A 115,343-nucleotide genomic window follows, 5' to 3' on the forward strand; every position below is an offset into this window, starting at 1 on the left:
GATCAGTTCTCCGAGAAAATATATCCAGTTTGAATCAAACGAATAAAACTAAAAACAAAGTATCGTACATTTTACACAGAACTCTGGACTTGACTAATTTTGGAGAACAATAATGATAATGAAAAAGCGTATTAAATGTATTCTTTGCAACAATAACTCCCACTACTACCGTCTTAGCTTCAAAAATAAATAACAAATCTGAAATTCTTAGTGACAATGAAATAATAAAAGATACGTTTTCTGTAAAAGAGTTAAACGAATCTGATTTAGCATTCGATGTAGAAGCATTTATTAAAGAACTCGAGTCGAACCCGAAAATATCTGCTATACTAAAAGAAAACTGGAATATTAAAGTTCAAGAGTATGAGAATGTTCCGTCGTTTGAACGGTGTGGCATTCTTCATTATGAGAAACCCCTCTTTCTTTTGGAACCCAGTATGACCGCCTTCCGTATATAGAATACGAAACAAATGGTTGCAAAAGTACCTAAATCCATCAGAGGTTACTTTACCTATAAGGCTATAGCTAATATCCTAAATATTGCATATGGTTTTCAAGGTTCCATAGAAAATATGGTGGCAAGAGCCTTCAGATATGTGGCTTAAATAATTATTGGTCAGGAGTAGCTGCTAGAACACTTGTATTTTTCTTGGTATACCTTAAAGGAAAGGCGATAAAACAATATGAAAATGATAAATATATTTTTTCAATATCTTTTGAGTGTGCTTCTCTCTTTAATGATCTGTAATGCTGTGAGAAATATTGACGATAGTAGCTTATTGAATGTATTTATAGGTATATTTACTATAAGTTTTGTAACTATTTCAAGCATGGTGATTTCAAGATATATAAATATAAAGACGGGTGAGTTTTCAAGTGACTTTTTCAATCCATTTCCTTTGTTTATTGGGATATTAATGGCAGGAGCAACATTAAACATGTTCTTCCCTGATTTGGTTTCACTTTGAAAAACAGGGTATTAACTTTTTTGAAGTGAGTTCTCAATCGCTTTTAGTAAATAAACCTAAAGTATCCTTTTAATAAAATTTGCGTCGCTAAGTAATTAGGTTCTGTAATAAATGGCGTTGGTGATTTCTCACCAACGCCATTTTTCTTCGTTTAAATTAGAAAACAAGTAAGTTCTCCCGTAAAATAATAGTCGACCAAAAGTAAATATACTTGGGAGCAATTCACTTACCTACATCAAATAATATACAAAATGTACGCAATATCCAAGATGAGAATATTATGTTTAAAGATAACTTTGTATCTTACAGTACGCATAAAAAGAAATATACTTTATCAATTTCAGGTATTCATCCCACTTATCTTAGAGTAAAGAAGCAACGATCGTTTCTGAGATGTTATGGGGAGCTACCTAGAAAGTCTAACAAGCTGTTCTTAAGTCTGTTGGACACAACGTCTTAAAGTCGTTAAAATGACTTTTAGATCAACCAACTAGTCCTGAACTGTCAGGCTATATGAAAACTAGCTTAAAGACATTGAAAGCTCATTTCCCACATATCAAAAATACCACGAGGTAACAAATAATCGCATCTTTACACTACGACTAATAATGTTTGTTTTAATCGTTATGATCTTTGCTCTTCTATATTCAACTTTCTATTTCAATCCAATTCCGCCAATCCTGCGAGCAGTATTTCTATATACACGAAGAAAACTGCTTGGTCGTCCAGAAAGTGTGTCGTTGATCTTGAAACGAGTGGTAGATTGATCGTCAAATCTACTTCCCTGCTTAAGGGTGTACTCGGATTCATTGTAATCAAGACACCTGTTGCTTGATTCATTTTAAACTGCTTAACGATATCATCGTAATAACTGGAGCCTTTTATGGTGAAAATAATGACTAGATCATTTTCTTTTAGTGAATTAACGATATCTTTCATCAATAAAAGATCCGTTGTATATTCACAGTCATAACCGATTTTTGCCATTCGCATTCGGAGTTGTTGTGCGGCCATACCGGTCCGATTGTAGCCAAATATCTTTATTCGATTAGACTCACCGATCAAACGACAAAAAGCTTTGTGTTCTTTTTCTGTTACTGTTTGTGCGATTTGTCTGATATGATCACTATAGACCGAGGTGAGTGACTGGATAATTGGTAGCTCTTCTTCATTTTCTGTTTTGTGCGATACGAGAAACTTAGATAATGAAAATCTAAATTCAGAATAGCCTTGGTAACCAATTTTTTGACAGAGTCTGATGAAGGCTGTCTTAGAGGAACCGGCTTCTTTTGCCAACTCTTCCGCCGTTAATTGCACCACTAGTATGGGATCTTCAACAATATAACTCGCTATTCTTTTTTCAGACTTAGTAAAGCTTTCCATATTTTTTTCGAGTCTATCTACAGGGTTCATATATCTGTATCCTCTCTTGTTCATGTTCTCTACTGGCTGTTCATTCATTTCTATTATACCGTTATTACAATTGAAAGAAATCATTCTTTTCGGACTTAAGTTCTTTTCAATATTGAAAATAAGTCCTTTTTGCTGTATAACTAATATAAAGGAATACAGACTCAAATTAAAGGAGAAAAATGATGACAAATAAAAAGCAGCCGAATATCGTGATGGTTGTCGCCGATCAATGGAGAGCAGATTCTATCGGTTACAACGGCAATCAAGCTATTAAAACACCCCATATTGATCAACTTGCTGAAGAAGGCGTTAGTTTCTCCAACGCTTTTTGTCAAAACCCCGTATGTGTTCCCAGTAGAAATTCGTTTTTAACCGGCTGGTATCCTCATACAAAAGGCTTCCGTACCATGCATAATCTAATGGACGACACCGAACCTAATATTTTGAAAACATTAAAAAATAATGGTTACCATGTTTATTGGGGTGGTCGAAATGATAGCATCAAAGTAGATGGAGATCTTTCAAAATTCGCTACTACAGTGGATGATCAGTTTTCTGCTAAGATGAAAGAAATGATGAGTCAAAAAAAATCAGCGCCCGAACATGCAAAAGCTGATGCTGATAAAAAGCCTGATTACTCGCACTATAAAGGTGTGAAAGAAACAGTTCACCACCTTGATCAAGACCAATTGGAAAGTACGATTGAATTCATTAAGAATGATACTTTTGGCGATGATCCTTTTTGTGCTTATGTAGCATTGAGCTTACCTCACCCACCCTACAGTGTGGATCAAGAATGGTTCGATAAAGTGGATGCCGCATTAGTCGATGAAGCTGTCCGCTTAACCGAAGACGAGTGGAGCAGAAAACCAAGTATTTTAAGAGGGATTCATAAAAATCAGGAACTCTATAATTGGTCAGACGAAGACTTGAAAAAAATCAAACAAGTTTATTATGCAATGGGCATGAAGCTTGACCATCATATCGGTAAACTCATCGATACGTTAAAAGAGAAAGACTTGTACGATGACACGATTTTTGTGTTTTTCAGTGACCATGGAGACTATACCGGCGATTACGAAATTGCTGAAAAGAATCAGAATACCTTTGAAGATATGCTGACAAATGTTCCTTTAGTTATCAAACCTGCCAAAAACTTTGATTTTGTATCACGAAATACAGACGCTTTGGTTGAATTGATCGATATTCAAGCTACATTAATGGATCTAACGGACATTACACCGGAACATACACAGTTCGGTAAATCGCTTCGTTCCGTGTTTGAAGGTTCCGATACCCATAGAGATGTCGTATTCTCAGAAGGTGGCAGACTGAAAGAAGAAGGCGCCTATGCTATGGATGCTGGACATCAGCCTAATAATCCTTATTGGCCAAGAACAACTGAACAAGAGAAAATGCCACAACATACGAAAGCCACTATGATCAGAAATCAAGATTATAAGTATGTTTATCGTTTATACGAAGATGACGAGTTCTATGATTTAAAATCAGATCCAAACGAGCGTAACAATTTGATTCACTCAGAGAAATACACTTCTGAAATTGCCACGTTCCAAAACAGAATGCTTCGTTACTTCGTTGAAACCAGCGATGTCGTGCCACATAAACGTGATAGCCGCTTTTAATTCAGGCTAAAGAGAGTTCAATTAAGGGATAGACGAGCAGGTAAATCCTACTCGTCTTTTACCTTTGTCTAATTTTTCATATTTATTCAATAGAAAGAAGGTATTTTTATGGGCTGTTGTCAACCAAACCAATCCGGAAAAAAAGTTTCCTTAGAAGCCATCGCATCCGATCCTTCTCTTGTATCTATCGATTCAAAGGACACACACTTGAATGATATGGTACTGATTAAAGGGGGGACTTTTCTAATGGGGTCAGAAGATGCCGATATCCATGTGGCTGATCGAGAAGGTCCTATCAGAGAAGAAACAGTTTCTTCATTTTATATTGACCCTACCCCCGTAACAAATGCAGCATTTTCTCAATTCATTAGTGAAACAGGCTACCGAACAGAAGCAGAGCAATATGGCTGGTCTTTTGTATTTCACTTGTTGTTATCAGAAGAAACACAAGAAAGTATTAAAGAAATCCCGATACAAAGCCCTTGGTGGCGAGTCGTCCCTGGTGCAACTTGGCATCATCCAGAAGGGATCGATTCAGACATAGAAACGCGCATGGACCATCCTGTCGTTCATGTTTCATGGAATGATGCGCAGGCTTATTGTCGTTGGGCTGGTAAAAGACTTCTCCATGAAAAAGAATGGGAATATGCAGCCAGAGGTGGCTTGCTCAGCCAACGCTATGTATGGGGAAATGAATTACACCCTCAAGGTCAGCATATGTGCAATATCTGGCAAGGTGATTTCCCTTACACGAATACAGCAGAAGACGGCTATATCGGTACTGCCCCTGTCACAGCTTTTCCTCCAAATCAGTATGGTCTTTATAGTATGGCCGGAGACGTTTGGGAATGGTGCACGAATAACTTCGATTGGGACCTAGAAAATAAGGATACAACAGTCAAAACCGTTCGCGGAGGTAGTTACCTTTGTCACGATAGTTACTGTAATCGGTATCGGGTCGCCGCTAGAACGTCTAATACCATCGACTCTTCTACTGGGAATATGGGGTTCCGATGTGCGGTAGATGCATAATGTTCGAAAATGAAAAATAGTAGCTACGAAAATAATCATTTTCGCAGCTACTATTTTTTATGGTTCTTTTTATATCAGGCAATAACCGTAATAAAGTCTTCGTCTCCAACTTGCGTCATTTCTTTGTTACTCGTTTCCAAAATATCCAAGTATTGATTGGTATTTGAAATGATTACCGGTGTAATCACGGAATACCCTTCTTTTTGTATACCTTCTTTATCAAATTCTAGTAATAATTGTCCCTTTTTGACAATATCTCCTTGCTTAACTTTCGGAGAAAAGTGTCGCCCATCTAAGTTGACTGTATCCATTCCTACGTGAATCAATACCTCTATACCATCTGTGGTTGTGATACCGATAGCGTGATGTGTTGGAAATAAAGTGGTAACTGATCCATCTGCTGGCGCAAATACCTTTCCTTCGCTTGGCATGATCGCAATTCCTTTACCTAACAATCCAATGGAAAACGCATTGTCCTCCACTTCACTGAGAGGGACGATATCTCCGCTGATTGGCGTCGCTAAGTTGTACATAACATTTTGACCTAATTCTCCATTCACTTGTTCTTCTTCTTCAAGTTGCTCATCGAGTTTTTCATTCACATTACTCTGATCGTCTTTTGTACTATATGCATAGAAATAGGTAAAGACAAATCCTAATACAAACGCTGATGCAATCGCTACAACAAATCCTATGACACTATTATCAATCCCTGTTTCAGGATTGATAAATCTCGGAATGGCAAAGATACCTGTTCCACCATTGATGTATACTCTTGTTTTGAAGATCCCCATTATCCCACCAGCTATTGCTGTTGCAACGGAAGTAGCATAAAAAGCTTTTTTCCTAGGTAGCGTTACCCCATATAAAGCAGGTTCCGTGATCCCAAACACCGCTGACAAGAATGCTGGAAGAGAGATTTCTTTTAACTTTCTATCTTTTGTTTTAAAGAAAATGGCTAATGTTACGCCTGCCATCGCTAATGGTGTAGCCAATCCTGCCATTACAACTACATCAAACCCTAATGTTGCATAGTTGTTCAGTGCGATTGGAATAAATCCCCAATGGAGTCCGAACATGATAAAGATTTGCCAGAAACCACCGATCAATGTTCCGGCGATGATTGGACTAAATTCATACGCTGTTGATAGTCCTTGTCCGATAATCAATCCAACCCAAGTTGTCAGTGGACCAATTACTAAAAACGTTAGTGGCACAGTCACTAATAATGTCAAGAAAGCAACGAAGAAACTTCTGATTGCTCTTGGAATGATTCTTTCAAAGAACCCTTCTACTTTCGATGCCATGTAGGTCGCCGCTATAATTGGAATAACACTTGAAGTGTAGCTCATCAAGATAACAGGTATCCCAAAAAAGGTGACGTAAATCGGTGATTCAATGGCAGTTCCTTGAAACAAGGTAAGCAGCGATTCACCTGCGCCACTATTCGCTGTTACGATTGTCGGATACACCAAAGCTGCACCTATTGCCATTCCTAAAAAGGGTTTACCGCCAAATTTCTTAGCCGCTGTATAGCCTAGAAAAATAGGGAAAAAGTAAAATAATCCATCTCCTGTAGCATTTAATATCAGATAAATACCACTCGTCTTATCCAATAAGCTGAAAGCCGTTAAAAGAGCTAATAGCCCTTTGATCATACCGGATGCCATCAATACACTGATGATCGGTGTAAAGATCGAAGACACGATATCAATAAAATTATTTAACACTCCTTTAGGTTTGTCTTCTTCCATTTCACTACTATCATCTGTTTGGATACCCGCTACTTGGACGAATTCTTTATATACATCCGCAACATGATTGCCCACCACGACTTGGTATTGACCACCACTCTGAACAACTGTAACCACACCAGCCATCTGTTTGATTTCATCTGTTTTTGCTTTTGATTCATCTTTTAGTTTAAATCGCATACGCGTCATACAATGGGTCAAACCACTAATATTTTCTTTTCCACCAATTTTATTCAATAATGTTTCATTAAATGCTTTATATTCCATCGCTTATTTCCTCCTTTTTTCAAATAAAAAGACAAGACACAACCAAACCACCACACTAAAGTAGCGGTTCAGTTAAGTCTTCCCTGCTTTACCAGTAACACCTTAACTATTTACCATTTTCAATTAATTTTTGAATGTGTAATGTCAAATACAGTTGTTCATCATCATACATGGTCACTTGTAAGTACTTTTCAATCAATCGAGTAGAGGCATAAGCTTCTGGATATTTATCAACAACATGTTCCAGAAGCGAATTACTTTTTTGACTAGACGTCGACGCTTTTTCCAGACGTTTAAAGAAGAAGCGTAAATGGGTGACAAAGCGCTCGAAAGCAATACTATTTTCATCAATATGAATTTTATTATAATTTCTAATAATGCCTATAATTTCTTTCACTTTTTTAGTCATCGACTGGATATCTTCAACTTTTTCATTACTGCTATTGATTTGAACGTTAATGAAATGCATCGCAATATTACTAATTTCTGATTCATCTACGTTCACTTGTTCTTTTTCTTGAATCAGTTTTACAGCGTATTCGCCAACAGCATATTCTATCGGATAGAATTTCTGTATTTCCCAAGATAACTTGTTACTGATTGCGATGCCTTCTTTGTGCAAGTTAATCAAATTATAAAGATGATCTGTTAGGGAAATATAAATCGTATCACTCAACTGATATTGGATTTGCTGTTTAGCGTAATCGATGATGTCATCCGCTAAAGCGGCATATTTTACCGGAATATCTTTTAAGAGCTGACCGAAGCGTTCAGAGGATTTTTGATGCATAATGAATACTTTCTCAATTTTGTCTTGATCTGCTTCTTCTCCCAATTTTTTCCCAAATCCTAGCCCAGTTCCTATCCAGATAAAATCTTTGTCATCTTGTCGGACCAAAACAGCATTGTTATTTAATATTTTTTTGATCTTCAAGACGTCTAGTACCCCCTTTGATAATAAAAAAAGACTATACCATTAAAATATGTGCCGGTACCTGACACCTACTTTAAGGTATAGCCTGCTTCACCAGTAACTACCCACTCGATTAATTTTTATTATACAGAACATCCCAGCCAATGCAAGCGTTTTATTTCTATTTTGGACTTTTTTTCTAAAAAACTCACTGTTGAAGTCCGGAATCTTGAGTTAAATTGACATTAATTTTTTCGATCCTTTTGGTAAACTATAGCTACTAACAGTGCTTTTTATCATTGCATATTTGATAATACATTTTTTAAAGGAGGTAAGACATTACCGTGTTTTTTGCAATAGGAAAACCCACCACCTTGGATATGTTTTATGTTATTTTTGGGCTAATGCTGACGCTCACTTTACTTCTTAACGTGCTTTCTAAAAAAAATCAAAGGCGACTGTTTCATGATTATTATGTATTAGCGCATAAACGGGATCAGTATCATTGGGATCAGATCATTCTGATTAGAAAAAAAGTCTTTTTCATTTGTTTGATTTTTTCCGGTATCGTGATTCTTTTAACCCATCTATTCGGTCTAATCATTTCCAATATTGGAATCATTATCGGTACCATCATTTTTGTTGTAGGGTTGTCTTTTGGAGAGCCTAAAAAAAATAAACGATCGTCTTTCAGTGACAAATAACAACCGTATTTTGTTTTTGTCACTATCCCCATCTTCTGTTATGATGGAGTCTAATCAGTCTATTCAATAAAGGGGAGAACCATCATGAATACACATAATATTGAACGTCAGAACGATCAGTTAGATCAAAAGGATGAGCAGATTAAAAAATATTTATCCTTATACGATCAACATGATGAAGCACCCTACTTATCTCCAGATCGTGATTTAGATACTTGGTTGAAAGACGTTGAGATTGGCTCGTCTTCACTTGTACCAAAAAGAAATATGGTTCGCTTAGAAGAAGGGATTCTTCCCGGACACTTGATTTTACTTTGGAGAATCAGTTTTTCAACATTCACCAATGAAAGTGGCTTTCCAAAATATTTTGAATATACTTATGGAATCAATCCAGCACAAGCCCTCGAGGAAGTTTTAGAAAAACATTATGCCAAAGAGATGTCAGCGGTGGCTTCTCTAACTTACTTGAACACTGCCCAGCTTAAAGCTTTATTAAAAGAAAAAAATGCAACTGGCTACACCACTTTAACCAAAGGACAGCTAATGGTACGCGTTAAACGAGCTTACCTCGAAGATGAATTAGAAACGCTTTTTCATGTACGCGGTTATACGCTGACCTCAATCGGCCTTTCGCTCCTTGGTAAATATCCTGAGATTATTGATAAACATCCTAAGAAGAAGTTTTAAGCCTTCAACTAAAAATAGGCGCACTTGAGTAACCCTACTCACGTGTGCCTATTTTAGTTGGTCATTCACCTGATTATACGCCTCTATTTCTTTTAGAACTCAATCGGCAGTTCTGTCGTCACAGCAATGTGTTCTCCATCCACCTGATAGCGACCACTTACCCCGAAGTTCTTAACCTCAATGTAATAGCCGATTTCCTTAACGACAGTTCCTTCGTTATCGATAAATACTAGCTGATAATCGGGGCTCATTATATCCATATTAGCGGTATCGCTAGTCTGGGCTGTTCCTAATTCTTTTATGAGTGACTGAATAAAAGAATCATCTGTAACGGTCGCCATTTTTCTATCCGTTTTTTGATCTAAAATATCTATTTTGACAATTGACGTCTCTTCTACAAAAAAATCATTTTGCTGACAGGCTGTTAGAAAAATGCCCATGACTAAAAGTAGACATCTAAAAATCCTTTGCTCAAATGTTGTCCGTTTTTTTCTGGACATATTACTCTCCTTTTTTCATTCGCCACTTTTTATAGCTAATCACTGTTTTAAAAATCAGTAATATGGACATGATCGTTAAGAGTGAACCTGGTAGTTCTTCTATTGCCAAACGACCTTTGATCACCCGCTCTATAAGTGTTCCGAGTGTCAAAATAGTTAAGCATAAATATGTAAAAAAGATGGCTTTATCCACTGTACGGTCTTCTGAGTTTGAATCCATTGTGTTTCCTCCCTTTATTAAGGTGTATTGAATGTATAACCAACGAACATGAAGTAAGCGATGATACTTGCGACCATTATAATGATGATCAAGGCGAATACGCCAAAACAAGAAAAAGCTTGTCCCCTATACATCTCTTCTTCTTTTTCCTCTTCATCTTCTACGTATGTTTTTTTATTGGTATCAAATAAACGATTCATCACTTTCCTCCTTATTCTCATCACTTTATCTGTTATTTACAGTATACAAGCCTCAATTCGAATTTCAATTAATTCTTAATAAACTTTTTCCGACTAAAATAGGATTTTTTTGTTGTAATCAGCAACTAAAAAAGCGACCGAGACGATGTCCTGGCCGCTTTTTTGCTGTTATTAACTGAATACTTTATTTGTTGCTTCTCTTTTTAAGGCAACCTGATGATATCCAGCAGCAATGCCATTTTCGTCTAAAGATGTTTTGATCAATTTTTTAACAAGGCTGGCTGATTTCACTTTCAAATCTAACGCTGAGGAGACAATGGTTTCGTAATCTCCAGATTGAATCATGGCTTTCAAGTCATCTATCGTTTCACAGTCACGATTACTTTCATTAAAAATCGAACCATATTGTAAATACTGATGCGTATCACTTCCGCCAACGATTGGTAATCCAATCGTTTCTGCGAAAGTTTTCAATTGTTCTCTGTAAGGATGCTGTCCTTGTGCATAAAGATCTCTACCATTTAAATCAAAAGCATCTAGTCGCTTCAATTGTTCTGGATCATGATGCGTCAATGGTGTACTGATTCTTAAAGGATGCCCGCCGATTCTGAGCACATCATACGTATCTGCTAAATCCATCAACGCTTTAAAGGGCATAAAATCCGGCTTTTGCTCATACTCAGTCAGTGCCTTTCGCATTTCGACGATTTCTGTTCGTTCCCCGATTATCAAAATATGACCTACTTCTTTTACATCTACTTCCATTCCAGTAAAGACTTTCAGCCCTCTCACATCGTAAAAGTGCTTGTGATAGGCATAATTTTCTTTTAAGTAGTCGTAGGTATCCATCGATTGGAACGTATTGAAATGTTCCGTGATGCAAATCGCTGTCAACCCTGCAGCTTTTGCTTCATCGACCATGTCTTCAAAGTAGGTGGGCATAAATCTAGAAACTTTTGCGATTTTGATGTGTGTATGGAAATCTATTCTCATGTGTATACTCCTTTTTAGTGTAATGCGACTGCTAACATGAATAACATGATAACGTATAAAAGATTAAAGAGACCAAACAACCCATCTTTATACGTAAATTTCATGTAGCCTAATTTAACTTTTTTCACAGCAGGGTTCTTGAATGAGTATAAACTCCCTCTTGATTCTAAGGATTCTACTGTTGTACGTGCGCGCTTCGCTGAACTCAACATCAGTGGATAAAATGACTTTACAATGAGCGTCATAAAATAGAGGACCGTCCGCCAGTATAGTAGACCATGTTGGTCGGGCGCTTTTCCTCTCAGACGAAAAGACATAAATACGTGATGATACTCTTCAATCAAGGTTGGCAGCATTCTATAGCCGTAGGAAATACTGAAGGAAACTTGCGCTGGTACACCTATTTTCAACAATCCATCACTAAGCTTTTCAGGTTCCATCGTTGAAAAGGCAATTAATCCCGCCAGAGAGATAATGGCAAGTTTCAATTCAAACATGAGCAGCGGTAAAATGGTCGTCAGATTCCCACCAAAAAAGAGGGAGACGCCAAGCACCATACTGCCTTGTCCAACCAGTCCAAAAACAAACAAGAATAGTAGTAAGTAACTCACTCGAGCCAGATAGATCATAGCTACGAGCATCAAAAACATACCGGTCAATACGATCCAGCTATGCGTCAGCCAAGGGAAGATCGCGTAAAAGACATACCACATAAAAATTGTTCTTGAATCTAGTTTTGCTATGGTCGTATCGGTATTACCATAAGCAGCGTTCAGTACTTCAATCTTTAATTGTTCTACACTAATAAACCCTTGCAGCTTCTTTGTAATATCCATCGAACGTGACTTCCTCCTTACTTTCTTGTGCATAGGCAACAAATTCTTCAATTGAATAAGCTAGTTTCGTCCCAAGTAGTTGACTCAGTTCCATAATTTGTGGCGGTGTTAACCCAGCACTATTTAATAGGGCTTTATTTGAAAAGACAGAAGCTCTATCGCCATCATGGATGATCTGTCCATCTTTCATCACGATGATTCGATTGGCCCATTCAGAAACTAGTTGCATATCGTGTGTCGCAATAATTACTGCTTCCGCCTCGTTCTTTAAGGATTGAATAAATTGCGCAATATGTTTTCTTGTCCCAATATCTAAATTCGCTGTTGGTTCATCCAGTAAAATCAGCGAAGGCTGCATCGCTACACCAATAGCTAGGGAAGCTCTTCTTTGTTGCCCACCACTTAATAATCGCCCATCGCGGTCTTTTATTTCTCTTAATTGAAATAGATCGATGATCTTTTCAACTGTTTCCGAATAATCTTTGACCTTTCTTGCTTTCAAAAAGTACTCAATATCTGCTTGAATCGAATCTTCAATAAACATTTCTTCTGGGTTTTGGTAAATGTAGGTAACCATATCCGCAAAAGATTCTGGGGCAACACCTTTTGTATTAATGTTCTTGAGCAAGACGTCACCAAATTCCGGCTTTTCGATTCCTGTCATCAGTCGCATCAATGTGGATTTACCTGCACCATTATTTCCAACCAGTGCGATACGGTCTCCTTTATGAATAGTCAAACTGACATCTTTTAAGATTTTCTTTTTCTGCCTAGAAATCATCTTGTAGGAAAAATCAACTTGCTGGATGTCTACGATTTTTTCTCCAGTATGATTTGGAACAGGCGTTAAATACGGCTGAAAACATTCCGTCAGGTTAAAGGATTTGAAATACTCCGTCGCTTCACTTAAATTGATCGGTAGTGTTCTGTCTTCTTTTTCTGTTAATGCGTAGGCTGCTTGAGTGATTTGCGGCGGATAAATTTGTCTTTCTCTTAATTCATTGATGCGTGTTAGCCCTTCTCGCACACTTTTTTTCCATATGAGTTTACTGTCTGCCATCAATACCACATTTTTACAGTATTCAGAGATAAACTCTGTATGATGTTCGATCACAATAATGGTCGTTTGTTCTTTTTCATTCAACCATTTCAATACATCGTACAACGCTTTAGCATGTTGAGGATCTAATTGTGCAACGGGTTCATCAACGATCAGAATACCCGGCTCAAGAGAAATCGCACCTGCTAATGCCAGTAAATGTTTCTGTCCACCACTGAGCTCCCAGATATACTCATCATCTTTCCCTTTTAACCCTACTTTTTCTAAAGCTTTCTTTCCGCGCTCCAAATAATCTGGATAACCAAAATTGAGTGGACTATAACTTGCATCTTCAATGACTTTGGCGCGCACCAACTGATTCTCGAAGTCCTGATAAACGTATCCTACAGAACCGCTTAAATCCGTCACTTTGCTCTCTAAGGTTTTCATTTTATCAACGATCACTTCGCCTTCGATATCTCCGACGTAGTAATGAGGAATCAGTCCATTGAGTAACTTACACAACGTTGTTTTGCCAGATCCATTCCCACCCATGATGGCGATGAAATCTCCTTTTTCGATGTTCAGCGAAACGTCAGAAAGCGAGGGCACTGTCGCTCCTGGATATTGAAATGTCACGTGATTGATCTCGATTAAGCTCATAATCTGTCCTCTCTTCTTGCTTTACTGCAAATCGTCTAGTTGGTTGTTTTTCTATTTTCTCGGTTACTCAGAATCTTCCAGATAATTAGGATAGAGATTAAGGAAGCGACGATCAAGCTGATCATCATAAATAAAATTTCATTTTCGACGGCAAATGCCCATTCAAAGGATGGCGCAAATTCCGATTCGGAAAAGGCTTCAGCTACAAATGCAACGACCGCTATCACTGCTGCACCAACCATGAAATTGGGTGTGATGATATCACTGATTGGAATATTTAAGTCTTTGGTTTTCGGTTTCATACCTAAAAGCGGCTCGATTTTTCCGTATAATTTTGGGACCAGATACATTGTTGGAATCATCGCAAACAGGATGCCAGAAAATAAAACGTCATTTAAAAAGGCAAAGCCTTCTATGGCGACGATACTTTCTATCAGTCCTGGTACAGCTTCAAATTCCTCTACACCGATCCAAACTTTACCGATGTCGACTCCCATACTAATAAACTGATCAATCACCACTGCGAGTAGGGCTGCGAATCCAACCATCTTTTTATTCGATGGGTCTCTGACGATGATTCCTGCTACGTATAAGGCTAAGACAAGTCCTAAAAAGCTTTCGATCTCTCCGAGTGCTTCAAACTGTCCAAGCATGATCTCCCCGAAAATGATTCTGCCTAATGCTGCGCCAACAGCTGCATGTAGTGGATGGAACAGGATCGCTAATGATAAAGGAATGAATAGAAAGTACTCCACTTTGAATTCGACTAATCCAAATTTCAATTCTGGCAATAATTCTGATACCATCGTTGCCATGCCAAAGAGTGACATGGATAGAATAAATACCATCATTTTCTGTTGTTCTGTCATTACATATCGCGTTTTCAATTGACCCATTTTTTATCCCTCCAATTTATATCTGTCTTCACTATACCGTTCGATTGTTAACTTAGAACATGAATCATGTAAATTGATTGTAAAAATTATATCACTTAGATAATGATGTAATTTTTCTTACATTTGCGTGTTATACTTACATTGTATTCACTACTGTAACCGCTGAAGGAGGAATTACGATGAATTTTAACTGGCAGACTCGAGATATGACCCCCGCACAACAAAAAATCGCTGAATATGTCGAACGACATCTACAAACTGTTTTGCTTTCTACCGAACAAGAACTAGCTGACACTTTAGGGTTAAGCATTGCTTCTGTTTCGCGATTTTGGCGTTCTACTGGCTTCAACAATATGAAAGATTTCAAAAAGAAAACCAACCAGCAAATGACACCTACACCAGCGAAAAAAATTGAATCCATTTTGTCTCAATCTGATGAAGGAGAAGGTTTATCTAATCACTTTCACACTGCAATGAACCATCTCGAATTTACTGCCCAGCACTTTTCGGAAGAGACTTTGAATGAAGCTGCTAAACTAGTTAGTCAGTCTAATCATGTTTATATCTATGCCCAAGGTTCTTCAGTTGGTCTGCAGGATCTACTTTATTTTAGATTGGCGCGTTACGGATTGTCCCTGCATAAGATAGAACATAGTGGTAGTGAATTGCTAGAAGATATGATTCATCTAAAAAAAGACGATGTTCTCATTCTATTAGCCTTTGGTCGAAAGGTCCTACCTGAAGAAGCTGTGATCTTCTCTGAAGCAAAAAACATTGGCTACAAGGTGATTGCGCTGACCGATCAACTCGTATCTGCCATTTCTGATCAGGCAGATATTACCTTGTTTGGCAGTCGTGGCGAGCCTTGGGAGTTTCATTCGATGGTTGCCCCTACATTGTTGATCGAGATATTGATTATCGCCATTAGTGCTTATGAGAAAGACGTCAAATTAAATCAGTTAGATAAGCTGCAAGAATTGCGTAAACGCTATAAGGACGTATTACCACGTTAACCCTTTTATGAAAACGATTTGTAAAAGTTTCATCTTAAGCACAAAAAAAGCGATCGATAGTGTTGTCCAATCGCTTTCTCTGCATATTATTCATATGCTTTTCCAACTGAAAAATTATGTAAAAAAGGAGGCTGTTCCACAAAAGGAAAGGGCTCCTTTACATTCATCAATAAAACCAATGTTTTCTAGTTTATTTAAATCTATTGATTAAAATGCCGATGTACAACCACTATCGGCAACGATGATTGTCCCATTAACAAAGTCAGAATCTTCTGAAGCTAAGAATACTGCCACTTTACCAATATCATCAGCTGTTCCAACTTTAGGTATAACAGATTGAGCGATACGTGCTCTGGCTGTCCCTAAATCACTCATACCTGTCATGGAAGAACGAATATTAGTCGCTACAGCACCTGGTACTATGCCGTTTACTCTAATACCTTTTTCTGCATACATAAAGGCTCTATTTTTCGTTAATGCCGTTACTGCATGTTTAGATGCTCCGTAGCACCGGCATGTGCGCCATTCAAACCGCCTGTAGAGATTGTATTAACGATGATGCCTTTTTTATCTTCTTCAAGGCAATAATTGACGGCTTGACGCAAAGATCTCATGACATTTTTTGTATTGATATCAAAAATACGGTCTCAGTTTTCATCGGTTACTTCACCAACGGGCTCAAAACTATCCATTACCCCTGCGTTGTTAACTAAAATATCATAGCTACCAAATGCATTGATGGTTTGTTTAAACATTTCATTTAAATCATCTGAATTGGCTACATCTACTTTAATGGCTTCAGCTTTAAATCCCTTATCCTTTAATTCCTGAGCAACTGCTTGTGCACCTTCCAGATTAAAATCTGCGAGCATAACTGCCGCACCTTCAGCTGTATATAGCTCTGCAATTGACTTACTCATTCCCGAAGCAGCACCCGTAACGATTGCGATTTTACCATTTAATTTATTCATTATTCTTCTCTTTAATGCCTGTTTTTCCAGGCTTTATGCTATATTTTTCTTGTTCTACTCTTCTATTAAAGGTAAAATTATAGAATAACAGTCATCACTTTGACTATTCGTTGTGGTTATGGAGGATCCCGTATGAAAGAATTTCAATTACAGTTTATCGTTAATAAACAAACACGTAGAGTCCTCAAGTTACTTGATACCTTTGAGCGTACATCAGCACATACTTTAAAAGAATTAGAAACAACATTAAGCGTAAGTGATCGAACGATTTTGACCGATATCCATTTTATAAAAGATTATTTTGAAGAGATTGTTATTCTTGAATCTTCTCTTATCGGTTATACATTTACCATTCTAGACCGATCACAATACACACAGTCTAAACAGCTACTCATAGAAGATGAACCGCTATTTAAGATAATAGAACAAATTTTTTTCAATGAATGTTTGACCTTAATTGAATGGTCTGAAGAATTGCTTTTATCCGAAAGTAGTATTTTAAGATATTTGAAAACCATTGAGCCGATTCTCAGTGAATATGGCATCATGATTTCGAAAAATCGAGTTGATTTTGTGGGAAATGAAATTAATATTCGACGGTTTTTCTATGATTTTTATTACGAATCCAGTATAACTTCACATACCGTTTTTCCTCCTTTATCGATTCATAATATTACGTTGGCTTTACGTCAGGAAAACTTTTTTGATGAGTATACACATATCACATTCGGTGATTTTAATTACACGATATATATCGCAATCGAACGTTTCTTAAATGGAAAGACCATTCAGGAATTGCCTAAAGAATTAGATTTTTTAAAGAAAAATTTAAAACCTTCTTATTATTCAAATGTAAAAAAAATAGTCGTTGACTATTTTGGTATTGATTTAAGTGATATTGAAAAGTTATATATATACACTGTCTTATTATGTAAAAGGTCACTAATGGATTTTAATGCTGAAATGAAGTTCCTAGAGAAAGTTCCTCAAAGCAGGCTAGCCGTTATGTGGGCAGAAAAATATGCACAATTGATTGAAACACCTTATAAAGAAAAAGCAAGAACACTCGTCTTTTTAGAATCTTTTTTTACCAGTATTTATCTAAAAAGCCTTCTTTCGCCTACATTAAATCAGAATGTACATGATGTAAATCAGTTCACAACAGAACGTTTTAGTATGTTGTTTGATAAAACCTATGCTTTTATCAGCCAAAACCTCAAAGAGCCACTTCATTTGACGGATACTCAAGTTCAAGATATCAGTGCAAATTTAACAATCTATACAGATTCTTTAACACTTATGTATTGGAAAACTTATAAGAATGTTGCTTTTTTATTGGAAGGTAATCGCTATGTATGTGGAAATATCCGTGCAATTGCCATAAAGTCAATCGGTAATTATCATAATCTTTTTTTCCCTGACGCAGCCGACATGTCAATGACCTATTTTGATGACAATAATATTGATATTATTGTGACAAATTACAATGAGTATATTGCTGACTATATAGAGGATCGTGAATATATTCTGTTTGAAGTCAATCCTACAACTAAAGACTGGAAAAAGTTGTTTACACTAATTAACCCTAGGTACACTTATTTATTTGGTCTAAATAACGATAAATAACGTTTATATAGAGAGGTCAATAGAATCTTTTTCAAATATAAAAAAGAATTTTTCTACCGCTATCATGCAGACCCTAGCAACAATAGGTGATTTGAATAAATCCTTTCGTACTCGATTAGCATTAAGGTTAACATGCTCTTAAAAAGAATACTATTTACCTTTGAGATTATGAAAGAAAAATCGGATAGCATTGGCTTACATTCAGATGAGTCTTGCAGTGTACCTAAAATAGTAAGGTCGAGAGAAGGTAGGGAGAACTTCAGCTGCAGATACTTCGCTCTAGTAAAGAAGAGGTTAAACAACAAATGATTATTAAATATAAACGAACGTTATACTCGAAGAAACCATCATTCAAATCTTTAGAAGATAGGGTTATAACATTCTCGTTCTACTTTCTATTCCGCATTCTCTCTGTCTAGGGTGGAAAATGAAACTAATAATCTAATAAGTGAATTTTTCCAGAAACAAGAGAGATGGTCACTGTTCTCAGTCATCTTATACATTACTATACTCCCAAACTTAACTTACGACCAAGTAAGTGCTTGGATTGGGAAATGCACTATGCAAAGTTTTCTAATACTTTGCACTAAATTCGACAATTACAGACACTCAAATACCTCTCTTTTGTTTTCATAGCACAAATAAGATCTGCCGGAAAATCTTAAGTAGATTTTTTCGGTAGATCTTATTATTTAACTGAATATTTTGTCCATTTTTTTTAACAGTAAGTGTAAATACCCCCTCGTATACTATCTTATTCATTACTAGGCACTGTACTCAATTCCCAATTTAAAGTTGTTTGATATTTAGTGGCTTCTGGATTAGCTTCACCTGGCACAAAAAGTTGAACACTCTGAGTTGCAGTATCTTCGTTTCCAAATCGGTAAATCCATGTTCCTTCACCTTTGTCTTCTTCGGCTTTTAGAAGCACTATTCTTTCACCTGGTAGCAAAGTTAAAGTATCGTCTCTATGGTTAATACTAGGTGGTTCATTTTCAGATGCTGACACAACTTCTTGATTTGTGAAGCTAAGTTCGGAACCAAGAAGTTCATGACCGTCGCTTGCGACGAATTGATTTTTTTGAACGACTGATAATTGCCATCCAGTATTCTCAGAACGACGATCACTTACTTGGATATAATTTGGCCTTGCTTGCTCACTACTAGTCCCTTCCTCGTTTAATATCATCTGTGGTTTGGCGTAGTATGTTTGATTTTGACTAGAAATTTTCTGCTCTCCAAAATCAAACTGAGATACGAAATCAATACTTAATAACCCTTGGCTTTCTGGAATTTCTGGTTTATTTTCAGGTTTGACTTCTATTTCAGGATCTACTGGATCTACTGGTTCCACTGGTTCAATGTCTTTGATCTCTTCGTAAATATATATAACAGTTGTTTCGCCTTCAGTGAATATCCCTTTTGCATTTTCGGGAATATCAGATACTCTGTAATTTTCAATTATTTTTGGCTCAGTTACATATGAATCCCCAACAATTCCTTCTAATATTTCTGTATTAGTTAACTCATTACTTTGTTGATCCATATACTTTACAGTTACTATTCCTCTTTCATCTACGGCTGTTGGCGGTAAAGTCCCAGCTCCTCTAAAGTTAATAGAGGCCATTTGTCTCGTATTGTTTACTTGAAAACTCTCGTTATTAAATGAAGGTTGTGTACTTGATGTAATATTCCCTCCCGATATAGTAAAGCTTAAGTTACGCCAGAATCGACTTGCCTCCTGATTCTGTAAAGGATCAGTGCCCAAATCCCATACTGCCAAGCCAACTTTAGAATATTGTATAGATTTAGTCTTGAGTACAGGTACATCCGTTTTCATACTATTAAATAAAAAAGGTACATTACTCCCCAATAACACAAAATCTATATCAAATGAAGAAGAATGAGTTCGTAACCATCCTCCCACAATTGTTGCTTGGAATATTTTAAAATAACCAAAATTATCTATGGCTATTTGTCCTGAAGGATTTTCCGAACTATCGTTTACAGTCAAACTTCTTAAACTATTATTAGAATTTTCTCTGGTCGAGACACTACCCATTATTAGCAAATCCTGTCCTGAAATTTCAGCATTATTTACTGGTACATGAAATTCTACTAAACCAGAACTCCATGATAACGTTTGCCCTCCAGATAAATCTAAAGAAGCGCCCATAGGATTCCCAGTAGCCACATAAATATTGACCCCCGTTGTTCTAGTATTTAAGTTGGTTGTCCCACTTGGAATATTTCCTTGAACGAGTATAGTTGTTCTACCATTATTATTCCAAGCAGATCTAAATGCCGCCCAAGTACTAACAACAACTTGAGAGCGTGCACTTAATTCTGAAAAATTATTAGAATTCCGTCCAATTACTCCAGTATTAACATGAAGAAATGCTGCATGAACTTCCCCTTGTTTATCTTCTATAGTTAGTTGTCCACTTTCGATAAATTTTAATCGTGTTAGAAAAGTAGAACTTTCTTGGTTAAATTCTATGAGGTATAAATTAGATCCATCTTGAAATGAATCTAATAAGGTTCTTTCCTTCTCATCTTGAAAATAGAAATCAGCTCCATTTGGTACTATAATTCTAAAAGATTCAATCGATTGATTCACTGTAACTTCTAGTTCAAATTCCTCATCAACATTGACTTCTATATATTCATCAACATTGATAGAAAAATGAATTTCTTCGTCTACTTCACTTTCAGATTTTTCTTCTGTTTCTATTTTTTTCTCTAATGATGAACCAAGTAATTCATCATTAGTTGAATCGGAAGATACTTCTGGAAAATTCGTACTTTCGGGTTCTTCGGGTTCTTCGGGTTCTTCGGGTTCTTCGGATCTAGTATCATTCTTATATTTTTCATTAGCAGACAAAAGTAAGGCGTTAAAAGAATCTTCTACTTCATTTTTTTCGATTAAATCTGATTTCCAAACCTCTTGTATGGATGTACTATTATTTATAGTTTCATTTTTCAAGTTTCCTTCTAATAATTCATCATTTTTTTTTGTTTCAGCGTAAACTATAGTTGCTGGTAAAATAGCTGTTTGTAATAGAAGCACTATTGTAGTTAAATAAATTTTTTTTTTATTTCCTGATCTCCTCATCATTTCACCTCTATTTAATTTGAATCTTTATCTTTTTTGTTTTTCCAAAACAAATAAATCACTAGACTAGTGAGTACACATATTAACAAAACAGTACCTAAAACCCACCAACTAATTCCACTATCAATAGTTACGTCTTCTCGGTTAAAACTTCTTGCTGTATCCGCCTCAATCGTAAATTCTTCTTGCCATGTCCATTCGTTCTCTCCTGAACGAGCAGTCATATCTAAAACATAATCTCCGCTTTTAAAACGATCACCTTCAAGGGAAATCGGGAAATCAAAATGAGAGTTTGGCGCCATCTGCATATCTTCATTTTGGGCTTTATATAAGATGTCTTCTTCGCCCGCTCTTTTTACTTTTGCATCCACAGCTAATTTATTAACAAATGTGGGTGTATAGTTTTGAATTGTTGCACTGATAACATTTCGGTAATTCAACTGATCAGCAAATACATCTTGTAAGGTTAAATCTGGCTCTATAAAAGATCTATTATTGCTGATAACAATTCCAATCACATAAGAAAATTTATTTTTTATGGCTAAACCTTCCTCAGATGCGTCTTCAAGTTCTTTATCACTGACTTCCTGAACTCGCAATCCACCTGCCATTACACCTTCAAAAGATTCTTTTGGCATTTTTAAAGGGATAGATATGATCTTCTCTTCATTACCTTTTAATTCGATTTGCTCAGGAACTTCCAGAACTTCTTCTATCTTATGAGAAAGTGATGAATCTGGATTTTCATCAGTTTTTCCGTATTCAACAACCCCGTGGACATTGGTGAACGCAGTATGAGAAGAAATCTCAATATTCCTTACATCTGATGTTGCATTTCTCACTTTCACTTCGAGTGTCTCTTCTTCACCTGGTTCGATATTTAAATCAAAATAACTATTCGAGTCTTCTACCTGACTATCGGGAAATATGGGATCAATATAGAATCCAAGCATATCTTCATTGGCCTGTACGTTATCAGAAGTACTAAAAAAAATCATCATCAATAATAACGTTAAAAATCCGATTTTCTTATTTAATTTGTGCTTATGCTGTCTCACATTCATCTAACTACTCCTTTCAGTTCAAAAAGGTAACGCTATAGTTTTTTCTAGCGCTACCTTTTCCAACTAAACTTTGTTAATCACTTTATTTTATACTTCTGGGACTGTTTCTCCATCCTCACCTGGTAATGTCACTAATTCCCAAGAAAGGTTTGATGTATACGTTGTAGCATCTTTCGCTGTAGCACCAGGAATTGATACCTGAATTGCACTATTTTCTACAGTATCAACACTTTCATCCTCAAACTGGCTGCTTAGATCTGCTTGATTACCCCATACGACTGAAGAAACACCAGCACCTTTACCTGAATCTGCCTTCATAATAGAAACTGAGCCAGATTCCGGAATTAATTCTATAGACCCACTTTGTGTAGTAGGCGCATTGTTCTGATTATTTCCAGCATATTGAATACGAGCGTCATTCAGTGCTACTTGTGCACCATTTAATACATTATTTTGTGTATTTGATGTGAAATCACTTAAGCTCACTTGTAAGTCCCATCCTGCGTTACTTCCTCGCGTATCTGAAACTTGTGCAAAACTGACATAAGGAACTTCTGTTGTACCATCCGGTCTAGCTTCTGCTAATTCAACCATTTCGGCAATCATATTATACGTTTGATCCTGATTTGAAATGACTTGTGACCCAAAATCCATTGTCACTGCTTTTATAATTGATAATGGTCCTGTAGTTCCTGGAACTTCAGGGTTAATCACGATTTCATCCGGTCCTGGTTGTCCCGGTTCACCCGGCTCGCCTGGTTCCGGTGGTGTAACGATTAATTCTTGATCTGTATCAGAAATAAATTCAATTGTTCCATCTGTCTCTACTTCTCTCGTTTCTTGAGCAGATGCACTCAAACCACTTAATAGAATTGTTGAAGAGAGTGCTGTAATCGTTGCTAATTTAATATAATTCATTGTTATTATTCCATCCTTTTCTATTTTTAATTATTTTTTTGCTTATTATTTCTTCTTTAAACCTTTTAAACAATATCCTTATTGAAAGAATAACTAAAATCCAACCTAGCCATATCCAATATTGATGGGCGCCAAAACTTGTTTGTGGCAATTTACCACTTGGTTTTTCTGCAGGTTTTGATGATGGTGGTAATGATATAGGACCAGTTGGTGGTTTTGGATTAGGTAGATTCTCTGATACATAGGTCCCAGTGAATCCGATCGACCCTTCTGTTTCTATTGTTCGCAACTCTGCTCCTTGTGCTTGATAACTAGGCAAGTGTATGAAAATCGTAACAAGGATCAGTACAAGCCAAACTAAAAAACTTTTTTTTTCATATTACTCCCTCCTTTGGTTTAATAAGATGATGAAAACGGAGATTGCCACTGATCATGAGACGTCCTTCATAGATAAATATCCTATCAGCATGTAGTATAGCTAACTGCTTATCATCACGTTTGTCAGTTAGGTATGACAATCTCGACGAAACGTAAAGTCTTTCGCACGTCTCTGTGGTAACTATAGCAAAGGAAACCAAATTTAATGAATCTCCTTTTTCAATGCTCAGCGAAAAAAATGATTCCCGACTAATATGACGATTGTTTAATCATCTATTATTAAATTTATCAATCAATAAAAAGAATCTACCGAATCACTTCGATAGATCCATTTTGACTACGTTAGGCTAGCAGGAAATATTAACTGATTCTTTCACCTAGAATTTTAAATATCATTAGTAGGAACTATTACCACTTATAGGATATGGTTGGTAGAACAGCTTTTCAATTCAAGATTTATATCTAACTAAACCTCTAGTCTCATACTTTCGTCAATGTTTACTTGGTCATCGAAGCGATTAAGGCACGTCTCTTTCCCTTCATCCTTTTTTGCCTCCAAGAGTGTTTACTTCACGCGAGAATTTAAAGATACCGTTTTTACCAATCCATTTAGATCCGAATCCTTTTTCCTAATTCTGTAGTTGCAACGTTGGTTATTCATCCAAGCTGTGCTACTTTTTTACTTCACTTAAATTTAACGATATACAGAATGATTTAAAGTTTAAGCGAATTATATAGCCATTTTTCACCTATTGACGAAAAATGTGATTCTGTAATTTTCTTGCCTTTTCTTGCTTTCAAAACTTTTATTTAGCATAATCAATCTCATAAAAACCGTTACCAAACGAAAGGAGACTATCTGGCGTGAAAGAAATTCAGATGGCTTTTATCATCAATAATCAAACGAAGAGACTTTACAATATCTTGAATGTTTTTGAACGTTTTACGACATGTACTTTAAAAACCCTATCCAGTGAGACAGCTACTTCAGACCGGACACTATTAAGAGATATCCAAGTGATTAAAACATATTTTGAAGAATCTATCGCTATCACTTCCACTATTTCCGGATATCATTTCTCGGTAGTAGACAAAACTTTATTTATAGAAAAGAAACAGAAATTAATCGAAGATGAACCACTTTTCAAGCTAATTGAAAGTATATTCTATAATCAATGCTTGAGCCTTTCTGAGTGGGCCGATACACTACATCTATCCGAAAGTAGTCTTGTGCGCTATCTAAAGTGTATCCAACCTGTGCTAGATGATTATGAAATTTCAGTTTTGACAAACCCACTTGACTTTTCTGGAAAAGAAATCAATATTCGTCGATTTTTTTATGACTTTTATTATGAATCTGACATTACCTCTCACACGATGTTTCCTTCATTAGCTGTCTATCATTTAACATTGGTTTTTAGAAAATCAAAATTTTTCGAAGAGTTTGCGCATATTTCTTTCAACGATTTTAAATATACTCTCCACATTACCATTGAACGTTTTATCAATGGAAAAACCATTGACGAACTTCCGAAAGAAATCAATTTTCTAAAAAAGAAAATTCCTATTTATTATTGTGCTAATGTGAAACATAATATGGTAAAGTATTTTGGTACAGACTTATCGGAAACGGAAAAGCTATACCTTTATGCTATTTTACTCAGCAAGCGTTCCTTGATGAGTATTTGTTCTGAGGTAGCTTTCCTAGAAAAACTCCCCTTGAAAAGACAGGCGCTACAATGGGCAGAAGCTTATATGTTAATCGCAGCTCCACCAATTAGTGAAAAAGAAAGAAGCTTAGTATTTTTTGAATCTTTTTTCTCTAATCTTTTGTTTGTCTACCAGTTATCGCCTGTTTTGAATCAAAATTTAACTGAAAATTCTTATTTGATTGAGCAGTATTCCGTTAATACGTATAAAAAGACTTATTCTTTCATACAGCAAAACATATCTCCTATTCTTGACTTGAATGAAAAGCAGACAAAAGATATCAGTGCAAATTTGTCTGTTTACTTGGACTCTATGCGTATTATGTACTGGAAAACAACTAAGAATATTGCATTTTTCTTGGAAGGCAATCGCTATATCTGCGAAAATATCCGGGCTATGGCCATAAAATCAGTCGGAAAGTATCATAACCTCTATTTTCCTGATGCCACAGATATGACGCCAGAATATTTCGAGGATAATGAGATAAGCATCGTGATAACGAACTATAGTCATTACGTTTCTGAATATCTTTATGAATGCACACATCTTTTATTTGAGCCTTATCCAACCCACAAGGATTGGCAGCGCTTGTTTGTCTTACTTAATCCAAAAGCTAAACTCGTATTCTCGGATTTTTTATTTGAGACTTAACACACTTAAACTAACTACGTTATTACAAATCTTCTTTCGAAATGTACGCTATTTAATATACTATTAGACTATATATACCCTTAGCATTGAATAAGTACGATATCGTTTAGATAGTATGGCTTTTCAAACGATGACTATTTTAATGAAAATTGGTTGATGGAGTGAAAATATTGATGAATTTTATTTGGGATCTTGATGGGACTTTGATTGATTCTTATCCCGTTATTTTACAATCTTTGGAAGAAATATTTAACTTATTCGAAATCCCTTGTCAGTATAATGAAATAAGAGCGTTTATTTTGGATAAATCAGTTGTAAGTTTACTAAAACAAACGTCCACAGACTTTAATATCCCTTATGAGGAATTAAAGTTTGACTTCTCTATAAGAACTCGTTCTAAAAATGATCAGGTCATTTTGATGGACCACGTTATAAAATTTCTTGACTGGACTAAAAGAGAAGGAATAGAAAACTATATTTATACTCACAAAAGCGATAATGCTTTGAGTATCTTAAGCTCTCTAAAAATAGCAGAGTATTTTTCAGAAGTCATTACGAGTTCAAATGGATTTAGAAGAAAACCAGATGCTGAAGCAATTGACTATTTAATCACTAAATATAAATTACTAAAAGAAGAAACATATTACATTGGTGATAGAATAGTTGATGTTAATGTAGCCATTAATGCTGGCATCAAAAGCATTAATCTAACTCAACCTTCGTCTAGTTACAATGTTAATATTTCTGGTTTAACTGATATTTTAAATTTAAAACTAACCTAACTGTAAGCATTTAATTTTCTTAGAATGATCTAGTTAATCTCTCAAAATCACTTAGTATACATCAGATTATCTAGTGTCTAAAAAATAAAAAGTACCCAGAAGTTAGATTGAACATCCAACTTCTGGGTACTTTTTTTAGAATAAAATATAGATAGGCATTTAGTCAGAATAACCTGAATAGATATAGGACATATTGGGTATTGTTTTTTATTGAGCTACTATGTTATTTTCAAAGAAAAGAAATTGCCACTATAGAAAGGAAGAACCCTACTATTAAAGTATTCAATGTAAAACAAATGATTCCAGTTTTCGGTTATAAATATGCTGCAACGGTTGATGATGAGATGGTCGTTGAAATAAGTAGCAACTCTTTTATTGCAAATCTCGATAAATATGTAGGTACAATAATCGGATTACCTTTTGACTTCGCGATAACACATTCACATTCAGGAGAAAAAATGATCTTAAAAAGAACATTTAGTTTTTTCTTCAATCAATATCAAATTTTTAAAGAAGAAAAATTAATTGCTTCTATTAAGATGCAAAAAACATCGGGTGTCCCCAAAATTTTTATAAATTCTATCTATGGAGAATATATAATTGAAACTAACCCTACTGCTAAAAAATTTGATATCAAAAAAGATGATTTAATTGTCGCCTCTGGTGAAAAGAGAATCTTCTCATTGAGTGATTTTTATGAAATCATCAATTACGATTTAGAGGATGATTTGTTTTTAATCACCTTAGTTTGCTCGTTTGATAATATGTTTTAGGTCTATAATTTATATCTCATACTTACCCCTTTCTTTATTATTTTTCGAATTTTTCTCTATGGATTTTATCTACATTCTTTTTTATTACTCCCAAAGATATTTCTGGATTCTCTCGCTTAATCATCTGAACTGTTTCGAAAATGGAATTGCTAGAAAAAGATTTTTTCAATTTATTTAACATCTCATTTAATTTTTTTAGTTTTTTAGAAACATCTTCTTCATCCCTTAAAAATAGCTCGTTTAATAACAATGGTATAAGCGGATAAAGTATTTTCGTAAAGTTTAAGTTAACCATGTTGTTGACAAAGTATTTTCGGTTTTTTAATTGTTTAACAGAAAACGTTTCTCTTCATTTGTTACGCATTATTGTGCCTAGACTACTCTAAATCAAAAACGTTGAATATTTGTGAATATTTAAAATGGAACGTTTACATATCTAAAATTACTAGTCTAATAGTTATCAGTAAAAAGAACAGCTCTATTGCTTATTTTCAATGTCTCATACTCCGTTAAAATCATGCATACTACTTAAAATGATTATGACTATAAGAAACACGAAAGAAGATAATTCCGACTGTTTATCGGAATCATCTTCTTTCGTGTCTGTTTTTATTCATTAAGCTCTATATCTATAAGCCAATCCTTTTAAGAAGTTTCTAGCGTAACGGTCGCCACATTCTTTGTAGTTTCGTTGGCCTTCTTTTCGAAGTACTGCGCTGAGTTCACTGTTTGAGATATAAACGCCAGTCTCATCCAAAATATCTAGCATGTCTTCACTTGTCAGTGATAGGGCAATTTTGACTTTTTTGAGGAGTACATTGTTGACGCTACGATCATTTTTGATCATGCTTTTATGTTTCTTCGTGTCGCCAGGTTTCTCTTCTTGTTTTCCGCGTTTAAACACAATTAAGCCATTTAGAAAAGACTCTAACGTTGCATTATCACACGTTTTGGCGTATTCATTTTCTGTATGTGTTTCTTCATTGTCTTCTTGATCATTTTTTGTTCTCGCCAGCAATTGTTGTACATCTTCTACTGTTAGTTCTTTGTCACCCAATTTGAAAATTTCTACCATGTCACTGTCTTTAATATCTAAGGCATATCTTAGTCGAACTAGTCTATCATTATTATTCATATTGTCCTCCAGTATTTATTGTACGTTAATACCAGTATACCTTCTTGACTGATGACAAGAAAGCTTCAATCAGCTCTTGTAGTATTACTTTACATTTTCTTCTGCTAGAAAAGCATTCTTGAAATCGCTCAGCGTATAAAGAAGGACGATGCCACCTATAAAACTCAACGCACTGCCTAAAAGAGTTGCTAGTTGAAAATAATTCGTATTGGTTGTTACTCCAATCGCAACACCACACGTTCCTAATCCCATCAACCATAAGAACAGTTGATCTTTTCTCACAAATTTTGGTATATCATCATCTAACCTTTTTCTTTCCAGTTCACTGATACCGATTAGTAGTATGTAGTGAAGGACGATCAATTCCAATAACATCAACACACTTTGATAGTACTGATACATTAATGTCGAGTAGACATCGAAATTTGAATAATACTCCATAAACGGTACGATGAATGTAAGCAACACTAGCATCGCCGTCCCAACTCTAGGAACTAAGAATCGTTGTTCTTCTGTTTCTTTTTCTATATCATAGTATCCGAGAAGCAAAACCATATAGCCCACAAAAGCTGGAACTACTGTGAAAATACCTACCGTAAAGTTTACATGTGCGAGGATCAGTCCCCAAAAAACAAGCCTATAACCAGAAACCATTTTTTATTCTTCTCCCCTTATCTTGATATAGTCATGAACATCCCAAAAACCGTAATCATTCTCTTCGTTGATTACCGAGCTAATTTGTTGTGTAAATTTGTTGCCTTCTTCATCTGCAAAGGTAGCCTCTATTGTAAAATCTATCTGAGTAAATTCAGTCAATCGATTTTTACTACTTTTCATTTCTGAAGTAATCATTACCGTAGACTCTGGAGAAAACGTCATGCCCTCTGCTTCACTAATAGGTACGCCATCAATTTGGATATCTAATAAGCCTTCATAATCTGTTAGCTGATTCATATTGGTATCCGTCAACGTGACCTTCTTAGCAACCTCAAATTTATTTTCAAGTACACCATCAAATAAAATCGTTGAGTACAATTCTAGCGGTCCTTCTCTTTTTTCGTTATGATTTAGATGGATTTCCCCTAAATCTACATGGGTCTCGCTTCCATCCGTAAAATAAATCGTTGCCTTTCTAAGGACATTATCCGTATGATCATATTCATCAGAATAATCACGAACGCTGACGAATACTTCTCTTAAACGATAGATATCGAAGTGTTTCTGATTTCTTATCGCTTGCGTATTTTCCAATTCATCAATTAGTGTTCTTGATGAGCTATCTAATCGTATATTTGGATTTTCTGGAAAGTCTATATTGCCAATCCTTTTTGTTTCTTCCGCATTTGTAAGATACGATAGTTTGATTTGATATCGTTCATTTTGTTCTCCAGATTTTAGCGGCGACTTTGCTTGATCACTTTTCAAAAATAGTGGCTCGTCCAAATAGAAATAAGTACGTCCGGTGAATCCTACAAGAATCACTGCACCGATAAGGCTAATAATGGTCAAAAATAAAAGATTGTTTCGTTTAATAATATCGCTCCTTTAATGTGACCTTCGTTCTCACTAGAATTCCCGCTAATTATCCGCTCTCTTTTCCCTATCTTTAACATAACGATGGAGATTTCTAAAATTAAAATCTTTTCGTTCATTTTTCACTCTAAATAATGATTGAGTGAACGTATTTCCTTCTCCATCTATCAATGTCACATCGGGTGAAAAGTCTACTGACATGAACGCGTCTGGCTGATGATTTTCTTTTTCTGGTTCAGTGTAAAAGATGAGTTCATCTTCTGCTTGTAGCGCTATGCTATCAAAAGATTGGAGCCAACTATTTTCTAGTTTTATTTGAAGATCCATGTTCGTATTCTTCATTCGTTTCTGGTCAATATTTTCTATTGTTGTATTTTTCAAAATACGGTAGTGCGTTTCACTTGCTCCATTATTCTGCTCCTCTATTGTTCTTTCCAGAAGAGATTCATTGAGAGGCTGATTATTTTTCAAATGCAGCGCTCCGATATCTGCCAATATTTCTGTGCGATCACTAAAATAAAACTTTGCTTGTTGTAACACTCGCTCTGTTTCCAGTCGGTTCTCACTTGTATCTCTAAGTAAAATATATACTTGTCTGACACTGTACGTCCCATACGAAGCTCCACTATGTACGCCATCATACGTGCCTTGACTTAAATAATCTTGATAATTCAATTCAGAAACAACTCCCTGAAGTTCAGGGTGTTCTGGAAAGGTTATTTGTTCAACCACATTATCGGTATCATTATTGGTTATATATTCCAATTTAAACCGATATTCTTTATAAGTATCCTCTGATATGTAATAGTTCTCATCACGATTGTATTTTAAAAATAACGGACGATCCATTTTTAGATACTGATAGCCTAAAAAACTAAGCAGCATAAGCCCAATAATAGTACAGATCATTGTGATAAATAATGCTCGATTCCTTTTAATAGTAACCCTCCTCTTAAGAAACGATAACACAGAATAAACTCTTGAACAATAAAAAAATCAAGCTAGACTGGCAGATACATACCAGTCTGGCTTGATTTCAATTTGATGGGTCAAAATGAGATAATGTTCATTGCGGCTAGAATATTTGTGAGCATCACAAGCAAGGGTATAGAGATAACTGTTCTAAACAAGAAGACTTTGACAACATCTAAAAAGTTCAGACCAATTTTAGTTTTAACAAGAATCATCCCTGTCTCTGACATGAAGACAAGCTGAGTAAATGCCAATACACCGATAAAGAATCTTGAGGCTTCTGATGCTGAATCAGTAATAAATAAAGCAGGTAGATACATATCCGCAAAACCAGCCAATGAAGCCGGCGCCATTTGTCTCGCAACGTCAGTGCTGTATCCAATAAAGTCATAGACATAAACGAGTGGCGCACTAATGATGTCAAACAACGGTGTATACTCTGCCAGTATCAACGAGAACGTACCGATCGCCATGATGACCGGCAAAAATCCTACAAAGATATTGATGATATTTTTGATTGCTGAAATTAAAGCTTCTAAAATAGTTGTCGACTCCGCTTGTTCGATCGCTGAATCATAGGCGTACCTTAAGGTAGATTTGTCTTCTGGTATGTTCACTTCTTTAGGTGTCTTATCTTGATAGTAAGTCCGACTAAACTTCTTCAACGGTAACCGTGCAGTGATGAAGGCTAAGATTAAGGTGATGAGAACGATTGAACCATAGAAAATCGGAAAAATCGAACTAAAGCCTAATTCTTGCGCGACTGCTGCCGCAAAAGCAATACCAACGATCGAGAAACTCGTTGAGATGATGTAAGCTTCCCTTTGTGTATAGTAGCCTCTTTGATACTGTGTATCGGTCACAACAATACCAATCGTTCCGTCTCCAACGAATGATGCGATAGCGTCGATGGTCGAATAACCAGGAACTTTGAAGACCTTTTCCATAATTGGGCCAAGTAAAACGCCGATAAATTCAACCACTCCGAAATGAGTCAGTAACGGTAAAGCAAGAATACCTACAAAAAAGGTAATATAAAGCGTTGTTAACAGTCCACCATCTCCAACCATGGTTCCGCCTGTTCCTTCGTCATACAGGAATTGCGCCCAAGAGGCTTGTTCAAACCAACCATTGACTATGATTAGGTACAGAAGTGATCCCACTATTCTCAAAAACACATTGATAGGAGATGCTTTGAACACAGAATTTACATACTTGTTCTCTGACGTATAAAAAGTAAAGACAATCGTTGCGAGTAAGACGATCCACGAACAAGCAATGGTCATTAAAATGAATGCATCGAAGATATACGTATTTACAAAAGTAATAATATGAGAAATCAAAATACTACTTTCCCCATCAATATTAAATGGGAAAAGAAAGAAAATAAACCCTAACAAAGATAGCAAAACAAACTTCAATTTATTGATCATTTTCCTAGCTCCTTCCAATTTCAGTCATTTTTTAGCGTAGCATATGCGCCACGCAATCACAATTATAGCCCTCTTTTATACATAAATCCGCTGTATACCTGTATATACCGACGTACTTTATGAATATTTTCTCATCTATAACTTTCTATAGTTTTTATAATAACGTAGCCTTTTCCGATTTTTGTGTAGAATCTTTTAGCATAAAGGACGGTTTATGTTATGCTTTTTCTATATTCTACATAAAGGAGCTTTTTCATGATACTTAGAACGCTCATACCCATTTTTCTCTCCATTATCCTATTTTTACCAATCAGCTGGCTAACCGAACGCTCAATTTTCGGTTCTAAAGAAAATACGTTTCAGTCATTATCAGTTAAACAAAAAGCAATGATAAACAGCTGGACGATTCTCTTGCTATTTCTCCTCGTCAATACGCTTTTTGAAGTCTTCCATCTTTATCAAAGTGCTTTTACTGATACATACGCTTCCTTCTTTTATTTGCTTGTTCTTTTAGTCTCTTATGTACTTTCTCATTTCTTCTATCGCTCAAAAGGTAGCGCCAATACTCAATAACAACACTAATTTTAAGGAGGCATTTTTAACAATGGATCCATACATTATTTTTTCTATCATATTGATCATCCTTTTAGTCATATCCTTCAGTACAAAAGCATCCCGTTTTAACTTTTTGAAATCTAGTTTATCAGTTGCTGAACGTAATGAAATCAAATTAAAATCGGCCGCTCTTAGTTGGATGTGTATTCTTTTCAGTATGGGTGGCCGCATGATTCTCCCCTCTATTAACCCAGAACCTCATCCTGAAATTTATTATATTCTAAGCGGCACTGTAGCTTATTTTACTAGTTACTTTGTTCTAATCAATAAAGAGAGTTATTAATAACTGAGGTACAAAAAAAGGCCTGTATAGTCAGTAATCCATACTGACTATACAGGCCTTTTCCGATTTACTGACTCATATTTAACGTCTTCAAGATATTTCCTGTTTCATAGACTTTACTTTGCGTATCTACTATTTTTCCATTTTCAATCTGGTATACATGATAACCATATTTCTCCTCGAATCTTACTTGCGCTGCGCCTAAGTCTTCTCCCACAAAAGACATGCCCACAACGGTGAAATAAGTGGTCTGATCAATTTTTGTCTCGTAAGAATGATGCGTATGTCCATTCAATACACACAAGACGTTTCGACTAGAAAGCTTTTCTAATAATCTATTCGCTTCAGGAAGGGCGGTTATTGGACTCTGGTTTTCAAACAGATGATGGTGAGTGACCAAGATGATTGGCTTATTTTTTGCTTCTTCCAATGCATGATCCAGCCACTTTAACTGTTCTTCACTGAGATAGCCATTGGAATTACCGTGAACCGCGCTATCAAAAGAAAGGATTGTAAAGTCGTCAAAATGTTCTACTACATTATAGGGTTCTTCTGATGGCACTTCGTCTAACCATCCTATCCTAAAGTTTGATTTAATATCGTGATTGCCCATCGTCACGATTATTTTGACATCTCCGATTTGTTCTTGGATAAATCGTTTCAGTACGCGATAATCCTCTGCCTCACCACTATCGGTCAAGTCGCCACTAATGATCAAAAGATCGATTGCCTGTTGTGCCTGAATATTCTTTAGACATTTAGCAAGCGGAATCAATGGACTTTGCATCAGCGCTAGCATTTCTTGGTAGCCATTCTCGCTTTGCTCATATGATTGTCTAAAATGGATATCTGATAAGTGTACTATATTCATCTATACTCAATTTCTCTCCTAAAATTACGTTTGTAGAAACACTTGTAAATACCCCCCTGAGAAAACTCAAGACGGTATTCACGATTTCTATACGTTTATATCAAGTGACCAAGCCGCTCTCAAACAGCTTAGTCGCCTGATCCACTACCTCTTTTATATACTTAGACAGCCTCTACGCTGTCTATCTCTTCAACGGTCGACGCTCTCAAACGTGTCCTAGAAGTTTTAGCATTGGCAAAAGTCCTCTACACCCTTTATCAACGTTATTCCGTTGCTTTGTCTGTATACGTACTGATTGTATCATATGCAGATTCCGCAGCTTCTTCGTACCCTAGATGTCCCCATATTGCCATCACTTCTGCTCCAGCAGGATCTTCTTCCATATTCAAAAAGATCGTCTTGATCTCTTCTTTGAGTTCGGCGTCCATCTCTGGTTGTACGGCGATCGCGTCGTTTGGAATATCACCTTCCGTTAGATACAAGACTTTTAGGTCTTCAAACAGATCATCTTCTGTAAAGAATGAAGCAAATACATTTCGTGCTCCTTCGAATACAAAAGCAGTATCCACTTGTTCACTCAAAACAGCAGATAATTCACTTGGAATATCACTGACGCTTGTCATCGTTAGATCATTGGTCGTATCGATTCCGGCTTCTCGTAACTCGGCGATTGGGTATATATAACCACTCGCAGAATTAGGACTGAGTGTGACGACAGTTTTGCCTCGCAAATCTGTCAATTCAGTCATGTCGCTATCTGAGCGAACCAATATCTCACCCTTAAATGTATTCGTGCGTTCACCTTCTAACGGTAACCCTGTCTCTTGATCGTAGTCACCTAACTGAGAAGTCAAAATCGCTTCGGCACCACCTGAGTCTCTTGCTTGCACATAAGCTGCTGGTGGCATGATGCCTATATCGACTTGACCTGCATCCATTGCTTCCACGATTGTCGAATAATCCGTCGCGACTGTGACTTCCACTTCGCGATCCAGCTTTTCGGAAAGATACTCTGCAAATGGTTCAGACTTTGCTTCCATCGTTCCATCATTGTTCGTTGGAACAAACTGAACAACAAGCTTATCGTCTCCCCCATCACTTGAACCACATGCTGTCAGTATCATTAAGACAATCAACCCAAAAAAGGCTCTTACAAAACGCCTAAATGCCATCTTTTATCCTCCTGCCGGAACTCAATTCTAGTACGTTTCTATCATAGCAATTATAGCGTTACTTGAAAGTGACACACGTCACATTTACAAGAATTTTACATACATTTAATACCTGTAATCTCTCTTCATTCGCATTGTAGCGTCCAACAGATTCCTTTATAATAAAAAGAAAACCTTATTTAGGAGTTCTCAAACCGATGATTAAATTGAATCGCGATGATCAATTGCTTAAATATATCGAAAAATATAATTTGCAAGCTTATATGGATACATCACTAGCGCCCATCGCTTCTCTTTATACTTTCAATAAAGACGAGCATTTGATCCAAACAGAGCGTAGTTCAGAATTTCTTTATTTCTTGGTTGAAGGAACGGTCATGATTTACTCATATTCGTCTGATACACAAAACATTTGTATCGACTATTCCTATCCGGCAACTTTACTTGGCGAAGCTTCATCTCTCTGGGGCATGACGCCTAAAAGCAATGTAAAAGCGATGACTAATTGCGTCTGTGTGGCGATCAGTTTAAAGCAGTATCGTCAGACCTTACAAAATGATGTAAAATTTCTCCAAAACATCTGCCAAATTTTGAGCTATCGATTGAATTCTGGTGTCAATCTTGCGAATTCTTTAACTGAGCCAGTAGAAACTCGTTTAGCAAAATTTATTCTAGAACATGAAGAAAATCAAGTATTTTCTTATCAGCTCACTACTTGCGCAGTCATCCTCAATGTCAGCTATCGCCATCTACTGCGAACCATCACCAGTTTCCGGGAAGCAAACATTTTAGAAAAGCATAAAACGACCTATACGATTCTCGATTACAATACTTTAGAAGAATTATCACGTACAGTCAGTTTCTAACGACCCCTTATCGAATGGAGGCATTTCATGTCAGAATCTATCTTAGCTATCACAGGACCAACTTCCGGTATCGGAAAAGCAACAGTCAAAGCACTTGCTGCTTCGTTCGATCACGTTTTATTGCTTTGTCGCAACCTCACTAAAGGGGAACAATTAAAGCAAGAATTATTATCAGCTCATCCCAAGTTAACCGTTACACTGATTCATTGCGATTTAAGTGACCTCAGTTCCGTCAACGCCGCAGCGACTGAGATTCGTGAGCAATTTATGTATATCGACTGCCTAGTGAACAATGCAGGAATGGTATCTACTTCGAGAAAACAGAGTGTCGATGGCTATGAGCTGATGATGGCCACGAATTATCTTGGTCCTTTTCTACTAACACACGCACTCTTGCCTATTGTACTAAACAGTGACCGCAAACAGATCATTGTTGTATCTTCTGGTGCCTACAAATTCGCACCAATGAAAGCACCTTTCTTTAATCCCAAGCATTTTGATCCAATCACTGGTTACGGTCGCTCCAAGTTAGGCACGCTTTATCTCGCACAAGAGTTGCATGAGATGTATAAGAACCAAGGCTTAAGAACCACTGCTGTTCACCCAGGAATGGTTTCCACAAATATTGGTAAAAACAATGTCGGTCAAAAAGTCGGTGATCTTGTTTTTGGTCTGTTATCACCATTTTTTGTAACCGTCGAAGAAGGCAGTCAATCTGTCATTTCAGCGGTTCAGCAACCTGAAGTATATGCTGGGGTCTACTCTGATGAAGGAACCGTCACGGCAGTTAAAAAACACGGTAGTGACTTCAAAATGCGTAGAACCTTTATTGACGCTACACTTAAAGAACTAAATCTTTCAACATTATAAATCGATCGCAACACGTTTTCTGAGTGCAGGAATAACTTCTTCTGCAAACCACGGGTTTCGTTTCAGCCAGCCATGGTTAAGTGGTGAAGGATGAACGAGTGGCAAGTATTCTGGTAAGTAGTTTTCATAATTTCTAACCGTTTCAGTAAGGGTCTTCTCACGACGTTTACCCAAATAATACTTCTGCGCATATGCTCCGATCAGGATAATGGTATCTAATTTTGGCATCTCTTCTAATATAAGGGGATGCCATTTCTCTGCAAAGCCTTTACGCGGTGGGACATCGCCTGATTTTGCTTTGCCTGGATAATAAAAGTCCATGGGTAGATGAGCGATTTTGTCCGAAGTATAAAACTGTTCATCCGTTATCCCCATCCATTCTCGCAGCCGGTCTCCACTAGCATCATTCCAGAATAATTGAGATTCTTCTGCTTTGCGCCCTGGTGCTTGGCCAACGATGGCGATACGGGTTTCTTTAGGTGCGCTAAACAGAGGTGGTACACCACGTTTTGTATAAGATTCGTTTTCAGGATCGTTCATAATGGCTTGTTTGATTTCTTCTATTGTAGTCATCAACTATCCAATCTCCTTCTGATTTTATTTAAATACATATTCATCTATTCTACTAATTCCTTTATACTAAGTATAACAAATCCATTATTCTGATACGAAATGATTCGTCATTGGGATTCTTTTTATGGTGATGTGTGTCATTTTCACTAACTATTTCCACAAGGAGACATGCCTGTGCAACAGCTAAAAAAAGTCAGTTTGATGCTGATTTCCATGGTATTCGTGGCATTTTCAGCTTCCATCAACATTAAAGCAGCAATCGGCTTACCCGCTTGGGACGCGATTGCTCAAACACTTTCTCATATCTCTACAATAAAAGTTGGTACGATTGGAATGATTTTAAATATTTCCTGTGTCTTCGGACAAATCATTTTATTGAAAAAGGAATTTCCACTTAGACAATTACTACAAATTCCTGTTAGTGTTCTGATCGGTACATTGATCAATTATTTCTATTATACTTTGTTCGATTCACTGATCCTTCCAAACTACGGCGTCACACTACTCATCTTCTTGACCGGAACCTTACTCGCTGCAATAGCTGTCAGTATGGTTATGGCCGTCAATATTGTCACTTTCCCTTTAGAAGCTTTCTGTATGGCACTTGCACTGAAAACAGGCTATCGTTTTGCTGTGCTCCGCCAATCAGTAGATATTTTGGCAGTCATTTTGACCTTTACTTTTGCCTTTACGCTGAGTGTGCCATTCACGGCTAGAGAAGGTACGATTATTGGTATGTTGATTTTTGCACCGCTACTTGGCCTCTTTATTAAAAAACTTCGTCCGTTAGTCGACAATATTTGATTCATTCACTTTTTGCTACTATCGACCCTACACAAAAAAGGCTCTACTCCTTTTTCGAGTAAAGCCTTTTTTGTCTAGATCAACTTTCTATAGAAACATTTTCTTCCATCTCTTCAAGATCTTTTTCGTATTGTTCTTCAAATTCGTCTAGTAATACTCGTACTTGGTCTGTAGTGACTGTTTCCATCAATTTCACTCTCAGGTCACTTGCCCCTTTCATCCCACGTACATAAATTTTGAAGAAGCGACGTAACGGTTTGAATGAGCGATTATCTTTCACAGAATACTTGTCAAATAAATCCAAGTGCATTCTCAACAAATCTAGCATTTCAGCACCGCTGTGTTCTCTTGGTTCTTTTTCGAAAGCATGCGGATTCTTGAAGACGCCACGTCCAATCATCACACCATCTACACCGTATTTTTCAACTAGTTCCATACCTGTTGCACGGTCAGGAATATCTCCGTTGATCGTCAATAAGGTATCAGGAGCGATTTCATCACGCAGTTGCTTGATCTCTGGGATCATTTCCCAGTGAGCATCATATTTACTCATTTCTCTTCTCGTCCGTAAATGAATCGATAAGTTCGCAATATCTTGTTTCAATAAATGGGTGATCCAGTCACGCCATTCTTCTAATTTCGCATAACCAAGTCTTGTTTTAACGCTGACAGGTAGGCCGCCTGCTTTGGCTGCTTCAATCAGTTCCGCCGCCACTTCTGGACGGAGAATCAGTCCGCTGCCTTTTCCTTTTTTAGCAACATTCGGTACAGGACAGCCCATATTGATATCGATACCTTTGAATCCTTCTTTTGCCATATCGATACTCATTTCACGGAAAAACTCAGGCTGGTCTCCCCAAATGTGCGCAACGATCGGGTGTTCATCTTCTGTAAAGGTCAGACGACCGCGTACACTATTACGTCCTTCTGGATGGCAGTAACTGACCGTGTTCGTGAATTCAGTAAAGAAAACATCCGGTCTACCCGCTTCACTGATTACATGTCTGAAAACGACATCCGTAACATCTTCCATCGGTGCCAACACAAAAAAGGGCTTCGGTAATTCTTTCCAAAAATTATTTTCCATGACTACTAACAATTTCCTTCCTTATTTAAGGTCTTCTATTTCATTTAATGGTTTATACGATGCATTTAATCCAACTTTATCTATTTTATCTTTTACAGCGCGTTTGTCAAATATTCTTACAAAAAGTTCGTTAAACTGTGTCAGTTATTTGTTCTGTTTTTATGTATTAGGCGTTCTTTCTGTATAATGAACGCCTAGATTTCTTGGTGAGCAACCTTGATTGATCACCCTTTATTAATCTGTTGTGATTTCAATCAAGTTACCTTCAGGATCAGCAACAACTGATTCGTAGTAGCCATCTCCAGTCGTTCTAGGACCATTTAGTAATGAGAATCCGTCTTTTACTAGTCGCTCCGTCAATGCATCAACTGCTTGCTTCGTTCCGACTGAAAAAGCTAGATGTGCGTAGCCGGTGACTAAGGCTGCGCTCTCTTCGATCCCTTTTTTGTGCATGATTTCTACTCTAGCACCCGAAGTAAAAGATAAAAAGTAAGAGGTGAAGCCTGTTTTCTGATTATAATAGCGTGGACCGCTGGTTGCTTCAAAATACGTTTCGTAGAACGTCTTCATGCTTTCTAGTTCAGTGGCCCATAGTGCTACGTGCTCAATTCTCATATTCATTGCTTCCTTTCGTCGAACAGTTTTTGACGGTGCTTTGTCTTTGATCTGTATGATTCACTATTTTATCAGACACTATAAAATAACAAAAGGTTTTAATTAGAAAAACTTTTTTGTCATTCAATCTGTTTAGATTTTAATAGGATTTATCAATTATTGTTTATTAGTGCTGGAAAAGATAGTATGATAAAGATAACAGATCACCTCTTAGTGATCATTGGTTCAATAAAAGAAATGAGGACATACTATGATTGCAAAAACAGAAGAAGATTATACTGGACTAAAAGAGATTGGCAAAATTTGCGGTACGATTCGAGATGAGTTGATCGCACAGACAAAGCCTGGTGTAACGACGAAGGAATTAGATGAGTTAGCTGGTAAGATGCTCGAAGAAGCGGGTGCGGTTTCTGCGCCTAAGGGTGTCTATGATTTCCCAGGGTACACTTGTATCAGTGTGAATGAAGAAATCGCTCATGGGATTCCTGGTGACCGGGTGATTCATGAAGGAGACCTTGTAAATATTGATGTATCTGCCTCTAAGAATGGCTATTTTGCAGATACAGGCCGTTCTTTTGTGGTTGGTGAGGGTCCAGAAATCTCTACTAAAGTCTGCGAAATGGCCAAAGCAGCTTTTGAGGCAGGTCTTAAAAAGGCTATGCCTGGATTCAATACGAGTGATCTTGGAGAGGCTGTTTATAAAACCGCGAAGGAAAACAACTTAACGGTTATCATGACATTGACGGGACATGGTATTGGACGTTCGATTCATGAATCTCCAAATCATATTTTCAATTATAAAAACAGACGTGATGATGTCCAACTACGTGAAGGTATGGTGATTGCTTTTGAGCCATTTATCTCCTCTTACGAAGAAGAGTTCTATCAAAAGGATGATGACTGGACGCTAGCGGTCGACCAAAGTAAAGTTGCGCAGATTGAGCATACGATTATCGTTTCCAAAGATGGTCCTATCATCGTGACGTTATAGGCTAGGACAGCTTTTGCCTTTAAAAAGACCCCTGAGAGCATTGTGTGCTTACAATACTCTCAGGGGTCTTTCTTTTTTATGATCTTATTTCTTTAAATTAATCGCAATGAAAATCGCGTGATGCGTGCAAAAATAACCTTGACTATCGAGAATTTCGAATGTAAACACTCGATGCGTTCGAAATTCTATCTAGTTTTTAAAACTTTCAAACGCATCCTTCAAATCGTTTAGAAATCGAAAAAAAAAGAGACTGAGACTTTCGTTCTAGCTTCTTTCGAATAAACTTGAAGTACTATCTGGGCGTACTTCGCCGATTTCTAGGTGATGCCGTTGAATTTTTTCTTTCTATAACGAAAAATTTGTATCACATTTTATACGCTACGGCTATCGTTTTGAGGATTTCTTTTTTTAGCGTTTGCGCTGCGAATGCGTGATGCATGGCAGTTTGTGTAATCATACCCATTTCTTGTTCAGTCAATTGACAGTGCTTTACACATTGCAAAAACTCATCAGTCAATGTTGTATTCGATACTGTACGGTTGTCTGTGTTAATACTGATCGCAAGTCCTTGGTCTATAAACCGGCGCAATGGATAAACCGACCAATCCTTTACCGCGCGCGTCTGAATATTGCTGCTTGGGCAGAGTTCCAGTAAGACATTGCGCGCTTTGACCTCTTTCATTACATCCAGATCGTTTTCAATCGCCACCCCATGTCCGATTCGTTTCGCACCAAAATGCATCGCCGTTACGACATTATGTGCACAGCCACATTCTCCAGAATGCATCGTAATCTGAAAGCCTTTATTTTTTGCGCTCGTTACTGCTTTTTGAACAGATTCATTCGGATACTGTTCCTCATCACCTGCGACATCAATTCCCACAACATGGTCTGCTTGCAGATCGAAGACATCTTGGTAAAGTTGCGTATTCTTTTCTTCAGTATCGTAGCGCATGGCACAAACCAGTATGTTCACATAAATCGGATAGTCTTGCATGGCTTTAATGACGCCTTGGCTGACTGCATTAATCACTTGCTTTGCAGTCAGTCCTTTTTGCTGATGCAGTAAAGGTGCAAAACGAAGTTCAAGGTACTGTACATTCTCTTCTGCAGCTGCTTCAACTACTGCATAAGTGGCACTTGTCAGACTCTCTTTCGTCTGTAAAACAGATAAAATCACATCAAAACAATCTAAGTAATCCTTTAGATTTTCACAATCTGCTGGTGCAATCGCCTGATCCATGATACTTTCTTCTATTCCATGTTCTCTAGCTAATGTTTTTAAGAATTTCATCGGGACAGATCCGTCCAGATGGCAGTGTAGTTCTACTTTAGGTAACTGATGTATGCGTGCTCTGTCCATCTCTTCCTCCTGATTGATTCATTTAGCGTCGCCGCTAGCCGTATAATTGTTTAATGATTATCATACCAGAACCAACAACCGATTAACAGATATTTTACGTCTTAATCGCTATCAGTGTTCGTACCTAAAACTCTATCAATCACTGATCATTTAATTTACGATGATATTTGACCAGAGAAACGAACAAAAAAACCGACTCCCAGTTATTGCGGAGTCGGTCTTTTATTTAAAGGAACAAGGTCGTAATCAGCGCGATAATAGCTGGTCCGCCTTGTGTCAGGATGATTTTCTTACTGCTCGTCACACTGCCATATAAGGCTACTAGAATGATATAAATCAGTAACAATCTCGTGATTTCAAGAGAAGCTGTTGCGAAGAAGGTGCTGTACAGCAAGCCAACTCCAATCAATCCGTTGTAGATTCCTTGATTTTTGAATAAAACCTTTGTCGATTTGCGCTCTAATTCGTCTTTATTCATATTGAATACGCGACTCGTTGTATCAGAAGTCGTCGCGATTGTTTCAAGGTACATAATATAAAAAAATTCCAGTGCTACGATTAGCGTGAAAATCATCGATACGATTGCCATCTTATTCGCCTAATTCAGAAACGCGTAAAACAGGTGCTTTAGCACTGAAGTCTGCTACGTTGTTGAATAGTTTTTGTAATAATGGGCTTTGGTTATGAACTTCGATAGCGTCTTGGTTTTCCCAAACTTCTACCATGATAAAGGTATTTCTTTCTTCGATTGATTCATATAGATTATATTCTACACAACCTGCTTCTTTTCTTGTTTCTGCGATCAATTCGTTGATGTCTGATAAAAAGATCTCGCGTTTTTCTTCTTTAATAAAAAACTGTGCATTAATTAATTTCATAGGTTATTGTCCTCTCTTATTTAAACGTTGTGAATTCTTTTGCATCCAATCGAATGGAGTTATAGCCTTCTTCTACAGCTTTACCAACCGATAAAATCATAACGGGTACGTAGCGGTCTTTGTCTAAACCAAAGGCTTCTGCTAGTTGATCCGCTTCAAATCCACCAATTGGGTTTGTGTCGTAACCATAACTACGTGCAACTAACATGAATTGCATCGCTGCTAAACTTGAGTCGATCTTAATGACATCGTTCATTTCTTGTCTTGTGAAGTTTTTGTAGTAAGGAATGATCGCCGCTAGTTGATCATCTCTTGTTTGTTGCGTCATTTTGCCTTCTGCAACAGCTTGATCATAGATTTCTTCACCGTATTCGTAACATTCCATATCTCCAAAGATAAGAAGCATTGCGGATGATGTATCGTTTTGTCTTGTATTGAAACGAATCAATGGTTTCAGTTTTGCTTTTTCTTCATCGCTCTCAACGACAACAAAACGCCATGGCTGCATATTCACAGATGAAGGTGCAATCGTTGATTTTTGGATCATTTCAAGCATCTCTTCTTTTGGAATTTTTACATTTTCATCGTAAACACGGATAGATTTTCTGTTATAAGCTATATCTGCAAAATCGTTATTCATTGTCATGCTAAACCCTCTTCTTGTTTAATTAATTTTTGAAGCAATTTGGCTAATCGTTCTTCTTCTTCTTTACTAAGCGCGCTATATAAAGGGTGCTGCGATTCAGAATGTTCTTTTTCGCATCTCTCAAGACCCTCTCTCGCTTTCTCAGTAATCTCTACAAAGACCTCACGGTTGTTCTCCTTGTTTCTTTCTCGAATGACATTGCCTTGTTCTTCCAGAATCTTCAACTGTCTTGTAACAGCTGCACTGTCAATACAAAGCTCGGACTGAATCTTTGTCTGTGAGCACTTGCCAGTCTCTTTCAAGAACATCATCAATTTATACCTCGTCAAACTGAACCCTGTTTCTCTCTCAAACTTGGATGTCAGCTCCTGATTCGCTATCTTTAGTTGATAAAGTAACCTGCTAAACCCTCTTAAGCTCACTAATGTCCTCCTTTTCTCTCATCATTGACGCGTCAACGATTGACTAGTCAAGTATAATATAACTCTTAATAAAAGTAAATAGTTGTGCGCAATTTATTTAACGGAAATTTTTTTCTTTATTCAGTTACTTGCTTATGATTATTTAACGATTCACTTAAATAGTTTGCATGAAAGCTATCTCAAACAAAAATTTCTAATTATTTTTAGGTTAACCTTAATTATTCTTTCGCTTATGCTTAATTAGGAGTAAGCTAGGTATGATCAAAACAAAGAGGTGCTTTTATATGAACCCGAAAACGAAGGACACTAAAAAACATTCTAAGCTACATGCCACTCATAGTCTTTCCTTAGAAGAAGTAAATGGTACTGTTTCTGTTCCTAAAGGAAAAGGGTTTTGGCGTACCTTACTCGCTTACTCTGGACCTGGTGCGCTTGTCGCTGTCGGTTATATGGATCCTGGTAACTGGTCCACTTCTATTACGGGAGGTCAAAATTTCCAATATCGATTGATGTCTGTCATTTTGATGTCGAGTTTAATTGCCATGCTGTTACAGTATATGGCAGCTAAACTGGGCATCGTTACACAGATGGATTTGGCTCAAGCGATTCGTGCGCGCACGAGCAAGAAACTAGGGATTATTTTATGGATTCTAACAGAGCTCGCTATCATGGCAACAGATATTGCCGAGGTGATCGGTGCCGCCATTGCACTCTATTTATTATTCAATATTCCCTTAGGGATTGCTGTTTTTATCACGGTCTTCGATGTCCTACTCCTTTTATTGTTAACTAAAGTTGGTTTCAGGAAAATAGAAGCACTGGTCGTTAGTCTGATTTTTGTAATCTTATTTGTATTTGTCTATCAGGTTGCATTGTCCAATCCCTCTTGGGCTGCACTGTTAAAAGGATTTGTGCCAACTACACAGACATTTGTGACTACGCCTTCTATTGGCGGGCAGACCCCTCTATCCGGTTCGCTAGGGATCATCGGTGCGACGGTTATGCCACATAACTTGTATCTTCACTCGGCGGTATCTCAGACACGCAAAATCAATCACGAGGATACTGCCGATGTTGCGGAAGCTGTCCGCTTTTCTACATGGGATTCAAATATTCAGTTGACGCTTGCCTTTTTTGTAAATGCTTTGTTATTAGTTATGGGTGTTGCAATGTTTAAAACGGGTGCTGTTAAGGACCCATCATTTTTTGGTCTTTATCAAGCTTTATCGGATCCTTCCACCCTCAGTAACGAATTCCTTATCACTATCGCAAAATCTGGCTTATTGTCAACCTTATTTGCCGTCGCCTTACTTGCATCGGGACAAAATTCTACGATCACCGGAACACTGACCGGTCAAGTGATCATGGAAGGCTTTATTCACTTAAAAATGCCCATTTGGTTAAGACGTCTAGTCACCCGTCTCTTATCTGTCTTACCTGTACTGATTTGCGTATGGATAACCAGTGGACAAGGTACACTTAATGAACATGAAGCACTGAATACATTGATGAACAATTCTCAGGTTTTTCTAGCCTTTGCTTTGCCCTTCTCTATCATTCCTTTGCTTATGATAACGGACAGTCAGGCAGAGATGGGGGTGCAGTTTAAAAATACATGGATCGTCAGAATCTTCGGCTGGTTATCTGTTATTGCCTTAACGGGTCTTGATTTAGTCGGTCTGCCTGCTCAAGTAGAATCGCTTTTAGGGGTTACTAGCGCTGGTTTCGAAAAGACAATGGCTGACTTAGCGGCTTATATCATCATTCTACTGGTCCTCGCTCTACTCACTTGGACCATCATCGAGCTATACAAAGGGAACAAGCGACTGATTGCTAATCAAGCTGCCCTTTAAATAGCATGATCAAAAAAGCTGATGAAAGACGAGGAACCGTCTTGCATCAGCTTTAATTTTTTTATTTACTTAGCTTCTTAATCCGCGACCCTTTTCGATCAAATACCAGCATGTTCCATATAATACAACAATAAATCCAATAAGAATGCCTAACGATAATAGTAAGGGTACGTCAATAATACCTAAGAAACCATAACGGAATCCGGAAATCATATAAACGATTGGATTAACTTTAGAAACATTTTGCCAGAAAGCAGGTAATTCAGAAATAGAATAGAATACCCCTCCAAGATAGGTCAACGGCTGTAAGACAAATGTCGGTACAATCGATACATCATCAAAGGATTGTGCGAAAATACCATTTAGCAAGCCTGCTAGTGAAAACAAAATCGATGTCATCAATAAAGTGACTACAATGATACTCCAAGAGAAGACTTGTAAGGGAACGAAGAATAGCGAGATAACAGTGACCAATATCCCTACTAACACACTTCTTCCTAATCCACCCACAACAAACCCCCAAACAATCACATGGGTCGGAACGGGCGCAATCAATAGTTCTTCAATATTTTTTTGGAACTTTTGCGAGAAAAATGAAGAAGATACATTAGCATAAGAGCTGGTAATGACAGACATCATAATTAGACCGGGTACGATAAACTCCATATAAGAGAAGCCTTCCATCTCTCCGATTCGTCCACCAATCAAGTTACCGAAAATAACGAAGTAAAGTGATGTCGTGATAACAGGTGGTACAAGCGTCTGAATCCAGATGCGTAGATAACGATGTGTTTCTTTTACTGAAAGGCTTTTTAGTGCTGTGAAATAAAGATTAAACATTGGTTTCCTCCACTTGATGTTTTTCTTCCGTGATTTTCAAGAATAGTTCTTCGAGTCGATTAGACTTATTGCGCATTGAAAGAACTTTGACACCTTGTCTCGATAGTTGTTCAAATAGATCATTCACACCTTGATTTCGCTCAACTTCTACCGCTAGTGTGTGTTCATCTTCAAAATAACTTTGATAGCCGGTGATTTCCGGTTGTTTATCTGAATAATCTAAGTCAAAAATAAATGTTTCAAACTGTAGTTTAGCCAGAAGTGCTTTCATACTCGTATTTTCGATCAATGAGCCTGATTGAATAATACCGATATTGCGGCATAGCATTTCTGCTTCCTCCAAATAGTGGGTCGTTAAGATGATCGTGGTTCCCTGTTCATTCAGTTCTCTCAAGAATGTCCACATTTCACGTCTCAACTCAATATCGACACCTGCTGTTGGTTCATCCAGAATCAATAGACGTGGCTCATGCATTAAGGCACGCGCAATCATCAATCTACGCTTCATACCCCCAGAAAGCATACGAGCACGTACATCTTTTTTCTCCCATAAATCTGATTGCTTCAAGTATTTTTCGCTACGTTTCAATGCTTCTTGACGAGAAACACCATAGTAGCCTGCTTGATTAACAACGATCTGCTGAACGGTCTCAAAAGGGTTGAAGTTGAATTCTTGTGGAACGAGCCCAATCTGTTGCTTGGCACGAACGAGGTCTGAGTCGATATCATGACCGAAAACACTCACTTTACCCGCAGTCTTATTGACTAGTGATGTAATAATACCGATCGTAGTCGATTTACCGGCACCGTTTGGGCCTAGTAATGCGTAGAAATCGCCTTCTTCTACTGTTAAATCGATCCCACGCAAGGCTTTAACGTCGCTTCCATAGACTTTTTTCAAGTCTTTTATTTCTAGTGCGTATGTCATTTACTCATGATCTCCTTATAGATGTGATTTCCCTATTTTATCATGTTTTACTTACAATAAATAAAAAAAAGGTATTTTCTCATTTTTAGTAAGTTAATTTTACCCATTATCACATGCGTTTTCTACTTTTTTACAGACTTCCTTCAAAATAGAACCGTTTTATTTGATGTTCATAATCGATCAAAGAAAAGAAGATCTTTCAGAATCGAAAGATCTTCTATCGTAGTTATAGCTGTCCTTTCTCTTTAATGAATGGCTGTTTCACTGACTTGGCGGTGATTACCCAATAATAGATGCATGATTTGTTTTAATGAGTAGAATAGCGGTACAACAGCCAGCATCAAAGGAACATAGACGAGTGCTAAGTGCCACTGGAATAAACTCACTAGGGAAAAGACTTTTCCAAAAAAGAGAAACAAAATTATGAAACACCCTAGAAGTGTCCCAATCATCAACAGAATCTTCCAATTACTTGGTTTAGAGATATGATAAAGGACAACGAAACACACGATGCCTGTCATCCAAACAGTTATAGTCGAGGTTTCTTCGTAAGTCCAGTTCATCCGAGTGCCAAAAAATAAAATCGTTAACGTAAATAAGACGACACTCAGTCCGCTTGCCAGAGCGGGCTCCAGTATATTCTGGAAAAATCGGCCTTTGATGGGCTCAACATTTGGTCTTAAAGCTAAAAAGAAGGATGGAATCCCCACTATTAATGTACTGATGGGGCTCAACTGAATCGGCTGAAATGGATACGGTGAGCTGATAAAGATAAAGAGTGCCGCTAGTAAAATTGAATAAACAGTTTTGGTTAAATACAGTGACGCCACTCTTTGAATATTGTTGACAACTTTTCGCCCTTCTAGCACGACGCCAACCATGGAATCAAAGTTAGAATCAAGTAGCACAAAATCAGCGATACCCTTAGTCGCATCACTTCCATTGGCCATCACGATACTACAATCCGCCTTTTTGAGTGCTAGAATATCGTTTACGCCATCTCCGGTCATCCCAACCGTTCGACCATTTGCTTGAAAAGCTTCAACCAATGCACGCTTCTGTTCTGGACTGACACGTCCAAATATCCGATGTTCTCTAGTGAGAGAGGGATAATCGATTGGCTCTTCGAGCTGGCTCATATCCACCAATTTATCACTATCTTCTACACCCGCTCGTTTCGCGATATGAGCGACTGTTTGTGGATGATCGCCTGAAATGATACAAATTTCAACAGCTTGTTCTTTAAAATACTGTAGCGTTTGTGGTGCATTCTCACGAATTTCGTCTTCTAAAACGATGATCCCCTCTAGTTTCAGCGCTACAGGTAAGTCTTGCCCTACGAGCTGTGCTTTACTCGTGGCGATGGCTAAAACCCTTAGTCCTTCTTTCGTTGCAAGGTGTAAATTTTCTGTGAGTTCTGGTGTGAATGCGTCAAATAAATATTCTGGTGCCCCCATCACGATGGTACCTTTCTGTTCATATTCCACAGCACTCCATTTGCGAACAGATGAAAAAGGAATCGTCTTCGCCATGATCCATGAGTCTTTAGCTTTCGGAAAAGCATCCATCAGTGCCAATCCAGTAGCATTGTCTTCGTTTAAGTCATGTGCAAAGCGACCAACCATCTCTTCAAAGGTTCTTTCTGACCATCCACCAGTAATATTCGTCTGTAAGACTTTCAGTTCCCCACTTGTTAACGTACCGGTTTTATCCAGACATAAAATATCAACCCGTGCCAACGTTTCTATTGATCCCATTGTTTTGACAAGTACCTTTTTTCTTGATAAGCGAATCACACCGACAGCCAACGCTACCGTCGTTAATAAGATCAGCCCTTCTGGAATCATACCGATCATCGCTGCAGTCGAACCAAGAATCGCTTGGTTTACAGACATGTCACTCAGTAAACTAGACATAAAAAGAGCTGTTCCAATCGGAATAATCCCAAATGTAAGAATACGGATCACTTTCTTCATCGTTTGTAGCAGTTCACTATAGATACTCTTTTCACCTTTTGCTTCAAGCGTCAGCTTAGAACTATAGCTTTCTTTTCCGACTTTCGTTGCTTCTAATAAGGCTTGACCACTAACGACGAAACTACCTGAATAAACGGCATCCCCTGCTTGTTTTAGTATAGGATCAACTTCTCCTGTGAGTTGCGATTCGTCGCACTCTATACCAGTCGTTTGTATCACGGTACCGTCTACCACGATTTGTTGACCACGCTTGATGACGAGTAAATCATTCTTAACGATTTCTTCTTGTAAAATTTCTTCCTGCTGACCATTTCTAATGACTGTTGCTTTTGCTTGATTCAACAGGGTCAATTCATCAATGTTTTTCTTGGCACGTAATTCTTGAAAGACCCCTACTGCTGTATTGACAAGAATCACGCCTAGAAACAGTAAATTTTTGTAACTACCGGTATAAATAACAAATCCCGCAATAATAATATTGATCAAGTTAAACAAGGTTAGACTATTTTCTAAAAAAATCTGTCTAAAGCTTCTGGTCATAGGCGGTAAAGCTTCGTTACTTTCGCCTCGGACTTTTCGCGTTTCTACTTCAGCGTAACTCAATCCAGGGTAATTCGACTTTTTTGTCATCCAATCTTCTCCTTATGTACATCAAGCTTGTACAAATACGCTATCTTTTATAGCATACGCCGTTCTTTTCTATTTGACCTCGGACTAAAGCCCTAGTTTTTTAAGTATCTTCATCATACCGATTATCCTTATCTTTTGTACAAAAAAACGACCCTTCTATGACTAAAAGGGTCGTTCTTTTTACTTTTATTGATTTTTATACCATTGCTCTTTTTGATAAGCCATTTCCCAGAAAGCTAATTCCATTTCACTACTGATGACAAAGGCTTCAATCATCTGCGTTTGCTCATCTGGCTGACTTGCTGCATACAGTTCGTCCAGTAGCGCTCGCTCCTGTTGAATATGTTCTTGCGCTTCAACCCCTGCATACGTTTCAATCCAACGTTGATAAATGGGGACAGGCGACTGTTTAGTGATCAGTGTGTCTCCCAATTCTTGATACAACCAAGCACAAGGCAGCATGCTCGCAGCTGCACTGTTGATCGTCCCTTCAATGAGTTGTCGGTACATATGAGAAACATAGTGATACGCTGTTGGCGCAATCGGTGTATGCTCGATTTCTTCATCCGTGATTCCTAATTCAGAAAAAAAGTCTTCTCGAATGGCGATTTCACCTAATGCCAAGTTTTTAGCATTTTCCATCAATAATGCTTTTAATTCTGGATGCGTTGTACTTTTAGCAATCAATGCATAGAGTTCATTGAAATGTTTCAGGTAATAATGGTCTTGAATCAGGTAATAGCGGAAAATGTCTTTATCCAGTGTCCCTGCTTGTAATTCCTTAATAAATGGGTGGTTAAAACTACCTTCCCATGATGCTAAAGCTGCTTGTTTTGCCATTGTTGTAAAAGACATAAAAACCTCCATTGAGCTATTTTTAGTTATGTGATGCAACGATTTCTTCTGTTAATGCTCTTAAGCGTTGTGCTTTTTGAGCAACATCTTCTGTCAGCATCAATTCTGAGACAACAGAAATACCCGCAATACCGGTGTGACGTAAAGAATCGATATTCGCTTCTTTTAGTCCACCAATTGCTACGACGGGAATATCAACAGCCGATACAATCTTCTTCAAGGTTTCAATCGATGTTGGCTGTGGATCGTCTTTCGTCTTTGTCAGATAGATTGCACCGACACCAAGGTAATCGGCGCCCGCTTCTTCAGCTTCTTTCGCTCGGTCGACATCTTTTGCAGAAACACCGAGTAATTTATCTTTCCCAATCAGGTTACGTACGACCGTTATCGGTAATTCATCATCACCGATATGAACGCCTGCTGCATCAACCGCTAAGCAAATATCGACTCGGTCGTTGATAATTAAAGGAACGTCAAAGCGATCCGTTAGCTCTTTTACTTTTTGAGCTAGTCTGTAAAAGTCGTGTGTGGATGCTTCTTTTTCACGCAGTTGAACAAGTGTTACGCCATTTTCACAAGCGATTTTGATGACGTTCAAAAAACTTTCGTCATCAAAATCATATCTTCCGGTTACTAAATAAAGTGTCAGTTCTTTCATTGTTCTCGTCCTTTCACGGATTCAACCCAGTTTTCTGCCATCAGTAAAGATAAGTGGTTCAATGTTTGAAAACGAAACTCAGCTAATCCTTCGCTTTTTATTTTAGCTTTTTCTCCACAAAGGTTAAAGTAGCTGACCGCGCCGATTACGGCGTCAAATGGTTCTTGTCCGTCTCCGAGGAGTGCTGCGATCAAGGCGCCGACAATATCTCCCGTTCCCGTGAATCGATCAAGTTCCTCTACACCATTAGAAAGTAGCGCAACGCGTTCACCCGAGACGACCACATCTTTTGGTCCGGTCGCTAGAAACACCGTGTTGGAATAATCTTTACTGATTTCTTTTAATGCGTCGATCAATTCATTCAAACTAGCTTCTTTTTGATCCAATGTATCGCCGTCTACACCGCGTCCGCGACTCGCCAGTTGACAGAATTTTCTTAGTTCTGATGTATTACCTTTCACGACTGTTGGCTGGTTCTCAACGATCGAGAGACTGACTTGGTTACGAATATCACTGACACCGTACCCTACCAAATCAACGACGCTTGGTTTCGAGACTACTCTTGCGTACCGGCTTGCTTCTATCATACTTTCTTGACGTTTTTCCGATAGATGCCCTAGATTGATGAGTAGCGCATCCGTTTGTTTGAATAGTTGCTCAAATTCTCTTGTATCGTCTGCCATGATGGGTTTTGCGCCAATATACAACAAAGCATTGGCCATGGACTCGCAAGTGATTTCATTAGTAATACACTGAACAAGCGGTGCCTGTTTCAGTGGAAAAAGTGTTTTCAGTGCATCATTTTGTTCCATAAAGCATTCCTCCATTAAACAATTTCTGCCATCTTTTGAAAATCGATGTTTCTTTTAATTTGACAAGCACCATAAAGGCGATTACTGAGCCAATCAGTGTTGCGCCAACAAATCTCGGTGTATAAATAAACCAATAGAAATTTTGCTGGCTTCCGGTAAACCAGACCATCACAGGATATGACAGGAGTGAACCGATAATGCCGGTTCCAATAATTTCTCCGGCCATCGACCAATACATATTACCGCCTAGCTTATAAAGCATGCCTGCAAAAAATGCGCCAAATACCGCGCCTGTTAAAGCCAATGGCGGAATGCCAAACAACAACATCCGGATCAAGCCACATATGAGCGCCATCATGGTACCATATAAGGGGCCCAACAGTACCCCAGCAATAATATTCATGACACTAGACATCGGTGCCATCCCTTCGATTCGCATCAATGGTGATAAAACAACATCCAATGCGATCATCAATGACAATAACATTAGCTTGTGGATTCGATTTTTCTCCACGTAAAAAAACCCCTTCCTGCGAAAAGCAAAAGGAGTGTGGTCTAAGACAAACGGAATCATGCCATTCGTATAAAACGATTGCATCATGTCCGTTTACAACTACATTTCCCTGCGCCAGTCCTAACTGTATCAGGTTCAATGGGTATAATCTCAGCCAAATAGCACCCCAAATGTTCTTTTCAATTGATTAGAGTATAGCATATTTTCTTTGATGGTTCTATGCAGGTTTTCAATAAAACATCTAGTGATCGATGCTCACGAAATGGCCTGAATCGCTTTTTAGAGAATCTGTTGTATACTATGTACGAAAGAAGATTGATTGAATGAATAAATCTTGTACGAGGCGGTGGAGACATGCAAATAGATCAACATGAACTGATTAACACCATCTACAACCTGATCCTCAATCCAGCCACACGTGATTGGGAGCGTAAACTTCTCTCAGAGACAAAGAACCGATTGGAAGATGGCAGTCGTCTGGAGAACCATTTATCGAAAATTGAATCTGATTTGCGCCCTTTGGCTTTAAGAGGTAATCTCACGCCTGATGTGATGGATTTTTATAATCTGATCACAGGCAATCAAACCGTTGAGACGACATTTGATATGGATGATCATACTGTTATTGACCAAGCACATCAAGAAGTGGCTATTTTCGCCGGTGGTTGCTTCTGGTGTATGGTAGAACCCTTCGAAACACACGATGGCATTCTATCTGTTCTATCCGGCTATACTGGTGGAACGGTTGCTAGCCCAACTTATGACCAAGTCAGCGGCGATTATACAGGACATGTGGAAGCTGTGGAAATTATTTTTGATACCCGCAGCATTCAATATGCTGATCTTGTAGAACTTTACTGGCAGCTGACAGATCCTACTGATGCACATGGCCAGTTTGCAGATCGCGGTGAACGTTATCGTCCTGTTATTTTTTATGGCAACGAGCATCAACGGAAAATCGCAGAAGTCTCTAAACAACAGCTCATTGATTCCAAAAAATATACGAAACCAGTCGTAACTGCTATTGAGCCAGCCAGCATCTTTTGGCCAGCAGAAAATTATCACCAGCAATTTTATAAAAAAAATCGTAAACGCTATAAAAAGCTAGAACAATCGCGTCGACAGTTTTTATTTTTTCAGCGGTTGCTTGGAAAGGTCCGCTCTAGATTCAAGTAAGACTAATCGAGAAGCTGTTTAAGGCTTTTTTATGCCCACGGCTTATTACTCAGCAAACATTTGACTGTCCTTTCATCATCAAAACTACCTTGATGGTGACGTGTTTAAATGAAAACAGTTGAATACTTCCTTTTAATCATCCACTAACTACTCCGATCATTACTTGATTGAACAGAAAAACTTCAGTTAAGTAACTTAAAAGTAAAACCCACCAAATCGAGGATATTGATCCTTGTTTGGTGGATTTTCTTCAAGTCGTTTTGGCTTCTCAGTTGTTTATGTTTCAACCACAATACTTATGATTTATAACACTAGTTTATCTATTCATTTAATAAAAACAAAGAACCCTCGGGCGTCGCTTCCATCCCTTCAATCACTCTATTTCTGAACAGGACACGTACTCTATGGAGATTTTCTACCTGAACGTCGTAACAATCTTTTTCTGGGGTGATGGTTACTTTCCCAATATAGTTTCCGCTACTATCGTTTACGATTGCTTCAACTCTTTCTGTAACCTCAAAAGCATGCACGGTCAAATCACTAGAATAATCATATTCAGCCATTGTGTTCGTATTTCCTTCAATGATCAAGCTATTTGGGCGCACCATCAGCGGTAAATTGAAATAGTCGTAGGTCTTTTCATGCCACTGTCCACCTTGAAGTGTCGTATTATCCAAATAATTGGTCCAAGTCCCTTCTGGAAGATAGAACTTTACTTTACCTTTATCATTGAAGATGGGTGCCACCATAAGATTCTTACCAAACATATATTGTTTGTCTATCGTATGGGTTGTGTAATCTTTTGAAAATTCTAATATAAGCGGGCGCATCATGGGGACACCCGTTTTGGCAGTCTCTACAGCCTCCGAATAGATATAAGGCATCAACGAGTTCTTTAATTTTGAGAATTTCTGACTCACTAAGGCTGCTTCTTCCCCAAAATTCCAAGGTACACGGTATTCAATATTCCCGTGATAGCGACTATGCGTGGAAAGAAGTCCGAACTGTGTCCAACGTTTATACAGATCTTGTTCTGCTTTTTCTTCGAATCCACCAATATCATGGCTCCAAAACCCAAATCCTGATAATACAAAAGAAAGTCCGCCCCTTAAAGACTCAGCCATAGAAGCATATTCTGATAGATTATCTCCACCCCAATGTACAGGAAATTTCTGCGAACCTACTGAAGCAGAACGCGCAAAAACGACTGCCTGTCCCTCTCCTTTCAATTCTTCTAGCAATTCAAAGACAACTTCATTGTATAAGTAGGCGTAGTAATTGTGCATTTTCTCAGGATCAGCGCCGTTATCATAAAGAACATCCGTTGGGATTCGTTCTCCAAAATCGGTTTTGAACGAATCTACGCCTAAATCGATCAATCCTTTGAGCTGTTGCTTATACCACTCTCTTGCTTCAGGGTTCGTGAAGTCGATTATGCCCTGACCAGCTTGCCACAGATCCCATTGCCACACATCATGATCTTTCGATTTGATAAAATAGCCTTTTTCTTTGCATTCTTTAAAAACTTTCGCTTTCTGTCCAATGTAGGGATTGATCCACATGCATACTTTTAATCCTTTTTTGTGAATCCGCTCAATGAGTTTTCCTGGATCGGGGAATAACGCCTTATTCCATTCAAAACCGCACCACTCAAATTCTTTCATCCAAAAACAATCAAAGTGAAACACATCAAAAGGAATGTCTCGTTTTTGCATTTCTTCAATAAAATGCATGACCGTTTCTTCACTATAATCGGTTGTAAAGGAAGTGGATAACCAGAGTCCAAATGACCAAGCAGGCGGTAGCGCCGGTTTTCCAGTCAAATCAGTATATTTTTTCAGTATGCTTTTCAAATCTGGTCCGTAGATAATAAAATATTCGAGCGTCTCTCCCTCTACACTGAACTGTGACCGTGATACATTTTCAGAACCAATCTCGAACGATACTTTTTCTGGATGATTGACAAACACACCATATCCTTTGTTCGTTAAGTAAAAAGGAATATTTTTATAGGATTGCTCACTGCCTGTCCCGCCATCTTCATTCCAACTATCAATAGACTGACCATTTTTTATAAAAGGGGTAAAGCGCTCGCCAGTTCCATATACATACTCATAAGGATCTAGAGAAAGCTGCTCTCTCATATAGTGCTTTCCATCATCAGATTTGATTTCTGCTTGGGCTTTGTGCGCTGAGGATGTCAGTAATTGACCATCTCCATAAAAATCGATTTTAAACGCCCCTGTCTTAGGAACGATTGCTTCCAATGCGCCTGTTTTAAACTGATAATGATCGTCAGACGTTGTGTCAATGGTGATCTGATGCGCTGTCTCAGAAATCGAGAAGCTGGGTTGAAGAAGCGGTTTATCGTGATGCGTCAATCTGACTTTGATAATATCTTCTTGGGGAGATTCGAACCGTAAAGTCGTTAACCCCAGATTCAATGTGTCTCCACGTCTTTCAATTTTTTTGTACGGTAAAAATAACTCTAGCCCCTTATCATCACACCTGAAATCTCTTGTTTCTTGAGGATGATTCAAGTTAAAGCCTTCTTTAACCAACCAATAGCCTTCGGTAAATTTCATTCACTTTCCTCCTACTTGACTGCTCCATCTGATATGCCTTTTACAACGTGTTTTTGAAGTACGATAAACAATAGGATGATTGGAAGAATAACCATAACTAATGCCGCTAGAGCCAGATGCCACTGCTTATTGAATTCTCCAAAAAAGTAGAACATCTTCAGCGGAATGGTGTACATTCCTTCTCTATTGACACTTAGCGATGGTAATAAGTAATCATTCCAGAACCATAACGAATTTAAGACAACCACTGTAACCGTAGTTGGTTTTAAAAGTGGCAGGATGATTTTCCAGTAAATCTGAAATGTACTCGCACCATCGATCACAGCTGCTTCGTCTAACGACTTCGGTATCCCTCTTAGTGCACCAAAGTACAGAAAAGTAGACATACTTGTCGCTAAACCTAGATACATGATCATTAATCCCGGTCGGTTTAGCATACTGATTTTACCGAATAATGAAATGAGTGGAATCATGATGCCTTGAAACGGAATCAATAAGCCGATCGCAATAATGAAATAAAGGATCGAACTCATTTTACTGGTGTTTCTTGATAGCGCATAGGCAGCCATTGAAGAAACAAACACAATCAGCACTAGTGACCCTACTGTTATCAATAAAGAATTGGCTGCACTTCTAATAAAATCTAATCGTTCAAAGGCTGTCGTATAATTTTCGACATTGAGTCCTGACGGCAAAGTTAATGTGTTTTGAAATATTTCTGCTTTTGTTTTCAAGGAATTGATGATAATCAAGAAAAATGGATAGCACCATACCAATGATACTGCTATACCGATAAGAATCATGATCGCTTTATTTCTACTTCGCTGCTTTTTTATGGCAGAACCTTTGAACTTTTTTTTACTCGTTTGTTCTTTATTTCTATTCATCATGCACTGATCTCCTTTTTACGCGTTACCGAGATTTGAATGACTGAAATGATCACAATGATGACCAGAAAAATGACTGCTTTCGATTGGGCAAATCCCATATTTCTCATGGAGAAAGCTTCATTATAAATATTCATCGCTGTCATTTGTGTCGAATTAAATGGTCCACCTTGTGTTAAAGCCAAGTTTTGATCATATAATTTGAATGCATTTGATAATGTGAGAAATAAAGTCACAGTAAATGCTGGCATCAGCATTGGCAATTTGATTCTAATAAAAATTTGCATCGGTGAGGCGCCATCCATATCGGCTGCTTCTAATATTTCTTCTGGTATATTGTTTAAAAATGAAATATAGATCAACATCATGTACCCACTCATCTGCCAGACGAATAAAATGACAAGACCCCAAAAGCCCGTTTCAGGAGTATCCAACCATCCTTTGAAGAAATCAATATTGGTTAGATTCCCTATACTTTCAAACGCTTTATTGAATATGAATTGCCAAATAAAACCAAGTACGATTCCGCCGATAAGATTCGGCATAAAAAACACTGTACGAAATAAGGTATTCCATTTTCCTAACTTCTGCGTAACCAGTGTTGCAAGTCCTAGCGCACTTACATTGATCAATAGGACACTTAGAAAAGAGAAACTAGCGGTAAATATCAAACTGTCTATAAACCCTTCATCTTTAAAGGCACGGATGTAATTATCAAATTGAATAAATTCACCGACTGTATTCCCGTTCCAATCGGTCAGGGAATAGTACATTCCTGTTGTTAATGGAATGAATAATACGACTACCAACGCAGCTATTGCTGGTGTTAGTAAGATCCAAAATGATTTCGAGCGATTGGTTAACATTCAAAGTCCTCCTAGAATCTGTCCTTTATAGGCAGGAAAAAAACTTCCTGCCTATCCGTTCTATTTTCTCTCATCATTCCATGTATCGATCAATGTAGATGTGAACTCATCCCAGGATATTTGACCAGCTGCATATGCTTGTAAATTGACACCAAAGGTATTTTGTCCATACCCATCCGGATAGGAATTATGAACCCAAGGAACTGTGTTCCCATCATTTAAATAGGTATAGATCTCATTTGACAAAGGATCTGTTATGTCGTCACTTGAGAAATTCGTATATGCCGGAATAAATTCAAAATCATTTATGATTGAGGTCATCGCTTCTGGATCTGTGTACATCCAATTTAAAAATTCGATAGAAGCATCGATGACTTCTTGATCTTTATCTTTATTCACTCCCCAGTACCAAGCAGGTCCAGCAACGATCTTACCTTCTGTATCATCTTCTACAAACATAGGCACAATTGATAATTTGTCTTCAGCAAACGTTTCATCTAAACTATTCAAAGTCGGCACGATCCAGTTTCCTTGATGGATGATCGCAACTTTTTCGCTCGCAAAGAGTTCTTCTACGGAAGTACTGTAATCCATCGCTTCTAACGGTCTAGCGTTATATTCCACTGCCATGTCAGCATATTCTTTCATTCTATCAGCATAAGTAAGCTCTAAAGTTTCTCCCTCATAAGCTTCTTTCAAGCTATTATTAAATTCTGGTGCAAAAAAATTCGAACTGAATTGACTCGATACCCATGTTTCTCCACCACTAAAACCGAATACACCATCTAACCCTAACTCCGCTTTTTGTTCGTCTAATGTTTGGACCGCTGCTTCAAAGTCAGCAAAAGACTGGATAGACGCGACATCGATACCCGCCTTCTCAAAAATCTCCGTATTGACTAACCAACCATAGCCTTCGATATTCATAGGTACACCCAAGACTGTTCCGTTTAAAGTCGCACCTTCTAGTGTACCTTCAATTGCATTTTCTGCTATTTCGATTCCGCCAACATCATACAGTTTATGTTCCCATGTTTGCGCGTCAGCTAATCCACCAAGCATAAAAATATCCGGTTCATCTCCTGACGAAAACTTCGATTGCAATGCCGCTGTCGCATCCGTTCCGCCCCCAACGGTCGTCATATTAACTTGAATATCTTCATGTGTTTCTTCGAAGGTTTCTACGAGCGCATCCATTTGTTCTGCTGTTTCCGTCTTGATATTGAACACTTCTAACGTAACACTGTCCTCATCAGAGGAACTTGAATCTGAACTGCCACATCCAACGAGTGTCGGTAAAACCGTAAGCGCAAGAATAGAAAACATTGACTTTTGTTTCATTGATAATCTCCTCCTGATTAATATAGCTTACGTTGATTATATTGATACACGCGGTATCATGTAATCGTTATCTTAGTAAAATAACCTTGCTATATTGATATTTCACGAATAACTTAAAAGGAGGAATATACATGTCTCAAAATCTTTTTACGCCGAATCCAAGTGAAAAAGATATCGACAGTTCATTACACGAACTTGCTGAGCATGGTCAGAGTCTATTTCCAGTTGCTGTACATTTTACAAATCATGATAAATATAGAAATAATATGATCCATACACATTGGCATAGAGAAATGGAGATTCTATATATATCCCGAGGGAAAATGATTGTCGAAATCGAGGGAAAGTCTTACATTGGAAATACAGGAGATATTTTATTTATTCCGCCGAATCAACTGCATGGGGCAATCTCTTACAAGCACTCTGCTTGTGCCTTCTTTGCTATCGTCTTCGACTCATTTTTTATTAAAAGCCACTTTTCAGACCTCATTCAACAGTCTTACATCGATTCATTATTAGCATTCCCTTCAAAATATATTCTTCATGCTTCTCACAACTTACCGAATATCGAAACGCTCAGAGAGCTCGTCGGTAAGATCATCGATGAATTCGTAGTAAAAGAGCCATTTTTTGAATTATCCTTGAAAGCAAATCTATTATTATTTATAAAAAATTTGTATCTCAATAAAGATCATTTACATCGTCACGATCATTACGCTGATAGTAAAGATGAAGTTGATTCATATAAGTGCAAAAAAATCGTTCTCTATATTGAAGAACACTATCAAACCAAGATTACTTTAGAAGAAATCAGTACCCACATCGGTTTTAGCAAAGAGCATTTTTGTCGATTTTTCAAAAAATATTTTAGAATGACCTTTGTGAACTATCTCAATCGGATGAGAATCAAAAAAGCTGAATATCTACTATTGAATACTCATTTAAAAATTATTGATATCTCTTTGGAAACAGGCTTTGAAGATTCAAATTATTTTACGAGTCTTTTTAAAAAAGAAACGAAAATGACCCCTTCTAACTATAGAAAAAATCCAAGTAATGTTACTTTGCTTTGAATAAAAATAAAGCAAAAAAAAGAACCTCAACGAGTGAGGTTCATTCATGTAACGTCTAGATTTGATCTTCTGTATTAACGACTGAATCATCTTGTTTGGATTTACTTCTACGCTCGTGCACTTTGGAATCCAATCCCTCTTCTTCTAAGAATTGACCGAATGGTATGAGATCGTGTGCTTCATAGCGTTCTTTGAACTCGTTGATTTCATCTTCTGAGAATAGTTTCGGATCTAGTCTCAAGTGCTCAACCGGTATCGGACGATCGTCAGTAATTTTGACGTTGATAACTACCGTGCGTCCGGATTTCTCTAATTCAACCGCTTTTTGGAAGGTTTCTTCTAACTCACTGATTTCTTTAACCGTGAATCCAACTGCTCCTTGTGCTTCTCCAATTTTAGCGTAATCAACGGATTGGAAATCTACACCATAGTAATAATGATTGGTATCTTCTTGTTCAGCTTTGATAAAGGCATACTCTTCATTAGAGAAAACCACATGGATGCTTGGCAATTTGTGCTGAACAGTAGTGATAATGTCTTGCATCACCATTGAAAAGGCGCCGTCACCGGTCAAATCCCATACTTGTCTATCTGGGAAAGATTTCTTCGCTGCGATGGCTCCAGGCAATCCACTTCCCATTGTCGCAAATATACCTGACGTTCTCCACATATTTTTCGGTGTCATTTTCAAATGACGGATAGACGTTTGCGTTGTGTTCCCAACGTCTGTAGAATAAATCGCATCATCGTCTGCTACTTGATTGATAGCATTGTACGCTTGATAGACTTGTAACTCACCATCTTTTTTCTTTTCAAGCTTATCGATATAGGCTGCCCAATTTTTAATGTTATTGATGTTCGCACGGTACCATGCGCTTTCTGGTTTTTCAGAAATCTGATCTGTCAGTGAACGGATAGCTGCTCCGGCATCGCCTAAAATTGCGACATCAACCGGATGTCTTTTCCCTAATTTATGAGGATCAATATCGATTTGAATAAATTTATCAATATGGTCAAATACACCCGTTACTTCAGTGAAGGGATAATTGCTTCCTGCGAACAACACGACATCGGCTTCTTCAAATACTTCCACTGCTGGTTTTCTAGCAACTCTGTTGGCTGAGCCAAGCATTGCTTCAAAATCATGAGGGAAATTATCATAATTAAGGCCAGTGATTGCGACAGGTGCTTTTAATTTACGTGACAGCTCCATTACCGCATCGCCATTACCTCTTGTACCGATACCGGCATAAATGACCGGACGCTTCGTATTTTCCAAGATTTTAGCAGCTTCTTCAATATCTTTTTTGTCTGGCACTGGATAAGTTGGTGTACGGTGGGCACTGGCAGATGAATACCAACCTTCGTTATCCATTTCAACCCATCCAAAACTGACCGGCACTTCTACAGCCGCTACCCCTTTACGGGTAATCGCTGTACGAATCGCCTCATCAATCATTTTCGGTAATTGCTCAGCATACGCGACTCGACGATTATAAATGGCGACATCGGCAAACAATGGATTATGATTCATCTCCTGAAAAGCATCCATATTAATTTCATTTTCCGCACGCTGTCCAATGATCGCTAACACTGGCACGCCATCTTCTCTAGCATCGTATAAACCGTTCATCAAATGGGTCGCACCGGGACCGCCTGATCCAAAGACGACACCGATTTCTCCATTAAATTTAGCTTGCATAGATGCGGCGATAGCACCGACTTCCTCATGTCGCACTTGAATAAAATCGATATTCGTTTCTTCATGTTTTAATGCATCCATCCAAGAATTCAATGAACCTGCTGGTAAGCCATAAATCTGTTTGACGCCCCAGCTTTCCAATACTTTGATTGCCGCTACCCCTGCTTCTATTTTGCCATTATTTTTAGACATATTAAATTGATCCTCCTACTTGTTCGTATTCCAGACAATATTACTGTTTAATTTAATTGATATATACTATAAAGATACACTCACTAAATAGATCCTTCAAAGGATATGGTCCCGTTAAGCTAAATTAGAACAAAAAATGATAGAGGTGTTTGGTACAAAAAAAACCATCCCATAGGAAGGATGATTTTCTTAATATAAGAACTTAGTTATCTTATAAAAATCTAGACTACTATTGATTTTATAGCATTCAATTCTTCTTGGTTCAAGTATCGCTTAGGGATAATATATGCCGAGACGGAGGATGTATAAAGTACAATGATATCATCGTACTCTTTAATCTCTTTAATTTTCCCTTTCATCAATTTTGAGGTGCTCGCCTCATCCGTTAAGATCAACTGATTATCCAGAATTTCTAATTTCTTTTTTCCAAAATACGAAGAATTATCTCCCTCATTAACAAGTTTTGAGAGCTGCTTTTTAATGGCTTTATTATACATTTTGGGATAGGCGTACAGTAAATAAAGAGATAACCCTAAAGAAATAATCACCCAGTATAAACTAGGTTGTTTAAATAATAATGTGCCTGTAAAATAGGCGATTGGTATAACTAAGATTGCTAATCCAAATCTTAATTGCTTTAAAGCCTTCTTATTAGTAGGAGAGTTTAGCGTATGTTGGTAATTAAAACTTATGTAATCTTCCTCTTCTATTTCGTATTCTATTATCATCTTTAGCCTCGCAGTATTTTTATTCAGTCTATTTGAGTTAAAGTATACTGTTCAATGTGACTATTCTCAATAACAAAATGATGTTGATATCGATTAGCTTCATTCAATACCGTTGGTAGTAATTTCGGTATCATGTTGTCAACACCTGTATTATCTTTATCCAGAAGCCAATCAATTTTTTTCCAGTCAAGAATACCTTCCACACTACCTTTAGGCGTTGGATAGCTCTCTTCTTCAGGGCATTCCACGGTATATAATTCTATTCCTCCTTTGAAAGTTTTGTCGAATATATACGTAATATGCCCTTTATGTATCATTTGTTCAATCGGTACATCAATACCGGTTTCTTCTTTTACTTCTCTAACAGCTCCTTGTAATGCTGTTTCTCCCTCTTCAATTTTCCCACCGATACCATTCCACAATCCCATCAACGGTGTCGATTCACGATTTAACATCAGTATTTTATCTTTCTTTTTCAAAAATATCAGCGTGTGTTTATTCATGCTTCTATTACCTTCCTTAGAGAATGATATATCCCTATTTTATGGTAAATAAAAAAGAATTGCACGATGCAATTCTCCTGTACTGGTGATACTTCTATTATTTATGGATAACTGGTGCTTTACGCATGTACTTTTGGTCGTTTTTTGGTGTACGATTGTATTCACCTTTTCCGCCACCTTGCTTTTTCTTGATTAATTCTAACATTTTTTCTTTTGGAGTCATTATTTTCACCGCCTTAGATTATAAAAGAAAAAAGCATCAGCAAGATGCCAATGCTTTTCTTCGTTCTGTATTGTATCCGCAAGCGAATAAATTCGCCAGGGCTCCAACAATTAACGTTTTGAGAATTGTGGTGATTTACGGGCTTTTTTACGACCTGGTTTTTTACGCTCAACCATACGAGGGTCACGCGTTAATAGTCCAGCCGCTTTAAGTGCTCCGCGGAAATCTGGGTCTACTGTTAATAGTGCACGAGAGATTCCGTGACGAGCAGCGCCTGCTTGTCCTGCGAATCCTCCACCATGAACGTTGACTTTAATGTCATAGCTTTCAACTGTATCAGTAAGAGCAAGTGGTTGTCTTACGATCAGGTGCAAGTGTTCAAAGTTTAAATATTCAGTGATATCTTTACCGTTGAATGTGATTTTACCAGAACCTGGTGTCATGATTACTCGAGCTGTAGAGTTTTTACGACGGCCAGTTCCGAAATATTGTACTTGAGCCAATGAATGTCCCTCCTTAAATTAAGTTCGTGATGTCTAGTGTTTCTGGTTGTTGAGCTTGTTGTTTGTGCTCAGGACCAGCGTATACGTGTAATTTTTTAACTTGAGTACGTCCTAAAGAGTTATGCGGAAGCATTCCCTTGATAGACAATTCAATTAATCGTTCAGGTTTTTCAGCACGTAGAGTACCAGCAGAAACTTGTTTCAATCCACCTGGGAATCCTGAGTGACGAGAATAGATCTTGTCACTAGCTTTATTACCTGTCAATTTGATTTTCTCAGCATTTACTACGATCACGTTATCGCCAGTGTCGACGTGTGGTGTATACGTAGGTTTGTTTTTTCCGCGAAGAATAGATGCAACTACTGCTGAAAGACGTCCTAATGGGATATCTGTAGCATCAACTACATACCATTTACGCTCGATGTTGCTCTCATTCGCCATAAAAGTTGTACGCACGATCTTGACCTCCATAATTTCATTTTCGATTTCAGTTATTGTGATTTTCATTCTTGCTCTAATGTTTAGTCTTGTGAATAGTACAGAACTTTCTTGATCAGAGCTTCGTTTTGTTTGTGACATAACAAGTTTCCGGGGCTTATCATGGTGGCAAACAATACCATCTAACATAATACCCCGAATATCAGATTAAGTCAACACACTTTACTAATTTATTTGAAATAAAAATGATTAGCTGCTGCTGTTACCTATCAATCTATTCAGTACCTTTCAACTTCCTTCCGTTTCGCCCTTTTTTACTATTGTCTGTACACGATTAAAAGGACGAAGCTACATTCTGGCTTCGTCCTTTTAATCTTTATTATTTTATTTCTCTTGCATGAATATAAAGTCGTCCATCTTCTACACCGTAATTACAAGTAATCAGCGTTAGTAAGCGATCTTCCGGTTCAAAGGCAGAATCGATTTCATGCATCGACTCACTTTTCACTTTATTATAGTACTGTTCAAACTCATCTGCTTCAAAACTCGTTTGAATATACGTTGATTCTGCCGGTGCTACATGGACGGAAATAATTTCATAGATTCGCTCTGTGTACGGATCATGAAAGGTGATTGTCGGGTTCTCTTTTAAAAAAGATTTCTCAAGGTATTTTTCAAGATCGGCAAACATCTGGTTGTGGGTATTATAGTGACCGTAGAGAATCAAATTTTCATCATACCCCATCCCTACATTCCGATAGTCCATAAAAATCGCCCCTAGAACATCTGATTCTTTGTAAAAATTATGAGATAGATAGTACGCATTATCTTCTCCTCTAACAACTGGATAATCGATATTTGTTTGATTGACTTTCAGCCATCCAGTATAATCAGAGTTTAACTTATAATAGTCAGCGTATGGATTCTCTTCAATCGCATATACTTTATTTCCCTTTTTGGTAGCTGCTGGATTCGAAGGTTCATGTAAGTCAGCAACTTTTTTTATTTGCGATGGGGTTTCAACCGCCGGTACAGAAACAGCTTGCATCTGAGGAATGACTGTATAGACATAGTACCCTACGAGCACTATAAATAAGCTGCCCAAAAATCTTAATAGTCCTTTTCGCATCATAATCTGCTTCCTTTCAAACAATCGTTATTTAATGGAGTGATATATTTTGACAGCGGTTTCTTACAAGCTTATTATAAAGAAGTAAAGTTAGTAACGCTAGCTTTATAACTTATATTAAGGGAGTGTTTAGTAGTGAAGAAAATTGTCAAAGGTTTATTATCCATTGTCGCCTTATTCACCCTCACATTCGCCCTATCCCCTACAGCAGACGCCGCAGAATCCGATGAACCTACACAAGATATTACAGAAATTGCCATGGGAAATGAAGACTTCAGTATCCTCGTCACCGCTTTACAGAAAGCCGGACTTGTTGAAACCTTACAAGGCGAAGGGCCTTTTACCGTTTTTGCACCAACGAACGCTGCTTTTGAAGCTTTACTGGCTGATTTAGATATTACAGCGGAAGAATTACTCGCACAACCTGATTTAGCAAAAGTATTGACCTACCATGTTGTTCCTGGTGCTGTAATGGCTGCAGACTTAACGGATGGTATGGAAGCAGAAACCGTTAATGGCGAGATGGTCATGTTTGATTTAAGTGGAGATCCAATGGTTAATGACGCAATAATCTCTGCAACAGATATGGCTGCAACAAATGGTGTGGTACATGTCATCGACAAAGTACTGGTTCCTTCTAACTTCACTTTACAAGAAGTAGACATGGATGAAATGAGTGTTGCACAAACAGGTATTGAATCAAGTACTTGGATTGCAGTCGCTATCATCTCTGTCGGCACACTCTTTGCGCTTGTTTACTTTAAAAAAGAAGCATAATTTTTATTAACTAAAAAGCGACCTGAAAGCTGCGGATTTCTCACCTTTCAGATCGCTTTATTTCTGTTTGACTTTATTTATCTTGTTCAATCATCGTTAAGATTTTTCGCTTGTTTCTTCATGAACGATCTCAAAGGTCTCAGATGCTAGCTCGATACTGTCATCATGTTCGTTAAACCGCTCCAGAATGGACATGAAAATGCGATCTCTAACAGCTCTTCTTTCACGCGTGTCAACAATATACCGCAAACTTAGTGTAATCCAGTTATCATCAAACGATATAAATACTTGTGATTTCAATGATGCATTCTCAATGCGGTATCTGCGTTTCATATTGTCCCAGTCTTCTTCAGCTTTTGCGTTATAGGTACCAACTTCTTCTTCCGCAATTTCCATTACTAGCTCTCTCGCTAAAGCGATATCGGATTTGAAGCGAATCGGAATATGGATTTCATCCCATAAAAACTTGAAATCTGCCGTGTAATTATAAACTGGTGAAGTAAAGATATAACTGTTCGCTACTCGTACGATTCTACCTGTATACTGATCGCCTTCTACCCACTCACCCATCTCCATTAAAGTGGTTCTCAGCAGCCCTATATCCACGACATCTCCTTTAGATCCGCCTAAAAGGACGCGGTCTCCAGTTTTAAAGAAATCCCCGAACATGATGGCAAACCAACCTGCAAAGCTGACGATCACTTCTCTCAAGGCATAGGTAACGCCAGCCCCAGCAAGCCCAATTGCCGTTGTGAAACCACTCAGATCATTTCCAAAAATATAGATAAATGCAATGGCAAGTATTGCGTTGGTAATCCATTTTGCCACTTTACGTGTGACGTACCAGTTTTCTGACTCATTGAACTGTTTATATAATCGATTTAATACAAGTTTCCTCGTCATTAGAAGCACTAAGATGATGATAGCAAACACCACTATGCTAGCGATTAGCGGATAAGCTTCTATATATGGATTAAGCCATTCTCTCATCAAAACATTCCTTTCTTGTCGTTTGCGTTGCTTCTCAGCTTATGATAACAGCTCATCGAACTAAATGCCGCTTAAAACCGCTCTGCTTATCCTTCCTTTAACGTACCATCATTTTGCATTTTCCAGTATATATCTGGTTCGCTGGGTTTATTTAGTACTTTCTTGACGTTCTTACCATCGCTTTGTTCGTAAAATGCTTCTGCCGCTTCTTTACTTAATCCACCCATCATCTTGCGATTGATCAACCGTGATTTCAAGGCTGTTTCTTGTGCTTCGATAAAAATGGTCAAATCAGCTAGCGCTTTAAGTTCGCCCCAACCTGGTTCATCTAATAGCAACCAATTTCCTTCGACAAGGACAATGTCTGCATCCACTTTCAACCGCTGAGAACTAACGTCGTGTAACTTACGGTCATAGAGTGGCCATTCCACTTGAGAATGCTCATGTAGTGTTGCACAGCTTTCGCGAAGCGCTTTTAGGTCAAACGATTCTGGGCTTCCTTTTATTGTTTTTAAAGGGACGCTTTTCCCTTCTATTTCGATGTTATGACTTGTCAGATATGCATTCGGATAGTGAAAGCCGTCTATCGAAATCGATTGAAAGGTGTGCGATAACGGTAGACGGTTATAAAGTATTTCTAGGAACTGACTAAGTGTCGTCTTTCCTGTTCCCGGAGGTGCCGCTAGATAGACAACGATACGAGTATTTTTGATTTTTTTCATCGCATCGATTTTTTCGAGTAAGGGTATAAACTGTTCATCGATTTCTGTTTTCGTATAGCTTGCATCGACGGTTAGACCATTTACGTTTAGTGAGAGATTCATTCCGCTTTCTCCTTTGATGTCTCTTCATCAGGTTCAACGACTGCTCGTTCTTCCGTCTTTATGGATAGAATTCGGTTATATCGGTCATCAATAGCGGTTTTATCTAATGGTTGTGGAAAATTATCAATAACTGACTCATAGACATAGCGACTATATTCTTTGACGATGCTCAGCTTATCTTCATTTGCAGCATGGGCAATAAGAACAAGGGCGTCGAATATCGCTTCTATACTAGAGATATCATCTTTCATATAATGGACGAGTTGTCTATAACCTACGTGCAAGTGACTGAAGAAATCATTAAAGTCATAGACAATCATACCGGTTACTCCAGAAAAGTCTGGTTCTTCTATAACGATGTCTTCTGTCTCTCCGATCACAGCGTATCTGCCTTTCAATGCCGCAAATTTGGCTTCTAGTAATGATTTATAATGTACGGCATGAATTGCTGTGTTTGGATCGTTTATGCCAGGAGACATTGCTTTTAGCGCGATTTCGTTCAATTTGTTTCTGGAATATCCTGAGTCAAACGAGGCTGAACGCTCGGTTTCATATACGATCGTTTGGTTGAATAATTCGTTTAGTTTTTCAACATCCTTTATTCGTTTGTTGGTGTAAAGTGTAGCAAATGGCTGATCCTTAGAAACAAAATCACCAATTTTTAAAGTAATCACACAGATCACCCCATATTCTCTACAGTGTTCCGCCAACTTTTCAAACTTTATCGTCCCAATATAAGACTCCCTATTTGTTTTCATTTCATATTGGTAAGTCGTCTTAATTTCAGGTATTTTCTCGATACGTGTTTGCTTTTGAAAGAAATCGATGTTCTTCTCGTACTGCTCTTTTGTTTCGTTGTACATTCTACTGACCAATTTATCTACTTGGATGTAATTGGAAACTTGATAGACGAATTTTGTGAAGTACAACGCACTTCCAATTGCATAAAACCAAGCAATGACTACTGAAAATACATGACCGTCATATTGACTGCCGTCCATAAAAACGAGTGAGGTCAATGAATAGATAAACCCTCCTAAAAAAACACCCAATGTACGCATGGAGGTAGTGTCTAATAAAAAGTCTTCTACCGCACGTGGGCTGAAATTAGAGGTATAAAGTGTCACGATTGTAAGGATAGCTGAAAATACAAAGGTCGTTACGGTCAATAATGTTCCTGCAAGCGTGGCTAATACTTGTCTTGCTGTTGTGAGGTCTGTCAACATCCATTCCGGTAAATCATTAAGGAGATGCAACGTACTTGTATCAAGAAAAATCATGAGCATAGAAAGAATGAGTGACAGTGCCATGCTCCTACCGAACACCTGCCAAATCCTTTTGTCTTCTAACCGTAAATGCCATTTATTAAACATCACTTTTATCTCCTCTCTTACTTGCGGTGAATGTTGGTATCATCCTCTTTCATCAATTGGGTTATCTTAATGGAACGATGTAATATATCTACCTTATGAAATCTATTCAATCGTAATACACTTCCATCATACACAAGCCTTTGGGTGCAACTGTTGGTCCTGCGACTGTTCTATCCTTTGCCTTTAATATTTTTGGGATATCTTCTACTGGTCTTCTGCCATCCGCCACTTGGAGCACTGTTCCTACAATGATTCGAATCATATTGTATAAAAAGCCATTTCCCCTGAACGTGAAAACCCACTCTTCGGTTCGCTCATCAATCATCACACTCGCTTCATAAATGGTTCTTGTTTTATCTTCTTTATCTGATTGTGCTGAAGCAAAACTAGTAAAATCATGTGTACCTTCTAAATAGTTAAGGGCCTGTTTTGTTCGCTCAAGATCCATCTTAAATGGGTGATGATGCGCATATAAACGTGTAAATGGATCTTCTAATTTATGATTATCTACACGATATTGATAGGTTTTCCCTTTTGCTAAGTACTGAGAGTGAAAACGATCATCTACAATATCAGATGTATAAAACACGATATCTTCTGAACTCAGTGCATTCAAGGCACGTAGCATACCATCGGCTGGAATCGCCTTCGGGTAATCAAAGTGAATCACTTGTCCTCTAGCATGAACACCTGCATCGGTTCTACCCGCTCCTTTGATCCGAACAAAGCTCCCTTTCGACATTGTATTCAAAGCTTTCTCAATTTCACCTTGAACCGTTCTTTTATTAGGCTGTACCTGAAATCCTGAAAAATGGGTACCATCGTAAGCCAGTTTCATTCTGTATCTTATTTTTTCCAAATCGAACAGCTTCCTTTACTTTTTTATACAGAAAAAGGATAAAGACCTACATCCTTATCCTTTCTTATGTTACGTTCTAAATACGATTAATACTGCGACTAGCACTACGAAGCTTGACATTGCAAGCGTGTCTCTGCGCTTCCAGATCAACTGACGGTACTTTGTACGTCCTTCTCCACCTTTGTATCCTCTAGCCTCCATTGCCGTTGCCAATTCCTCAGCGCGGTTAAATGAGCTTACAAATAGCGGTATCAGCAAAGGCACGATTGATTTCATCTGTTCATAGATATTTCCTTCACCAAAATCGATTCCACGTGCACGCTGAGCATTCATAATTTTCTCTGTTTCGTCCATTAATGTAGGGACAAAACGTAAAGCAATCGACAACATTAAGGCAATTTCATGAACCGGTACACCGATTTTGCCAAAAGGTCTCAGTAAATACTCTATTGCATCTGACAGCGATAGCGGCATCGTCGTTAAGGTTAGTAATGTCGACATAAAGATGATCAAAACAAAACGCATGAAGATGAATCCTCCATTGATCAATCCTTCTTTAGATAAAATAATGGGTCCCCAACTAAAGAAGATCGTTTGTCCACTCGTAAACAGTACTTGAAGAATAACAGTAAATAAAATCAACCATAGTAGCGGCTTGATTCCGTTAATAAAAAATTTCAACGAAACTTGCGATAGACTAACGGCCAGACCAACGAATACTGCCAACGCCAAATAGGTCCATAAGTTATTTGCAAGAAAAATGATAATAATGAAAAAGATTGCACTCATCAATTTTGTTCGAGGATCTAATCGGTGAATCAATGAATCACCTGGAATGTAGCGACCGAATATCAATTTATCCATCATACACGCTCACCCACATTCCCACCTAGGTTTTTTTTAATTTCCAAGGCCAACTCATCTGTTGACATCGGTAATCGATCAAATGTCCAACCAAATTTATCTTCAAGCTTTAATGCAAAAGCGACTGTAGACGGCACACCTAGTTGCATGCTCGACAACCACTCAGACTCTCTAAACAGCTCTCTAGGCGATCCTTCTCTTTTTACTGTTCCTTGTTCAAGGATAACCATGTGATCCGCGTAATGTGCCACATCGTCCATCTGATGCGTTACTAGCACGATCGTGAGTCCTTGTGTTTTATATAAGTCATAAAACATATCCATAATCTCTTTACGTCCTTGTGGATCAAGTCCTGCAGTTGGCTCATCTAGTACAAGTACTTCCGGTTCCATCGCCAGAACGCCAGCGATTGCTACACGACGCATTTGTCCACCTGACAAGTCAAACGGTGATCGTTCCATAAAACTCTCATCTAAGCCTACTTGAGGTAATAATACGCGCGCGCGTTCAATGGCCTCTTCTTCACTGACCCCGAAGTTTTTCGGACCGAAGGCAATATCTTTAGCAATCGTCTCTTCAAATAGCTGTGCTTCAGGAAATTGAAAAACAATCCCAACTTTTTTACGCAGTGACTTTAATCCTTTATTATCGGTAGTCGGTGTAATTAAGCGGTCCCCAATCGTAATTGTCCCTTCAGTCGGTTTCTTCAACGCATTCAAGTGTTGCAGAACAGTCGACTTTCCGCTACCAGTATGACCGACTAAGGCTGTATAACTAGCATCTTTGATAGAAAGGTTGATATCATATAAAGCACGGCTCTGAAAAGGCGTCCCTTTTTGATACGTATAGCCTACTTCTTCAAACCGTATGTCCATAACCAATCCACCATGCCTTCCTCTGTTAAATATTCTGTTGGTACCGAAATGCCTATTTCTTTCAAAGAAGACTTCAATTTCTCAGGAAATGGTAAATCTAGCCCCATTTCGATCAACTGATCACCATAAGAAAAAATTTCTTCCGGTGTCCCTTCTTTAATCAGCTCACCAGCTTTCATAACGATGATTCGGTTTGCAGCTGCTGCTTCATCGATATCATGCGTAATTGAAATAACAGATAGGTTCTCTTTTTCTTTTACTTCTTTGACAGTTCTCAAAACTTCCTGACGACCCTTTGGATCTAACATGCTCGTCGCTTCATCCAAAATCATAATATCTGGACGTAACGCAACTATCCCTGCAATCGCTACTCGTTGTTTTTGACCACCAGATAAGCGTGCTGGTTCACGTTCAGCGAATTCAAGCATATTGACCTTATCGAGTGCATCTCGCACACGATCGACCATATCATCTCTAGGTACACCAAGATTTTCTAAACCGAATGCAACATCGTCTTGCACCGTTGACCCAACAAATTGATTGTCAGGATTTTGAAAAACCATTCCGACCATTTCGCGAATAGACCAAATGTTTTTCTCATTCAATGTAAGATTTCCTGCGGTCACGTCTCCACTCATAGGTTCAATAAGCCCATTGATCGTTTTCGCCAACGTTGATTTTCCAGAACCATTCGGACCAATGATAGCCACCCATTCACCTTTAGCTATCGTAAAGGATACATCATTTAATGCATTACGTTCTTGTTCGTCTGTATATTTATAAGAAATATGATTGACTGTTATGATTTCACTCATTATTTTAACCTCTATCTTTAAGTAATAATTACTCTATTTATCTACGTATCAGTAATTGGCAATTCAATCGCTTCAACCATAGACACATCTCATTTATTATACATTATTTAATGGTGTCTTGACAGCCACTAACGCTATAACATTAACAAATATCAGTATAGCAAACAAACCTTTTCTCATCCTCTTTGGCCTACACTACTTATGCAGGCTACTATGTATTTCAGCTTTCCAATTTCAATTATGTAAAAGAATACAAAAAAAACACTTTAAACGATATATGGTCCTCCCAAAGGAACGAATCCTAAGGGAGAAACTTGAGCTAGACACTTGGAATCGAATTCCATCATCATAACGCCCATCATACATCCAAAAGTGAATTTGGTTAAATTCTTTTTATGAATTAAATTAAGCTTCTTCTGCTTCAGTTTCAGCAGTTTCTGCTCTAACCACGAATTCTAAGATAGCCATTGGAGCGCCATCTCCTCTACGAGGTTCTGTTTTTAAAACACGAGTGTACCCACCGTTACGCTCAGCGAAACGAGGAGCTAAATCATTAAACAATTTTTGTAAAACTGTTTGTACTACGATTTCATCGTCAGTTTCTGAAACAGTTGCTAATTCGTTACGAACAAACGCTGCTGCTTGACGACGAGCGTGCAAGTCTCCACGTTTACCCAAAGTAACCATTTTATCAGTCATTTTAGATACTTCTTTTGCACGAGTTTCAGTCGTAGTGATACGCTCGTTAATAATTAAGTCAGACGTTAGATCACGTAACATTGCTTTACGTTGTGCACTAGTACGTCCTAATTTACGATAGCCCATTAGTCGAAACCCTCCTTAACTACAAGATTATTCTTCTTCGCGTAAGCCTAAATCAAGCTCACCCAATTTATATTTTACTTCTTCCAGTGATTTACGTCCTAAGTTACGAACTTTCATCATTTCTGGTTCTGTTTTATTTGTTAATTCTTGAACAGTGTTAATACCAGCACGTTTCAAACAGTTGTAAGAACGAACAGATAAATCAAGCTCTTCGATAGTCATCTCAAGCATTTTTTCCATCTGAGTTTCTTCTTTTTCAACCATGATCTCTGCTTCACGTGCTTCTTCTGTTAAGTTAACAAAAATGTTTAAGTGTTCTGTCATGATTTTCGCCGCTAAACTCACGCCATCCTCAGGGGAAATAGATCCGTCAGTCCATACGTCAAGCGTTAACTTGTCGAACTGATTTTTCTCTCCTACACGAGTATCTTCAACATGATAATTAACACGGCTGATTGGGGTATAAATCGAATCAACCGGCAGTACACCAATTGGCATATCTTCATGTTTGTTGTGTTCAGCGCGAACATATCCTCTACCTTTTTGAGCTTCCATACGAGCGTGTAAATGACCACCCTCAGAAACCGTACAAATGTATAGGTCTGGGTTCATTATTTCAACATCGCTGTCATAAATAATGTCAGCTGCTGTTACAGTTGCTGGTCCTTCAACATCTATTTCAATCGTTTTCGTTTCATCAGAATACAACTTAAGTGCAAGTTTTTTCAAGTTCAAGATGATGGCAGTCACATCTTCTACTACCCCATCGATCGCTGTGAATTCATGTAAAACACTATCGATCTGAATATTTGTGACGGCAGCACCTGGTAAGGATGATAAAAGAATTCTGCGTAGAGAGTTCCCTAGAGTTGTACCATAGCCACGTTCAAGTGGTTCTACGACAAACTTGCCGAATTTCCCATCCTCACTGATCTCAACTGTCTCTATTACCGGTTTTTCAATTTCGATCATTTAGTCGTTTACCCCTTTCAAAACGTTCAGTTCACGCAATATTTTTTAAATGTCACTACTATTAAACGCGACGGCGTTTTGGAGGACGACATCCGTTGTGTGGTACCGGAGTTACGTCACGAATTGCAGTTACGTCTAAACCTGTTGCTTGTAATGAACGAATTGCAGCTTCACGACCAGAACCAGGTCCTTTAACAGTAACCTCAACTGATTTCATACCATTTTCCATTGAGCCTTTTGCAGCTGCTTCTGCAGCCATTTGAGCAGCAAATGGTGTTGATTTCTTAGATCCTCTGAATCCTAAAGATCCAGCTGAAGACCATGAAATAGCATTACCATGAACATCAGTAATCATAATGATTGTATTATTGAATGTTGAACGGATATGTGCAACTCCGTGTTCAATATTCTTTTTAGCTCTTTTTTTACGAGAACGTGCTGCGGGTCTATTTGCTTTAGCCATACGTATATTGACCTCCTAACTTTAGGTGATTATTTTTTCTTCCCAGCGATTGCTACTGCTTTACCCTTACGAGTACGAGCATTGTTTTTAGTGTTTTGTCCACGAACTGGCAAACCACGACGGTGACGAATACCACGGTAAGATCCGATTTCGATTAAACGTTTAATATTTTGGTTTACTTCACGACGAAGGTCACCTTCAATTTTAAGTTTATCTACTTCAGCACGGATTGAATCCAATTGATCATTTGTCAATTCACGTACGCGTGTTTCTTCAGGTACACCTGCAGCTTCTAAAATTGATTTAGAAGTTGTTTTACCAATACCATAAATATAAGTTAATGAAATTACCACATGTTTGTCACGTGGAATATCTACTCCTGCTACACGAGCCATATATGAGCACCTCCTCTTTTATTAACCTTGACGTTGCTTGTGTTTAGGATTCTCGCAAATAACCATTACACGGCCGTTACGACGAATCACTTTACATTTGTCACACATTTTTTTGACTGATGGTCTTACTTTCATGAAACTTTCCCTCCTTGGTTTTACGGAGTCTTAAGTTATTTGAATCGATACGTAATGCGTCCACGAGTTAGATCATATGGAGACATTTCAACAGTTACTTTATCTCCAGGTAGAATACGGATATAATTCATACGAATTTTGCCCGAAACATGTGCCAGAATTTCGTGACCATTCTCAAGTTCAACTTTAAAGCTTGCATTTGGTAACGTTTCTAGTACTTTTCCTTCAATCTCAATAACATCGTCTTTTGCCATGTCGAGTTTCCTCCTTCAATGACTCTCTTTTGTACGCATGAAATTGTGAGGGCAGACTGCTCCCACATTTTCTTTATTATAAATGTTTAGTTAAACCGTCATGCCAACACGACGCTCGAAATATTATACCACGCAAAAACAGCTCTTGCAAGCCCCTCTTGAACGATTATTTCAAAATATTTCTAATATCATCAAATACAGAATCCGGATCTTGTTCTCCGTTGATTTCTCTTACGATTCCTTCTTCTTCGTAATATGCAGCAAGCTCTTTCGTCTGTGCTTCATTTACTTCGATACGTCTTTCAACAGTCTCTGGTTTATCATCTTCACGCTGATAAAAATCATGTCCGCCACATTGATCACAAGTGCCTTCAACTTTTGTAGAGTTGAACAATTTGTGATACGTTGCTCCACAATTAGAGCAAATGAAGCGACCAGTTAGACGTTCCATTAGGATTTCTCTGTCGACTTTAATGTACAACACATTGTCCAAGGTACGACCAGAGCTGCTAAGTGCTTTTTTCAAAGCATCTGCTTGATTTAACGTACGAGGATAACCGTCTAATAAGAATCCGTTTTGAGCATCCGCTTCTTCCAGACGTTCTTTAACGATACCATTAGTGACTTCATCCGGCACGAGATCTCCAGCATCTATAAACTTTTTAGCTTCCTTGCCAAGAGGGGTTTCGTTTTTCATCGCTGCACGGAACATGTCCCCCGTTGAGATATGTGGTATCCCATAGGTTTCTGTAATACGTGAAGCTTGAGTTCCTTTCCCTGCGCCCGGAAGGCCTAAAAGAATAAGATTCATGGTTGTTTCCTCCTTGACTAATTCCTAAAGTTTGATTCTTAGGAAAAAAAGATCGATTTACCCATCGATGAGTATAAAGATACCTATGGGGCAAATCGTCTATTTTCGTACAAAGGATAAAAGATTCAACTTTATCTTTGAATAAATCCTTGATAGCTTTTTTTACTGAGCAATCCTTCTAGCTGTCTCATTGAATCTAATGCTACACCGACTACGATTAGTAGACTTGTACCACCTAATGCAATGGAACTAGGTAATTGCCACAATGCAGAAGCTACGATCGGAAGTATGGATATAATACCTAAATAGAATGCACCAGCTGTGCTCAAGCGAATCAACATGTATCCAAGATACTCTTCTGTAGCTTTCCCAGGACGAATACTTGGAATGTAGCCGTTTTGTTTCTGAAGATTTTCCGCAGCTTTTTCAGGGTTTACCTGAATAAATGCGTAGAAGTATGCGAATACGACAATCAACAGAAGATATAAAACAGCTCCGGCTGGTTCTTGTAAATTGAATATACTATTCAATACTTTATACCATCCAGCATTTTGGTAGCTTGCAGCAAAATATCCTAATATAATTTGCGGTGTTTGTAAGAAAGCACTCGCAAAGATAACTGGGATAACACCTGCTGAATTCACTTTAAGTGGTAGTACTGCACCATCTTTTGATGCACTTGCACGTTTGGAATAACGTACAGGAATATTGCGTTTAGCATTCTCCATAAAAGTTACAAAAATAACAAGTATGATGAAAACGAGAACGACACCAATAGTGAATAATACACTTTGTACGATCTCATCACCAGCATTACGGATTTGAATATTGTAAAACTCAACGATATCTTCTGGTAAGCGTGCAACGATACCTGAAAAGATGATCAGTGATGTTCCGTTACCGAAACCATTTACTGTAATCATCTCACCCAGCCACATTACTAACATCGTACCTGCAGTCAGCATGATTGCAATCGATAGATACGTAGACGGACCTGGATTATTTACCAGTCCGTACTCAGTCAACGCATTAAATCCGTAAGAAATCCCCATAGCCTGGAAGAAGGCTAAACCAATTGTTAGATAGCGAGTTACCTGATTAAGCTTCTTTCTACCAACCTCTCCTTGTTCTGCCCATTCCTTGAATTTAGGAAGGACATCCATTTGAAGAAGTTGAACAACGATAGAAGCTGTAATATATGGTGAAACCCCTAGAGCGAAAACTGAGTAACTCCCTAAGGCTCCCCCACCGAATGTATCCAACAGGTTAAACAAACCTGATGAAGACAACTCGTTAAGTGCACTGGCATTTACGCCGGGTACTGTTATATGTGTACCTAGACGAAAAACGATTAAAATTCCAAGAGTGAACAACACTCGTGTTCGAACATCTTTTTCTTTAATAGCACCTTTAATCAGCTCGATCATAAATTAGATCACCTCTACTGATCCACCGGCAGCTTCAATCGCTTCTTTAGCAGCAGTTGAGAACTTGTGTGCTTTAACAGTAAGTTTGCGATCGATATTTCCTTTCGCTAATACTTTCACACCGGATTTTTTGTTTTTAACAACACCTGTTTCAATCAATAATTCTGGAGTTACTTCTGTATCTGCGTCAAAACGATTCAATGAATCTAAGTTAACGATAGCGAATTCTTTACGGTTGTAGTTTGTGAACCCACGTTTTGGTATTGTTTGGAATAATGGAGTTTGTCCACCTTCGAACCCTAGACGAGTTCCGCCACCTGAACGAGCTTTTTGTCCTTTTTGACCACGACCTGATGTTTTACCATTACCAGAAGACGAACCACGTCCAACACGGTTACGTGTTTTACGAGAACCTTCTGCAGGTTTTAATTCATGAAGTTTCATAAATCTTGGCACCTCCTTTAGTTAAACTTAGACTTACTAAACTTCTTTTACGTCAATTAAATGAGCGATTTTTTTGATTGCGCCTCTGACTGCATCATTATCTGGTCTTACAACAGACGAGTTTGTTTTTCTAAGACCTAGAGATTTAACTACCTGATGTTGGTTTTGAGGACGACCAATTAAACTACGCTTTAAAGTAATTTCTAGATTTGCCATTGTGTCATCCCTCCTTATCCAAGTAATTCTTCTACAGATTTGCCACGAAGTTTTGCAACTTCTTCAGCGCGTTTTAATTTGCTAATACCATCGATAGTAGCACGAACCATGTTAATTGGAGAACTAGATCCAACTGATTTAGAAGAAACATCTTGTACACCAGCTAATTCCAGTACGGCACGAACAGGTCCACCAGCAGAAATTCCAGAACCGGCAACAGCTGGTTTCATGATAATTCTTCCGCCACCATGGCGTCCAATGACTTCGTGAGGTAATGTTGTTCCGACCATTGGTACTTCAACAAGGTTAGTTTTCGCTGCTTCAATCGCTTTACGGATTGCTTCAGGAACTTCTTGTGCTTTACCAGTACCGAATCCAACATGTCCATTTTTATCTCCAACAACAACTAGTGCTGCGAATCGTAGACGACGTCCACCTTTAACAACTTTAGTTACACGGTTGATTTCTACAACGCGGTCTTCAAGATCTAATTTTGCTGCATCAATATGAGTTGTCATGTACCTTAACTCCTCCTTTACTCTAGAATTTTAGTCCGTTTTCGCGAGCTGCGTCAGCTAATGCTTGAACACGCCCGTGATATTGGTATCCACCACGATCAAATACTACTTCTGTAACGTTTTTCTCACTTGCACGCTTAGCTACTAGTTCACCAACAGCTGCAGCTTGAGCCACTTTAGAATCACCTGAAACATCAGTATCTAAGGTAGATGCACTTGCGAGCGTTACACCCTCTACGTCGTCAATTACTTGAGCGTAGATGTTTTTATTAGAACGGAATACGTTCAAACGTGGGCGCTCTGCAGTACCAGAAAGATTTCTACGGACACGTTTGTGTCTTTTTTGACGTAATTTGTTTTTATCTGGTTTTGAAATCACAATTGTCACCTCTTTAATATTTATTACTCAAACTAAATTGAGTATAGCTTACTCATTAGGTCAACGCAAAGTTAAGTCGAACAAGTTTATTACTGAAATCAGCTAACTGACTTAGAAATAGGCTGAAATGTTTCAGACCGAGCAGTAAGATCATACGAAGTGTATGATCCGCAACTGATTCTGGACATTTCAAGTTTAAGTTCGACTTGAATGCATTATTTACCTGTTTTACCTTCTTTACGACGAATTTGTTCGCCTTGGTAACGAATACCTTTACCTTTATATGGCTCAGGTGGACGAACGGCTCTGATGTTTGCAGCTAATGCGCCAACTTTTTCTTTGTTAGCACCTTTAACTACGACAACAGTATTTGATGGTACTTCAACAGTTAATCCTTCGATTTCTTCGAATTCAACTGTGTGTGAAAGACCAACGTTTAATACTAATGTTTTACCTTGCAATTGTGCACGGTAACCAACACCCACTAATTCAAGTGTTTTTTGGAATCCTTCAGTTACACCTTCTACCATGTTGTTCACGACAGCTCGTGTAGTTCCATGGATAGTACGGCTTGCTTTAGATTCATCAGGTCTTGTGAATGTCATTACGTTATCTTCAATGTTGATTGAAATAACTGGGCTTAGTGTACGAGATAACTCGCCATTTTTACCTTTAACTGTAATTTCTGTTCCGTTAAGGTCGATTTCTACACCTTCAGGAATAGTAATAGGTTTATTTCCGATACGACTCAAAGTACGGCACCTCCTTCATTCTTTATGTTTATTACCAAACGTACGCGAGGACTTCTCCACCGATGTTTTTAGAACGAGCAGTTTTATCCGTTACAACGCCTTCTGACGTAGAAACAAGCGCAACTCCTAGACCGTTCAATACTTTTGGCATTTCTTCAGCTTTAACGTAGACGCGTAATCCTGGTTTTGAAATACGTTTCAAACCAGTAATAACACGTTCGTCATTTTGACCATATTTCAAGAAAATGCGGACGATTCCTTGTTTGTCATCTTCCACGAATTCGAAATCTTTTACGAATCCTTCATTTTTCAGGATTTGGGCCATACCTTTTTTAATGTTTGAAGCAGGAATTTCTACTTTCGTATGACGAGCATTATTAGCGTTACGTACACGAGTCAAGAAATCTGCGATAGGATCTGTCATGACCATTCGTTATATCCTCCTTTATGACAAGTTTTCTGTTTTTACCAGCTTGCTTTTTTCAAGCCAGGTATTTGTCCTTTATAAGCTAGCTCACGCAAGCAAATACGGCACAATTTAAATTGTTGATATACTGAATGTGGGCGTCCACAACGTTCACAACGAGTATACTCACGAGTCGAAAACTTGGCTGGTTTTTTGTTCTTTTGAATCATAGATTTTTTAGCCATCTCTACATTTTCCCTCCTAATAAGGTGTCGTGGTTATTTTTGGAACGGCATTCCCAATTGTCCAAGTAATTCACGAGCTTCTTCATCTGTATTAGCCGTTGTAACGATAACGATGTCCATTCCGCGAACTTTATCGACATCATCATAATCGATCTCTGGGAAGATTAGTTGCTCTTTAACACCTAACGTGTAGTTTCCACGTCCGTCGAAAGCATTTTTGCTAACACCACGGAAGTCACGTACACGAGGTAGAGAAACAGTTACTAATTTGTCCAGGAAATCATACATGCGTTCCCCACGTAAAGTTACTTTAGTACCGATTGGCATACCTTCACGTAAACGGAAACTAGCGATAGATTTTTTAGCGCGAGTAATAACTGGTTTTTGACCAGCGATCAACGTTAATTCTTCTACTGCTTTATCTAGATTTTTTGTATTAGATACAGCGTCACCAACACCAATGTTTAAGACGATTTTGTCTACAGTTGGTGCTTGCATAACTGAACTATACTCAAATTTTTCTACTAATGATGGACGTACATCATTAAGATATTTATCTTTAAGGCGTGTCATTTATGAATGCCCTCCTTTCCTACTATTATTAAAGTGTTTCGCCAGATTTCTTAGCGTAACGTACTTTTTTACCATCTTCAACTTTATATCCTACTCTTGTAGGTTCATTTGTTTTAGGATCGATCAATTGAACGTTAGAAACGTGAATAGGCGCTTCTGTCTCGACTATTCCGCCTTCTTGGCCCATACCTGTAGGACGGGTATGTTTCTTCATGATATTGATACCTTCAACAACAACTTTGTTTTGTTTTGGTAAAGCTTTCAAGATCGTACCTTGCTTACCTTTATCTTTACCAGCTAAAATTTTAACTTTGTCTCCTGATTTTACAAACATTCTCTAGCGCACCTCCTTATGACATTTGTCGGAATTAAAGAACTTCCGGAGCTAACGAAACAATTCTCATAAAGTCATTCTCACGCAATTCACGAGCAACTGGTCCGAAGATACGTGTTCCACGTGGTGCTTTGTCTTCACGAATAATAACACAAGCATTTTCGTCAAATTTAATATATGAACCGTCTGGACGACGAGCTCCTGATTTTGTACGTACGATTACGGCACGAACAACTTCACCCTTTTTAACAACGCCGCCTGGTGTTGCATGTTTAACAGTTACAACTACTTCGTCTCCGATATTGGCAGTCTTTGCACCTGATCCGCCTAGTACTTTAATAACAAGTACTTCGCGTGCACCAGAGTTGTCAGCGACTTTCATTCGACTTTCTGTTTGAATCACGTTAGGATCCTCCTTTCAAACTCACGAAGAACGAATTCTTCGTTGTGTCGCCTAATAGGCTCACACTATAATTTTATCCTATAAAACTACTGCTTCTTCAACCACATCTAGTAAACGGAATCGTTTATCTTTAGATAATGGACGAGTTTCCATGATTCTAACGATATCTCCAGTTTTGGCAACATTGTTTTCGTCATGAGCTTTGAATTTTGTTGAATATTTCATGCGTTTTTGGTATTTACGGTGTTGTTTTTGTGTAGAAATTTCTACAACGATAGTTTTGTCCATCTTGTCAGAAACAACTTTACCTTGATACACTTTACGGTTGTTACGTTCAGCCATTTTCCAGCCTCCTTTGAATACAGATCAGGCACGATTACTTAACTAATTCAGCTTGACGCAAAACTGTTTTGACACGTGCGATGTTTTTACGGACATCTTTGATGCGCGATGTGTTTTCTAGTTGTCCTGTAGCTAACTGAAAGCGCAAGTTGAATAGTTCTTCTTTGTACTCTGCTTCTTTTTCAATTAATTCAGTAGTGGATAAGCCTTTTAATTCATTAGCCTTCATGTGAGTCACCACTTTCTTCACGAGTTACTACCTTAGTTTTAACTGGTAGTTTGTGTGAAGCTAAACGCAATGCTTCGCGAGCTACTTCTTCAGATACGCCACCGATTTCAAACATGATTTTACCACGTTTTACGGGTGCTACCCAGCTCTCAGGAGCTCCTTTACCGGAACCCATACGTACACCAATTGCTTTAGCTGTCACCGGTTTGTGAGGGAAAATTTTAATCCATACTTTCCCACCACGTTTCATGTAACGTGTCATAGCGATACGAGCAGATTCTATCTGACGACTTGTAATCCAAGTTGAGTCAACTGCTTGTAAGCCGTATTGACCGTAAGCAATTTCTTTTCCACCTTTCGCTTCGCCTCGCATTTTACCACGGAACTCACGACGGTGTTTTACACGTTTTGGTACTAACATTGATTATTTTCCTCCCTTCTGGTTCTGAGTCATTCCTGGAAGAACTTCTCCTTTGTAAATCCATACTTTTACGCCGATTTTACCGTAAGTTGTATCTGCTTCTTCGTTAGCAAAATCGATGTCAGCACGGATAGTGTGCAATGGAACTGTTCCTTCAGAAAAGCTTTCGTTACGGGCCATGTCTGCCCCGTTTAAACGACCTGATACCATTGTACGAATTCCTTTAGCGCCAGAACGCATAGTACGTTGAATTGCTTGTTTCTGAGCACGACGGAATGAGATACGGTTTTCAAGTTGTTCAGCGATACTTTTAGCTACTAAAGTAGCATCAAGATCTGGTCTTTTAATTTCAACAATATTGACGTGAACACGTTTGCCAGTCATACTGTTTAGTTTATTTCTTAGTGAGTCAACTTCTGATCCACCTTTACCAATAACCATTCCTGGCTTAGCAGTGTGAATTGACAAGTTGATTCTGTTTGCAGCACGTTCGATCTCAACACGTGAAACTGAAGCAGTGCTTAATTTTTCTGCAATATATTCACGAACAGCTAAGTCTTCTAGCAATGTGTCCGCAAAGTCTTTTTCTGCATACCATTTAGCGTCCCAATCACGGATGACGCCAACACGCATACCATTAGGGTTTATTTTTTGTCCCACAGATTACCCCTCCTTCTTCTCTGATACCACTACTGTAATGTGGCTTGTACGTTTGTTGATTCTTGAAGCTGCACCTTTTGCGCGCGGACGGAATCTTTTTAAAGTAGCTCCTTCGTTGACATAGGCTTCACTTACAAATAATTCTTCGATATCCATATCGTAATTATGCTCAGCATTTGCAATTGCTGACATTAAAACTTTTTCTACCTCTTCAGATGCTCCGCGGTTAGTGAAGCGAAGGATAGAAATAGCTTCTGCAGCACTTTTGCCACGAATAGTATCGACTACTAATCTAGCTTTACGAGGCGCAATACGGACTGTACGAGCAGTCGCTTTTGCTGCTGTTACTGTTTCTGCCATGGAAATTTCCTCCCTTCGCTATTAACGTCTAGTTGTGCGATCATCTTTACCGTGTCCACGGTATGTTCTTGTTGGTGCAAACTCACCTAGTTTGTGACCAACCATGTCTTCTTGAACATAAACTGGCACATGTTTTCTTCCATCATATACGGCAATGGTGTGACCTACAAAGTTCGGGAAGATCGTTGAGCGACGTGACCATGTTTTGATAACACGTTTGTTGTCTTCACCAAGTTCACGAACTTTTTTCATCAAATGAGCATCGACAAAAGGTCCCTTTTTCAAACTACGGCTCATGTATTGCCCTCCTTCCAGGATGAATCCTGAGTTTTCTTCATTTAAGTTTTATTATTTGTTTTTACGACGACGAACGATAAGTTTATCTGAACGATTCTTACCATTACGAGTTTTCTTACCAAGAGTCGGTTTACCCCATGGAGTCATCGGGCTTGGACGACCGATTGGTGCTTTACCTTCACCACCACCGTGTGGGTGATCGTTCGGGTTCATTACAGATCCACGTACAGAAGGGCGTTTGCCTTTCCAACGGTTACGACCGGCTTTACCAATGTTGATTAATTCGTGTTGTTCGTTACCAACTGAACCAAGAGTTGCACGGCAGCTAGCAAGAATCAGACGGCTTTCTCCAGATCTCAAACGTACAAGTACGTATTTTCCTTCTTTACCAAGGATTTGAGCAGAAGTTCCAGCTGAACGAGCTAATTGTCCACCTTTACCAGGTTTCAACTCGATATTGTGGATAACAGAACCAACAGGAATGTTAGCTAGTGGAAGTGCATTACCAATTTTGATATCTACATCTTCACCAGACATAATGCTTTGTCCAACTTCAATACCTTTAGGAGCTAAAATGTAAGTTTTAACACCATCTTCATATTGGATTAATGAAATGTTTGCTGAGCGGTTTGGATCATACTCAACTGTTTTTACAATACCGCGAACGCCGTCTTTCTGACGTTTGAAATCAATGATACGGTATCTTTGCTTGTGGCCGCCGCCTTGATGACGGACTGTGATTCTACCTTTGTTGTTACGTCCAGCACGTTTTGGGCTTGGAGCTAGCAAACTTTTTTCTGGTGTGCTAGTTGTGATTTCAGCGAAATCTGACCCAGTCATGTTACGACGTCCGTTTGTGGTAGGTTTGTACTTTTTAATCGCCACGCAATTCCCCTCCTTGTAATAATCATGTAGCTGTTTCTACTATTGAACCAGCTTTACTTACCTCTCTAGAAGTAAGTCTTATTCTTATTCGTTTTCTTCTCCGAAGATAGTGATATCGTTCGAATCAGTTGTTAAAGTAACGATCGCTTTACGACGTTTTTTAGTATAGCCCATGTAACGACCCATACGTTTTGGTTTTGGTGCAGTATTAATGATGTTTACTTTTTTAACTTTAACATCGAAGATTTCTTCGATTGCTTGTTTTACTGTAGTTTTCTTAGCGCGAACATCTACTTCGAATGTGTACTTTTTATCGTCCATAGCATTCATAGAAGCTTCAGTGATGATCGGGCGTAAAATTACGTCACGTGCATTCATTATTGAAGTGCCTCCTCTACTTTTTCCAGAGCAGCCTTCGTTAAGATGAGCTTGTCATGAGCAACTACGTCCAGTACAGATACGTTGTTTGGTGCAACAACTTTTACCCCTGGAAGGTTGCGAGCTGACAGCGCTGCAAATTCATTGTCGTTTTCCAACACTACTAAGACCTTTTTGCCAGCATCTAAGTTTGTTAGAACAGCTCTGAACTCTTTAGTTTTTGGTGCGTCAAAGTTCAAACCATCTACTACGACTAATTCTTGATCTATCACTTTAGTTGATAGTACAGATCTAATCGCTAAACGACGAACTTTTTTCGGTAATTTATAGCCATATGAACGTGGTGTTGGTCCGAAGACTACTCCACCTCCACGCCATTGTGGTGAACGGATAGACCCTTGACGAGCACGTCCAGTTCCTTTTTGACGCCACGGTTTACGTCCCCCGCCACGTACTGCACTACGGTTTTTAACCGCGTGTGTTCCTTGTCTTAAAGAAGCGCGTTGCATGGTAATTGCATCAAATACGACACTTTCGTTTGGTTCGATACCAAAGACCGCATCATTCAATGTTACTTCACCATTTTGCGTTCCATCTTGTTTGTATAACGCTACAGTTGGCATTCTGCTTGTCCTCCCTTCCTAATCTATTACTTGTTCCCTGCTTTAAGTGCAGATTGGATTTGAATAAGTGATTTTTTAGCTCCTGGTACATTTCCTTTGATCAATAGTACGTTACGCTCAGCGTCAACACGTACGATTTCAAGGTTTTGTACAGTTACTGTGTCTCCACCCATACGTCCTGCTAATTTCTTACCAGGGAATACGCGTGATGGATCAGATGCGCCACCCATTGAACCAGGACGACGGTGATAACGAGATCCGTGAGTTTCAGGCCCACGTGATTGTCCGTGGCGTTTGATAACACCTTGGAATCCTTTACCTTTTGAAGTCCCAGTAACATCCACAATGTCGCCTTCTGCGAATGTTTCTACTGTAATTTCGTTTCCTACTTCGACGTCTCCAAGCTCAGCATCTCGTAATTCTCTAATGAAGCGCTTAGGAGTCGTGTTAGCTTTCTTAACATGACCTTGTGCCGGTTTGTTTGATAGTACTTCGCGTTTGTCGTCGAATCCTAATTGAACTGAATTGTAACCGTCAGTTTCAACTGTTTTAACTTGTAAAACAACGTTAGGAGCTGCTTCGATTACTGTTACAGGAACTAATTCTCCTGTTTCGCTGAAGATTTGTGTCATTCCGACTTTCTTACCTAAGATTCCTTTGGTCATGAGTACACCTCCGTTATAAGTTTTTTATAGTATTATAATTTAATTTCGATATCTACACCTGATGGTAAGTCTAGCTTAGTTAAAGCATCAACTGTTTTCGGTGTTGGGTTCACAATGTCGATTAGACGTTTGTGTGTGCGCATTTCAAATTGCTCACGTGAATCTTTGTATTTATGCGGTGAACGGATAATTGTATACAATTTACGTTCAGTAGGTAATGGAATCGGACCTGAAACAGTTGCCCCAGTTCTTTTTGCCGTTTCTACGATTTTGTCAGCAGATTGATCAAGCACACGGTGTTCATATGCTTTCAAACGAATACGAATCTTTTGTTTTGCCATGTTTTTCCCTCCTTCGCTTATTTAAAAAATAAACCTAGCTCCACGAAAATTTTTCCAACTCACCCACCATGGCAATGCACCCGGGTGTGTCGCAACCTCTCGCTTCAAAGCCCTGGATCTGAAGTTATTACCCACTTGCACGTTTTTTTATTTCTCCGCACAAAATAAGTACCTCGCAGACACCTATACAAGTATACAGACAATACAATACAGAATCAACCCTTTTTTTATTTATTTTCAAAAAAAGGATAAATAAATTTTAACACTCGATATTTATGGATGAAACTATCTTAAAGACGTGTTTCTTCTATAGAATGTACACCTAGCTTATAACGATTAAAAAAAAAAGAACACCACCTCGAATAATCCGAGATGGTGTTCTTTCTAAGTTGTTAAGCAAGATTCAACCGAATAATAATTATTCGATGATGTTAGTTACAACGCCCGCTCCAACAGTACGGCCACCTTCACGAATAGTGAATTTAGTTCCGTCTTCTACAGCGATTGGTGCAATAAGACTAACTTTCATTGTTGTGTTGTCTCCAGGCATAACCATTTCAGTACCTTCGTTCAATTCAACGATACCAGTTACGTCAGTTGTACGGAAGTAGAACTGAGGACGGTAGTTAGTGAAGAATGGAGTGTGACGTCCACCCTCTTCTTTTGAAAGAACATAAACTTCAGCGTCAAATACAGTATGTGGTGTAATTGAACCTGGTTTAGCTAATACTTGTCCACGTTCGATGTCATCGCGTGACATACCACGTAAAAGTGCTCCAATGTTATCTCCCGCTTCAGCGTAATCTAACAATTTACGGAACATTTCAACACCAGTAACAGTTGTTTTAGCAGTATCTTTGATACCGATAACTTCAATCTCGTCACCAACAGAAACTTTACCAGACTCAACACGTCCAGTTGCAACAGTTCCACGTCCAGTAATTGAGAATACATCCTCAACTGGCATCATGAATGGTCTGTCAGCGTGACGTTCTGGAGCTGGGATGTAGTTATCTACTTCATCCATAAGATCAAGAATTTTTTGTTGGTAATCTTCGTCACCTTCAAGAGCTTTAAGCGCTGATCCAGCAACTACAGGAATGTCGTCACCAGGGAATTCGTATTCTGATAATAAGTCACGAACTTCCATTTCAACTAATTCTAGTAATTCTTCATCATCAACCATATCAACTTTGTTTAAGAAAACAACGATGTATGGAACACCTACTTGACGTGAAAGCAAGATGTGCTCACGAGTTTGAGGCATTGGGCCGTCAGCAGCAGAAACTACCAAGATAGCTCCGTCCATTTGTGCAGCACCAGTGATCATGTTTTTAACGTAATCCGCGTGACCTGGGCAGTCAACGTGTGCGTAGTGACGAGTATCAGTTTCGTACTCAACGTGTGAAGTAGAGATCGTGATTCCACGTTCTTTTTCTTCAGCAGCTCCGTCAATGCTGTCGTATGCTTGTGCTTCTGCATATCCTTTTTTAGATAATACAGTAGTGATTGCAGCAGTTAAAGTTGTTTTACCGTGGTCAACGTGTCCGATTGTACCAATGTTCATGTGTTGTTTTGTACGGTCAAATTTTTGTTTAGCCATTTTAAACATTTCCTCCTTAGATTGTGTTCATTTAATTGGAATAAAAATCACAGTTTTTATTCCATTTTATCACATATGATTATACCGAGTAATCAGTAATTAATCAATCAGTTTGAGCGAATGCTCAGAATAAATTATTCTGAGTCAGATCCGCCATTTTTCTTGATGATTTCTTCAGCAATACTCTTAGGCACTTGATCATAGTGATCAAATTGCATAGAGAATGTACCACGACCTTGAGTTGCAGAACGTAGTGTAGTTGCGTAACCAAACATCTCAGCTAAAGGAATCATACCTCTAACGATCATTGAATTACCACGTTGTTCAGAACCCTCGATATTTCCACGACGTGCAGAAATGTGACCCATGATATCACCCATGTAATCTTCTGGAACTGTAACGTCTACAGCCATAACCGGCTCAAGAATTACTGCACCAGCTCTTTTCGCTGCATTTTTCAATGCAAGAGAAGCTGCTACTTTAAATGCCGTTTCATTCGAATCGACATCGTGGTAAGAACCATCATAAAGTTTCGCTTTAACGTCCACTAATGGATATCCAGCTAATACTCCGTTGTCTAGAGAAGCTTCTAGTCCAGCTTTAACTGCAGGAATGTATTCACGTGGAACAACCCCACCAACGATAGCATCTTCAAATTCGAAACCTGCTCCTTCTTCGTTTGGTGTAAATTCAATCCATACGTGACCGAATTGACCTTTACCACCAGACTGACGAACAAATTTACCTTCTGATTCAACTGATTTAGTGAATGTCTCACGATATGATACTTGAGGAGCACCAACGTTAGCTTCAACTTTGAATTCGCGTTTCATACGGTCAACGATGATATCTAAGTGTAACTCGCCCATACCAGAGATTAATGTTTCCCCAGTTTCTTGATCAGTTTCAGCACGGAAAGTAGGATCTTCTTCCGCTAGTTTTTGCAATGCAATACCCATTTTATCTTGGTCAGCTTTTGATTTTGGTTCAATCGCTACTTGGATAACCGGTTCAGGGAAGTCCATTGATTCAAGGATAACCGGGCTGTCAGTGTCACACAAAGTGTCACCAGTAGTTGTATCTTTCAATCCAACTGCAGCAGCGATATCTCCAGAGAATACTTCTGGAATCTCTTCACGCGAGTTTGCATGCATTTGTAGGATACGACCTACACGCTCACGAGAGTCTTTAGTTGCATTCAAGATGTATGATCCTGATTCTAATGAACCTGAATATACACGGAAGAATGTTAAACGACCTACATAAGGGTCAGTCATAACTTTAAATGCTAATGCAGAGAAAGGTTTATCATCGCCAGCAGTACGCTCGATAACTTCTTCGGGATCTCTTTGAGAGTGTCCTTGAATTGCAGGTACATCTAACGGAGAAGGAAGATAGTCAACAACCGCATCTAATAGCAATTGTACACCTTTATTTTTGAATGCTGACCCTACTAATACTGGGTAGAATTCAACGCTTAAAGTTGCTTTACGGATACCTTCTTTTAGTTGCTCTTGAGAGATTTCTTCTCCTTCAAGGTATTGCATCATTAGATCTTCATCCATTTCAGCAACAGCTTCAACTAATTTGTTGTGCCATTCTTCAGCAAGTTCTTGGTAATCAGCTGGGATTTCTTCTTCAGAAATCTCAGTTCCCAAGTCGTTACCATACATGAAAGCCTTCATGCGAACCAAGTCAATGATTCCGCTAAAGTCATCTTCCGCACCAATTGGTAATTGGATAGGATGTGCATTAGCCATAAGACGATCGTGCATTGAATGGTTAGCATCTAGGAAGTTAGCACCTAGTTTATCCATTTTGTTTACGAATACAATACGAGGTACACCATAAGTTGTAGCTTGACGCCAAACTGTTTCAGTTTGAGGTTCTACACCTGATTGTGCATCTAATACGGCAACCGCACCATCTAATACTCTTAATGAACGTTCTACCTCAACGGTAAAATCTACGTGTCCAGGAGTATCGATGATATTTACGCGGTGGTTATTCCACTGAGCAGTTGTAGCTGCAGAAGTGATTGTAATACCACGTTCTTGTTCCTGTTCCATCCAGTCCATTTGTGAAGCACCTTCGTGTGTTTCACCAATTTTGTGGATACGACCAGTATAATAAAGAATACGCTCTGTAGTAGTCGTTTTACCAGCATCGATGTGAGCCATGATACCGATATTACGTGTTTTTTCTAGAGGGAATTTTCTTTTAGCCACTTGTCTCTACACCTCTCTTTAATTCATTCTATTCATGCTTATGCATGAATCAATTATACAGCATAAAAGAATGAGTCAGCGAGTATTGCTTCTTGAAGACAAGAAACAACCTCTGCTGAACACATTCCTGATTTATATTACCAACGGTAATGAGCGAAAGCTTTGTTAGCTTCAGCCATACGGTGCATTTCTTCACGTTTACGAACAGAAGCACCAGTGTTGTTAGCTGCATCCATAATTTCTTTAGCTAGACGATCTTCCATGGTGTTTTCTCCACGAAGACGTGCGTAGTTAACTAACCAACGCAATGCTAAAGTCGTACGACGATCAGGACGTACTTCTACAGGTACTTGGTAGTTAGAACCCCCAACACGGCGAGCTTTAACTTCAAGAACTGGCATGATATTTTTAAGTGCTTCTTCAAACACTTCGATTGGATCATTTCCAGTTTGTTCTTTGATTGCAGCGAATGCATCATATAAGATTGTAGAAGCTTTTCCACGTTTACCGTCAACCATCAAGCGGTTGATCAAACGAGAAACTAATTTAGAATTATAAATTGGATCTGGTAACACGTCACGTTTTGTAACAGGACCTTTACGAGGCATGTAAATTCCTCCTTTCACAGAATAGTATTTTAAGGTTTAATGTTTTTTTAACCAGCCTTAGCTAGGTTTTTTAGTACCGTATTTAGAACGGCCTTGTTTACGTTCAGCAACTCCAGCAGTATCAAGCGCACCACGAACGATGTGGTAACGAACTCCCGGTAAATCTTTAACACGTCCTCCACGAAGCAAGACAACACTATGTTCTTGCAAGTTGTGTCCTTCTCCTGGAATGTATGCAGTTACTTCAATCATGTTAGATAAACGAACACGAGCATATTTACGTAAAGCAGAGTTTGGTTTCTTAGGAGTCATTGTTCCTACACGAGTACAAACACCACGTTTTTGTGGAGAATATACAGTCGTTTGTTTACGTTTCTGAGTGTTATATCCTCTGTTCAATGCTGGTGATTCAGATTTCTCAATTTTTGATTTACGAGGTTTACGAATCAATTGATTAATAGTAGGCATTTATTGTTTCCTCCTTCCGTCTTTTCTTATAAATAATGGTTTTTCTAGACCCACACATCCAGGCGGTTCTTCATTGAGCAAAAGAATAAATCGCTTGTTCAAGCGACTGCATCAAATTGCATCCCGACATACTCAGACCTTCATCTGACTACTGTCGTTGAAGGAACATTTCCTAAATGATACGGTAGATTAACGGCTCTTGTATTCCAGTCTGAACGACTGTTGACTCTATCGAGCTTAAACGATCTAGAACAGGAATCTGTACACAAAAGCACCTCTAGAATAGTACCACGTCTAGTATAAGGTGTCAACGTTCTAATAGATTTTTTTTATATAATGATGAGTTTCGAGTAGGAGAATCATGCTCCTACTCTTCTCATCAGTCTTTTTATTCTTCTGTTGATGAACTTACTTCATCGTTGATGCTGTAAACATTTTCGCTTACAACGCCTACACTTTTAGGTTTCATCTCATTATAAACTTTCATACCTGTTCCGGCTGGAATAGATTTACCAATGATAACATTCTCTTTCAGACCGATCAGTTTATCATTTTTACCGCGAATCGCTGCATCTGTTAACACACGTGTCGTTTCTTGGAATGAAGCAGCTGACAAGAAACTGTTCGTTTCAAGCGATGCTTTCGTAATCCCCAATAGTACTGGACGTGCTGTTGCAGGTAATCCACCTGATAATAGTGTCGCTTTGTTCTGATCTTTGAAATCATGAATGTCCATTAGGCTACCTGGTAGAATCGTTGTGTCACCTGGATCCAGAACGCGTACTTTACGAAGCATCTGACGAACCATAACCTCAACGTGTTTATCTCCGATTTCTACCCCTTGACTACGGTAGGCACTTTGAACTTCTTGTAGCAAGTAGTTTTGTAATTTGAGCACATTACTTACTGCGAGTAATTCTTTAGGATCTACTGAACCATCGTTGAATGCATCACCACGTTCGATATAGCTTCCTTCTTTAACACGTAAACGTGCGTTGATTGGAAGTGTATAGGTACGTGTATCTGTTGCACCTTTTACCACAATATCTTTAGTACGTTCTGATGGATTCTCATCGATAGACGCAATTTCTCCGGTAACTTCAGTGATCATCGCTTGTCCTTTAGGGTGACGTGCTTCGAAGATTTCTTGTACACGAGGTAAACCTTGTGTAATATCGTCTCCGGCAACCCCACCGGTATGGAACGTACGCATTGTCAACTGCGTTCCTGGTTGTCCGATAGATTGAGCTGCAATTGTTCCAACTGCTTCCCCAACTTCTACTTGACGGCCAGTTGCTAAGTTACGACCATAACATTTCTTACATACACCGTGATTCGTATTACAGTTGAATACGGAACGGATTGTTACTTCTTCAATACCAGCTTCGATGATCTCTTTTGTTAGATCTTCAGTGATCAATTCATTTTCTGCAACCATCACAGCACCTGTTTCAGGGTGCTTAACTGTTTTACGAGCATAACGACCAATAATACGATCTTCTAATGGTTCGATTTCTTCGTTTCCATCCTTGATTGCTGTAACCAATAGACCACGTTTTGTTCCACAGTCATCTTCACGAATGATAACGTCTTGTGCAACATCTACTAGACGACGAGTCAAGTAACCTGAATCGGCTGTTTTAAGGGCCGTATCCGTCATACCTTTACGAGCGCCGTGGGTAGAGATGAACATTTCCAATACAGATAGCCCTTCACGGAAGTTAGAAGTGATCGGCAATTCCATGATACGTCCACTCGGAGCGGCCATCAATCCACGCATACCCGCAAGTTGAGTAAAGTTGGAGATGTTACCACGAGCTCCAGAATCACTCATCATGAAGATGTTATTTTTAGCATCCAATGAATTCATCAAGTGATTTTGAATCAAGTCTTTCGTTTTTGTCCAGACATTGATAACTGAAGTATAACGTTCTTCTTCTGTAATCAGACCACGTCTATGAGAAGCATCGATACGTTCAACTTGTTCGTGTGCTTTTTCAAGAATTTCTTCTTTTTCTTTCAAGTTTGAAATATCTGCGATCCCAACAGTAATACCTGATTTAGTTGAATACTTGTATCCAAGGTTTTTCATTAAATCGAGCATTTTTGATGTTTCTGTCACGTGGAATCGTTTAAAAACTTCCGCGATAACATTCCCTAAGTTGTTTTTCTTGAATGGTTTAACGATTTCCTGATTTTTGATGTGCTCAGGAATATCTGTACCATATTCAACAAAGTAGTGATCGGGTGTTTGTTTTTCTAAGTTAACTTGCGTTGGTTCATTCAAGTACGGGAATTCTGCAGGCATAATTTCGTTAAAAATCAACTTACCAACAGTTGTAATCAAGTACTTGTCTTTTTGCCATTCTGTAAATGGTTTATTCGGAACCGCTGAAGTATGGATCCCTACACGTGAGTGTAAGTGTACATATCCACTTTGGTAAGCCTGAATCGCTTCTGAAGTGCTTGAGAAGATCATACCTTCTCCTTCGCGTTCTGGATCTTCCATTGTCAGATAGTAGTTACCCAATACCATATCCTGAGATGGTGTAACAACTGGCTTACCATCTTTAGGGTTCAAGATGTTTTGTGCACCTAGCATCAAGATACGTGCTTCTGCTTGTGCTTCGTCACTTAGTGGTACGTGGACCGCCATTTGGTCCCCATCGAAATCGGCATTATATGCTTCACAGACTAATGGGTGAAGACGAATGGCTTTTCCTTCAACTAAGATCGGTTCAAACGCTTGGATACCCAAACGGTGTAATGTAGGTGCGCGGTTAAGAAGAACCGGATGCTCACGAATAACATCTTCAAGCACTTCCCAGATTTCTTCGTCCATACGCTCTACTTTACGTTTAGCGTTTTTGATATTATTTGCAATGTCTCTAGCAACCAATTCGCGCATAACGAAAGGTTTAAAGAGTTCAATCGCCATTTCTTTTGGCAAACCACATTGATACATTTTAAGGCTTGGTCCTACTACGATAACAGAACGGCCAGAATAATCTACACGTTTACCCAGTAAGTTTTGACGGAAACGTCCTTGCTTACCTTTAAGCATATGAGAAAGTGATTTAAGCGGACGGTTACCCGGTCCAGTTACAGCACGTCCACGACGGCCATTATCTACTAATGCATCAACGGCTTCTTGTAACATACGTTTCTCATTTTGAACGATGATATGCGGTGCATTCAGATCCAACAGTCTTTTCAGACGGTTGTTACGGTTGATCACACGTCTATATAAGTCGTTCAAATCACTTGTTGCAAAACGTCCACCTTCAAGCTGAACCATTGGTCTAAGCTCAGGAGGAATAACAGGAACAACGTCCATAACCATCCAAGACGGGTGGTTACCAGAGTTACGGAATGCTTCTAGAATATCTAGACGGCGAACCGCTCTCGTACGTTTTTGACCAGTAGCTGATTGTAGAAGTTCTTTTAACTCTGCAACTTCTTCAACAAGATCTACGTCGTTCAATAATGTTTTGATTGCTTCCGCACCAATTTCTGCTTGGAAGTCAGTACCATACTGTGCACGACGTTCGCGATATTCGCGTTCTGTCATCAATTGTTTTTTCTCAAGTGGTGTTTCACCAGCATCTGTTACAACGTAAGATGCAAAATAAATGATTTCCTCAAGTGCACGAGGACTCATATCTAATACAAGACCCATACGACTTGGGATACCTTTAAAGTACCAGATGTGTGTTACTGGTGCAGCAAGTTCCAAGTGTCCCATACGTTCACGACGTACTTTAGACTTTGTAACTTCTACGCCACAACGATCACAAACGATTCCTTTGTAATGAACGCGTTTGTATTTACCACAAGAACATTCGTAATCTTTGGTTGGTCCAAAGATTCTTTCACAAAACAGTCCATCTTTTTCAGGTTTAAGTGTTCGGTAGTTGATTGTTTCTGGTTTTTTAACTTCTCCAAAAGACCAGCTGCGGATCTTATCTGGTGAAGCTAAGCCAATTTGAATACTTTCAAAATTATTAACATCGATCAAAGGGGCGACCTCCCTTTATTAGATTGTGAGCTGCCCTAAAGCTCCAGAACAAGACGGTACCGAGCAGTCCAGAGAACGCGATAGGGCCAGCTCCAAATGATTACATACATTTTAGAGGTGGCCTCCACGCATCTAAGCTGCTCAGCTTGTCTTACCCTTCTATGGTGTTTCTTTTAAAACGAGTTACTCAGTTTCTTGTTCTTGCGATTCAGTTAATACTTCTTCATCAGCGCGTTGTTGCGCTTCTTCAGCACGTTTAATGTCTTGTTCTTTTTTCATTTCTTCTAGTGAGTCTACATTACCGTAATCATCGTCTTCTTCTGTGTCTTGAAGATCAATTGGCAAGCTTTCTTTATCTAGAACTTTCAGATCTAATCCAAGTGACTGTAATTCTTTTACAAGTACGCGGAATGATTCTGGCACGCCTGGACGTGGAATTGGTTCGCCTTTAACGATCGCTTCATAAGTTTTCACACGACCGACTACATCATCTGACTTGTAAGTCAAGATTTCTTGTAGTGTATAAGCTGCACCGTAGGCTTCCAGTGCCCAAACTTCCATCTCTCCAAAACGTTGTCCACCAAATTGTGCTTTACCACCAAGTGGTTGTTGTGTAACAAGAGAGTACGGACCTGTTGAACGAGCATGCAGTTTATCGTCAACCATGTGGGCTAGTTTGATATAGTACATAACGCCGACAGATACTTTGTTGTCGAACTCTTCTCCTGTACGTCCATCATATAAGACGGTTTTCGCGTCGTCGTCCATTCCAGCTTCTTTGATTGTTTCCCAGATATCTTCCTCATGTGCACCATCAAATACTGGTGAAGCAATGTGGATACCCAGTTTACGTGCTGCCATACCCATATGAAGTTCGATAACTTGACCGATATTCATACGTGAAGGCACACCCAGTGGGTTCAGCATGATATCTACTGGTGTTCCATCTGGCATAAATGGCATATCCTCTTCAGGAAGGATCAATGAGATAACCCCTTTGTTTCCGTGACGACCCGCCATCTTATCTCCAACGTTGATTTTACGTTTTTGAACGATGAATACACGAACCAAGAAGTTAACGCCTGGTGACAATTCGTCTCCAGCTTCACGCGTAAAGATTTTAACATCGTGTACGATTCCGCCGCCACCATGTGGTACGCGTAGAGATGTATCACGAACTTCACGAGCTTTTTCTCCAAAGATTGCATGTAACAGTTTTTCTTCTGCAGATAATTCAGATACACCTTTAGGCGTTACTTTACCAACAAGAATGTCGCCATCTTTTACTTCTGCACCGATACGAATAATTCCACGGTCATCAAGATGTTTCAATGCATCTTCTCCGACGTTTGGTAATTCACGTGTGATTTCTTCAGGTCCAAGTTTTGTATCACGTGCTTCTGATTCAAATTCTTCAATATGAATAGAAGTGTATACATCATCTTTAACCAGACGTTCACTCATGATGATCGCATCTTCAAAGTTATAACCGTCGAATGTTGTAAAAGCGATCAGTGGATTACGGCCTAACGCCATTTCTCCATTTTCCATAGAAGGACCATCCGCTAAGATATCTCCCTTGTCTACTTTTTCGTCTTTACTCACTAGGGCACGCTGGTTATAAGAAGTACCAGCATTTGAACGTTTGAATTTCGCAATGTTATATTGATCTAGTGTACCGTCTTCTCTACGAACACGTACTTGTTTCGCGTCTACATACTCAACAACACCATCATGTTTTGCAATGATCGCTGCTCCAGAGTCACGTGCTGCAAGGTGTTCGATACCTGTACCAACAAGCGGTGCTTCAGGTTGCATCAACGGAACGGCTTGGCGTTGCATGTTCGCACCCATCAATGCACGGTTTGAATCATCGTTTTCTAAGAAAGGAATACTGGCTGTCGCAACGGAAACAACTTGTTTAGGCGATACATCCATGTAATCGACTTTCTTAACATCGATCTCTTCATTTTTATTTTTTGTACGTGCTAATACGATGTCGTTTGTAAATGTACCATCTTCATTCAACGGTGCATTCGCTTGAGCAACAACGTAAAGATCCTCCACATCTGCTGTCAGGTAGTGAATTTCATCTGTAACACGTAAATTTTCACGGTCTACTTTACGATAAGGAGTTTCAATGAACCCATATTCGTTGATTTTCGCATATGTTGATAAACTGTTGATCAACCCGATGTTCGGGCCCTCAGGCGTTTCAATCGGACACATACGACCATAGTGAGAATAGTGAACATCTCGAACTTCATATCCAGCACGGTCACGTGTTAAACCACCGGGTCCTAATGCTGATAGACGTCTTTTATGTGTTAACTCACCTAGTGGATTCGTTTGATCCATGAATTGAGATAGCTGTGAAGAACCAAAGAATTCTTTGATTGATGCAACAACTGGACGAATGTTAACTAATTGTTGTGGTGTTGTTGTAGACGTGTCTTGTATAGACATACGTTCACGGACAACACGCTCCATACGAGATAAACCGATACGGAATTGATTTTGTAATAATTCACCAACTGAACGAATACGACGGTTACCTAAGTGGTCGATGTCGTCTGTTTCGCCGATGCCTTCTTGTAAGTTAAAGAAGTAACTCATTGAAGCGATCATGTCAGCTGGAAGCACATATTTCACTTCGCGGTCTGGCGTACCGTTTCCGATGATGTTGACTACACGATCAGAATCAATAGGCGAATACACTTTAACAACTTGTAATTCGATTGGTTCAGGTACAACACCTTCATCTGAAGGGTGAATCGTTATACCACCAAGACCATTATCTAAATGCGGTCCTAGATTATCCATGACATCGCGTGTCACTTCCGTACCTTCTTTAGCTAGTAGTTCACCAGTTTCAGGATCTACAAGTGTCTCAGCAAGCGTCAAGCCCATTAAACGGATTTTAAGATCAAGTTTTTTATTGATTTTGTAACGTCCTACTCGTGCTAAATCATAACGTTTAGGATCAAAGAAACGAGTCGTTAATAAACTTCTTGATGAATCAGCCGTTTTAGGCTCACCCGGACGTAGACGTTCGTATACATCTTTCAACGCTTCTTCTACTCGAGAATCTGCACTGTTTTTGTGAACATCTTTTTCTAATGTCGCTTTCAAGCTTTCGTTTGATCCGAAAAGATCTAAGATCTCATCATCAGAACCAAAACCTAATGCACGAACAAGTACACTTAACGGAATCTTACGTGTACGGTCAATACGAACATTTGATAATCCTTTTGAATCTGTTTCATACTCTAACCAAGCACCTCTGTTAGGAATAACTGTTGTGCCGAAGCCTTCCATACCATTTTTTTCAACTTTAGGGCTGAAATAAACACCAGGTGAACGGACTAGTTGAGAAACAATTACACGTTCAGCACCATTGATAATGAACGTACCTTGTTCAGTCATTAGCGGGAAGTCTCCAAAGAACACTTCTTGTTCTTTCACTTCTCCTGTTTCTTTGTTGATCAAACGTAATTTAACATATAGTGGAGCAGAGTAGTTTGAATCATGTTGTCTCGCTTCATCTACTGTATATTTTGGTTGTTGTAATTTGTAATCTGTAAACTCCAATGATAGATTCCCAGAAAAATCTTCGATTGGCGAGATATCTTTGAACATCTCTCTCAATCCGTCTTCTAAAAACCATTCGTATGAATCTGTCTGTATTTCGATCAAATTCGGGAGTTCCAGCACTTCGTTGATTCGTGAAAAACTTTTTCTGATACGGTGTTTACCGTAATTCACATTATGGCCTGCCAACTTATTTCACCCCTCGTTAATATTCAATGTATGGCTTGTTTCATTTACTCAGTCTAATTGTTACGTTTCGGTTACAAGTGTGACAATTTGTTTAAAATGTCGCTTGTTTTCCTGTTTTAGACCAAAAAAAATACAAAAGATATGTGAAGAATCGATAGATTTCATTCTCACGTTCTTTTGTTTAGCATTCAAAACCTTGTACGGACAATATTTCGCACAAAATTCCATTTTCATACATTGTTTAGCGTCTACTTAGTTTACACGACAAATAGAAGGGTGTCAAGCCTATTTTCATACTTTAGACATCCTTCTATCTTTTATATTTACATACCTTATTAATCGGCTACTTTCTGCGATCTTAATATCCAATAGCCACCATCCAATGAAATTCGCTCAACATTTCCGAAGACTTCTTCCATTTTCTTTTTGGCACTTGGGGCACCTTGCTTCCTCTGAATAACAATGACTAGATAACCCTCGTCTTTCAAGTAATGAATGGCTTGTTCAAGTACAGCGTGTACTGTTTTTTTCCCCGCTCTAATCGGTGGATTCGAAACGATTCCAGCAAAGGCTGTTTCTGTAACGTTCTCGTAGAGAGAAGATGGATGGATCGACACATTCGTCACTTGGTTCGTTTGCGCGTTTTTCTCGGCAAGGGCAAGCGCCCGCTCGTTGACATCAACCATTTCAACGGTTCTATTAGGATCGAGTTTTGCCAACGTCAACCCGATTGGTCCATAGCCACAACCTACATCCAGCAAAGGGCCTTCCGGGTACATCTTCAAATCGATTGCTTCTAATAATACTTGAGAACCATAGTCGACTTTTTCTTTCGAAAACACACCAGCGTCAGTATGAAATGTAAAATCGAACGCTCTAAGCGTTGTCTTCCATGATTTTTGTTCACTTTTCGAATGGGGGTTATTCGTATAGTAATGATCGCTCATGATAAGTTATACCATCTTTCTAGGGTCTGTGTAGTCATCGAAGTCTTGTTCATTCATGACTCCTGAAGCCATCACGACATCTTTTAATGTTTTATTTTCTTCGTATGCTTGTTTAGCAAATCGACTCGCTTGGTCATAACCAACCACAGGTGCAATAGCTGTAACGAGCATTAAAGACTGTTCAACGTACGCACGCATTCGCTCCTCATTAGCGGTCAAGCCTTTCAGACAACGTTCATCAAAACTTTCCAGCCCATCTGCTAACAAGGTAATCGACTGTATCGTATTATAAATAATAACCGGCATATATACGTTTAATTCAAAATTACCCTGCGATGCTGCTATACCGACAGTAGTATCATTTCCCATGACTTGAACACAAACCATCGTCAATGCTTCTACTTGAGTCGGATTAACTTTCCCAGGCATGATGGAGCTGCCTGGTTCATTGGCAGGAATCGTAATTTCAGAAAAACCTGCGCGCGGTCCACTTGCTAGCCAACGGATATCGTTAGCCATTTTCATGGCATTTGCCGCTAACGCTTTTAGTGCGCCATGGAAAAAGACAAAACTGTCCTTACTTGAAAGGCCGTGAAACTTGTTATCTTTTTGCGTGAAAGGCTCATTCGTCCAACGTGAGATTTTTTGAATCGCTTTTTCAGAAAAAGTTGGTTCCATATTCAAGCCCGTTCCGACTGCTGTTCCACCAAGTGGAAGATCATACATGCGTTCCATAGAATCGATGATCATCTTTTCGTTCTGTTCAATCATACCAATCCACCCACTGATCTCTTGACCAAAGGTTAATGGGGTCGCATCTTGCAGGTGCGTCCGACCTACTTTAATGGTATCTTTATACGTTTCAGCTAAAACGGTGAGTGTCGATTTCACTTTTGAAAGTACAGGTAACAGCCGTTCATTTGTTTTTAACACGACTGCTACTTGCATCGCTGTCGGAAATGTATCGTTTGAACTCTGACTCTTATTGACATCATCATTAGGATGTACAAGATCAGTCTCTCTTTTTTCATTAACGATGTGCGCGATGACTTCATTTAAATTCATATTTGTTTGCGTTCCACTACCGGTCTGCCAAACAGACAGCGGGAATTCTTCGTTTAACATACCCCACAATAGTTCATCACAAATTTCTGAAATATGTTCAGCTTTATTTTTATCCAACAAACCTAGTTCAGCATTCGTTAAAGCAGCTGCTTTTTTTACAAGACCAAAAGCCTGTATCAATTCAATTGGCATTTTTTCTTTACCGATTGGAAAATTTTCTAGACTTCTTTGCGTTTGTGCGCCCCATTTTTTAGCAGCATCAATTTGCACCATTCCCATTGCATCTGTTTCTGTTCTTCGTTCCATCCATTTACACACTTTCTCATTTATCGATTAGTTTGCTTTTTTATTAAATACGCTCTTTATATCCTACGCTAATAAGCTACCATTTTCTGCGTCACTTTATATTCTACTAGAATATTAAAAAATATCAAAAATTATTCTTAGGTTTCTATAAAAAATAAAAGAGATGCCTGCGCATCTCTTTTATTGGTTTATCATTATTTAACGGCGTTTAAATTTCTGCTTCAAACGCTTCTTCATGTGGCAAAATCAAATTCAAGATAATACCTGTCATCGCACTGAGCGCTGTTCCAGATAAAGTAACGATACCAGCAAAATCCAATACTGCACCACCAAGGCCGATAACTAGCATGGAACTAGCAATAATCAAGTTTCTTGACTGGTTGAAATCTACTTTGTCTTCAATCATAACTTTTAGCCCATTACTTGCAATAACACCATACAGCAAGATAGACATGCCACCTAAAACAGCATTTGGAATTGTTGAAATTAGTGCAGTAAATTTCCCAAAGAAACTAAGACCGATCGCTATAAACGCGGCATTACGGATAACCGATACGGAAGCAATTCTCGTCATCCCAATGACCCCTGTATTTTCTCCATAAGTCGTGTTTGCCGGTCCACCAAAGAATGCTGAAACTGCCGTTGCTGCACCATCTCCAATCAAGGTTCTTGAAAGACCCGGATTTTTCAGGAACGGACGTCCAACGATTTTCCCAAGTACTGTATGATCGCCAATATGTTCTGCGACAGTCACTAAAACGATTGGCAAGATTGCCCACGTTTCAGGACCAAAGTAAAATGTATAAGAATCGAACATACTATTTTCAAACGGCAAGTAAATTTCTGGCATCGCTAACCATCTCGCTTCTATAATCGGTGCGAAGTCGACAAGCCCAAGTAAAATGGCAATGATATAACCAAAGATAATTCCTGTTAAAAAAGGAATAATTTTAAAGAAGCCTTTTGCTTTTGTATTGATAAAAGCTGTAATGAGGAAAGTTGCTATAGCTACAACGATCGTTCTCCAATCGGAATCTGCTACTAATCCTGCATTAGAAACGGCATTGCTTGCTAAGCCCAAGCCGATAACCATGATCATTGGTCCAATAACGATAGGCGGAAGCAAGCGATCAATCCAGCCTGTCCCGATGACTTTTACTAAAGCCGCAATCAGTATGTATACCAAACCGACCATTACAATACCTGTCTGCGCCGCACTGATGTCGCCACCCATTTGTTCAATCGCTACTTGCATCGCTGCAATATATGCAAAAGAAGAACCAAGATAAACAGGTACTTTTGCCTTCGTTGCAATTTGGTAAATCAATGTGCCGACTCCACTTGCTAGTAACGCTACGGATACTGGTAACCCTAAGAGGATCGGTACTAAAATCGTTGCCCCGAACATTGCAAATACATGTTGAAGACTCAAGAACAACCCTGTAGCTAAAGCCGGTTTATCCTCCACGTCAAGAATTAATGTTTGTTTTTCTACTGCCATCTGTTATCGTTCCTTCCTTTATTTGACTAGCTATTTCCAATTTTTTGCAAAAAAAATACCCTTTGCCATAAGCAAAAGGACCTCGTTTAAACAGATGGGATTACTTGCTTTTTCTACACAGTGGTTCAAGTGATCACTTTCCTTTTTCAGAAATTCTCACTCACCCTTTGTTTAGAAGGCATGTAATAATATAAAGCTTTTCCATCCTTTTTTACCTCACTGGATAAAATTTAAAGGTGTTTTGCTTTTGTTATTGTAGCAATTTATTGTGACTGTTGCAAGAAATAAATTTATATCACGTCCAGATAATCTTATGAAGCACCATTATTTTTTCGAGCTGCAGAGAGCACACAGTCGATCACGATGACCACACCTAGCAGAAGTTCTGTCTGTTCCTTATCAAGAATATCGATTGCATAGGTGTCTCCCCAAGATAGCCATTCTTTGTTAATCGCTGCGATGACTGATCCATTTTGTTTAATGACATAATTATGCGCCATAAAAGAGCCTTCCACATCCCAATCTGGTCCAATAATAGCGTAATTATTCTTAAAGAAATTAAAGTCTTTTTTGACTGTTGCTACTTTTTCGCCATTTTGATACAGGTCATATTCTGGTAGGAATCTTAATAGTTTCTGCTCAATATAGATTATTTCTTCGTCATAAGTATTATATATATGTAACTTACTGCCTAGACTCAGCACTTTACCTTCCACTCGGTACAACATGCGTTCTGAATCATCACGTACTGAAAACTGGTCTCTGAATGAAAAAACCTTCTGCTTGATATAATACTTCATAAAATCTCCTCCTGACTGTTATTTGATTATTGCTATTATAAAGTAAAAAAATAGAAAGGTCGATCCTCGGCTTGAAGACAGACCTTTCATTTAATTAAGCTTCGCTTTTTTTCTCTCAATGTTGTCTCTGGCAGATATATTCGCAACGATTCCAATTGAGCCGGACAATATCAACATACTAGACCCACCATAACTGAGTAACGGGAAAGTCATTCCAGATATTGGCATTAAACCAATCACACCACCAATATTAATCAAGGCTTGAATAAGAAACATTGTTCCGATACCGATGCATAATAACGATTCGAAACTTTTTTTAGAGCGGATACCCACTAAATAGATTCGCGAAATCATAAAGGTAAACAAACCAAGAACGACCAAAACACCTACAAGACCCAACTCTTCACCCGTTATAGATAAAATAAAATCTGTATAGGGTTCAGGTAAATAGCCCGTTTTTTGGACACTGTTTCCGATACCGACTCCAAACAAACCACCACGACTCAAGGCATAATACGATTGAACCAACTGCAAGCCTGCACCATCAGCCAGAGCAAACGGATCCCAAAAAGCTAAGAAACGCTGATACTGATAAGGTCTCATAAACGGTAAATGCTCTCCAAAATGTTTCACGAGCTCTAAAACACCCACAACTAACACTGTCCCGATCGTACTCAACGTTAAGCCCACCTTAGCGGAAACGCCACTAGCAAAAATCATAATCGCACTGATCGTCACAATAACGACAGCTGCCCCAGTATCGGGTTGGATCATAATCAGGGCTACAACCAATCCAATCAGCAAGCTCGGTGCCATGATCGAATTCAAAAAGTCATCTGCAATAACTTTTTGTTTCTTGGACAATATGTAAGCCAAGTACCAGATACATGTTGCTTTAGCAATTTCAGCCGGTTGAACATTGAAAAATGGTAACTCAATCCAACTCTTTGCACCGTTAATTTCCCGTCCAAAAATTAATAAAATCACTAAGGATACAATCGTCAGTATAATACCGATAATGACTACTTTCTTTTTCTTCAATAAGCGAAACGGAAAAAATGCACCGATTACGGCGAAAAGGAGACCACCTACCACATAAGCTGTTTGCCTAACCAGATAATATTGTGGATTATCATAATCTTTCAACCCCATATAACTACTGGCACTGTATACCATCACGATACTAAATAGCGCTAAGATCAAGAAAGGAATCACTAAATATTTATCCATATTTCTTATTCTTTCTTTAAACATCGTCCATTCACTTCCTCTCTCTATACTTCCTTAAAAAATATTTTACCGCTCTTTACGACTTAATTTTCTTTGTTTATTACTTCTTGCAGAAACATTCGCAACCAATCCTATCGAGAAAGATAAAATGATCATACTCGATCCACCGTAACTAATAAATGGAAACGTCATTCCCGATATCGGCATCAACCCGACTACTCCGCCTAAATTGATCATTGATTGAATCAACAGCATCGTCCCAATGCCGATACAGAGTAAAGCATCAAAACAATCGTTCGTTCGTATGCCAATCAAGTAAACGCTGGTAACAAGCATCAGAAACAAACTTAATAAACACAATATACCTATAAGGCCAAATTCTTCTCCAATAATGGACACTATAAAATCGGTATGAGCAAAGGGTAAATACCCCGTTTTTTGAATGCTCTTCCCTATACCCACACCCCATATGCCACCTCGGCTTAGCGCATAGTAAGAATGCACTAACTGCAGACCCGGACCATCAGCTAATTCGAATGGTTTCCAAAAAGCTAGAAACCTTTTATACTGATAATCTTTCAAGAAAAATAGTTGGTCTCCGAAAGTTCTGATTAGCCCAAGAACGCTTGTCAAAAGTAATAAACCAAAAACTCCAAAGGTAATGCCTAGATAAACGGACACTCCACTTGCTAAAATCATGACCGAACCAATTGCTAAAATGATTAGAGAAGATCCGGTATCTGGCTGAATAAAAATTAAGACAATCAAAAGCCCTACGAGCACACATGGTGCTACAATACTATGGATAAATCGTTCTGTAATGAGATGCTGTTTTCTCGAAAGTATATAAGAAAAGTACCAGATAGTCACTAGTTTAGCCAGTTCAGCCGGCTGAAGATTGAAAGATCCGATTTCCAGCCACCTCTTAGCACCGTAAACTTCTCGTCCAAATATAAGCAAAACACTTAACATCAAGAGCATAAAAATAACCGCTGACAGGATGATTTTCTTACTTTTCAATAAGCGAAATGGCATAAGAAACCCTGCAAAAGCTGCAATTAATCCAATCGCTACGAAAACAAACTGTCTATTCATGTAGTAAGCTGGATTATCATGAAGTCTTAGCGCTGTATAGCTACTTGCGCTGTAAACCATCACAATACTGAATAACGATAGAATTAAGAAAGGAATCATTAGGCATTTATCTACCAGTTTCATTCGTTCCATTAACACTTCATTTCACCGCTTTCTTAAGCTTTCAAGAATCAGCGTGAAAGCTTTTATCATCTCCTGAAAACATATAAGACTTGTGATGAAACCGCATAGACATCATAACACCGATCCCCATCATGTTACCAATCAAAGCAGATCCTCCTTGAGAAATAAATGGAAGAGGAATACCTGTCATCGGTAATAAACCTGTATTCATCCCGATATTCTCAAGGACGTGGAACACGATCATCATGATGACACCCGTTGCGATATAAGCATAAAATTCATTTTTTGTGTCATAAATAATCCTAACCATGTAATAAATAAGCATAAAATAGATAAAAATCAATATTGAAGAACCAATAAACCCGAAGTTTTCTCCTATAGTAGAAAAAATCATATCCGATTCTCTAACCGGAACATAAACGTCTGACACACCCAGGCCCTTACCAAAAACACCACCAGATCCTATCGCTTTAAATGCCTGAAGAACTTGGAAAGTAGCATCTGTTGACCCTTCATGCGGATTCAACCATGTATCGATCCTTGCGAACTGATATCCCTGAAAGCCAAGCCGCATCAATAAATCTCTATTATAAGTGACGAGAACAATCAAGGTTCCACCGAAAATGGAGAGCAGCAAAAATATCGGTACTAAAATTTTCCATGTAATCCCAGAAAGCAACGTGATGCCAATCGCGATCGCAATATACACTAATGCTGTTCCCAAATCATTTTGCATAAAAACAAGCGTAATCGGTATCAATGAAAAGAAAAGCAATTTAACGAGCAACACGGCATCCGTTTGAACCGACTTCAAAAGTGTACGACTGTTATGAAGCGTCACTACTTTTGAGAGCATCAAAATATAAGGGATTTTAACAAATTCGGAGGGTTGCATCGTTCCAAGCGGTCCGAGTCTCACCCACCTTTTACCACCCGTTAGTAGATGAAGGTGTCTATCGTAAAATAATACGGTAAGCAGTAAAACCACCAGCCCGATAATATAAAGGTACGTGGTCATACGCCACATTTTTTCTGAATCAAATTGCATGATAATGACCACTGTGATAACACCCAAGATATACCAAAGTACTTGCATAACTGTGTGTTTAAGTGAATCTCCTTGCATCAGTACAGTGGTTGAATAAATAGTCGTTACGCTAAATAGCGCTAACAGCATAATCATCAAAACAATACCGTAATCAATTCGACGGGAGTCGTTGTTCTTCATTTTTTCGGCTCCTTTTTCACTCTTTAAAATATTTTATTGAATGAAAGCCGGCTTATTTTACTAGCCGGCTATTGTTCTATTCAGTTTATGAACCAGCGTGGAATGTTTCAGACTCACCCGAGAAGAAATAAGACTTGTGATGATAACGCATAGACATAATCAGTCCAATCGCCATCATATTTCCAAGCAAAGCTGATCCTCCTTGAGAAATAAAAGGTAATGGAATCCCAGTCATCGGTAACAACCCGACGCTCATTCCAATATTTTCCAACACGTGAAACGCAATCATCATAATAATACCGGTTGCAATGTACGCATAAAATTCATTTTTTGTATCATAAACGATTTTCACCATTTGATAAATCAATACGAAATAAAGAAGAATGAGGAACGCTCCTCCGATGAAACCAAAGTTCTCCCCAACGGTGGAAAAGATCATATCTGATTCTCTAACAGGGATCGGAACATCTGATACACCAAACCCTTTACCAAAGACCCCTCCAGATCCAATCGCTAAGAATACCCTCGTAATTTGATAAGAGGCCCCAGAAGTATCTTGATAGGGATTTAACCACGTATCGATACGCGCAAATTGATAATTACTAAATCCAAGTTGTATTAAAAATTCTCTATTATATACAACGAGTAATACCAACCCAACTCCGAGTGTAGTGACTACTAAAAATGTTGGTAGAATAATCTGCCATTTAACACCCGAGAGCAAGACGACCCCGACCAATATAGCCATATATACTAAAGATGTTCCTAAATCGTTGAGGACCAACACTAAATATGGAACGGCATATAAAGCGATTTTCCCAAGCAAGATAAAATCACTACGATATTCATGCGTTGGAAAGTAACTATTATGTTTCGTCACTACTTTTGCCAGAATCAAGATAAAGGAGATTTTAGCAAATTCGGCGGGCTGAATCGTTCCAATCCCTGGAAGTCTAATCCAAGACTTCCCACCTGTCTTTTCAAATAAAGTTCGATCATAAAAAATGAACGTCACTATCAGTAGCAAAATTCCAATAACATATAGATAATTGGTCATCTTCCAAATTTGTTCAGAATCAAACTGCATAATGACCGCAATAGCGATTGCACCCAAGCCATACCATGCTGTATGCATAATCGTCTGGCGAATACCTGTATTATTTATCAAACTTGTGGTTGAGTAGATCATGGCTATACTAAATAGTGCCAATAACATGACACTCAGTATGATCCCATAATCTATACGATTGGTTTGTTTGTCTTCATTCATTCAATTTTACTCCTTTTTACGTTACGGATTCTGGTGGGCATCTGACCTTAATTGCGTCACTAACATTTCACTCTTCAAAAAAACATTTTAACAGATTCATTTCATCATTAATAGACATGCCGAGCATTTAGCACAAAATAGCCACAGAAAAACAAAGATTTCTTAATAATTTCAAATTATAAAAAAAAAGCACCGCTACACTGACCATAAAATGACCAGTGTAGCGGTGCTCGTTTAGTGATTCAGCAAACGCCTGAAAAGTTAATTACTTAACTTCTACAGAACCGCCAGCTTCTTCGATTTTAGCTTTAAGTTCTTCAGCTTCGTCTTTAGAAACGCCTTCTTTGATTGCTGAAGGAGCGCCATCAACTAATGCTTTAGCTTCTTTCAAGCCAAGACCAGTAGCTTCACGTACAGCTTTGATTACTTTGATTTTAGCAGATCCAGCACTTGCTAGTTCAACTGTAAATTCAGTTTGTTCAGCAGCTTCTGCAGCTCCTGCTCCTGCTGCTGCAACTGGTGCTGCAGCTTCAACGCCAAATTCTTCTTCGATTGCGCTAACTAAGTCGTTCAATTCAACGATTGTAGACTCTTTTAAGTCAGCAATGATTTTTTCGATATCTAATGCCATTTTATATTTCCTCCAGTATGATAGTTGTGTTTTTAGTTAATTGGTAGTGCCAGTAAAACTGTAGAATCGGTTGTTCCATAACAGAACGTGCGCTTACGCTGCTTCCTCTTCTTCTTTTTTCTCTGCAACTGCTTTGATTGCCAAGGCAGTGTTTCGAACTGGTGCTTGTAGTACAGATAGTAGCATAGAAAGTAAACCGTCGCGGCTTGGTAGTTTCGCAATTTTGTTGATTTCTTCAACACTTGCTACTTTACCTTCCAATACGCCACCTTTAATTTCTAAAGCTTCCGCATCTTTAGCAAATTCTGCAATGATTTTTGCAGGCGCTACTACTTCTTCGTTACTGAAGGCTACGGCTGTAGGTCCTTTGAAGACGTCATCTAATCCGTCCAAATTCGCTGCTACTGCTGCACGACGTAACATTGTGTTTTTCAAGACACGCATTTCGATACCAGAATCGCGTAGTTGTTTACGTAACTCAGTTACTTGTTCAACTGTTAATCCACGGTAATCTACTACGACTACTGCAGCTGCGTCTTGGAATTTTTTAGTAATGTCTTGAACCATTTCTTCTTTTTGTGCTAGAATATTTGCTTTGCTCATTGATGTTTCACCTCCTGATCGATTGTAAAAGGGCAATAAAAAAACCCCATATCTCCGCAGACGAAGAGGGATTGTGTGTTTAACGTAAGTTATCATCACAATTATCCTCGGTATGGTATTTAAGGCTTTCGCCACATACTGTCTTCGGTATAATTCAGCTTTCCTGTTAATCGAAATGAAAAACAGATTCACTTTACTTATATTCATCAATGTTCAGTTAATTGCTTAACCTGCACAAGTATAGCAAGCTAGACTCTGCAGGTCAAGAATTAATTGAATTTTTTAGGGTTTAAATTAAAATTATTTAGAAACTGAAGACTGGTCTATTTTGACACCAGGGCCAAAAGTACTTGCTACAGCCATATTTTTAATGTAAACACCTTTTGAGCTAGCAGGTTTTGCTTTAACGATTGTTTCGTGAATAGCAACAAGGTTTTCTTGTAGTTTGTTCAAGTCAAATGACACTTTTCCGATTGGAACGTGGATATTTGACTGACGGTCTACACGATAAGTTACTTGTCCAGCTTTGATATCGTTAACAGCTTTTGCTACGTCAGGTGTTACAGTACCAGTTTTAGGGTTAGGCATTAGACCTTTGGGTCCTAGAACACGTCCTAGTTTACCAACTTCGGCCATCATGTCAGGCGCTGCAACAACTACGTCGAAGTCGAACCATCCACCTTGTACTTTTTCAACTAAATCGCTATCGCCAACGAAATCTGCTCCAGCTTCTTGTGCTGCTTTTGCTTGATCTCCTTTTGCGAAAACAATGACTGTTGATGTTTTACCTGTTCCGTGTGGCAATACCATTGCGCCACGAATTTGTTGATCAGCTTGTTTAGGGTCTACTCCTAGACGATATGCAACTTCAACAGATGCATCAAATCCAGCGTAGTCGATTTCTTTAACTAATTCTAGTGCTGCAGAAGCGTCATACAATTGTTCTCTGTTGACTTTTTCCAGAGCAGCTAAAAACTTTTTACTTTTCTTCGCCATGATTATTTCCTCCTTGTTGTGGTATTAACGGCTTAACCTCCCACTTGTTCTCCATCATCCGACTTTTCCAGATGCTTTGTTAAAAGTATCTGGAAAGTGTACGAGATACCCGGAGACAGCAAGAGCTTAGAGTTGTCGGTTTTTAATTAACCTTCAACAGTGAAGCCCATGCTACGAGCTGTACCTTCGACCATACGCATAGCAGCTTCTACAGATGCTGCGTTTAAGTCTTCCATTTTTGTTTCAGCAATTCCTCTAACTTGTTCACTTGTTACAGAAGCCACTTTTTTAGTGTTTGGTTCGCCAGAACCAGACTCAACGCCGGCAGCTTTTTTAAGCAATACTGCAGCTGGTGGTGTTTTAGTGATGAATGTAAATGAACGGTCTTCGTATACTGAGATAACAACTGGAATGATCATTCCTGCTTGGTCTGCAGTACGAGCGTTGAACTCTTTACAGAATCCCATAATATTTACTTGTGCTTGTCCTAATGCTGGTCCTACTGGAGGAGCTGGATTAGCTTTCCCTGCAGGAATTTGCAATTTGACTACGTTTACGACTTTCTTTGCCACGAGACATACCTCCTTGATTTGTTTCGCGAGTGGTTAAATGAGGTTATAGTTTTCCTCTCCCACCTAATTCTTCGCATGCGAAATATGCGTACTGCATATTGGGCGTACTGACATATTATAGTCCTTCACTGTTTTACTGTCAAGGCTAAACTTGAACTAGTCTTTGAGCTGTGAAATCTGATCATAGTCTAGTTCAGCATTTGTTTCACGCCCGAACATTTCAACAAGTGCCTTCACTTTACCTTTATCAGATTCAATTTCTGTGATTGTGCCTTCCATGCCTGCAAATGCACCATTGATGATTTTAACACGTTCACCAATCTCTACATCAATATTTACTTTACGTGGATTAATGCCCATGCTACGTAAAATTTGATCGACTTCTTCTGGCAATAAAGGTGATGGCTTACTTCCGGCTCCGTGTGAACCAACAAACCCCGTTACACCTGGAGTGTTACGTACGATATACCATGCATCATCTGACATGATCATTTCAACTAGTACGTAACCTGGGAATGTTTTGTGTGTCGAAACTTTTGTTTCTCCATCTTTCTCTTCATATGTTTGCTCTTCTGGAATCAACACTTGTAAGATATTGTGTTCCATTCCCATACTGTTTGCTCTGGATTCTAAATTTTGTTTCACCTTATTTTCGTAACCTGAGTAAGTATGCAATACATACCATGCTTTTGATAATTCTACTTCTGACATATTGTTCTCCTTTTTATTCGTTTTCTTTTCATTCTACAATTGTTTCGAACCATAATAAAAAACCTTCTACGGCATTGGTGAGTGAGAAGGTTTTTTGTCGTGTCTTTTAATATATTCGTATTATATCACTTAAATCAATGATAATCTATTTCATTC

123 protein-coding genes, 2 pseudogenes, 1 riboswitch and 1 other annotated feature are annotated in these 115,343 nt (G+C 38.5%); of the genes and pseudogenes, 20 read left to right on the forward strand and 105 right to left on the reverse strand.

The features are described from left to right. Window positions 1–683: 683 nt before the first annotated feature. Window positions 684–968 (forward strand): hypothetical protein, encoded by a 285-nt coding sequence (locus tag J5J05_RS05640; protein WP_208559697.1) that lies wholly within the window; start codon window positions 684–686, stop codon window positions 966–968. A gap of 660 nt (window positions 969–1,628) precedes the next feature. Here J5J05_RS05640 and J5J05_RS05645 read toward each other — a convergent pair. Beyond that, window positions 1,629–2,381, reverse strand: a complete 753-nt coding sequence (locus tag J5J05_RS05645) for a MurR/RpiR family transcriptional regulator (RefSeq protein ID WP_208559698.1) — start codon at window positions 2,379–2,381, stop codon at window positions 1,629–1,631. 182 nt (window positions 2,382–2,563) lie between these two features. Between J5J05_RS05645 and J5J05_RS05650 the strand changes: the two genes are divergently transcribed. Together J5J05_RS05650 and J5J05_RS05655 are read left to right on the forward strand one after the other, a co-directional pair. Continuing rightward, window positions 2,564–4,027, forward strand: coding sequence for a sulfatase family protein (locus J5J05_RS05650; RefSeq protein WP_208559699.1), 1,464 nt, complete (start codon window positions 2,564–2,566; stop codon window positions 4,025–4,027). 216 nt (window positions 4,028–4,243) lie between these two features. Continuing rightward, window positions 4,244–5,059 carry a formylglycine-generating enzyme family protein gene (locus J5J05_RS05655; RefSeq protein ID WP_208559842.1) on the forward strand — a complete coding sequence of 272 codons (816 nt, stop codon included), beginning with the start codon at window positions 4,244–4,246 and terminating at the stop codon, window positions 5,057–5,059. A gap of 74 nt (window positions 5,060–5,133) precedes the next feature. On the opposite strand, the gene J5J05_RS05660 is transcribed toward J5J05_RS05655, so the two are convergent. Both J5J05_RS05660 and J5J05_RS05665 read right to left on the reverse strand, forming a co-directional pair. Then, window positions 5,134–7,080, reverse strand: a complete 1,947-nt coding sequence (locus J5J05_RS05660) for a beta-glucoside-specific PTS transporter subunit IIABC (RefSeq protein ID WP_208559700.1) — start codon at window positions 7,078–7,080, stop codon at window positions 5,134–5,136. A gap of 106 nt (window positions 7,081–7,186) precedes the next feature. Next, window positions 7,187–8,014: a PRD domain-containing protein gene (locus tag J5J05_RS05665; protein WP_208559701.1), complete on the reverse strand. Its 828-nt coding sequence runs from the start codon at window positions 8,012–8,014 to the stop codon at window positions 7,187–7,189. A 323-nt stretch (window positions 8,015–8,337) separates the two neighbouring features. On the opposite strand from J5J05_RS05665, the gene J5J05_RS05670 reads away from it, so the two are divergent. After that, window positions 8,338–8,697, forward strand: coding sequence for a hypothetical protein (locus J5J05_RS05670; protein ID WP_208559702.1), 360 nt, complete (start codon window positions 8,338–8,340; stop codon window positions 8,695–8,697). Between the two features lie 84 nt (window positions 8,698–8,781). Continuing rightward, on the forward strand, window positions 8,782–9,384 hold the full coding sequence (locus J5J05_RS05675) for a hypothetical protein (RefSeq protein WP_208559703.1): 603 nt from the start codon (window positions 8,782–8,784) through the stop codon (window positions 9,382–9,384). Between the two features lie 92 nt (window positions 9,385–9,476). Here J5J05_RS05675 and J5J05_RS05680 read toward each other — a convergent pair whose 3' ends face one another. The 7 genes from J5J05_RS05680 to J5J05_RS05710 all read right to left on the reverse strand — a co-directional run bounded on the left by J5J05_RS05680 (window position 9,477) and on the right by J5J05_RS05710 (window position 14,731). Next, a complete protein-coding gene (locus J5J05_RS05680; RefSeq protein ID WP_208559704.1) occupies window positions 9,477–9,884 on the reverse strand; it encodes a hypothetical protein in 408 nt (135 codons plus the stop codon). Between the two features lies 1 nt (window position 9,885). Then, a complete protein-coding gene (locus J5J05_RS05685; RefSeq protein WP_208559705.1) occupies window positions 9,886–10,104 on the reverse strand; it encodes a hypothetical protein in 219 nt (72 codons plus the stop codon). A 17-nt stretch (window positions 10,105–10,121) separates the two neighbouring features. Then, window positions 10,122–10,304 (reverse strand): hypothetical protein, encoded by a 183-nt coding sequence (locus J5J05_RS05690; RefSeq protein ID WP_208559706.1) that lies wholly within the window; start codon window positions 10,302–10,304, stop codon window positions 10,122–10,124. A 171-nt stretch (window positions 10,305–10,475) separates the two neighbouring features. After that, window positions 10,476–11,297, reverse strand: a complete 822-nt coding sequence (locus J5J05_RS05695) for a PHP domain-containing protein (RefSeq protein ID WP_208559707.1) — start codon at window positions 11,295–11,297, stop codon at window positions 10,476–10,478. A 14-nt stretch (window positions 11,298–11,311) separates the two neighbouring features. Then, window positions 11,312–12,133 carry an energy-coupling factor transporter transmembrane component T family protein gene (locus J5J05_RS05700; RefSeq protein WP_208559708.1) on the reverse strand — a complete coding sequence of 274 codons (822 nt, stop codon included), beginning with the start codon at window positions 12,131–12,133 and terminating at the stop codon, window positions 11,312–11,314. Next, a complete protein-coding gene (locus J5J05_RS05705; protein WP_208559709.1) occupies window positions 12,099–13,835 on the reverse strand; it encodes an ABC transporter ATP-binding protein in 1,737 nt (578 codons plus the stop codon). The genes J5J05_RS05700 and J5J05_RS05705 overlap by 35 nt, the downstream gene beginning before the upstream one ends. Before the next feature lie 35 nt (window positions 13,836–13,870). Continuing rightward, the gene (locus J5J05_RS05710) at window positions 13,871–14,731 is read right to left on the reverse strand and encodes a DUF8171 family membrane protein (RefSeq protein ID WP_208559710.1); all 861 of its coding nucleotides are present in this window, start codon (window positions 14,729–14,731) and stop codon (window positions 13,871–13,873) included. A 179-nt stretch (window positions 14,732–14,910) separates the two neighbouring features. On the opposite strand from J5J05_RS05710, the gene J5J05_RS05715 reads away from it, so the two are divergent. Beyond that, window positions 14,911–15,744, forward strand: coding sequence for a MurR/RpiR family transcriptional regulator (locus J5J05_RS05715; protein WP_208559711.1), 834 nt, complete (start codon window positions 14,911–14,913; stop codon window positions 15,742–15,744). Window positions 15,745–15,951: 207 nt separating this feature from the next. Here J5J05_RS05715 and J5J05_RS12840 read toward each other — a convergent pair. From J5J05_RS12840 to J5J05_RS12850, 3 genes and pseudogenes are all read right to left on the reverse strand, one after another. Further along, window positions 15,952–16,206 (reverse strand): annotated as a pseudogene (locus tag J5J05_RS12840) (SDR family oxidoreductase); the annotation flags it as partial. 20 nt (window positions 16,207–16,226) lie between these two features. Continuing rightward, window positions 16,227–16,358, reverse strand: coding sequence for a hypothetical protein (locus J5J05_RS12845; protein ID WP_279633298.1), 132 nt, complete (start codon window positions 16,356–16,358; stop codon window positions 16,227–16,229). 33 nt (window positions 16,359–16,391) lie between these two features. Beyond that, entirely contained in the window at window positions 16,392–16,715 is a 324-nt protein-coding gene (locus J5J05_RS12850; protein WP_279633299.1) for an SDR family NAD(P)-dependent oxidoreductase, read from the reverse strand. A 132-nt stretch (window positions 16,716–16,847) separates the two neighbouring features. Between J5J05_RS12850 and J5J05_RS05725 the strand changes: the two genes are divergently transcribed. Continuing rightward, a complete protein-coding gene (locus J5J05_RS05725; RefSeq protein ID WP_208559712.1) occupies window positions 16,848–18,341 on the forward strand; it encodes an AcpB/EbpR/MafR family transcriptional regulator in 1,494 nt (497 codons plus the stop codon). Window positions 18,342–19,095: 754 nt separating this feature from the next. On the opposite strand, the gene J5J05_RS05730 is transcribed toward J5J05_RS05725, so the two are convergent. From J5J05_RS05730 to J5J05_RS05745, 4 genes and pseudogenes are all read right to left on the reverse strand, one after another. Then, window positions 19,096–21,456 carry a WxL domain-containing protein gene (locus J5J05_RS05730; RefSeq protein WP_208559713.1) on the reverse strand — a complete coding sequence of 787 codons (2,361 nt, stop codon included), beginning with the start codon at window positions 21,454–21,456 and terminating at the stop codon, window positions 19,096–19,098. Between the two features lie 14 nt (window positions 21,457–21,470). Next, entirely contained in the window at window positions 21,471–22,520 is a 1,050-nt protein-coding gene (locus tag J5J05_RS05735; RefSeq protein ID WP_208559714.1) for a WxLIP family cell surface protein, read from the reverse strand. A gap of 87 nt (window positions 22,521–22,607) precedes the next feature. After that, the gene (locus J5J05_RS05740; protein ID WP_208559715.1) at window positions 22,608–23,438 is read right to left on the reverse strand and encodes a WxL domain-containing protein; all 831 of its coding nucleotides are present in this window, start codon (window positions 23,436–23,438) and stop codon (window positions 22,608–22,610) included. Continuing rightward, a pseudogene (locus J5J05_RS05745) lies at window positions 23,425–23,799 on the reverse strand (EF2685/EF0750 family sortase-dependent surface protein); the annotation flags it as partial. The gene J5J05_RS05740 and the pseudogene J5J05_RS05745, both read right to left, overlap by 14 nt. Before the next feature lie 881 nt (window positions 23,800–24,680). Here J5J05_RS05745 and J5J05_RS05750 point away from each other — a divergent pair. From J5J05_RS05750 to J5J05_RS05760, 3 genes are all read left to right on the forward strand, one after another. Further along, window positions 24,681–26,177, forward strand: coding sequence for an AcpB/EbpR/MafR family transcriptional regulator (locus J5J05_RS05750; protein ID WP_208559717.1), 1,497 nt, complete (start codon window positions 24,681–24,683; stop codon window positions 26,175–26,177). Window positions 26,178–26,350: 173 nt separating this feature from the next. Continuing rightward, window positions 26,351–26,959: an HAD-IA family hydrolase gene (locus tag J5J05_RS05755; RefSeq protein ID WP_244244632.1), complete on the forward strand. Its 609-nt coding sequence runs from the start codon at window positions 26,351–26,353 to the stop codon at window positions 26,957–26,959. Between the two features lie 200 nt (window positions 26,960–27,159). After that, a complete protein-coding gene (locus J5J05_RS05760) occupies window positions 27,160–27,732 on the forward strand; it encodes an LURP-one-related/scramblase family protein (protein WP_208559719.1) in 573 nt (190 codons plus the stop codon). A 616-nt stretch (window positions 27,733–28,348) separates the two neighbouring features. Here the strand turns inward: J5J05_RS05760 and J5J05_RS05765 are convergent. From J5J05_RS05765 to J5J05_RS05785, 5 genes are all read right to left on the reverse strand, one after another. Then, the gene (locus tag J5J05_RS05765; protein WP_208559720.1) at window positions 28,349–28,867 is read right to left on the reverse strand and encodes a YehS family protein; all 519 of its coding nucleotides are present in this window, start codon (window positions 28,865–28,867) and stop codon (window positions 28,349–28,351) included. A gap of 84 nt (window positions 28,868–28,951) precedes the next feature. Continuing rightward, window positions 28,952–29,521 (reverse strand): hypothetical protein, encoded by a 570-nt coding sequence (locus J5J05_RS05770; RefSeq protein ID WP_208559721.1) that lies wholly within the window; start codon window positions 29,519–29,521, stop codon window positions 28,952–28,954. Between the two features lie 3 nt (window positions 29,522–29,524). Next, a complete protein-coding gene (locus J5J05_RS05775) occupies window positions 29,525–30,292 on the reverse strand; it encodes a hypothetical protein (protein WP_208559722.1) in 768 nt (255 codons plus the stop codon). Window positions 30,293–30,445: 153 nt separating this feature from the next. Next, on the reverse strand, window positions 30,446–31,309 hold the full coding sequence (locus J5J05_RS05780) for a hypothetical protein (RefSeq protein ID WP_208559723.1): 864 nt from the start codon (window positions 31,307–31,309) through the stop codon (window positions 30,446–30,448). 140 nt (window positions 31,310–31,449) lie between these two features. Beyond that, window positions 31,450–32,805 carry a YjiH family protein gene (locus tag J5J05_RS05785; protein WP_208559724.1) on the reverse strand — a complete coding sequence of 452 codons (1,356 nt, stop codon included), beginning with the start codon at window positions 32,803–32,805 and terminating at the stop codon, window positions 31,450–31,452. A 255-nt stretch (window positions 32,806–33,060) separates the two neighbouring features. Here J5J05_RS05785 and J5J05_RS05790 point away from each other — a divergent pair, with 255 nt between their 5' ends. Next, the gene (locus J5J05_RS05790; protein WP_208559725.1) at window positions 33,061–33,378 is read left to right on the forward strand and encodes a hypothetical protein; all 318 of its coding nucleotides are present in this window, start codon (window positions 33,061–33,063) and stop codon (window positions 33,376–33,378) included. Between the two features lie 31 nt (window positions 33,379–33,409). Beyond that, the gene (locus J5J05_RS05795; RefSeq protein WP_208559726.1) at window positions 33,410–33,703 is read left to right on the forward strand and encodes a hypothetical protein; all 294 of its coding nucleotides are present in this window, start codon (window positions 33,410–33,412) and stop codon (window positions 33,701–33,703) included. A 67-nt stretch (window positions 33,704–33,770) separates the two neighbouring features. Here J5J05_RS05795 and J5J05_RS05800 read toward each other — a convergent pair whose 3' ends face one another. Both J5J05_RS05800 and J5J05_RS05805 read right to left on the reverse strand, forming a co-directional pair. Then, window positions 33,771–34,574 carry a metallophosphoesterase family protein gene (locus J5J05_RS05800; RefSeq protein WP_208559727.1) on the reverse strand — a complete coding sequence of 268 codons (804 nt, stop codon included), beginning with the start codon at window positions 34,572–34,574 and terminating at the stop codon, window positions 33,771–33,773. Window positions 34,575–34,837: 263 nt separating this feature from the next. Further along, window positions 34,838–35,746, reverse strand: a complete 909-nt coding sequence (locus J5J05_RS05805) for a phosphate/phosphite/phosphonate ABC transporter substrate-binding protein (RefSeq protein WP_208559728.1) — start codon at window positions 35,744–35,746, stop codon at window positions 34,838–34,840. Window positions 35,747–35,943: 197 nt separating this feature from the next. Here J5J05_RS05805 and J5J05_RS05810 point away from each other — a divergent pair, with 197 nt between their 5' ends. Beyond that, the gene (locus J5J05_RS05810) at window positions 35,944–36,612 is read left to right on the forward strand and encodes a cyclic nucleotide-binding domain-containing protein (RefSeq protein WP_208559729.1); all 669 of its coding nucleotides are present in this window, start codon (window positions 35,944–35,946) and stop codon (window positions 36,610–36,612) included. 27 nt (window positions 36,613–36,639) lie between these two features. Then, window positions 36,640–37,482, forward strand: coding sequence for an SDR family NAD(P)-dependent oxidoreductase (locus tag J5J05_RS05815; RefSeq protein WP_208559730.1), 843 nt, complete (start codon window positions 36,640–36,642; stop codon window positions 37,480–37,482). On the opposite strand, the gene J5J05_RS05820 is transcribed toward J5J05_RS05815, so the two are convergent. Further along, a complete protein-coding gene (locus J5J05_RS05820; RefSeq protein WP_208559843.1) occupies window positions 37,477–38,055 on the reverse strand; it encodes a uracil-DNA glycosylase family protein in 579 nt (192 codons plus the stop codon). The two genes, J5J05_RS05815 and J5J05_RS05820, sit on opposite strands and share 6 nt — an antisense overlap. 174 nt (window positions 38,056–38,229) lie before the next feature. Here J5J05_RS05820 and J5J05_RS05825 point away from each other — a divergent pair, with 174 nt between their 5' ends. After that, complete coding sequence (locus tag J5J05_RS05825; RefSeq protein ID WP_208559731.1) at window positions 38,230–38,859, forward strand: YczE/YyaS/YitT family protein; 630 nt, start codon at window positions 38,230–38,232, stop codon at window positions 38,857–38,859. Window positions 38,860–38,938: 79 nt separating this feature from the next. On the opposite strand, the gene J5J05_RS05830 is transcribed toward J5J05_RS05825, so the two are convergent. Together J5J05_RS05830 and J5J05_RS05835 are read right to left on the reverse strand one after the other, a co-directional pair. Further along, window positions 38,939–39,946, reverse strand: coding sequence for a tRNA dihydrouridine synthase (locus J5J05_RS05830; RefSeq protein ID WP_208559732.1), 1,008 nt, complete (start codon window positions 39,944–39,946; stop codon window positions 38,939–38,941). 234 nt (window positions 39,947–40,180) lie between these two features. After that, complete coding sequence (locus tag J5J05_RS05835; RefSeq protein ID WP_208559733.1) at window positions 40,181–40,561, reverse strand: VOC family protein; 381 nt, start codon at window positions 40,559–40,561, stop codon at window positions 40,181–40,183. A 250-nt stretch (window positions 40,562–40,811) separates the two neighbouring features. Here J5J05_RS05835 and map point away from each other — a divergent pair, with 250 nt between their 5' ends. Beyond that, entirely contained in the window at window positions 40,812–41,552 is a 741-nt protein-coding gene (map, locus tag J5J05_RS05840) for a type I methionyl aminopeptidase (RefSeq protein ID WP_208559734.1), read from the forward strand. Between the two features lie 364 nt (window positions 41,553–41,916). Here the strand turns inward: map and add are convergent, their stop codons facing one another. From add to J5J05_RS05865, 5 genes are all read right to left on the reverse strand, one after another. Continuing rightward, on the reverse strand, window positions 41,917–42,915 hold the full coding sequence (gene add, locus J5J05_RS05845) for an adenosine deaminase (protein ID WP_208559735.1): 999 nt from the start codon (window positions 42,913–42,915) through the stop codon (window positions 41,917–41,919). 226 nt (window positions 42,916–43,141) lie between these two features. Next, a complete protein-coding gene (locus J5J05_RS05850) occupies window positions 43,142–43,504 on the reverse strand; it encodes a DUF1304 domain-containing protein (protein WP_208559736.1) in 363 nt (120 codons plus the stop codon). A gap of 1 nt (window position 43,505) precedes the next feature. Next, window positions 43,506–43,793 carry a putative quinol monooxygenase gene (locus J5J05_RS05855; protein WP_208559737.1) on the reverse strand — a complete coding sequence of 96 codons (288 nt, stop codon included), beginning with the start codon at window positions 43,791–43,793 and terminating at the stop codon, window positions 43,506–43,508. A 16-nt stretch (window positions 43,794–43,809) separates the two neighbouring features. Then, window positions 43,810–44,439, reverse strand: a complete 630-nt coding sequence (locus J5J05_RS05860) for a nitroreductase family protein (RefSeq protein WP_208559738.1) — start codon at window positions 44,437–44,439, stop codon at window positions 43,810–43,812. Then, window positions 44,436–44,861, reverse strand: a complete 426-nt coding sequence (locus J5J05_RS05865; protein WP_208559739.1) for a MarR family winged helix-turn-helix transcriptional regulator — start codon at window positions 44,859–44,861, stop codon at window positions 44,436–44,438. The genes J5J05_RS05860 and J5J05_RS05865 overlap by 4 nt, the downstream gene beginning before the upstream one ends. A gap of 284 nt (window positions 44,862–45,145) precedes the next feature. Between J5J05_RS05865 and J5J05_RS05870 the strand changes: the two genes are divergently transcribed. Further along, window positions 45,146–46,714 (forward strand): Nramp family divalent metal transporter, encoded by a 1,569-nt coding sequence (locus tag J5J05_RS05870; RefSeq protein WP_208559740.1) that lies wholly within the window; start codon window positions 45,146–45,148, stop codon window positions 46,712–46,714. Between the two features lie 69 nt (window positions 46,715–46,783). On the opposite strand, the gene J5J05_RS05875 is transcribed toward J5J05_RS05870, so the two are convergent. From J5J05_RS05875 to thiW, 7 genes are all read right to left on the reverse strand, one after another. After that, window positions 46,784–47,554: an ABC transporter permease gene (locus J5J05_RS05875; protein ID WP_208559741.1), complete on the reverse strand. Its 771-nt coding sequence runs from the start codon at window positions 47,552–47,554 to the stop codon at window positions 46,784–46,786. Beyond that, on the reverse strand, window positions 47,547–48,482 hold the full coding sequence (locus J5J05_RS05880) for an ABC transporter ATP-binding protein (RefSeq protein ID WP_208559742.1): 936 nt from the start codon (window positions 48,480–48,482) through the stop codon (window positions 47,547–47,549). The genes J5J05_RS05875 and J5J05_RS05880 overlap by 8 nt, the downstream gene beginning before the upstream one ends. A 245-nt stretch (window positions 48,483–48,727) precedes the next feature. Further along, a complete protein-coding gene (locus tag J5J05_RS05885) occupies window positions 48,728–51,088 on the reverse strand; it encodes an HAD-IC family P-type ATPase (protein ID WP_208559743.1) in 2,361 nt (786 codons plus the stop codon). Window positions 51,089–51,274: 186 nt separating this feature from the next. Further along, window positions 51,275–51,943, reverse strand: a complete 669-nt coding sequence (gene tenA / locus J5J05_RS05890) for a thiaminase II (protein WP_208559744.1) — start codon at window positions 51,941–51,943, stop codon at window positions 51,275–51,277. Between the two features lie 22 nt (window positions 51,944–51,965). Then, complete coding sequence (gene thiE / locus J5J05_RS05895; protein ID WP_208559745.1) at window positions 51,966–52,601, reverse strand: thiamine phosphate synthase; 636 nt, start codon at window positions 52,599–52,601, stop codon at window positions 51,966–51,968. Beyond that, the gene (thiM, locus tag J5J05_RS05900) at window positions 52,598–53,413 is read right to left on the reverse strand and encodes a hydroxyethylthiazole kinase (protein WP_208559746.1); all 816 of its coding nucleotides are present in this window, start codon (window positions 53,411–53,413) and stop codon (window positions 52,598–52,600) included. The genes thiE and thiM overlap by 4 nt, the downstream gene beginning before the upstream one ends. Then, on the reverse strand, window positions 53,400–53,900 hold the full coding sequence (thiW, locus tag J5J05_RS05905; protein ID WP_208559844.1) for an energy coupling factor transporter S component ThiW: 501 nt from the start codon (window positions 53,898–53,900) through the stop codon (window positions 53,400–53,402). Before thiW ends, thiM begins: the two co-directional genes overlap by 14 nt. Before the next feature lie 116 nt (window positions 53,901–54,016). After that, window positions 54,017–54,106, reverse strand: a riboswitch (TPP riboswitch). 181 nt (window positions 54,107–54,287) lie between these two features. Here thiW and msrA point away from each other — a divergent pair. After that, a complete protein-coding gene (msrA, locus tag J5J05_RS05910; protein ID WP_208559845.1) occupies window positions 54,288–55,103 on the forward strand; it encodes a peptide-methionine (S)-S-oxide reductase MsrA in 816 nt (271 codons plus the stop codon). Window positions 55,104–55,423: 320 nt separating this feature from the next. Here the strand turns inward: msrA and yicI are convergent, their stop codons facing one another. The 4 genes from yicI to J5J05_RS05930 all read right to left on the reverse strand — a co-directional run bounded on the left by yicI (window position 55,424) and on the right by J5J05_RS05930 (window position 60,782). Further along, window positions 55,424–57,688, reverse strand: a complete 2,265-nt coding sequence (gene yicI, locus J5J05_RS05915) for an alpha-xylosidase (RefSeq protein ID WP_208559747.1) — start codon at window positions 57,686–57,688, stop codon at window positions 55,424–55,426. Window positions 57,689–57,699: 11 nt separating this feature from the next. Further along, window positions 57,700–58,491, reverse strand: coding sequence for a carbohydrate ABC transporter permease (locus J5J05_RS05920; protein WP_244244637.1), 792 nt, complete (start codon window positions 58,489–58,491; stop codon window positions 57,700–57,702). Window positions 58,492–58,574: 83 nt separating this feature from the next. Then, window positions 58,575–59,441, reverse strand: a complete 867-nt coding sequence (locus J5J05_RS05925) for a carbohydrate ABC transporter permease (RefSeq protein WP_208559748.1) — start codon at window positions 59,439–59,441, stop codon at window positions 58,575–58,577. A 60-nt stretch (window positions 59,442–59,501) separates the two neighbouring features. Continuing rightward, entirely contained in the window at window positions 59,502–60,782 is a 1,281-nt protein-coding gene (locus J5J05_RS05930; RefSeq protein WP_208559749.1) for an ABC transporter substrate-binding protein, read from the reverse strand. Window positions 60,783–60,913: 131 nt separating this feature from the next. Between J5J05_RS05930 and J5J05_RS05935 the strand changes: the two genes are divergently transcribed. Beyond that, a complete protein-coding gene (locus J5J05_RS05935; RefSeq protein ID WP_208559750.1) occupies window positions 60,914–61,855 on the forward strand; it encodes an AraC family transcriptional regulator in 942 nt (313 codons plus the stop codon). 55 nt (window positions 61,856–61,910) lie between these two features. Here the strand turns inward: J5J05_RS05935 and spxB are convergent, their stop codons facing one another. The 7 genes from spxB to srtB all read right to left on the reverse strand — a co-directional run bounded on the left by spxB (window position 61,911) and on the right by srtB (window position 67,277). Then, window positions 61,911–63,749, reverse strand: coding sequence for a pyruvate oxidase (gene spxB / locus J5J05_RS05940; RefSeq protein ID WP_208559751.1), 1,839 nt, complete (start codon window positions 63,747–63,749; stop codon window positions 61,911–61,913). A gap of 221 nt (window positions 63,750–63,970) precedes the next feature. After that, window positions 63,971–64,477 carry a YcxB family protein gene (locus J5J05_RS05945; protein WP_208559752.1) on the reverse strand — a complete coding sequence of 169 codons (507 nt, stop codon included), beginning with the start codon at window positions 64,475–64,477 and terminating at the stop codon, window positions 63,971–63,973. Between the two features lie 23 nt (window positions 64,478–64,500). Continuing rightward, window positions 64,501–64,980 (reverse strand): NUDIX hydrolase, encoded by a 480-nt coding sequence (locus tag J5J05_RS05950; RefSeq protein WP_208559753.1) that lies wholly within the window; start codon window positions 64,978–64,980, stop codon window positions 64,501–64,503. A 97-nt stretch (window positions 64,981–65,077) separates the two neighbouring features. Next, a complete protein-coding gene (locus J5J05_RS12855) occupies window positions 65,078–65,203 on the reverse strand; it encodes a hypothetical protein (protein ID WP_279633300.1) in 126 nt (41 codons plus the stop codon). A gap of 110 nt (window positions 65,204–65,313) precedes the next feature. After that, window positions 65,314–65,706: a 30S ribosomal protein S9 gene (gene rpsI / locus J5J05_RS05955; protein WP_208559754.1), complete on the reverse strand. Its 393-nt coding sequence runs from the start codon at window positions 65,704–65,706 to the stop codon at window positions 65,314–65,316. Window positions 65,707–65,719: 13 nt separating this feature from the next. Further along, window positions 65,720–66,163 (reverse strand): 50S ribosomal protein L13, encoded by a 444-nt coding sequence (gene rplM / locus J5J05_RS05960; protein WP_341868508.1) that lies wholly within the window; start codon window positions 66,161–66,163, stop codon window positions 65,720–65,722. A 361-nt stretch (window positions 66,164–66,524) separates the two neighbouring features. Then, the gene (gene srtB / locus J5J05_RS05965) at window positions 66,525–67,277 is read right to left on the reverse strand and encodes a class B sortase (RefSeq protein WP_208559755.1); all 753 of its coding nucleotides are present in this window, start codon (window positions 67,275–67,277) and stop codon (window positions 66,525–66,527) included. 132 nt (window positions 67,278–67,409) lie between these two features. On the opposite strand from srtB, the gene J5J05_RS05970 reads away from it, so the two are divergent. Continuing rightward, window positions 67,410–68,051, forward strand: coding sequence for a fasciclin domain-containing protein (locus tag J5J05_RS05970; RefSeq protein ID WP_208559756.1), 642 nt, complete (start codon window positions 67,410–67,412; stop codon window positions 68,049–68,051). Between the two features lie 96 nt (window positions 68,052–68,147). Here J5J05_RS05970 and J5J05_RS05975 read toward each other — a convergent pair whose 3' ends face one another. The 55 genes from J5J05_RS05975 to nusG form a co-directional block, all read right to left on the reverse strand. Then, window positions 68,148–69,041, reverse strand: a complete 894-nt coding sequence (locus J5J05_RS05975; RefSeq protein ID WP_208559757.1) for a mechanosensitive ion channel family protein — start codon at window positions 69,039–69,041, stop codon at window positions 68,148–68,150. 86 nt (window positions 69,042–69,127) lie between these two features. Next, complete coding sequence (locus J5J05_RS05980; protein WP_208559758.1) at window positions 69,128–69,865, reverse strand: nucleoside/nucleotide kinase family protein; 738 nt, start codon at window positions 69,863–69,865, stop codon at window positions 69,128–69,130. Beyond that, entirely contained in the window at window positions 69,862–71,238 is a 1,377-nt protein-coding gene (locus J5J05_RS05985; RefSeq protein WP_208559759.1) for a DUF2254 domain-containing protein, read from the reverse strand. The genes J5J05_RS05980 and J5J05_RS05985 overlap by 4 nt, the downstream gene beginning before the upstream one ends. A gap of 106 nt (window positions 71,239–71,344) precedes the next feature. Next, complete coding sequence (gene truA / locus J5J05_RS05990; protein ID WP_208559848.1) at window positions 71,345–72,076, reverse strand: tRNA pseudouridine(38-40) synthase TruA; 732 nt, start codon at window positions 72,074–72,076, stop codon at window positions 71,345–71,347. Between the two features lie 90 nt (window positions 72,077–72,166). Next, complete coding sequence (locus J5J05_RS05995) at window positions 72,167–72,964, reverse strand: energy-coupling factor transporter transmembrane component T family protein (RefSeq protein WP_208559760.1); 798 nt, start codon at window positions 72,962–72,964, stop codon at window positions 72,167–72,169. Then, on the reverse strand, window positions 72,961–73,836 hold the full coding sequence (locus J5J05_RS06000; protein WP_208559761.1) for an energy-coupling factor ABC transporter ATP-binding protein: 876 nt from the start codon (window positions 73,834–73,836) through the stop codon (window positions 72,961–72,963). Before J5J05_RS06000 ends, J5J05_RS05995 begins: the two co-directional genes overlap by 4 nt. Beyond that, window positions 73,812–74,651: an energy-coupling factor ABC transporter ATP-binding protein gene (locus J5J05_RS06005; RefSeq protein ID WP_208559762.1), complete on the reverse strand. Its 840-nt coding sequence runs from the start codon at window positions 74,649–74,651 to the stop codon at window positions 73,812–73,814. Before J5J05_RS06005 ends, J5J05_RS06000 begins: the two co-directional genes overlap by 25 nt. Window positions 74,652–75,056: 405 nt before the next feature. Beyond that, window positions 75,057–75,476: a 50S ribosomal protein L17 gene (gene rplQ / locus J5J05_RS06010; RefSeq protein ID WP_208559763.1), complete on the reverse strand. Its 420-nt coding sequence runs from the start codon at window positions 75,474–75,476 to the stop codon at window positions 75,057–75,059. 27 nt (window positions 75,477–75,503) lie between these two features. Then, window positions 75,504–76,448, reverse strand: coding sequence for a DNA-directed RNA polymerase subunit alpha (locus tag J5J05_RS06015; protein WP_208559764.1), 945 nt, complete (start codon window positions 76,446–76,448; stop codon window positions 75,504–75,506). A 61-nt stretch (window positions 76,449–76,509) separates the two neighbouring features. Beyond that, window positions 76,510–76,911 (reverse strand): 30S ribosomal protein S11, encoded by a 402-nt coding sequence (rpsK, locus tag J5J05_RS06020; protein ID WP_208559765.1) that lies wholly within the window; start codon window positions 76,909–76,911, stop codon window positions 76,510–76,512. Between the two features lie 29 nt (window positions 76,912–76,940). After that, the gene (gene rpsM, locus J5J05_RS06025; RefSeq protein WP_208559766.1) at window positions 76,941–77,306 is read right to left on the reverse strand and encodes a 30S ribosomal protein S13; all 366 of its coding nucleotides are present in this window, start codon (window positions 77,304–77,306) and stop codon (window positions 76,941–76,943) included. Window positions 77,307–77,327: 21 nt separating this feature from the next. After that, a complete protein-coding gene (rpmJ, locus tag J5J05_RS06030; protein WP_034299928.1) occupies window positions 77,328–77,441 on the reverse strand; it encodes a 50S ribosomal protein L36 in 114 nt (37 codons plus the stop codon). A gap of 35 nt (window positions 77,442–77,476) precedes the next feature. Next, the gene (gene infA, locus J5J05_RS06035) at window positions 77,477–77,695 is read right to left on the reverse strand and encodes a translation initiation factor IF-1 (protein ID WP_072693455.1); all 219 of its coding nucleotides are present in this window, start codon (window positions 77,693–77,695) and stop codon (window positions 77,477–77,479) included. Window positions 77,696–77,861: 166 nt separating this feature from the next. Continuing rightward, window positions 77,862–78,506 carry an adenylate kinase gene (locus J5J05_RS06040; RefSeq protein ID WP_208559767.1) on the reverse strand — a complete coding sequence of 215 codons (645 nt, stop codon included), beginning with the start codon at window positions 78,504–78,506 and terminating at the stop codon, window positions 77,862–77,864. Window positions 78,507–78,637: 131 nt separating this feature from the next. Continuing rightward, the gene (secY, locus tag J5J05_RS06045; RefSeq protein WP_208559768.1) at window positions 78,638–79,933 is read right to left on the reverse strand and encodes a preprotein translocase subunit SecY; all 1,296 of its coding nucleotides are present in this window, start codon (window positions 79,931–79,933) and stop codon (window positions 78,638–78,640) included. Window positions 79,934–79,936: 3 nt separating this feature from the next. After that, the gene (gene rplO / locus J5J05_RS06050) at window positions 79,937–80,377 is read right to left on the reverse strand and encodes a 50S ribosomal protein L15 (RefSeq protein WP_208559769.1); all 441 of its coding nucleotides are present in this window, start codon (window positions 80,375–80,377) and stop codon (window positions 79,937–79,939) included. A gap of 36 nt (window positions 80,378–80,413) precedes the next feature. Continuing rightward, on the reverse strand, window positions 80,414–80,593 hold the full coding sequence (rpmD, locus tag J5J05_RS06055; protein WP_208559770.1) for a 50S ribosomal protein L30: 180 nt from the start codon (window positions 80,591–80,593) through the stop codon (window positions 80,414–80,416). 14 nt (window positions 80,594–80,607) lie between these two features. Next, window positions 80,608–81,111, reverse strand: coding sequence for a 30S ribosomal protein S5 (gene rpsE / locus J5J05_RS06060; protein WP_208559771.1), 504 nt, complete (start codon window positions 81,109–81,111; stop codon window positions 80,608–80,610). Between the two features lie 22 nt (window positions 81,112–81,133). After that, entirely contained in the window at window positions 81,134–81,499 is a 366-nt protein-coding gene (gene rplR, locus J5J05_RS06065; RefSeq protein WP_341868509.1) for a 50S ribosomal protein L18, read from the reverse strand. Window positions 81,500–81,705: 206 nt separating this feature from the next. Continuing rightward, the gene (rplF, locus tag J5J05_RS06070; RefSeq protein WP_208559773.1) at window positions 81,706–82,242 is read right to left on the reverse strand and encodes a 50S ribosomal protein L6; all 537 of its coding nucleotides are present in this window, start codon (window positions 82,240–82,242) and stop codon (window positions 81,706–81,708) included. Between the two features lie 31 nt (window positions 82,243–82,273). Continuing rightward, a complete protein-coding gene (gene rpsH / locus J5J05_RS06075) occupies window positions 82,274–82,672 on the reverse strand; it encodes a 30S ribosomal protein S8 (protein ID WP_208559774.1) in 399 nt (132 codons plus the stop codon). A 35-nt stretch (window positions 82,673–82,707) separates the two neighbouring features. After that, the gene (locus J5J05_RS06080; RefSeq protein ID WP_208559775.1) at window positions 82,708–82,893 is read right to left on the reverse strand and encodes a type Z 30S ribosomal protein S14; all 186 of its coding nucleotides are present in this window, start codon (window positions 82,891–82,893) and stop codon (window positions 82,708–82,710) included. A gap of 33 nt (window positions 82,894–82,926) precedes the next feature. Further along, the gene (rplE, locus tag J5J05_RS06085; protein WP_208559776.1) at window positions 82,927–83,466 is read right to left on the reverse strand and encodes a 50S ribosomal protein L5; all 540 of its coding nucleotides are present in this window, start codon (window positions 83,464–83,466) and stop codon (window positions 82,927–82,929) included. 28 nt (window positions 83,467–83,494) lie between these two features. After that, window positions 83,495–83,800 carry a 50S ribosomal protein L24 gene (rplX, locus tag J5J05_RS06090; protein WP_208559777.1) on the reverse strand — a complete coding sequence of 102 codons (306 nt, stop codon included), beginning with the start codon at window positions 83,798–83,800 and terminating at the stop codon, window positions 83,495–83,497. Between the two features lie 34 nt (window positions 83,801–83,834). Then, window positions 83,835–84,203, reverse strand: a complete 369-nt coding sequence (gene rplN, locus J5J05_RS06095; RefSeq protein WP_072693467.1) for a 50S ribosomal protein L14 — start codon at window positions 84,201–84,203, stop codon at window positions 83,835–83,837. A 78-nt stretch (window positions 84,204–84,281) separates the two neighbouring features. Beyond that, window positions 84,282–84,545, reverse strand: a complete 264-nt coding sequence (rpsQ, locus tag J5J05_RS06100; RefSeq protein WP_208559778.1) for a 30S ribosomal protein S17 — start codon at window positions 84,543–84,545, stop codon at window positions 84,282–84,284. A gap of 34 nt (window positions 84,546–84,579) precedes the next feature. Beyond that, window positions 84,580–84,774 carry a 50S ribosomal protein L29 gene (gene rpmC / locus J5J05_RS06105; protein ID WP_208559780.1) on the reverse strand — a complete coding sequence of 65 codons (195 nt, stop codon included), beginning with the start codon at window positions 84,772–84,774 and terminating at the stop codon, window positions 84,580–84,582. Then, a complete protein-coding gene (rplP, locus tag J5J05_RS06110; RefSeq protein WP_208559783.1) occupies window positions 84,764–85,195 on the reverse strand; it encodes a 50S ribosomal protein L16 in 432 nt (143 codons plus the stop codon). Before rplP ends, rpmC begins: the two co-directional genes overlap by 11 nt. Window positions 85,196–85,198: 3 nt before the next feature. Beyond that, entirely contained in the window at window positions 85,199–85,855 is a 657-nt protein-coding gene (rpsC, locus tag J5J05_RS06115; protein WP_208559784.1) for a 30S ribosomal protein S3, read from the reverse strand. A gap of 3 nt (window positions 85,856–85,858) precedes the next feature. Further along, on the reverse strand, window positions 85,859–86,215 hold the full coding sequence (gene rplV, locus J5J05_RS06120) for a 50S ribosomal protein L22 (protein ID WP_208559786.1): 357 nt from the start codon (window positions 86,213–86,215) through the stop codon (window positions 85,859–85,861). Window positions 86,216–86,236: 21 nt separating this feature from the next. Further along, window positions 86,237–86,512, reverse strand: a complete 276-nt coding sequence (rpsS, locus tag J5J05_RS06125; RefSeq protein WP_208559787.1) for a 30S ribosomal protein S19 — start codon at window positions 86,510–86,512, stop codon at window positions 86,237–86,239. A 51-nt stretch (window positions 86,513–86,563) separates the two neighbouring features. After that, a complete protein-coding gene (rplB, locus tag J5J05_RS06130; protein WP_208559788.1) occupies window positions 86,564–87,397 on the reverse strand; it encodes a 50S ribosomal protein L2 in 834 nt (277 codons plus the stop codon). A gap of 84 nt (window positions 87,398–87,481) precedes the next feature. Beyond that, window positions 87,482–87,775, reverse strand: coding sequence for a 50S ribosomal protein L23 (gene rplW / locus J5J05_RS06135; protein WP_208559789.1), 294 nt, complete (start codon window positions 87,773–87,775; stop codon window positions 87,482–87,484). Continuing rightward, on the reverse strand, window positions 87,775–88,398 hold the full coding sequence (rplD, locus tag J5J05_RS06140; RefSeq protein ID WP_208559790.1) for a 50S ribosomal protein L4: 624 nt from the start codon (window positions 88,396–88,398) through the stop codon (window positions 87,775–87,777). Before rplD ends, rplW begins: the two co-directional genes overlap by 1 nt. 26 nt (window positions 88,399–88,424) lie before the next feature. Continuing rightward, complete coding sequence (gene rplC, locus J5J05_RS06145) at window positions 88,425–89,063, reverse strand: 50S ribosomal protein L3 (RefSeq protein ID WP_208559791.1); 639 nt, start codon at window positions 89,061–89,063, stop codon at window positions 88,425–88,427. A 32-nt stretch (window positions 89,064–89,095) separates the two neighbouring features. After that, window positions 89,096–89,404 carry a 30S ribosomal protein S10 gene (gene rpsJ / locus J5J05_RS06150; protein ID WP_072693478.1) on the reverse strand — a complete coding sequence of 103 codons (309 nt, stop codon included), beginning with the start codon at window positions 89,402–89,404 and terminating at the stop codon, window positions 89,096–89,098. 418 nt (window positions 89,405–89,822) lie between these two features. Beyond that, entirely contained in the window at window positions 89,823–91,007 is a 1,185-nt protein-coding gene (tuf, locus tag J5J05_RS06155; RefSeq protein ID WP_208559792.1) for an elongation factor Tu, read from the reverse strand. 134 nt (window positions 91,008–91,141) lie between these two features. Beyond that, window positions 91,142–93,235, reverse strand: a complete 2,094-nt coding sequence (gene fusA, locus J5J05_RS06160) for an elongation factor G (RefSeq protein ID WP_208559793.1) — start codon at window positions 93,233–93,235, stop codon at window positions 91,142–91,144. Between the two features lie 137 nt (window positions 93,236–93,372). Then, window positions 93,373–93,843 carry a 30S ribosomal protein S7 gene (rpsG, locus tag J5J05_RS06165; RefSeq protein WP_208559796.1) on the reverse strand — a complete coding sequence of 157 codons (471 nt, stop codon included), beginning with the start codon at window positions 93,841–93,843 and terminating at the stop codon, window positions 93,373–93,375. 57 nt (window positions 93,844–93,900) lie between these two features. Beyond that, entirely contained in the window at window positions 93,901–94,311 is a 411-nt protein-coding gene (gene rpsL, locus J5J05_RS06170) for a 30S ribosomal protein S12 (RefSeq protein ID WP_208559798.1), read from the reverse strand. A gap of 388 nt (window positions 94,312–94,699) precedes the next feature. Continuing rightward, window positions 94,700–98,329, reverse strand: a complete 3,630-nt coding sequence (rpoC, locus tag J5J05_RS06175; protein ID WP_208559799.1) for a DNA-directed RNA polymerase subunit beta' — start codon at window positions 98,327–98,329, stop codon at window positions 94,700–94,702. A gap of 183 nt (window positions 98,330–98,512) precedes the next feature. Beyond that, window positions 98,513–102,109 carry a DNA-directed RNA polymerase subunit beta gene (rpoB, locus tag J5J05_RS06180; RefSeq protein ID WP_208559800.1) on the reverse strand — a complete coding sequence of 1,199 codons (3,597 nt, stop codon included), beginning with the start codon at window positions 102,107–102,109 and terminating at the stop codon, window positions 98,513–98,515. A gap of 335 nt (window positions 102,110–102,444) precedes the next feature. After that, the gene (locus J5J05_RS06185) at window positions 102,445–103,056 is read right to left on the reverse strand and encodes a class I SAM-dependent methyltransferase (protein ID WP_208559802.1); all 612 of its coding nucleotides are present in this window, start codon (window positions 103,054–103,056) and stop codon (window positions 102,445–102,447) included. Window positions 103,057–103,062: 6 nt separating this feature from the next. Further along, window positions 103,063–104,427: a class II fumarate hydratase gene (gene fumC, locus J5J05_RS06190; RefSeq protein ID WP_208559804.1), complete on the reverse strand. Its 1,365-nt coding sequence runs from the start codon at window positions 104,425–104,427 to the stop codon at window positions 103,063–103,065. Between the two features lie 208 nt (window positions 104,428–104,635). Next, on the reverse strand, window positions 104,636–105,928 hold the full coding sequence (locus tag J5J05_RS06195) for a uracil-xanthine permease family protein (protein ID WP_208559806.1): 1,293 nt from the start codon (window positions 105,926–105,928) through the stop codon (window positions 104,636–104,638). Between the two features lie 311 nt (window positions 105,929–106,239). After that, the gene (locus J5J05_RS06200) at window positions 106,240–106,728 is read right to left on the reverse strand and encodes an LURP-one-related/scramblase family protein (RefSeq protein ID WP_208559807.1); all 489 of its coding nucleotides are present in this window, start codon (window positions 106,726–106,728) and stop codon (window positions 106,240–106,242) included. 90 nt (window positions 106,729–106,818) lie between these two features. Further along, window positions 106,819–107,982: an FtsW/RodA/SpoVE family cell cycle protein gene (locus tag J5J05_RS06205; protein WP_208559809.1), complete on the reverse strand. Its 1,164-nt coding sequence runs from the start codon at window positions 107,980–107,982 to the stop codon at window positions 106,819–106,821. A gap of 42 nt (window positions 107,983–108,024) precedes the next feature. After that, window positions 108,025–109,185 carry an FtsW/RodA/SpoVE family cell cycle protein gene (locus J5J05_RS06210; RefSeq protein ID WP_208559810.1) on the reverse strand — a complete coding sequence of 387 codons (1,161 nt, stop codon included), beginning with the start codon at window positions 109,183–109,185 and terminating at the stop codon, window positions 108,025–108,027. 31 nt (window positions 109,186–109,216) lie between these two features. Continuing rightward, window positions 109,217–110,404 carry an FtsW/RodA/SpoVE family cell cycle protein gene (locus J5J05_RS06215; protein ID WP_208559811.1) on the reverse strand — a complete coding sequence of 396 codons (1,188 nt, stop codon included), beginning with the start codon at window positions 110,402–110,404 and terminating at the stop codon, window positions 109,217–109,219. Between the two features lie 85 nt (window positions 110,405–110,489). Beyond that, window positions 110,490–111,674 (reverse strand): FtsW/RodA/SpoVE family cell cycle protein, encoded by a 1,185-nt coding sequence (locus tag J5J05_RS06220; RefSeq protein ID WP_208559812.1) that lies wholly within the window; start codon window positions 111,672–111,674, stop codon window positions 110,490–110,492. A 265-nt stretch (window positions 111,675–111,939) separates the two neighbouring features. Next, the gene (gene rplL, locus J5J05_RS06225; protein WP_208559813.1) at window positions 111,940–112,305 is read right to left on the reverse strand and encodes a 50S ribosomal protein L7/L12; all 366 of its coding nucleotides are present in this window, start codon (window positions 112,303–112,305) and stop codon (window positions 111,940–111,942) included. Window positions 112,306–112,398: 93 nt separating this feature from the next. Then, entirely contained in the window at window positions 112,399–112,908 is a 510-nt protein-coding gene (rplJ, locus tag J5J05_RS06230) for a 50S ribosomal protein L10 (protein WP_208559814.1), read from the reverse strand. A gap of 29 nt (window positions 112,909–112,937) precedes the next feature. Further along, window positions 112,938–113,074: a sequence feature (ribosomal protein L10 leader region), on the reverse strand. A gap of 134 nt (window positions 113,075–113,208) precedes the next feature. Continuing rightward, window positions 113,209–113,904, reverse strand: coding sequence for a 50S ribosomal protein L1 (gene rplA / locus J5J05_RS06235; RefSeq protein WP_208559815.1), 696 nt, complete (start codon window positions 113,902–113,904; stop codon window positions 113,209–113,211). Window positions 113,905–114,050: 146 nt separating this feature from the next. Continuing rightward, the gene (gene rplK, locus J5J05_RS06240) at window positions 114,051–114,476 is read right to left on the reverse strand and encodes a 50S ribosomal protein L11 (RefSeq protein WP_208559816.1); all 426 of its coding nucleotides are present in this window, start codon (window positions 114,474–114,476) and stop codon (window positions 114,051–114,053) included. 156 nt (window positions 114,477–114,632) lie between these two features. Further along, window positions 114,633–115,187 carry a transcription termination/antitermination protein NusG gene (gene nusG / locus J5J05_RS06245; RefSeq protein WP_208559818.1) on the reverse strand — a complete coding sequence of 185 codons (555 nt, stop codon included), beginning with the start codon at window positions 115,185–115,187 and terminating at the stop codon, window positions 114,633–114,635. Window positions 115,188–115,343: the final 156 nt, after the last annotated feature.

Source organism: Marinilactibacillus kalidii (assembly GCF_017599325.1).
GTDB lineage: Bacteria > Bacillota > Bacilli > Lactobacillales > Carnobacteriaceae_A > Marinilactibacillus > Marinilactibacillus kalidii.

Coding starts and splice junctions, on each gene's coding strand:
- J5J05_RS05640 (WP_208559697.1), top strand. CDS start 684: ATGAAAATGATAAATATATTTTTTCAATATCTTTTGAGTGTGCTTCTC.
- J5J05_RS05645 (WP_208559698.1), bottom strand. CDS start 2,381: ATGAACCCTGTAGATAGACTCGAAAAAAATATGGAAAGCTTTACTAAG.
- J5J05_RS05650 (WP_208559699.1), top strand. CDS start 2,564: ATGACAAATAAAAAGCAGCCGAATATCGTGATGGTTGTCGCCGATCAA.
- J5J05_RS05655 (WP_208559842.1), top strand. CDS start 4,244: ATGGTACTGATTAAAGGGGGGACTTTTCTAATGGGGTCAGAAGATGCC.
- J5J05_RS05660 (WP_208559700.1), bottom strand. CDS start 7,080: ATGGAATATAAAGCATTTAATGAAACATTATTGAATAAAATTGGTGGA.
- J5J05_RS05675 (WP_208559703.1), top strand. CDS start 8,782: ATGAATACACATAATATTGAACGTCAGAACGATCAGTTAGATCAAAAG.
- J5J05_RS05680 (WP_208559704.1), bottom strand. CDS start 9,884: ATGTCCAGAAAAAAACGGACAACATTTGAGCAAAGGATTTTTAGATGT.
- J5J05_RS05685 (WP_208559705.1), bottom strand. CDS start 10,104: ATGGATTCAAACTCAGAAGACCGTACAGTGGATAAAGCCATCTTTTTT.
- J5J05_RS05690 (WP_208559706.1), bottom strand. CDS start 10,304: ATGAATCGTTTATTTGATACCAATAAAAAAACATACGTAGAAGATGAA.
- J5J05_RS05695 (WP_208559707.1), bottom strand. CDS start 11,297: ATGAGAATAGATTTCCATACACACATCAAAATCGCAAAAGTTTCTAGA.
- J5J05_RS05700 (WP_208559708.1), bottom strand. CDS start 12,133: ATGGATATTACAAAGAAGCTGCAAGGGTTTATTAGTGTAGAACAATTA.
- J5J05_RS05705 (WP_208559709.1), bottom strand. CDS start 13,835: ATGAGCTTAATCGAGATCAATCACGTGACATTTCAATATCCAGGAGCG.
- J5J05_RS05710 (WP_208559710.1), bottom strand. CDS start 14,731: ATGGGTCAATTGAAAACGCGATATGTAATGACAGAACAACAGAAAATG.
- J5J05_RS05715 (WP_208559711.1), top strand. CDS start 14,911: ATGAATTTTAACTGGCAGACTCGAGATATGACCCCCGCACAACAAAAA.
- J5J05_RS12845 (WP_279633298.1), bottom strand. CDS start 16,358: ATGAGATCTTTGCGTCAAGCCGTCAATTATTGCCTTGAAGAAGATAAA.
- J5J05_RS12850 (WP_279633299.1), bottom strand. CDS start 16,715: ATGAATAAATTAAATGGTAAAATCGCAATCGTTACGGGTGCTGCTTCG.
- J5J05_RS05725 (WP_208559712.1), top strand. CDS start 16,848: ATGAAAGAATTTCAATTACAGTTTATCGTTAATAAACAAACACGTAGA.
- J5J05_RS05730 (WP_208559713.1), bottom strand. CDS start 21,456: ATGAGGAGATCAGGAAATAAAAAAAAAATTTATTTAACTACAATAGTG.
- J5J05_RS05735 (WP_208559714.1), bottom strand. CDS start 22,520: ATGAATGTGAGACAGCATAAGCACAAATTAAATAAGAAAATCGGATTT.
- J5J05_RS05740 (WP_208559715.1), bottom strand. CDS start 23,438: ATGAATTATATTAAATTAGCAACGATTACAGCACTCTCTTCAACAATT.
- J5J05_RS05755 (WP_244244632.1), top strand. CDS start 26,351: ATGAATTTTATTTGGGATCTTGATGGGACTTTGATTGATTCTTATCCC.
- J5J05_RS05765 (WP_208559720.1), bottom strand. CDS start 28,867: ATGAATAATAATGATAGACTAGTTCGACTAAGATATGCCTTAGATATT.
- J5J05_RS05770 (WP_208559721.1), bottom strand. CDS start 29,521: ATGGTTTCTGGTTATAGGCTTGTTTTTTGGGGACTGATCCTCGCACAT.
- J5J05_RS05780 (WP_208559723.1), bottom strand. CDS start 31,309: ATGATCTGTACTATTATTGGGCTTATGCTGCTTAGTTTTTTAGGCTAT.
- J5J05_RS05785 (WP_208559724.1), bottom strand. CDS start 32,805: ATGATCAATAAATTGAAGTTTGTTTTGCTATCTTTGTTAGGGTTTATT.
- J5J05_RS05790 (WP_208559725.1), top strand. CDS start 33,061: ATGATACTTAGAACGCTCATACCCATTTTTCTCTCCATTATCCTATTT.
- J5J05_RS05795 (WP_208559726.1), top strand. CDS start 33,410: ATGGATCCATACATTATTTTTTCTATCATATTGATCATCCTTTTAGTC.
- J5J05_RS05800 (WP_208559727.1), bottom strand. CDS start 34,574: ATGAATATAGTACACTTATCAGATATCCATTTTAGACAATCATATGAG.
- J5J05_RS05805 (WP_208559728.1), bottom strand. CDS start 35,746: ATGGCATTTAGGCGTTTTGTAAGAGCCTTTTTTGGGTTGATTGTCTTA.
- J5J05_RS05810 (WP_208559729.1), top strand. CDS start 35,944: ATGATTAAATTGAATCGCGATGATCAATTGCTTAAATATATCGAAAAA.
- J5J05_RS05815 (WP_208559730.1), top strand. CDS start 36,640: ATGTCAGAATCTATCTTAGCTATCACAGGACCAACTTCCGGTATCGGA.
- J5J05_RS05820 (WP_208559843.1), bottom strand. CDS start 38,055: ATGACTACAATAGAAGAAATCAAACAAGCCATTATGAACGATCCTGAA.
- J5J05_RS05830 (WP_208559732.1), bottom strand. CDS start 39,946: ATGGAAAATAATTTTTGGAAAGAATTACCGAAGCCCTTTTTTGTGTTG.
- J5J05_RS05835 (WP_208559733.1), bottom strand. CDS start 40,561: ATGAGAATTGAGCACGTAGCACTATGGGCCACTGAACTAGAAAGCATG.
- map (WP_208559734.1), top strand. CDS start 40,812: ATGATTGCAAAAACAGAAGAAGATTATACTGGACTAAAAGAGATTGGC.
- add (WP_208559735.1), bottom strand. CDS start 42,915: ATGGACAGAGCACGCATACATCAGTTACCTAAAGTAGAACTACACTGC.
- J5J05_RS05850 (WP_208559736.1), bottom strand. CDS start 43,504: ATGGCAATCGTATCGATGATTTTCACGCTAATCGTAGCACTGGAATTT.
- J5J05_RS05855 (WP_208559737.1), bottom strand. CDS start 43,793: ATGAAATTAATTAATGCACAGTTTTTTATTAAAGAAGAAAAACGCGAG.
- J5J05_RS05860 (WP_208559738.1), bottom strand. CDS start 44,439: ATGACAATGAATAACGATTTTGCAGATATAGCTTATAACAGAAAATCT.
- J5J05_RS05870 (WP_208559740.1), top strand. CDS start 45,146: ATGAACCCGAAAACGAAGGACACTAAAAAACATTCTAAGCTACATGCC.
- J5J05_RS05875 (WP_208559741.1), bottom strand. CDS start 47,554: ATGTTTAATCTTTATTTCACAGCACTAAAAAGCCTTTCAGTAAAAGAA.
- J5J05_RS05880 (WP_208559742.1), bottom strand. CDS start 48,482: ATGACATACGCACTAGAAATAAAAGACTTGAAAAAAGTCTATGGAAGC.
- J5J05_RS05885 (WP_208559743.1), bottom strand. CDS start 51,088: ATGACAAAAAAGTCGAATTACCCTGGATTGAGTTACGCTGAAGTAGAA.
- tenA (WP_208559744.1), bottom strand. CDS start 51,943: ATGTCTTTTACAACAATGGCAAAACAAGCAGCTTTAGCATCATGGGAA.
- thiE (WP_208559745.1), bottom strand. CDS start 52,601: ATGAAAGAACTGACACTTTATTTAGTAACCGGAAGATATGATTTTGAT.
- thiM (WP_208559746.1), bottom strand. CDS start 53,413: ATGGAACAAAATGATGCACTGAAAACACTTTTTCCACTGAAACAGGCA.
- thiW (WP_208559844.1), bottom strand. CDS start 53,900: ATGTTATTGTCATTGATGATCGCATTGGATGTTGTTTTATCACCATTG.
- yicI (WP_208559747.1), bottom strand. CDS start 57,688: ATGAAATTTACCGAAGGCTATTGGTTGGTTAAAGAAGGCTTTAACTTG.
- J5J05_RS05920 (WP_244244637.1), bottom strand. CDS start 58,491: ATGATTCTTATCGGTATAGCAGTATCATTGGTATGGTGCTATCCATTT.
- J5J05_RS05925 (WP_208559748.1), bottom strand. CDS start 59,441: ATGTTAACCAATCGCTCGAAATCATTTTGGATCTTACTAACACCAGCA.
- J5J05_RS05930 (WP_208559749.1), bottom strand. CDS start 60,782: ATGAAACAAAAGTCAATGTTTTCTATTCTTGCGCTTACGGTTTTACCG.
- J5J05_RS05935 (WP_208559750.1), top strand. CDS start 60,914: ATGTCTCAAAATCTTTTTACGCCGAATCCAAGTGAAAAAGATATCGAC.
- spxB (WP_208559751.1), bottom strand. CDS start 63,749: ATGTCTAAAAATAATGGCAAAATAGAAGCAGGGGTAGCGGCAATCAAA.
- J5J05_RS05945 (WP_208559752.1), bottom strand. CDS start 64,477: ATGATAATAGAATACGAAATAGAAGAGGAAGATTACATAAGTTTTAAT.
- J5J05_RS05950 (WP_208559753.1), bottom strand. CDS start 64,980: ATGAATAAACACACGCTGATATTTTTGAAAAAGAAAGATAAAATACTG.
- J5J05_RS12855 (WP_279633300.1), bottom strand. CDS start 65,203: ATGACTCCAAAAGAAAAAATGTTAGAATTAATCAAGAAAAAGCAAGGT.
- srtB (WP_208559755.1), bottom strand. CDS start 67,277: ATGATGCGAAAAGGACTATTAAGATTTTTGGGCAGCTTATTTATAGTG.
- J5J05_RS05975 (WP_208559757.1), bottom strand. CDS start 69,041: ATGAGAGAATGGCTTAATCCATATATAGAAGCTTATCCGCTAATCGCT.
- J5J05_RS05980 (WP_208559758.1), bottom strand. CDS start 69,865: ATGAATCTCTCACTAAACGTAAATGGTCTAACCGTCGATGCAAGCTAT.
- J5J05_RS05985 (WP_208559759.1), bottom strand. CDS start 71,238: ATGTTTAATAAATGGCATTTACGGTTAGAAGACAAAAGGATTTGGCAG.
- truA (WP_208559848.1), bottom strand. CDS start 72,076: ATGAAACTGGCTTACGATGGTACCCATTTTTCAGGATTTCAGGTACAG.
- J5J05_RS05995 (WP_208559760.1), bottom strand. CDS start 72,964: ATGATGGATAAATTGATATTCGGTCGCTACATTCCAGGTGATTCATTG.
- J5J05_RS06000 (WP_208559761.1), bottom strand. CDS start 73,836: ATGGACATACGGTTTGAAGAAGTAGGCTATACGTATCAAAAAGGGACG.
- J5J05_RS06005 (WP_208559762.1), bottom strand. CDS start 74,651: ATGAGTGAAATCATAACAGTCAATCATATTTCTTATAAATATACAGAC.
- rplQ (WP_208559763.1), bottom strand. CDS start 75,476: ATGGGCTATCGTAAATTAGGACGTACTAGTGCACAACGTAAAGCAATG.
- J5J05_RS06015 (WP_208559764.1), bottom strand. CDS start 76,448: ATGATCGAAATTGAAAAACCGGTAATAGAGACAGTTGAGATCAGTGAG.
- rpsK (WP_208559765.1), bottom strand. CDS start 76,911: ATGGCTAAAGCAAATAGACCCGCAGCACGTTCTCGTAAAAAAAGAGCT.
- rpsM (WP_208559766.1), bottom strand. CDS start 77,306: ATGGCTCGTGTAGCAGGAGTAGATATTCCACGTGACAAACATGTGGTA.
- rpmJ (WP_034299928.1), bottom strand. CDS start 77,441: ATGAAAGTAAGACCATCAGTCAAAAAAATGTGTGACAAATGTAAAGTG.
- infA (WP_072693455.1), bottom strand. CDS start 77,695: ATGGCAAAAGACGATGTTATTGAGATTGAAGGAAAAGTACTAGAAACG.
- J5J05_RS06040 (WP_208559767.1), bottom strand. CDS start 78,506: ATGAATCTTATTCTTTTAGGCCTTCCGGGCGCAGGGAAAGGAACTCAA.
- secY (WP_208559768.1), bottom strand. CDS start 79,933: ATGATCGAGCTGATTAAAGGTGCTATTAAAGAAAAAGATGTTCGAACA.
- rplO (WP_208559769.1), bottom strand. CDS start 80,377: ATGAAACTTCATGAATTAAAACCTGCAGAAGGTTCTCGTAAAACACGT.
- rpmD (WP_208559770.1), bottom strand. CDS start 80,593: ATGGCAAATCTAGAAATTACTTTAAAGCGTAGTTTAATTGGTCGTCCT.
- rpsE (WP_208559771.1), bottom strand. CDS start 81,111: ATGACAACTCATATTGATGCAGCAAAATTAGATCTTGAAGACCGCGTT.
- rpsH (WP_208559774.1), bottom strand. CDS start 82,672: ATGGTCATGACAGATCCTATCGCAGATTTCTTGACTCGTGTACGTAAC.
- J5J05_RS06080 (WP_208559775.1), bottom strand. CDS start 82,893: ATGGCTAAAAAATCTATGATTCAAAAGAACAAAAAACCAGCCAAGTTT.
- rplE (WP_208559776.1), bottom strand. CDS start 83,466: ATGACACGCCTTAAAGATAAATATCTTAATGATGTACGTCCATCATTA.
- rplX (WP_208559777.1), bottom strand. CDS start 83,800: ATGTTTGTAAAATCAGGAGACAAAGTTAAAATTTTAGCTGGTAAAGAT.
- rpsQ (WP_208559778.1), bottom strand. CDS start 84,545: ATGGCTGAACGTAACAACCGTAAAGTGTATCAAGGTAAAGTTGTTTCT.
- rpmC (WP_208559780.1), bottom strand. CDS start 84,774: ATGAAGGCTAATGAATTAAAAGGCTTATCCACTACTGAATTAATTGAA.
- rplP (WP_208559783.1), bottom strand. CDS start 85,195: ATGTTAGTACCAAAACGTGTAAAACACCGTCGTGAGTTCCGTGGTAAA.
- rplV (WP_208559786.1), bottom strand. CDS start 86,215: ATGGCAGAAACAGTAACAGCAGCAAAAGCGACTGCTCGTACAGTCCGT.
- rpsS (WP_208559787.1), bottom strand. CDS start 86,512: ATGAGCCGTAGTTTGAAAAAGGGACCTTTTGTCGATGCTCATTTGATG.
- rplW (WP_208559789.1), bottom strand. CDS start 87,775: ATGAATGCACGTGACGTAATTTTACGCCCGATCATCACTGAAGCTTCT.
- rplD (WP_208559790.1), bottom strand. CDS start 88,398: ATGCCAACTGTAGCGTTATACAAACAAGATGGAACGCAAAATGGTGAA.
- rplC (WP_208559791.1), bottom strand. CDS start 89,063: ATGACCAAAGGAATCTTAGGTAAGAAAGTCGGAATGACACAAATCTTC.
- rpsJ (WP_072693478.1), bottom strand. CDS start 89,404: ATGGCAAAACAAAAGATTCGTATTCGTTTGAAAGCATATGAACACCGT.
- tuf (WP_208559792.1), bottom strand. CDS start 91,007: ATGGCTAAACAAAAATTTGACCGTACAAAACAACACATGAACATTGGT.
- rpsG (WP_208559796.1), bottom strand. CDS start 93,843: ATGCCTCGTAAAGGTCCTGTTACAAAACGTGACGTGTTACCAGATCCA.
- rpsL (WP_208559798.1), bottom strand. CDS start 94,311: ATGCCTACTATTAATCAATTGATTCGTAAACCTCGTAAATCAAAAATT.
- J5J05_RS06185 (WP_208559802.1), bottom strand. CDS start 103,056: ATGAGCGATCATTACTATACGAATAACCCCCATTCGAAAAGTGAACAA.
- fumC (WP_208559804.1), bottom strand. CDS start 104,427: ATGGAACGAAGAACAGAAACAGATGCAATGGGAATGGTGCAAATTGAT.
- J5J05_RS06195 (WP_208559806.1), bottom strand. CDS start 105,928: ATGGCAGTAGAAAAACAAACATTAATTCTTGACGTGGAGGATAAACCG.
- J5J05_RS06200 (WP_208559807.1), bottom strand. CDS start 106,728: ATGAAGTATTATATCAAGCAGAAGGTTTTTTCATTCAGAGACCAGTTT.
- J5J05_RS06205 (WP_208559809.1), bottom strand. CDS start 107,982: ATGTTTAAAGAAAGAATAAGAAATATGGATAAATATTTAGTGATTCCT.
- J5J05_RS06210 (WP_208559810.1), bottom strand. CDS start 109,185: ATGGAACGAATGAAACTGGTAGATAAATGCCTAATGATTCCTTTCTTA.
- J5J05_RS06215 (WP_208559811.1), bottom strand. CDS start 110,404: ATGAAGAACAACGACTCCCGTCGAATTGATTACGGTATTGTTTTGATG.
- J5J05_RS06220 (WP_208559812.1), bottom strand. CDS start 111,674: ATGAATGAAGACAAACAAACCAATCGTATAGATTATGGGATCATACTG.
- rplL (WP_208559813.1), bottom strand. CDS start 112,305: ATGGCATTAGATATCGAAAAAATCATTGCTGACTTAAAAGAGTCTACA.
- rplJ (WP_208559814.1), bottom strand. CDS start 112,908: ATGAGCAAAGCAAATATTCTAGCACAAAAAGAAGAAATGGTTCAAGAC.
- rplA (WP_208559815.1), bottom strand. CDS start 113,904: ATGGCGAAGAAAAGTAAAAAGTTTTTAGCTGCTCTGGAAAAAGTCAAC.
- nusG (WP_208559818.1), bottom strand. CDS start 115,187: ATGTCAGAAGTAGAATTATCAAAAGCATGGTATGTATTGCATACTTAC.